Here is a 115,343-nt window from a genome sequence, read left to right as displayed (position 1 = left end):
TGGGCGTGGCCACGGTCGGGGTCCTGTACGGGGCACTGCGCCGTCGCTTCAGCCCAGCGGCCGGTCTGATCGCGGGTGCGGTGCTCGCGCTCACTCCCGTCGCCGCGCTGATGTTCCGGTTCAACAACCCGGACGCGATGCTCGCGCTGCTGATGACCGTCACGATCTACTGCGTGATCCGCGCTCTGGAGGACGGCCGGACGAAGTGGCTGGTCTGGGCGGGTGTCGCGGTGGGCTTCGCGTTCCTCGCGAAGACCCTGCAGGCCTTCCTGATCCTGCCGCCGCTCGCGGTCGTGTACGCGGTCTGCGCGCCGGTGCAGCTCAAGAAGCGGTTCGCCCAGCTGGGTCTTTCGGCGGTGGCGATGGTCGTCGCCGGCGGCTGGTGGGTGGCGATCGTGGAGCTGTGGCCCGCGTCCTCCCGCCCGTACATCGGCGGCTCGCAGAACAACTCCTTCCTTGAGCTGACCTTCGGATACAACGGCCTCGGCCGTATCAACGGCGACGAGACCGGCAGCGTCGGTGGTGGCGGTGGCGGTGGCACCGGCCAGTGGGGCGAGACCGGCTGGAACCGGATGTTCAACTCGGAGATCGGCAGCCAGATCGCCTGGCTGCTGCCCGCCGCGCTGATCCTGTTCGTCGCGGGCATCGTGCTCACCCTCCCCCACTCTCGGCTTCGCTCGAGCGGGGGGACCCCCATGGCCAGGCGGACCGACCTGACGCGCAGCTCGTTCCTCGCCTGGGGCGGCGCGCTGCTGATGACGACGATCATCTTCAGCTACATGGCCGGCATCTTCCACCAGTACTACACGGTGGCCCTGGCCCCCTACATCGCGGCCGTCGTCGGCATGGGCGCGACGGTGCTGTGGGAGGAGCGGAGCAAGGTCTGGGCCTCGCTCACCCTCGCCGGCGCGGTCACCGCGACCGCCGCGTGGGGATACGTCCTCCTCAACCGCACCCCCACCTACCTCCCGTGGCTGAAGTGGCTGGTCCTCATCGGCGGTCTGGTCGGCGCGCTCGGCCTGATCTTCGCGGCCAGGCTGGGCCGTCAACTGGCCCTCGCTGCGGTCGGACTGAGCTTCGTGGCCTCGGTCGCGGGTCCGACGGCGTACACGCTGTCCACGGTGAACACCGGGCACACCGGTTCGATCGTCACGGCCGGTCCTGCGGGCGCCAGCATGATGGGCGGCGGCCGGGGCGGTCCCGGTGGCGGTGGCGGCGGTGGCATGCGGGGCGGCTTCCCGGGCGGCGGCAACACCCAGGGCCAGAACCAGCAGGGCGGCAACGGCACCACCCAGCAGGGCGGCGGCATGGGCCAGCCCCCGACTGGTGGCACGGGCGGTACCGGTGGCTTCCCCGGTCAGAACCAGCAGGGCAACGGCAACACCCAGGGCCAGAACCAGCAGGGCGGCATGCCCGGCGGTGGCGCGATGGGCGAGGGCGGCATGGGCGGTGGCGGCGCGGGCGGTCTGCTCAACGGCGCGACCGTCAGCTCCGCGGCCAAGAAGCTGCTGGAGACGAACGCGGACGACTACACCTGGGCGGCCGCGGCCATCGGTTCCCAGAACTCCGCGAGCTACCAGCTCGCCACCGGCAAGCCGGTGATGGCGATCGGCGGCTTCAACGGCACCGACCCGTCCCCGACGCTGGCCCAGTTCAAGAAGTACGTGACGGACGGCAAGATCCACTACTTCATCTCGGGCGGCGGCATGGGCGGTGGCATGGGCGGCGGCAACTCCTCCTCCACCACCACCTCCACGTCCTCCCAGATCAGCTCGTGGGTCACGGCCAACTTCAAGAAGGTGACGGTCGGTTCGGCCACCTTCTACGACCTGACGCAGCCGACCAAGTAGCTGACGGCAGGTCCTGTACGCAGGGCGGTGGCCCGGAGCGATCCAGCTCCGGGCCACCGCCCTTTCCGTACATCCTTCTCGTACGTCCCTCTCGTACGCCCTCTTCGTACGCCGGAGAATCACGTTGTACGCTGTATGGGGACTGTTCTACGGTGTACAGCATGTCCACGACTCCCCCAGGACCCCCCGAGGACCAGCCACCAGGCCACCCTCAACGCTGGCTGATCCTCGGCGTCATCTGCCTCGCCCAACTGACCGTGCTGCTCGACAACACCGTCCTGAACGTCGCGATCCCCTCCCTCACCCGGGAGCTGGGCGCGGCCACCTCCGACATCCAGTGGATGATCAACGCCTACTCGCTGGTGCAGTCCGGGCTGCTGCTCACGGCGGGCAGCGCGGCCGACCGCTACGGCCGCAAGAAGATGCTGATCGCGGGGCTCGCTCTCTTCGGGATCGGCTCGGTGGTGGCCGGACTCGCCGACTCCACCGGCCAGTTGATCGCCGCGCGGGCCGGGATGGGCGTCGGTGGCGCGCTCCTGCTGACCACCACGCTCGCCGTCGCCATGCAGGTCTTCGCCCCCGCTGAGCACCCGAAGGCCATCGGCATCTGGAGCGCCGTCAACGCCCTCGGCTTCGCGGCCGGACCGCTCCTCGGCGGCTTCATACTGAACCACTTCTGGTGGGGCGCGATCTTCCTGATCAACCTGCCGGTGGTGGCCCTGGGCCTCGCCGCGGTGGTGGCCCTCGTACCGGAGTCGAAGAGTCCGCGCGGGGACCGCCCCGACCTCCTGGGAGCGTTGCTCTCGACGATCGGCATGACCGCACTCGTGTACGCGATCATCTCCGGCCCCGAACACGGCTGGACGTCGGGCCGGGTCCTGGCCACGGACGCGGTCGCCGTGCTGGTGCTGGCCGCCTTCGCGTACTGGGAGAGCCGGATCCCGTACCCCATGCTCGACCTGCACTTCTTCCGCGACCGGCGCTTCACCGGAGCCGTCGCGGGAGCCGTCCTCATCACCTTCGGCATGGGCGGGGCCCTCTTCCTGCTCACTCAGCACCTCCAATTCGTCCTGGGATACGGCCCCCTGGAGGCCGGATTGCGTACGGCGCCGCTCGCGCTCGCGGTCGTGGCGCTGAACTTCTCCGGCGTCTCGGCGAAGTGGACGGCGAGACTCGGCACTCCGGTGTCGATCGCGCTCGGCATGACGCTGATGTCGGCCGGGCTGGTGTCGATCGCCACGCTCGCCGCGCACGGGTACGGCGGCACACTGCTCGGGTTGTTGCTGATCGGCGCGGGCGCCGCCGTGGCCAACCCGGCCATGGCACACGCCATCATGAGCGCGATTCCGCCGGAGAAGGCGGGCGTGGGCGCGGGCATCAACGGCACGCTCGCCGAGTTCGGCAACGGCCTCGGCGTGGCGGTGCTCGGGGCGATCCTCAACTCCCGGTTCGCGGCGCTGATTCCGGTGGCGGCGGCCTCGCTCCCGGCGGCGCTGGCCTCGGCGGGTTCGGAGGAGGAGCGCGGGCGGATCACGGACGCGTTCTCGTCGGGCCTGGAGACCAGCCAACTGGTGGGCGCGGTGGCCGTCCTTCTCGGTGGACTGCTGGCCGCGGCGTTGCTACGACGTGCGGAGAGGGCAGACTCCGCGGTGGCGGTGTCGGCGTAGCGCCCGCTTAGCATCAGGGTTCCGTGTCATGAGTTCCGAGTCATGAGTGATGAGTTTCGAGTTCCGAGGAAGGTGCGCCATGGTGAGGGCAGCCGACCGTGCCGAGCGTCCGGCGCGGACCAGTGTCTGGCTGGAGGGCAAGGCTCCCCGGGGCGCTGCGGCGCGCGGGGGCGGGCAGCCCTCGGGGCTCGACCGGGACCGGATCACCGAGGTCACCGTACGGCTGCTGGATGCCGAGGGCATGGCGAAGTTCTCCATGCGCCGGCTGGCCGCCGAGCTGAACGTCACCGCGATGTCCGTGTACTGGTACGTCGACACCAAGGACGACCTGCTCGAGCTCGCCCTCGACGCGGTCTTCGGCGAACTGGAGCTGCCCGACGCGGAGTCGGGCGATAACTGGCGCGACCAGCTCCGCTCCCTCGCCACCGGCTACCGCGCGCTGCTGGTCCGCCACCCCTGGGTGTCCCCGCTGATCGGGACCTTCCTGAACATCGGCCCGCACTCCATGGCCTTCTCGCTCTGCGTCCAGCAGGTGATCCGCAACACCGGCCTGCCCCGGCACGGCCAGATGGGCGCGCTCTCGGCGGTCTTCCAGTTCGTGTACGGGTTCGGCACCATCGAGGGCCACTTCGTGCAGCGCTGCGCCTCGGCGGGGATGACCCAGGACGAGTACTTCCGTCAGGCCATGAGCACGATCGGCGAACAGCCGCAGTTCTCCGCCAACTTCGAGAACGCCGCGGACCTCATGGAGGCCCGCGGCGGTGACACGGTCGAGGAGATGCGGGAGCGGGACTTCACGTTCGCGCTGGAAACGCTGATCGCGGGGATCGAGACGATGGTCGCCCGGGGTTAGGGCCTGTCCCGCTCCTCCCCTCGGTCGTTCCTGTACTACTCCTGGGGTGCCAGTCGGGCCGGGAAGCCGCCCGTCGCGACCGGGCCCCACTTCACCGGCGTGACCCGGATGATCGACTTGCCCTGCTTGAGCATGGCCTCCCGGTACTCGTCCCAGTCCGGGTGTTCGCCCGCGATGTTCCGGTAGTACTCGACGAGCGGCTCGACGGATTCGGGGGGGTCGACGACCTCGGCCGTGCCGTCGATCTGGACCCAGGGTCCGTTCCACTCGTCGCTCAGCACGATCAGGCTGACCCGCTCGTCCCGCTTGGCGTTACGGGTCTTCGCGCGTTCGGGGTAGGTCGAGACGACGATCCGCCCGGCGTCGTCGACCCCGCAGGTCAGGGGGGAGCCCTGGGGGCTGCCGTCCGCCCTCCGGGTCAGCAGGATGGCGCGGTGGCGGGGGCGTACGAAGTCGAGCAGTTCGTCCAGGGACACGGCGGTGTTCGTAGCGATGTTCGGTGCCATGTGAGTCAGCCTAGGGTGCCCGCCGGGAAGGTGCCCGCACCTCACGCCTGTGGGAGGGGTGCTCCCTGTACCGCCTGGATGTCCAGTTCCACCTTCAGCGTGGTGCCGATCGCTGAGATGCCTGCCTGGATGACCTGGTTGTAGTTCATGGCGAATTCCTCGCGGTGGAGTTCGGTCGTCGCCCGGAAGGCGGCCCGCGTGCCGCCCCAGGGGTCCCCGCCCGTGCCCAGGTAGGCGAGGTCCAGGTCGACCGGGCGGGCGATGCCGCGCATGGTGAGTTCGCCGTGGACGGTCCAGCGGTCGGAGCCGGCCGGGGTCAGGCCGGTCGAGCGGTAGGTGATCTGCGGGTACGTCTCGACGTCGAGGAAGTCGGGGGACTTCAGGTGGCCGTCACGCATGCCGTTGCCGGTGTCGATCGAGGCCGCGGAGATCACGGCTTCGACGCGGGACTTGGACACGTCGTCCGGGGAGATCTCGATCGCCGCCGAGAAGTCCGTGAAACGGCCGTGCACGCTGGAGATGCCCAGGTGCTGCGCGACGGCGCCGACGGAGGAGTGCGCCGGGTCGACGGTCCAGGGGCCGGGCGGCGGCAGTTCGTTGCCGCCCTGGCGGGCGAGGGTCACGTTGCCGACCTCGGCCCGGCCGCTCACCGTGACGATCGCGCTGGAGGCGGCGGGCGCGTACCCGACCGCGGTCACGATCACGGTGTACGCGCCGGGCGTGAGCGGGGTCGGGTCGTGCACGGCTCCTTCGGTGTCCGCCTCGGCGCGCAGCACCTGCGTCCCGGTCATGTCGGTCACCGTGACGACCGCGTGCGACACGGCCCATCCGTCCCGCGTGCGAATCCGTGCGGTCAGTCCCATCCCGTTTTCTCCCTGCAAAGCAGTAAAAATTGGTCGCAATGAAACCGGCCCGTGGGGGGCGCACCTCCGCTCAGAGTGCGCGCGTCCCCACGGGCCGGGGTATCAGCTACTCGCCGGGGTGGGCGAGGGCGATGTCGTGGTCGTCGACGCCACTGCCGGAGACCGTGAGAGCCGTCGCCACCGGGGGGTAACCCGTCGCGATGACGGTGTACTCGCCGCCGTCCAGGTCGGTGAAGGCGTACGCGCCGTCCGCGCCGGTCCTGGCGGTGCCGATCACGTTGCCGGCCGCGTCGACCAGCGTGACCCGGGCGTCGGCCAGGGGGCCGGCGGGGGCCCGTACGACACCCTGGAGCTGGGCTCCCGCGCTGAGCTCGACCTCGATCCGGGTGACTCCGGCGCCGCCGACCTCGACGGGGAGGGCCTGCGGGCGGTGGCCCGCCGCGTTCACCGCGATGGTCACCGGACCCGGGACCAGCTCGGTGAAGGCGAACTGGCCCTGCTCACCGGTGGTCCCGGTGGCCAGTACATCACCGCGGACGTCGGTCACGATGACCATGGCGTCCTTGACCGGGGTGCCGGTCCCGGCGGCCCGGACGATCCCGCTCAGCCCGCTCGTGCCGCTCAGCAGGATGTCGTACGCCACCGGCTCGTCGTTCACGACGATCGTCGAGGCCTGCGGCTGGAAACCGTCGGCGGAGGCGATCAGGACGTACGAGCCCGTGCCGGGCGCGTCCACCGCGTAGGAGCCGTCGGCCTGCGCGACCGACCGGCCCAGCTGCCGTCCCGCGAGCGAGATCAGCGTGACCGCGGCCTGCGGGACGGGCGCGCTCTCGGTGCCGCGGACGTGACCACGGACCGGGATGCCGCCGGAGGTGGGCAGCGGGGCGCTCTCCCGTGTCGCGGTGGCGACGGCGGCGAGCCGCTGCGTGCCCTCGGGTCCGACCGCGGGGCTCGTCTCGGCGACGGCCGCCGCCCAGCTCGGGATCCTCTCCTCGGCGGCGGGTGCCTCGGCGGCGGCCGGAGCCTCCGCCTTGGCCTCCGCGGCCTGGGCCAGCGCGCCCGAGGTCCGCAGCGGGACCTCCTTGATGAACAGGACGATGAGGAAGGCGAGCAGCGCCAGGACGGAGGCGATCATGAAGACGTCGGCGATGCCGTGACCGTAGGCGCTCTCCAGGACGGTGCGCAGCGGGGCGGGCAGCGCGTCCATGTCCGGGATGGTGCCGGAGCCGGAAGAGGACGCGGCGGCGTACTTGGGGTCGAGGCCGGCCAGGCCGTCCTTGACGTAGTCGGTGATCCGGGTGGACATGATCGCGCCGAGCGCGGAGACGCCCATCGCACCACCGAGGGAACGGAAGAACGTCACCGTGGAGCTGGCCGAGCCGAGGTCGGACGGGGCGACCTGGTTCTGCGTGGACAGCACCAGGTTCTGCATCGTCATGCCGACGCCGAGACCGAGCAGCGCCATGAAGACCGCGACGTGCCAGTAGGTCGTGTCGTAGCGGATGGTGCCCAGCAGGCCCAGGCCCGCGGCGATCAGGACGGTGCCGCTGACCAGCCAGTACTTCCACCGGCCGGTCTTGGTGATGACCTGGCCGGAGACCGTGGAGGCGATGAACAGGCCACCGATCATCGGGATGGTCATGACGCCCGACATCGTCGGGGACTTGTCGCGGGCCAGCTGGAAGTACTGGCTGAAGAAGACGGTGCCGGTGAACATCGCGACGCCCACGAAGAGCGAGGCGAGGGAGGAGAGGGTGATGGTGCGGTTGCGGAACAGCCGCAGCGGGATGATCGGCTCGCTCGCCTTGGACTCGACGAGCACGAACAGCAGCCCGAGGACGATCGAGCCTCCCACCATCGCGTACGTCTGCCCCGATATCCAGTCGTACTTGTCACCGGCGAAGGTGACCCAGACCAGCAGCAGCGAGACCGCGGCGGAGATGAAGAACGCGCCGCCCCAGTCGACCTTCACGTCCCGCTTCACGGTGGGCAGGTGCAGGGTCTTCTGCAGCACGATCAGCGCGATGAACGCGAACGGCACGCCGACGTAGAAGCACCAGCGCCAGCCGAGCCACGAGGTGTCGGTGATGACACCGCCGAGCAGCGGGCCGCCGACCGTTGCGACAGCGAAGGTCGCGCCGAGGTAACCGGAGTAACGCCCGCGCTCACGCGGGGAGATCATCGCGGCCATGACGATCTGGGCGAGGGCGGACAGACCGCCGACGCCGACGCCCTGGACCACACGGCATGCGATGAGCATGCCGGGGTTCTGGGACAGGCCGGCTGCGGCCGATCCCAGCACGTAGATGACGAGGGCTATCTGTACGAGCGCCTTCTTGCTGTACAGGTCGGAGAGCTTGCCCCACAGAGGTGTGGTCGCGGTCATGGCCAGCAGCGAGGCCGTGACGACCCAGGTGTAGGCGGACTGGCCGCCGCCCAGGTCGCCGATGATCTCGGGGAGCGCGTTGGTGACGATCGTCGACGACAGGATCGCGACGAACATGCCGAGCAGCAGCCCGGAGAGGGCCTCCATGATCTGGCGGTGTGTCATCGGAGTGCCGTCGGCGGGTCCACCTCCGTGCTTGGCGTGAGCCCGCACACCGGCTGGTGTGGTCGTTGCCATGGGCTTCCTTCTCTTGTCTTATGCGGGTGTACGGGTGGTCAGTTCGGTTGCTTCCGGCACGTAGGGCGGCCGGGGTACGGCACGGCAGTCGCCGAAGCTCTCGCGCAACCGGCCCATCAGGTGGATGAGCAGGCCGACCTCGTGGTCGGACCAGTCGCTCAGCCGGTCGGCGAACAGCCGCGAGGAGCGGCGGGAGAGTTCGGTGAGCTGCTCGCGTCCCGCGTCGGTGAGGCGCAGGATGCGGGAGCGTTTGTCGGCGGGGTCGGGGAGGCGTTCGATCCAGCCCCGGTCGGCGACGTGGGCGACGTGGCGGCTGGTCACCGACATGTCCACGGCGAGCAGCTCGGCGAGCTTGCTCATCCGCATGTCGCCGTGCCGGCCGAGGAGGGTCAGTACGGCGGCGGAGCCCGCGGGGCAGTCGTGCGGCAGGATCCGCCCGAGCTCCCGCTTCACGGCACCGATGGCACTGAGCTGACGAGCCAATTCCTCGTACTGCGCCTGCTCGGCCATCACCCCTCCTGTATTCGTTGCTTGGGGCAACCATAAATGCAGTTGGTTGCTGCAGGCAAACGATATCGCTGCCGCTGGGCTAAAAAGATGGCAAAGGCAAGTATTGGCGAATGTAAACCTGCTGGTGGGCGGGGTGTGTGGCTTTGAGCCCGCTGTGGATCGACGGAGCGTGGCCTTCGCGGGGCGGACGGGGTGGGGCGAGGCGGGGTGGTGGCCGGACTGTGCGACCTTGCACCCCGCACCCTGTGCCTTGCCGGCGGCCGGAAATCGGGCCCTTGGCCGACGCTGCGCTCCGGCCGCCGGTTGGGCTTCGTGTTGCCTGGGTGGGGATGGGGGTGGGGGTCTGGGCGAGGGTGGGTGTCTGGCCTCGCCCAGGGCTGCGCCCCGCCCGGCCGGGGACGGGGCGCCTGGCTGATGGCTGGGACTGTGCTGCTGCCTCTTGTCAGGGGCCGAGCTCCGGTCACTGCGGGACGGGACGTCTGGCTCCTGGAGGGCGGGCTCCGGTCACCTGGGGGCGGGGCTGTGCGCCCGACCCCTGCGGGGCTGCGGGTCTGACTCCTGCGGGGTCGAGCGTCTGACCCCTGCGGGGCTGGGCTCCGGTGATCTGGAGGGCTGTGCGGCCGACCTCTGCGGGGTTGTGTGCCTGACTCCTGCGGGTCGAGCGTCTGACCTGTGCGGGGGCCCCGGGCCGCTGGGCGGGCGATTCCGTCCATCCGGGCGTCTCCGGCTGTCGGCCCGGCCGGTGGGGGCTGGGCGCGCAGTTCCTCGCGCCCTTGGCGGGGCGCTGTCGGCGGGGCGTGCGGCATCCGGCTCGCTGGCCAGGCCATCCAGAACTGGGGAACGGGGGAGGGCGAGGGGAACCCGGCGCTTGGGTAGGGGGCATGTATTCGCTAGGGTCCTGGGCCATGGCAAACACCCAGGGCCCCGAGGGCAACTACGACCCCGCGGGTAGCACCCAGATGTTCCGCGCTTTCGTCGACGAGGGCCCCCAGGCCCGGCAGCAGCAGGCGGCCGCCCCGGCGGGCCCCCGCATCGGCCTGATCATCGGCATCGTCGTCGCCGTGGCGGTCGTCGCCGCCGTGGCGTGGCTCGCGCTGGCGTAAGGGCAACAACCCGCCCGCCCCGCCGGTAGGACCGGTGGAGGCGGGTCACTTCCACTGGACGGACACGTCCCGCGTCTCGATGTGCATGCCGAGCGGCACGCGCCAGTCGTCGACGCACACCGTCCAGGTCTTTGTGCTGCCCGCTCCGGCCGCGATCGGCACGGGCAGATCCCGCTTCGAGTCGATCGTCGCCCAGTCGATGCCGAGCGCCCCGATGATGTGCGTCCCGAGGGTCACCGTGCCCGAACGCACGGCGCTGCCACCGGTGTTGCGGAAGGAGACCGTCACCTTCTCGCACCAGCGCTGGTCGGTGGCCTCCCGCGTGGGCTCGCTCACGTCGAGAACAGCGGGGCCGGCGGGACCGGAAGGACTGGGGGTACCGGGGGGACTGGTACCTGCCGTGGAACCCGGGGTCGGCCGAGCGGAGGGCGCCGATGGCGCGCCCGAACCGGCGTCCGCGCGGGGCGAGTTGTCGCCGCCGGGGTGCGTTGCCGTGCCGGGCGAAGCGGAGAGTGGGGACCGCGGGGGTGAACTGCCCTGCTGAGGTGTTCCCTTGGCGGCTTCCGTGAGTGGCGTGGACTCGGGCAGTGGGGTCAGTGAGATGCTCCCGGTCGGGGCCACCATGGGCCCCGAATCGGCCGGCGCCCCCACCGCCACGTATCCGCCGCCGCTCCCACCGTCCCCGCACGCGGCCAGAACCGCACCCAGGCAGACAACAGCCGTCGAGGCGCCCACCAGGGCGCCTCGACGGCCATGGAGCCAAGTCGCTCGACGCATCGCGCCAGTGTGGCTGACGATCCGTCAATTATGAAGGGTCGAGCACGGGAGGTCTCAGTCGGAGATCAGGCCCTCGCGGAGCTGGGCCAGCGTGCGGGTGAGAAGGCGGGAGACGTGCATCTGCGAGATGCCGACCTCCTCGCCGATCTGCGACTGGGTCATGTTGGCGAAGAAGCGCAGCATGATGATCCGGCGCTCGCGGGGCGGGAGTTTGGCGAGCAGCGGCTTCAGCGACTCGCGGTACTCGACGCCCTCCAGCGCCGTGTCCTCGTAGCCGAGGCGGTCCGCGAGGGAGCCCTCGCCGCCGTCGTCCTCGGGGGCCGGGGAGTCGAGGGAGGAGGCCGTGTAGGCGTTGCCGACCGCGAGGCCGTCGACGACGTCCTCCTCCGACACGCCCAGGACCGCGGCGAGTTCGGCGACGGTCGGGGACCGGTCGAGCTTCTGGGAGAGCTCGTCGCTGGCCTTGGTGAGGGCCAGGCGCAGCTCCTGGAGGCGCCGCGGGACGCGGACGGACCACGAGGTGTCACGGAAGAACCGCTTGATCTCGCCCACGACCGTCGGCATCGCGAACGTCGGGAACTCCACGCCGCGTTCGCAGTCGAAGCGGTCGATCGCCTTGATCAGGCCGATGGTGCCGACCTGGACGATGTCCTCCATCGGCTCGTTGCGGGAGCGGAAGCGGGCCGCCGCGTACCGCACGAGCGGGAGGTTGAGCTCGATGAGGGTGTCCCGGACGTAGGCACGCTCGGGGCTGTTCTCGCCGAGTGCGGCGAGCCGCAGGAACAGGGAGCGGGACAGGGTGCGGGTGTCGATGGCTCCCGAGGTCTCGGGGGCCGCCGGGACGGCTTCGAGGGCCGGAGCGGCATCGGGGGCCGGGAGGGCCGGGACATCGTGAAGCGCGTCGGGCGCGGATTCGCTCTTCGTGAGCGTGAGCACCTTCGAGCTGCCCTGGTCTGCGGACATGCCACCCCCTTTGGGTCGCGGACGGTCGCGGCGGACGCTCCCGTCGGAGGAACGCAGCCTCCACCTGAATACCGGAGGCGGGGCTGCGCCAAACGCTCTTCCGGCAGAATGTCACATGTCGGCAACACGCTGTAGTGACATGTCGACATGGAGGGGGTGAATCGGCCCTGGAAAAGGGGGGTCTGACGGTTTTTCGACGCTGAACTGTCGGAAAAGGAGACGTTGAGCGATTCGCTCTTTCCGGTTACGCCTCGATCCTGTTTGCGGATCGAAGCCGTGCGAAGCTCCGGGCGAGCAGCCTTGACACGTGCATCTGGGAGACTCCCAGCTCGGCACTGATCTGTGACTGCGTCAGATTGCTGTAGTAGCGCAGGAGAAGGATCCGCTGCTCGCGCTCGGGCAGTTGTACGAGGAGATGGCGGACGAGGTCGCGGTGTTCGACCCCGTCGAGGGCCGGGTCCTCGTAGCCGAGCCGGTCGAGCAGTCCGGGCAGCCCGTCACCCTCCTGGGCGGCTTCGAGGGAGGTCGCGTGGTACGAGCGTCCGGCCTCGATGCAGGACAGCACCTCCTCCTCGCTGATGCGCAGCCGCTCGGCGATCTCGGCGGTCGAGGGGGAGCGCCCGAAGGCCGTCGTCAGGTCCTCCGTCGCGCTGTTCACCTGCACCCACAGTTCGTGCAGCCGGCGGGGCACGTGGACGGTGCGGACGTTGTCGCGGAAGTACCGCTTGATCTCGCCGACGACGGTCGGCATCGCGAAGGTCGGGAACTGTACGCCCCGGTCGGGGTCGAAGCGGTCGATCGCGTTGATCAGGCCGATGGTGCCGACCTGGACCACGTCCTCCATCGGCTCGTTGCGGGAGCGGAAGCGGGCGGCCGCGTAGCGCACGAGCGGCAGGTTCGCCTCGATGAGCGCCCCGCGTACGCGGTCGTGCTCCGCGGTGCCCGGCTCCAGCGTCTTGAGCTGGCCGAAGAGCAGCTGGGTGAGGGCCCGGGTGTCGGCGCCGCGGCGTCGCTCAGGGGTGGCCTGCTCAGGGGTGACGCGTTCGTGGGCGATGTGCTCCGGGGCGAGGGGTTCCGTGGCGGCGCGTTCCGTGGTGACGCGTTCCTGGGCGAGGGGTTCCGTGGTGATGTGTTCCTTGGGGATTTCCTGTGGCGGTGCTTGAGGCGCAGTACTGGCCGGCACGGTCAACTCCACCTCTATGATCCGTCAGATCCATCAACTCATCCGTCAAAAGCGGTCATAGCATCACAAGACATGTGCACTGTGTGCAAGCACCGTATAACCCCGTGTTGAACAGGATTTAGGGAGAGTTGGGGCATAGGAAACAGAAAAGCCCCCCGCCGCTTTCCGGCGAGGGGCTCAGAGCGTGTCGGCTCGGATGGGTTCAGAACGGATAGTCGGCGATCACCCATGTCGCGAACTCGCGCCACAGCGCGACGCCCGCCTGGTGCGCGGGATGCTCCAAGTACCGCTTCAGGGCGTCGGTGTCGTCGACCGCGGAGTTGATCGCGAAGTCGTACGCGACGGGCCGGTCGGTGATGTTCCAGCCGCACTCCCAGAACCGCAGCTCGGGGATCTGGTCGCCGAGCGGGCGGAAGGCGGCCACGCCCTCGACGACGCGGGGGTCGTCACGCTCGACGCCTTCGTTGAGCTTGAAGAGGACCAGATGGCGGATCACGGGTACTCCCTGGTGGTACGGGCCGTGCGGGGGCGGCCGATCAGTTCTTGGCCCCGTCGGCGATCCACGTCATGAAGTCGCCGATGGACCGGGCGGCGGTCGAAATGCCCTCGAACCCTATCTGGACGTAATCGGCCGCCTTCGCCGGATCCGTGATGATCACGTAGAGCGCGAAGACCACGAGTATGTAGACGGCGATCTTCTTCGAATTCACCGCCATCGCGGCCTCCCTGTGACTGCTGCGCCCAGTGGGCCCCCTGTGCCGGCGGTGAGTGTAACCTTCACCCCACTTTTTTTGGACCAATGGCCCGCTGGCCGAAGTCCTTTGCCGTACGCACGAAGGGCCCCGTCTTGCGACGGGGCCCTTCTCAAGCGGTAGCGGAGGGATTTGAACCCTCGGTGACTTGCGCCACACTCGCTTTCGAGGCGAGCTCCTTCGGCCGCTCGGACACGCTACCGAGGGAGACCCTACCCCAAGGTGGGCCGTGGTCTGAAATCCGTTTCCCGCCGCCCCGTGGAGTCAGCGGTCGCGGAAGAAACGCGTGAGCAGACTCGCGCACTCGTCCTCGAGTACGCCCCCGATCACCTCGGGGCGGTGGTTGAGCCGGCGGTCGCGTACGAGGTCCCAGACGGAACCGACCGCGCCCGCCTTCTCGTCGCGGGCACCGTAGACGACCCGGTCCACCCGGGACTGGACGAGCGCGCCCGCGCACATCGTGCAGGGCTCCAGGGTGACGACGAGCGTGCACCCGGCCAGCCGCCACTCGCCGAGCCGCTGGGCGGCCCCGCGGATCGCGAGCACCTCGGCGTGCGCCGTCGGATCGCCCGTGGCCTCGCGTTCGTTGTGTCCGGTCGCGAGCACCGTCGTACCGTCCGTGGACAGCACGACGGCGCCGACGGGAACATCCCCGCCCTGGACGGCCCGGTGGGCCTCGTCCAGGGCGAGCCGCATCGCGGCCCGCCAGCGGTCGCGTACCGGATCTGCCGGATCTGCTGGAAAGGTCTCTTTTGTCGGGCTCACCCGGGAAATCTATCGGGCTCGCCAGGGAAACCGCCTCCCCCGCAACCGCGGGAGCCGGGCCCTGCCTGCCGGATCGGGTCCCTGGGGCCCGTCCGGCGGATCAGGCCCTAGCGGACGGTCTCCAGGACCTCTGCCGCTCCCAGGGCTTCGGCGATCGTGCTGAGCGCGTCGCCTTCGTCCAGGGCGAGCAGTTCCTTCTCGCTGACACCGAGGTCGGCGAGGATCTCGCGGTCCCCGACGGGGCTGTGCGAGACGATCTCGCCGGAGACGCTCTCCTCCTCCTCGTCGTCCTCGGAGTCGTTTGCGTCGTCGGGTTCACCGTCCTCGGTGCCGTCCAGGTCGAGGGAGTCCAGGTCGGCGTCGTCGTCGCCGGGCTCCCGTCCTAGTAGTTCGTCCGTGAGCAGGATCTCGCCGTACGAGCTGCGGGCAGCGGCTGCGGCGTCCGAGACGTAGATGCGAGGGTCCTCCTCACCGTCCACGCGGACGACGCCGAACCACGCGTCCTCCTGCTCGATGAGTACGAGCACCGTGTCCTCCTCCGAGGCTTCACGGGCCAGATCGGTCAGATCCGACAGGGTCTCCACATCGTCGAGCTCTGTGTCGCTCGCTTCCCACCCGTCTTCGGTGCGCGCGAGCAGTGCGGCGAAGTACACCGTGACTCTCCCACTGGTCATAGGCGTGCCGGTTGGGGGTCCCCCCGGCGGAGGTCGATTGGGCGGGGAGTGCTGCTCCGAGACCCCACCCACTCGGAATCGTGGCAGAAACAGAGCGTTCAGGGGACGTCTTCGGCCTGCTGTGTCTGCCTCTTTTGATCGCTAACAGCGGATCGTACGCGGCCCTCGGCGTCGTGTGTGCATGTCCCCGCCCTCACGGCGTGGGCCGGACACCAAGGAGCTACCGAAGGACTACCAAAGGACTACCGACGGAGCCACCAATGGAGTCGGCGGCGGAGCTACCAACGGAAGGTGCGCATGCGCATGGCGTGACGGAGGCGGGCGACCTTGGCGCGGCGGGGCTGGACGCGGTCGCGCAGTTCGCGCGCCTCGGTCAGGTCCCGGAGGAACTGGGCGCGGCGCAGTCGGCGCTCGGCGTCCGTCTCCGGCTGCCCGATCCGTTCGGCCCGTTCGGCCCGTTCGGGCCGTTCGGATTGTTCGGATTGTTCGACGCGGCGAAGTCGTCCGGCCCGTTCGGCCCCATGAGCCCGTTCGGCCCCCTCGGTTCGTCCGAGTCGTTCCAACTGCTCCGGGGACTCCTCTTCCCGGTCCGGCATAGGCCCACCACCCCAGGTACGTCCCTACCGCCTTCCCTCTGACGGGCGGTTTGATGCCAGCGCAGGGGGTGCGGGGGCACGGTTACTGTTATGGGCATGCGTCTCCACGTCGTCGACCACCCCCTGGTCGCCCATAAGCTCACCACCCTGCGCGACCGGCGCACCGACTCCGCGACCTTCCGGCGGCTCGCCGACGAGCTGGTCACCCTGCTCGCCTACGAGGCCACCAGGGACGTGCGCACCGAGCAGGTCGACATCGTGACCCCGGTCGCCGCCACCACGGGCGTCAAGCTGTCCTACCCGCGCCCGCTGGTCGTACCGATCCTGCGTGCGGGCCTCGGCATGCTCGACGGCATGGTGCGACTGCTGCCGACCGCCGAGGTGGGCTTCCTTGGCATGGTGCGCGACGAGGAGACGCTCCAGGCGTCCACGTACGCGACCCGGATGCCGGACGACCTCTCCGGGCGCCAGGTGTACGTCCTCGACCCGATGCTGGCCACCGGCGGCACGCTCGTCGCGGCGATCCAGGAGCTGATCAAGCGCGGCGCCGACGACGTCACCGCCGTGGTGCTGCTCGCCGCGCCGGAGGGCGTCGAGGTCATGGAGCGCGAGCTCGCGGGCACGCCGGTGACGGTCGTGACCGCGTCGGTCGACGAACGGCTCAACGAGCACGGTTACATCGTGCCGGGGCTGGGCGACGCGGGGGACCGGATGTACGGGGCGGCCGAGTAGGTTCCCGCACCTGCGCGGGACCTGCCACGGTCCTACGTGACCGTCGCGGCCGAACGGGGCCCCTCAGCCGTCCCTCGGGCCCTCAGCGGCCTTGCCGGGGCCATCCAGGGGTTTCGGGGCCTTCAGGGCCCATCGGTTCGGTTCTGAACGATCAGCGGTCTCACGAAGGCTGTCTGCGGTCCCTACGGGGCTGCCGACAGCCTTCGCCGTTCAGCAGCTCTTCGGAGAGGCGGACGCGGCCGGCCGGGGCCCGGACAGGGTGGCGAGGGCCTTGTCGGCGTCCTCCTTCTTCGCGAGGCTCTTGAAGGCGGTGCCGATGATCAGGTCGACCCGGTCGGCCTGGGCGCGGCCGTCCGTCTTCACCTCGGCGCCGGACAACTGCGTGCCCAGCACCGGCAGCGCGGCCTGTGCGGCTCCCTTGGCGCCCAGCAGTATCCCGGCGCCGTTGACCTTCTTGTCGTACGTGGCCGTCGCGTTGCCCACGTCGCCGATGCGGAACCCGCGCTTCTTCAGCTCGTCCGCCGTCTGCTTGGCGAGCCCGCTGCGCGGCGTGGCGTTGAGGACGTTGACGGTGATCTGCCCGGGCCTGGGCAGCGTCCCGGCGGCGGTGGACGTCGTGGTCGCCTTGGCCGACGGGCCGACCTTGGACGTGCAGTCGCCCTTCGTACCGGCCGCCGTGGCCTTGTCGCCCTTGCCCGTGAAGACGTCGATGAGCTGCAGGGTTCCCCACCCGACCAGCCCGAGCGCGGTGACGGAGGCGACGGCCAGGAACACGAGCCTGCGACGCCCTCGGCGTCGGCGCATCCGTGGGTATTTGTCCCCCGTGATCCGGTACTGGCCGCCCATGCCAGGGGGAGTGAGCATGCTCATGGGCGCAGCGTAGTGCGCCGCGGCGGTGATTCCTACAAAATGATCATCGGTCGAGGTTCAGTCCAACCCAAAAGGGTCAACGAGCGGGGATCTTGGGCCTCGATGAGGCCGTCGTGTCCCGGGCGCCCGGTCCCGGCCGAGTTCGTCTCGGTCGAGTCGGCCGAGTCAGTCGAGTTCGAGCACACGTGCGTGGAGCACTTGGCGCTGTTGCAGCGCGGCGCGTACGGCGCGGTGCAGGCCGTCCTCGAGGTACAGGTCGCCCTGCCACTTCACTACGTGCGCGAACAGGTCGCCGTAGAACGTGGAGTCCTCGGCGAGGAGGGTCTCCAGGTCCAGCTGGCCCTTGGTCGTCACGAGCTGATCGAGGCGGACCGGGCGCGGCGCGACGTCCGCCCACTGCCGGGTGCTTTCCCGGCCGTGGTCGGGGTACGGCCGTCCGTTTCCGATGCGCTTGAAGATCACACGGAAAGCCTACCGGCCCAGACCTTCCGGGCGCAGCCATGGCGACGTAGTGCGACGCTGGAAAAGACGCCGTAAATCAGTGCAAACCGGGAACAGGGGCCTGATATGAGCGACAGCGAAGCGCCTCCCGTGGTGGCACCCGAAGGTGTGAGCGGCGCCCGCGGGCTCCCCCAGGAGGCCCTGGAGATCGCCTCCGGTTACGCGTTCGCCGGACCCGCGCTCGACCTGGGCGTCCTGCTCTGGGACGGGCGGTGTCTGCCGGACGCCCGGATCCGCATTCCGCTGCCCGTGCTCAACCGGCACGGGCTGGTCGCCGGAGCCACCGGCACCGGCAAGACGAAGACGCTGCAGCTGATCGCCGAACAGTTGTCCGTGCAGGGCGTGCCGGTGTTCCTCGCCGACATCAAGGGTGATGTCTCCGGGATCTCGGCGCCGGGCGTGTCGAACGACAAGGTGCTGGCGCGTGCCCAGGAGGTCCACCAGGAGTGGACGCCGACCGCCTGCCCGGCCGAGTTCTACGCGCTCGGCGGCATGGGCAAGGGGATCCCCGTACGGGCGACGGTCACCAGCTTCGGCCCGGTGCTGCTCTCCAAGGTGCTCCAGCTCAACCAGACCCAGGAGCAGTCGCTCGGCCTGATCTTCCACTACGCCGACCAGAAGGGTCTCGAACTGTTCGACCTCAAGGACCTGCGGGCCGTCGTCACCTTCCTGACCTCGGACGAGGGCAAGACGGAGCTGAAGGGCATCGGTGGCCTGTCGCCCGCGACGGCAGGCGTGATCCTGCGCTCCCTGACCGCCTTCGAGGCGCAGGGCATGAGCCCGTTCTTCGGGGAGCCGGAGTTCGACACGAGCGAGCTGCTGCGGATGGCGCCGGACGGGCGCGGGACGGTGTCCGTCCTCGAACTCCCCGAGGTCCAGGACAAACCGCAGCTCTTTTCGACCTTCCTGATGTGGATGCTCGCCGATCTCTTCCACGACCTCCCGGAGGTCGGCGACCTCGACAAGCCGAAACTGGTCTTCTTCTTCGACGAGGCGCATCTCCTCTTCACCGGCGCGTCGAAGGCCTTCCTGGAGTCGATCACCCAGACCGTGCGGCTCATTCGTTCGAAGGGGGTCGGCGTCTTCTTCGTGACGCAGACCCCGAAGGACGTGCCGTCCGACGTCCTCGCCCAGCTCGGCAACCGCGTTCAGCACGCCTTGCGCGCTTTCACCCCGGACGACCAGAAGGCGCTGAAGGCCACGGTGAAGACCTTCCCCAACTCCGCGTACGACCTGGAGGAGGTCCTCACCGGCATCGGCACCGGCGAGGCCGTGGTGACCGTGCTGAGCGAGAAGGGCGCGCCGACGCCGGTCGCGGCGACCCGGCTGCGGGCCCCGCAGTCCCTGATGGGCCCTGTCGATCCGGCCGCGCTGGACCGGGCGGTGCAGGCGTCCCCGCTGTACGGGCGTTACGCGCAGGCGGTCGACCGCGAGTCCGCGTACGAGAAGCTCGCGGCGCGGGACGCGGCAGCCGCGCAGGCCGGGCGGGCGCCCGCGAAGGACGGCGGCCGGGCGAAGGAGGAACCCTCGGTCGTCGAACAGGTCGTCGGCAGCGGGATCTTCAAGTCCCTGGCACGGTCGATGGGCACGCAGATCGGCAGGGAGATCACCCGCTCCCTCTTCGGGACGGCTCGGCGCAGGCGGTAGCCGGTAGCCGGTGGTTGGTTTTTGTCATCTGTCATCTGTCATCTGTCATCTGGCGGCTGTCAGCTGTCAGGCGGTGAGGCGACCGCCCCGCCCACGGGCGGGACGGTCGCCTCACCGTTCCCTGTGCTAGCTGTTTCCGTGCTCCTTGGGCGGGGGCGCCTGCATCTGCGGGGCGTCCGGTGCGGGCCTGGGTTCGGGCTGCGGCTTGGGCGTGTTGCGGACGGCTTCCGCGCGCAGGAGGGCGCGCAGGACCGCGTACGGGTCGGTGGGCATGGCTGTGTCCTTGCGTTCGCTTGGTTCACTGACTGGCTGGTGGGGACGGTCCGGAGGCCGGGCCGGGCCTGTCAGCAGCGCAGGACCACGGAGCGCAGGGCGTGCAGCGTGCGGGAGGGCGACGGCGGTACGTGACGGGGGTGGGGCGCCGGCTCCGGGCAGTCGGGAGCGGTCGGCGCGGGGCGCAGTGGGGCGAGGGGGCGGTGGTCCTGCCGGGCGGGCGGGCGAAGGGCCGTGTCGAGTACGTCGTGTTCGGCGCCGCAGCCCGCTTCGGCGGAGGCCACGTCGGCGGTCGGGGCGAAGGCGTCGACGTGGGCGCCCGCCGCGAGGATCGTGACGACGAGGAGTGTCAGAACCCGCATCCACGCGTGCCGGTGCGGCGGGCGCGGCCGGCGGTGCGGAGAGGAGCTCATAGGGGTCGTGTCCCCATCCGGAGTGGGTGGTTCATCGGGTCGGCGGCGAGATCCGTCCTCATGGGCTACGGGTGAGGCGCGGAGTTGACGTACGGCGTGGACTCGTCGTGCGGTTGCGGTCCTGCGGTCCTGCGGTCGGGCGTGCGGTCAGACGACGGCCGGGATGCGCTTGGCGCGGCCGCGGATCACGAACGCCGTGACGATTTCCGTGACGCCGACCGCGATGAGCCAGCAGCCGCCGACGAGGGTGAGGACGGCGACCGAGGTGAACGGGGACACGATGAGGACGATCCCCGCGAGGAAACTCACGATCCCGAGGAAGATCTGCCAGCCGCGGGCCGGCACGGTCGGGTCGGACGCGGCGGCCAGGGTCTGGGTGATGCCGCGGAACAGCCAGCCGATGCCGATCCACAGGGCGAGCAGGAGGATCGACTGCATCGGGCCGCGGAAACAGAACAGGCCGAGCAGGATCGAGAGGGCGCCGCTGATGAAGGCCATGACGCGCAGCGAGGTCGCGGCGTGGGTGCCGAACGCGGCGACGAGCTGGAGTACGCCGCTGAAGAGCAGGTAGAGGCCGAAGAGCACGCCTGCGGCCAGCAGGGAGGCGCCCGGCCAGACCAGCACCAGCACGCCCAGGACGAAGGCCGCGATGCCGGCGAGCAGGACGGCTTGCCAGGCGCTGCGGGCGATGAAGTGCAGGGGGCCTTCGGGGGTGACGCGTGGTTCACGGTCGTGGACGTGGCGGTCGTCGTACTGCGGGCCTTGGTGGGAGGCGTTCGGTACCTGGCTCATGTTTCATGTTTTGGCCGCGTGGGGCCGCTCTGCCACCGCGGTGACCCATCCGACGGACCCGCGCCCCGCCCGAGGGGCGCGGGGAACTGCGCGACCGGCCTCCGCCATCCCGCAGCCGACAAACTCACCCCGGCGTCGGGAAGTGCCGGGCTACTTGCCGGAGGCCTTCGCCTGGGCCTTCATTTCCTGCTTGTGGGCGCGGACCTTCGCCAGGGACTCCGGGCCGGTGATGTCGGCGACGGAGCGGAAGGAGTCCGGCTCGCCGTACGCCCCCGCCGCCTCGCGCCAGCCCTCGGGCCGCACACCGAACTGCTTGCCGAGCAGAGCCAGGAAGATCTGGGCCTTCTGGGCGCCGAACCCGGGCAGTTCCTTGAGCCGCCGCAGCAGCTCCTCGCCGCTCTTGACGCCCTCCCAGACCTTGGCCGCGTCCCCGTCGTAGTGCTCCACGAGGTACTGGCACAGCTGCTGGATCCGCTTGGCCATGGACCCGGGATAGCGATGCACGGCCGGCTTCGCGGTGAGCAGCGCGGCGAACTTCTCCGGGTCGTACGCGGCGATCTCGTGCGCGTCCAACTCGTCCGCACCCATGCGCGAGGCGATCGTGCGCGGCCCCTTGAACGCCCACTCCATCGGCACCTGCTGGTCCAGCAGCATCCCGGTCAGGGCGGCGAGGGGGCTGCGGCTGAGCAGCGCGTCCGCTTCGGGATCCTGGGCGATGTGAAGGCTGACGTCCATGCCTCGATGATCCCGCGTGAGGGTGCGGAACGCCTCTCAGGCCTCCGTGCGCCAGTAGCCCATCGCGTTCACCCGTTGCCTCGGGACGGCGAGTTCCTTGCGGACGTACGTCGTGAGGGTGCGGGTCGTGGTGGTGTCGCAGGCGATCCAGACGTAGGGGGCGGACTGGTCCTTGAGGAGGTCAGGGAGGGACTCCTTGACCCGGGTGACGAGAGGGGCGCCCCGGCGCGGGACCGGGCGCAGGTCGTGGAGTGAGGGGCGGGTGCGCAGCGGGAGCCCGTCCGTGCCGTGGTCCGTCTCGAACCAGATCGTCGCCGGGGCCGTACCCACCGCGTCCAGGAGGGAGTTGAGGGCGGGGAGGGAGGCCGAGTCGGCGACGGCGAGGACGTGGGACGGGGCCGGGTCCGGCTCCGTGAACGCGGTGCCGTGGACCGTGGCCTCGATGGTGTCCCCGGGCTTCGCCGCCCGTGCCCAGTCGCTCGCGCGTCCCTCGTGCAGCGCGAACTCCAGCCCGAAGGTGCCGTTCGCGGGGTCGGGGTCGACCAGGGTGTACGCCCGCTGGTGCGGCTTGCCCGCGTTGTCGAACCACAGCCGGACCCACATGGTCGGGTGCACCCCGGTCGCCGCGAGCATGCCGCCGTCGGTCAGGCGCAGGCGTCGGTAGCGCGGAGTGATGTCTTCGGCTCCGGTCACCGTGAACTCGAAGTCCTTGCCGCGCAGCAGCTTGAGTACCGCGCCTTCCCAACCATGCCCCTGGCCCATCGGCCCTCCACCCCTCACGTACGATTTCGCCCCAATGGAAGTTAGGTTAGCCTAACCTGATAAGTGTGGGGATGGATTGTGACCGCCGAGCTCTACCGTGACCCTTGGGGGATCCCCCACCTGCGCGCCACCGACGCCCGCGCCCTCGCCCGTGCCCAGGGCCGTGTCACCGCCCTCGACCGTGCCTGGCAACTGGAGGTCGAACGGCACCGCGCGCAGGGCACCTCCGCCGCGTTCCTCGGCGCCGAGGCCGTCGGCTGGGACCGGTTCGCACGCCGGGCCCGGCTCGACGACACCGCGAGACGTTGCTTCGCGGCGCTGGAGAGACGGGATCCGGAGACCGCCGACTGGGTCGTGGCGTACGTCGACGGGGTCAACGAGGGGCTGGCCGAAGGCGCCCGGCGCACACCGGAGTTCGCGGCGACCGGGCTCGCCCCGGGGCGCTGGGAGCCCTGGACCCCGCTCGGCGTCTGGCTCGGCGCGCACATCCTCTTCGCCGGTTTCCCCGCCAAGCTGTGGCGGGAGGAGGTCGTCCGACGGATCGGACCGGAGGCCGTGGACCTCTTCGCCGCCGACGGTCCCGGCACCTCCGGCAGCAACGGCTGGCTCGTCACGGGCGAGCGGACCGCCACCGGGCAGCCGGTCATCGCGGGCGACCCCCACCGCTTCATCGAGGACCCCGGCGTCTACCAGCAGATCCACCTCTCCTGCCCCGAGTTCGACGTCGTCGGCCTCGCCGTCCCCGGCGTCCCGGGCATCGCCCACTTCGCCCACACCGGCACGGTCGCCTGGGCCATCACCAACGCGATGGCCGACTACCAGGACCTGTACCGGGAACGACTGCGACGCGTCGGGCCCCAGGGACCGGAAGGACCGGAGCGATCGGAAGGACCCGAGCGATCGGAACGTTGGGAGGCGCTCGACCCCGACGGGGAGTGGCGGGCCGTCGCCCGGCACGTCGAGACGGTCGAGGTGGCGGGCGGTGAACCCGTCGAGGTCGAGGTCGTCGAGACCCCGCGCGGACCGGTCGTCATCGGGGGAGCGGAGCAGACCGAGGGCGTCGAAGCCATCAGCCTCCGCTACCCGCCCCGCGTCACCGAAGAACTCGGCTTCAGCGCGCTCCTCCCGCTCCTCCGGGCCCGCGAAGTCGCCGACGTCGACCGGGCGTTCGACCACTGGGCCGAGCCCGTGAACGTCGTCCAGGCCGCCGACACCGAGGGCGGCGTACTGCACCGGGTCGCCGGCCGAGTCCCGCTCCGCGACGCTGACAACCGCACCCGGACCGTCGCCGCCTGGGAGCCCGGGCACGAATGGCGGGGCTGGCACGAGATGCCGTACGGGACGGTCGAGGACGGCGTCGCCGTGATGGCGAACCAGCGCGGCCCCGCCGGCCCGCTCGGTGTCGAGTTCGCCCCGTTCCACCGGGCCGCCCGGATCCGGCAGCTCCTCGACGAACGGCCGAAATGGTCGGCCCAGGACATGGCGGACATCCACATGGACACCCATCTCGCCTCCGCCGCGCCCCTGATGGACCACCTCGCCGCGCTCGACGGACTCAGCATCGAGGCGACCGCCCTGCGCGACCGGCTGCTCGGCTGGGACCGCCGGATGACGGCCGACAGCATGGCGGCGGCCGCCTATTCCGCGGTGCGCGGCGCGGTCGTACGGCGGCTCGCCGCGCACCCCGCCTTCGCCGCGCTGGCCGACCCGCCCGCGTACCCCGAGGTCTTCCGCCCCTGGCTCGCCCTCCTCCCCCGTGTCGGCTTCGCCCTCGAACACCTGCTGAAGGCCGAGGAGTTGTACGGCATCGATCGTGCCGCCCTCGTCCGCGAGGCCGTCGAGGAAGCGGCCGCGCAACCGCTCGGCGTCTGGGGCGACACCCACCGGCTCGCGCCCTGGCGCGCGCTCCCGACCACCTCGCAGGACGAACCGGGTCTCTCCGGAGACCACGACTGCGTGCTGTGCACCTCGGCGGTCCCCGGCCTGACGGACCTGAGCGCGCGCGGCCCCGCGGCCCGTTACGTCTGGGACCTCGCCGACCGCGACCAGAGCCTCTGGGTGGTCCCCTTCGGCGCCTCGGGCGTCCCGGGCTCGGCCCACCACCGCGACCAACTCCCCTTGTGGCTCAAGGGAGAACTGGCCCCGGTCAGCACCGACTGGAGCCGACTGACACCGGAGCAGGAGACAGAGAAGGGTGAGGACACCATGAGCAGTGAGCCGTACGCCGCCGACCGCGAGGCCGTGCACGAGGAGACGCTCGACGGCTACGGGACCGTGCGCGTCCTGCGCGTCGACCCGCACGCCGACCTGGACGTCATCCACCGCTGGGTGAGCGAGGAGCGTGCCGTGTTCTGGGGCATGAACGGGCTCACGAAGCAGCAGGTGCTGGAGACCTACGTCCATCTGGACTCCCTCGACACCCACCACGCCTTCCTCGCGGTCAAGGACGGCGAGCCCGCCGCGCTCTTCCAGACGTACGAGCCCGAGGCCGACCGGGTCAGCGAGTGCTACGCCGTCGAACCCGGCGACATCGGCGTCCACCTGCTGATCGGCCCCGCGGGGTCCGGAGGTGGCCGGCCGGGCTGGTCGTCCGCGCTGCTGACCACGTTCACCACGTACGTGCTGGTCGGCCTCGATCGGCAGCGGGTCGTGGTCGAACCCGACGCGCGCAACGAGAAGGCGATCGCGCGTCTGGTCCGACAGGGCTTCGTACCCGGCCCGGAGATCGTGCTTCCCGAAATCGACCTTCCCGGGGTCTACTTGCCCGAGAAGCGGGCCCGGCTGGCCTTTCTGACGAGGGAGACGGCCCTCCCAGGGGCTTCCCCGGCGGGTTCCTCGCCGGGTTCCCCAGTGGGCTGATCGGTGGGTTCCTCGCCGGGGGAGTGAGCACGGCGCCGGATTCGTCCGTACGTATCCGTGACTCTGGAAGTGCGGACCGGGCGGACCGGAATGCGGAGACCGCAGGGCCGACGGAGACGACGGAGACAGCGTGTGAGCGGACGTGGAGCCGGACAGCGGGAGCGACGGCGGATCGCCCAGGGGCTGGCGCTGCTGGGCACGGTGCTGGTCCTGGTGCTGTTCGGCGGTGTCGGCGGCGCGTCCGCCCACGCCGCGCTGACCGGCACCGATCCCCAGGACGGCAGCGTGCTGAAGACGGCGCCCACCGAGGTGACGCTGTCCTTCAGCGAGTCCATCGGGCTCCTCGACGACTCCTTCCGCGTGCTCGACCCGGACAACCGACGCGTGCACACCGGCGAACCGGGGCACGCGGGCGACCGTTCCGACACCGCCCGTGTGACCCTGCCGAAGGGCCTGGGCACCGGCACCTTCACGGTGGCCTGGCGGGTCGTCTCGGCCGACAGCCACCCGATCTCCGGCGCCTTCACCTTCTCCATCGGCAAACCCTCCGCGACCCCACCGCCGGTGCCCGTCGACCCCGCCGGGGGCACCGTCGCGAGCACGCTCTACGACGCCGCCCGCTACCTGGCGTACGGCGGTCTGGCCCTCCTCATCGGCGCGGCCACCTTCGTCCTGGTCTGCGGTTTCCCGGACGCGGTACGGCGACTGCTGTTCACCGGCTGGTGGGTCCTGCTGCTGTCCACGGCCGCGCTGCTGCTCCTGCGCGGACCGTACGAGCGCGGCAGCTCCCCGACGGACGCCTTCGACCCGTCCGTCCTCAACGAGACCCTGACCAGCAGGCCGGGGCTGGCCCTGCTGGCGCGGCTGGTGCTGCTCGGGGCGACGGTGTTCTATCCGGTACGCGAGCAGGTGCGGGGGCGGCTCGTCCTCGCGCTCGGCGGGCTGCTCACCGTCTCCCTCGCCGTCACCTGGGCCGTCGCCGAGCACGCGTCCGCCGGGATCCAGGTCCCGGTGGCGATGGTCTCCTCCGTACTGCACCTGCTGTCGATGGCGGTCTGGATGGGCGGCCTCGCGGCCCTGCTCACCACGCTGTACCGGTCGGCCGAGCCGATCCCCGCGGCCGTCGTCAACCGCTTCTCCCGCCTCGCCCTCGCCTCGGTCACCGTCCTGGTCGTCACCGGCGTCTACCAGTCCTGGCGCGGCCTCGGCTCCTGGGACGCGCTGACCTCCACCTCGTACGGCAGGCTCCTCCTCGCCAAGCTGGTGGCGGTGCTGGTGCTGCTGGCGGGGGCGGGGGCCTCGCGGCGCTGGACCGGGCGGCTGATGCTCGCGGCGGACGAAGCACGGACAGCGGCGGCGGTGCCGGTGGAGGAGCGGGTGCCGCAGACGGTGGGGGCCTCGTCCGCCCCCACCGACGTACGGGTCGGGAGGGCGGACGGCCCCTCGGACGGCAGCCCGTCGGATGGCGGCCCCTCGGACGACGGTGCATCGGACGACGGCGCACCGGATCCGGATCACGAGTTCTCGGACGAGGCCTCCGACAAGAGCTCGGGCAAGATCTCCGACAAGCCCTCCGACGAGGCCGACCGGTACCGGCGGGCGTTGCGCCGTTCGGTGCTGGTCGAGGTCGTCGTCGGCATCGTCGTGCTGGTGATCACCACCCTGCTCACCGGTACCCAGCCGGGCCGCGCGGCCACCGAGGCCGCGGCGGCCTCGGCCACCGCGGCCGCCGGGGAGACCACGGCCTCGACGACGACGATCCCGTTCGACGTCGGCACGGAGGGCGGACACGGCAAGGTGCAGATCCAAATGACACCGAGCCGGGTGGGCGAGAACTCCGTGCAGGCCGTGATCTACGGCTCCGACGGCGGCTTCGCCACCGTGCCCGAACTGCGCCTGACCTTCACTCTGGAATCCCAGCAGATCGGCCCGATCGACGCCGGGCTGACGGACAAGGGCGGCTACTGGACCGCGGACGGCGTCACCCTCCCGGTGGCCGGCACCTGGACCATGAAGGCCACCGTCCGCACCACCGACATCGACCAGGTCACGGTGTCGAAGACCGTGAAGATCGGCTGACGGGACCACCGCGTCGGCTCACGGGGTCTGCTTCATGCCGTCGACGACGGCCCGCTTGAGGATCGCGCTGGTGAAGGTCACGGTGCCGGGCTTCATCAGCGCGTCCTCGCCGGTGCTCTGCTTCACCTGGACCGAGCGCTCGCCCAGGAAGACGTGGGTCTTCTTGTCGAAGATCCACTCCTCGCGCTGACCACTGGTCTCGTCCAGCCGCGCCACCGCGACCCCGTGCCGGCCCACCGCGTCCACCGCGTCGTCGACCACGACGACACCGGGGATCTTCGCGGCGGCCTTGAACAGCACCGGGTAGAGGTTCGCCGGAGGATAGCTCTCGCCGAGCAGGTCGCCGATGGTGGTGAACGCCTCCTGGTCGGGCGAGTTGCCGTGGCCCTTGGTCTCCTTGTAGATCGTGGCCAGGAGCCGGTCGGGGTCGGTGGTCAGCTTGGCCAGGTAGTCGTACGTGGGGTGGTTCAGGCCGCCGACCGGGGTGTTGCCCTGTTCGTCGGGCAGGCTCAGGGTCTCGCCCTCGGAGCTGTCGTTGACGGCCGGGTCGATCAGCCAGCCCTTGGTGCCGTCGGCGGACTGCCAGATCTTGCGGGTGTGCAGTGCGTGGCTGGCGAGGCTGCTCTTGTCGCCGACGGTCTTCACGAAGGTGTCGGCCGTCTTGGACTCTATGTAGACGTACTGGCCGGGCTCGACGGCCGGGTGGCTTCCCTCGGTCGCGGCCGCCGCCAGTGAGATCTGGCCCAGCAACTGGGGGACGCCCTTGGTGGTCGCGGGACCGATGTGGGTGGTGAGGGCGGGTCCGGTGGCGACGCCGCCGTCCCTGACCCCGCCGCCGTCGTTCATCACCACTCCGGCGACGACCGTACCGGCCAGGGCGGCGGCCAGCGCGGGCAGCGTGATCGCCGGACGCGGCAGCCGCAGCCGCCGGGTCCGCGCCGGGGCCACCGCCTCCGCGGCCGCCGTGCGCTCTTCCTGCTGGATCTGGTGAATCTGGGCCATCAGGCGCTCCTTGTGGAACTGGTGACGGCCCGCCGGGAGGTCGCGCGCCGTGCGGGACAGGAGCTGCTGGGCGCTCTCGTCCTGCTCGGCCGGACTCTGCCGGGGCGTGTTCGCGTTCATCGGTTTCCTTCCTGTGCGGGCCGGATCACTTGGGTGCGATCGCCTGTTACCTGTCGGGCGCGGAGGCTGCCTTCCCGTCTTCCGTGAACTTTTTTCAGCGGCGGTTCGGGTTCTTGGCGCGCCGGTCCGGGGTCGGTGAGGGTGCGCAGCTTCTTGCGGGCGCGGGAGAGCCGGGAGGCGACCGTGCCGACCGGAATCCCCAGCGCCTCGGCCGCGGCCTCGTAGTCCAGGCCCTCCCCCAGGCAGAGTGCGATGACCTCGCGCTCCGCGGGACGCAGCGTCGCGAGGGCGGTGAGGGCGGTCGCGAGGCGGCGCCGGTCGTCGACCCGCCCTGCCACGTCCTCGGCGTGGTCGGGCACCGACAGCTCGGCCGCGGCGGCGGCCTGGGCCGCCTGCCGGTAACGCCGGTTGCTGCGGTACTGGTTGCGCGCGGTGTTGGTGGCGATGCCCAGCAGCCAGGGCCGCAGCGAGCCGCCCTCGGGGTCGACCCGGTCGCGCAGCCGCCATGCCTCCAGGAAGGTCGCGGCCATCACGTCCTCGGCCGTCGACCAGTCGGCGGTCAGCCGGAAGGCATGGTTGTAGACCGCGCGCGCATAACTGTCGAAGAGCTCCGCGAAGGCGCTCGATTCCCCGGCCCGTACCCGGGTACGCATATCAATGCTCACCCCTATGAGCTGTCCGGCACCCGACACCGACTTCCCGTGACCTGCGTCACACTTCTCCGTGTGCGGTGGGGGCCGGCGCGGCAGGGCGCGGGGCTCCGTGGAACACCTGCCGAGTGTGCCAGTCCCGGTGGTGCGCGGCGATGGGCGTGGTGCCCGGCTGGTCATCAACGACGTCATTCTGCTCGGTGACCGCGCCTGGTTCACCGACTCGCGCGACGCCGTCCTCTACGGCTTCACGACCGGGTACGCCACCGAGATCGCGCTGATCGGAGGTGTGCGGCGCACCGCCGCCCGCCGGCGCGACCGTCTTTACCTGGTCAACGCCCGCTTCACCAGTCCCCAGACGCCGGACACGACGTTCGACGCGGTCGCGGTGACCCTCTGACTCTCCGGGGCGGCGGGGCCTAGGCCCAGGCCAGGGCCCGCTGCGGCCGGCGTGCCGGGCTGTTCACCCGTACCGGTTCCGTGGCCCTGGTCCGTCCGCCGGCGAAGACGTAGAGGCGCAGGAGGAGGAAGCGTCCGATGCCGGCGAGGCCGGAGGCACTGAGGTAGACGATCTGTTCGGTGAGCATGCTCGGAGAGTCCCGGAGGGTGTGCAGGACGAGGACGGCGACGGAGGTGACGGCGTAGGCGGCCGCGGCCGATCCCGCGGACTGCCAGTGCCGGCGCCATCCGGCGTGCTTCCCGCTGCCGAAGGTGAAGCGTGCGTGCAACTCGGTGCAGAGGAGGGTCGACGCGACGGTGATGACCGCGTTGGCCACCGCCCAGGGCATCAGTCCGGCGACGAGGGGGACGGCGAAGCTGGAGAGGACGCCGATGCCGCCGCCGCAGAGGACGAACCGGGCGAAGGAGGCGAGCGGACCGGGGGCGGCCGGGGCCGCCGGTATCCGGCGGGCGTCGTGGGCGCCGGTCCCGGTCGGCTCCGCACCCCGCACCGCGGACTCCGTCTCCGGCTTCGACGAGAGCAGCGCGTTCATGGGGCTTTCCTTCCGGACGGCGGAGCTGTGAACCTCTGGGACCAGCTGGGTTCAACGATGCCGTCGTCCGTGCGCCGAAACGATGAGGTGCACTCCCGAACCGGGGGTGTAGCCAGCTGCACCCCCGCCCCGGGGGAGAGCGGGATGTTCAGAAGGGGGCAGCGTCCGGGTGGGCGGGTGAACGATCGGCGCCCTTCAGCAAGTTGACGACGCGCTCGTGGACATCGCCGACCCGGTCCACCACACGCACCCGTACGTACACGCTCTCCAGCTCGCGCATGGCCTTCTCGGTGAACCAGCCCAGAAACAGCTGCCCCTGCCCCTGCCCGGGGATGGGGTAACCGCGTCCGACAAGGTTCAGCTGGAAGTCCTGGCGCTCCGCCAGCGCACGGCTCACGATCGCCGCTGTCGCCTCCGGCTGGCTCATCCACTCCGAGGAGTCGACGGCGCCGGCGGCGCGTCCCGCGGAGGTGTACTCGATCCAGTAGCTGGTGTCCGCGGTGATCGCCACCTCCTGCCCGCCGTTGAGGAGCTTGCACATCCAGGCCAGCCGCTCGTTCGGAGCCGTGTTCGCGACGACGCGGCCCCCGTATCCGATGGCGGGCCGCACCGTCCGCGCGTACTGGGCCCGGGCCAGCGCGGCTCCTCCCGTACCGAGCACCGCCGTGACGGCGCTCTGTATGTCCAGCAGTCTGAGCTTCCAGGGCCAGTCATGGGTCAGCCGTGCCGACAGGTTCTGCCTGAACAAGCTGTAGCCGAGCAGCAGGACCGCCACACCCACCAGCACGACCAGCAGCCGTGAGAACAGCCCACTCCGGTGGATCACACGCTGCGCCGACTCCATACCCGCCCACCCCACCCCGCTCGCCCGTCACTCCGACGAGACTGTAGGCGCAGGGAGTTGACGGGGCGACAGGGCATCGGCTCCCGCCAGGAGGAAGTCGGCACAGCACCCGGCGATCACGACCGGGGCGTCCGCGACGCGCGGGCCCGGCGCGGCTCAGCGGGACTGGCGCATGATCCAGTCCCGGATGCCGGGGATGGTGTAGGCGACCTGCCAGGTGGCCATGTGCGCGCTGGTGGTGGAGCCGGACGGCACGACGGTGCCGGTCTCGAAGGCGGCGAAGTTCACCGGGGTCCGCTGTGCCTTCATGCTCCGGACGTCCGCGGCGAACTCGGCGTCCGTGGACCGGCCGTCCCACAGGGCGGTGCTGACCTGTGTGCCCTGGTCCCGGATGACCTCGGTGATGGCCTGCTCGCCGGGGTAGGCCTTGGTGTCGTCCGCGGAGACGAGGATCCACAGCTTCTTTTGGGCCAGCGGCGCGGCCTGGGTCTCCGGCCACTGGCCGGCGACGATGAACGCGGCCGCGAACAGGTCGGGGTACCTGATGTTCAGACCCAGCGACATCATCGCGCCCATCGACTGCCCGGTCGTGTAGAGCCGGTCCGGGTCGATGCTGTACTCCTGCGTCACCGACCGGACGAGGTTGGCGGTGGCCTCGAACAGCGTCGACGGCTCGTAGTTGTCGTCGATCACCACGGAGCCGTATTCGGGGGCCAGGACGAAGGACTCGTGCCGGGCCTGGTCTTCCGGGCTCGCCCAGCACACGGCGCCGAGGCCCTGGACCAGGGGGCCTTGCGTCGCGACGTTGACCACGCTCGCGTCGTGCATGAACAGGACCATCGGGTAGCTCTTGCGGTGGTCGTAGTTCTTCGGGACGAACAGGTTGTACCTCAGGGTCTGCCCGGTCGCGGGGTCGCTGAACGAGAGCTGCCGGAAGTCGTCGACGATCAGGTTCACCACGGCGTCGGTGGACCGCGCCGTGCTGTCCGCGGCGTAGCGGCGACCGCGGGTCGTGGTGACGGTGCCCGGCTGGGTCAGCGTGGCCCGCGCCGCGACGATGGTTCCTCCCGGTGTGGTGTCGCCGACCACCGGGCCCCCCGCCCCGGGCCCGCCTCCGTCGCCGGACCCGCCGCCCGACCCGTCGCCGGGAGGAGTGCCGGGACCCTGCTGTGTCACCCACAGGGCCGCCGCGGTGTCGTCCGGCGACAGCTCCACGATGACGTAGCGGCCGTTCCTGCCCCGCCGCGCGAGGTCGGCCGTCCTGTTCGTGTAGACCTTGGTCACGGTGCGGTCGGTGACCGCGAACGTCGACGTCGAAAGGGTCGAACCGTCGATGTCGCTGTCGTACTCGACCGCCACCGCGACCAGTTTCTGCCCGGAGCCGAAGACCTGCGTGATGGCGGTGACGCTCCGCACGTGGTCACCCCCCGAGCCCGTCCGGCCTGCCTCGTCGGCCGAGCCGGGGGTCGCGCTGCCGAGCACCGCCAGGGCGCCGGCGGTCGCAGTCGCAGATCCGGCCATGAACGTACGCCTGTCCATGAAGATGAGCTCCTTCGAGAGTGATTGCCAGGGCTACTGAGTGACCACTGTTTCGCCCCATGCTGTGAAGCGCTTCGAGAAAGCAGCTCTTTTTTTCACAGGCTACGCAGAGGTTTCCTGGTCGCGTACGTGAATTCGCGGAGCGCAATCTTAGATAACGCGCCGCAATTGTTGGCGCCCTCAATTCCCGGTGTGAGGATCCTCGAAAATTCACAGAACTCTGGCTGATTACCGCGTGTCTTGAATATGGAGGAGAAAGCTGTGGTTCCCAAGAACGTGAACGCGAACAGGAACGAGAACACCCGGCTCGGCAGCCCGCTGCATCGGCGGTCGTTCCTGAACGGCTCCATCGCCGCGGCGGTGACAGCCACTGCTCTGGGGGGCGCCACGGCGGCGCAGGCGGCGGACGCCGAACCGGTGCTGAAGGAGGCGGTACTGAAGGCGGGGGCCGGCCGGGCCGCGATCGACATCCCGTCCGCACTCCTGCCGCTCGACGGTTTCACCACGGTCCACGACGACCTCTACGTACGGATCCTCCTGCCGGAGAACGGCTCGCGGCGCGTCGCTCTCGCCGTGCTGGACCTGACGTCCATCAGCGCGGAGGCGATCGCCGCGATGAGGACGACCATCGCGAAGGCGTCCGGCGTGGCGACGGCCGACATCGTCGTGACCGTGACGCACACGTTCTCCGCCCCGCACGCGCAGGCGACCACCTCTTCGCCGGCAGCGGCTCAGTACGTGCAGCAGATCACGAAGGCCACCGCGACCGCGATCGCGGCGGCGGTCGAGGGCCTCAGGCCCGCGCGGGTCGGCTTCGGCACCGGCACCTGCGACGTCAACGTCAACCGGGACGTCCTCACCGCCGACGGCTGGTGGCTCGGCACCGGTGAGAGGGGCTCGTCCGACAAGGGCGTGGGCGTCACCCGCCTCGACGACCTGGACGGCAACCCCATCGCCGTCCTCATCAACTACGCCGTCCAGTCCTCGGTCATGATGGAGTCGGTCATGGCAGGCGGCGACCTGCCGATCACGGCCGACCTGGCGGGCGCTGCGGTGCAGCACGTGGAGAAGCAGTACGACGGCGAGGTCGTCGGGTTCTTCCTGGTCGGCTCCTGCGGGGACCAGGCGCCGGCGTTCAGGTCGAAGCGGTACACCATCGACAAGGACAAGAAGTGGTCCCAGGTCGATGCCCAGGACGCCGGCTGGCTGCTTCTCACCGTGCAGGGCGAGCGGCTGGGCACCGAGGCCGTCCGGGTCAGCGAGACCATCAGGACCTCCGGCGGTGGTTCGGGCTCGACCGTGCGCCTCCTCACCGACACCGTCACGGTCGACACGATGGCGATGGGACACCCGACGGGACCGACGAAGACGTACGACTTCACCCCGACCGGCAGGGCCGACGTACCCGCCTGGATCCTCCAGCTCGGGAACGGCGTGTTCGTGGGGGTCGAGCCGGAGCTGTCCACCGACACCGCGCTGGCCATCAAGAAGCACTCGCCGTTCCCGCACACCGCCGTCATGTCGATGCACGAAGGCGGCTCGAAGAACATGGCCGAGGCGCAGAGCTACGCCCGGATCACGTACGAGGCGATGGACTCGTCGTACGCCCAGGGCTCGGCCGAGACGGTCGCCGCAAAGATCGGCACCCTGCTGCACTCCCTACGCGCCTGACCCCGCCCGCTGCTAACCGGGAGGGTCGATGGTTCCGGAACCCGAACAGATCACCGCGACTTCCAGAGTTCCCCGCTGGATTTGAGGGAGCACCGGAAATGAGTGAGGCCCTTTCTTTCCACCTGTTGTGATGAATGTTTTCTGCGCGTCTGGAAGCCGGGGCGGAAAGCGAGGGTCCGCGGTGACGGAGGGTGTGGCGGAAGGGTGGGCTGCGGGTGCACCGGACGAAGCCGTGTCGACCGGCGTCCCACTCGCAGCCGCTCGATCCCCCGTTGACGCCGTACTGGTGCATCCTGTCAACGCGAGTAGAACTACCTGAACGACTATCCCTATTCGTCCGAGCGAACCTTGAGGCTGGACGGTCCAGAGCCGGCCGGCGGCAACCCGTGCGGTCGGAAGGCGGGCTACTTCATGACGCTCGCCACACGGCTGCGACCGAGACGGCCAACGCCGAAGGGCCCCACCGCAAGCGGTGGGGCCCTTCGGTATCGGTTCAGAAACCCGGGAGCGTTGACCGCTAGGTGTCTCGCCGTCCGTGATCGTGGCTGTCGACTTGCTCCGTGGGCTTGTCATCTGGAGGGGGTGGTGGTGAGGGGAACAGGAGGTCTTCGAAGAGGTCCAGCGCCAGCATCAGGAGCAGGAGCACTACCGGCACGAGCAGAGCCAGCACGACCACGATGCCTCCCGACGAATCGGTGATCACGGGAACGGCGCGGCGGCGGAAGGTCCAGTCTCAGTGTGGGCTGGACGGGTGAGGGTCGCATGCCCGAGGCGAGGGCGTGTAAGCCGTACGGGTGACATTGGTCCGGCGTCGGCCTGCTCGCGCAGGCGCAGGTACTGCCACAACGTTGGCGCAGCACCGCTGAGGGCGTGAGGGCGCGAAGACACAGCAGGGCCCGGACGGGTGGCCGTCCGGGCCCTGAGGCACCGCTTGGGCTGTTGGCTCATGAGATGGCACAAGCTCGAACACAGAGGCGGTCCGCCGTCGTCTACCCCGCCCGGAGCGGGTCGGAGCGATCCGGCACCGCGTCGTCCGTGCGGCCGGCGCCGAGGGCTCGTCGCGGCCTCGGCGGCGCTGCGGGGTGGGCTCCGAGAACTCCGCGGGCTCACAACTCGCCGAGATCTGGCAGAGGGACGCCGGGCAATGCGTCGAGAAGGTCGGCCTGGGCGGCGCGGATGCTCTGCGCTCGCGCATCAGCTCCCGGCGCTCGCGGGTCAGCAGCCCGTACGCGAGCCGCCGGCGGCCGCGACGGCGGCCGCCCTCCCCGCAGGTTTCAGCCCTTGCGGGGGTAGAAACTGCCGCCGGCGTCGCCGTGGGCTGTGCAGTCCATGTCGCGGTAGCGGTCGACGAAGGTACCGGTGATGACGGTGAACGCGTCGTACGTCTGGTCCAGGGGGAGGTCTTTACTCACCCTGAACCGCAGCTGCACGTGGACGGACTCGCGGGGCTTCAGCGTCTTCGGGCCGGGGATGGTGCCGCGGGCGTTTCCATCGGCCTGGCGCAGCGTCTTCCAGGCGCGCTGCAAGGTGTCCCAGTACTGCAGATCGCCGTACGCGCTCAGGTCGCGGTCGCCCTCGTTGTAGACATAACTGCCCAGCTTGGCGCTGAGTTCGAACGACTTCAGCTCCTTCGCCGAGGCGTTGGTGAGGGTGGCAGTGTAGGTCGTCCAGTCAGTGCCGAGAGTGATCGACTTGGGTATGCCGAACGAGCGGCCCACGAAGGTGTTGTTGTGGTACTGCCCGTAGGCGGTGTCGAGGTCGTAGCCCGTCGGGATTTTCGCGACAGGGGACGCCTGGGAGGCGGGCGCGGCGGCCACCGCCACGGGGAGCAGGGCGGCCGTCGCGGCCGAGACCGACAGGGCGCGGCGCAGTTTCATGAAGATCTCTTTCCCGGTTCTTGGACCCTTGGAGCCTTTGTTTCCAGCGTCATTGAGTTCTAAGGCCATGGATCCTTGGGTTATCAGGTTCTTAGAAAATTGGTTGGGCTTACGCGGTGACGTCCGTGGCGCCCGGACCGGCCACGCCCTTCCGGCGGCGCACGGCGATGACCGCACCCGCGCCGACCACCATCGCGGCTCCGCCAGCGAGAGCGATCGCCGGGAGCGTGGACGAGGAGCCGGTCGCGGCGAGGTGGGCGCCGTCCTGCGGGCTGAGGCCACCGGTGGAATCGGAACCACCCGTACCGCCGCCGGACGCGGCGCTCTGGCTGGGCTCGGCCGTGCCACCTGGCTTGCCCGGCCCACCCGGCTTGGTGGTCGGGGGCTGCGTCGGCTTCGCGCTCGCGGGGAGGATGGTGAAGTCGTACCAGGCTTCCTTGGCCGAACCACAGGAACCGTCGCGGTTGCGGTAGTCGCCGGCGGCGAGCGCGTACCCGGCGCCGGGCTTGGCGTCCTTGACCACGCGGGTGCGCAGTTGGAGCGTGATGGTGCTGCGCGGACCGACGGCAAAGAAGCCGAACAGGTCGCCGGGCGCCGCGTCATGGAAGGTCTTCCACTGCCCCGTCTTGGCGTCGCGCTACTCGGTCTCCAGCTCCCAGGACGGCCGGTCGACATCTTCGGCGGAGGACACGCGCAAGAAGGGCTGGACCTCCTCCAGGGGCTTGCCGGTGGTGTTGGTAAGCGTCATGGAGAAGGGGGTCCTGGCGCCGCCCGCAGTCAGCTGGGGCGGCAGCCCGTGGACGGCCACGTGCAACTGGTCGGACTCGAACGCGCAGGACTGACCCGCACCATCGGAATCACCGGCGTCCTTGCCTCCACCGGTGGCACCACCCGCGCCGGTGGTCCCTTCGGCGGTCCCGGCGGCTTTCGACGGCTTCCCTGGGGCGGGAGGGACAGCCCCGTCGCGGTCCTGGGATGCCAAGCCACCGGCAGCGGCTTCTTCCAGGCGCCGCGGCTCGTCCGGGTTATCCGTTCCGCCGCCGCTCGTGGCGGAATCCGCTGGCCGGTCCGCCGATGTTGCCGCGTCGGGAGAGGCGGGCGTGCGGGGACCGGCCTCGGACACCGGCTTCGTTGCGAACGCGGCGGCGGGCGCGGCCAGTACGGCGGCGGGCGCTATCGCGGCAGCCGCTGCGGCGGCCATCAGGGCGTGGCGAATCTTCATCCAGCAGACCTCTCGGATCCCAAGTGCCGCCTGGACGACGCAGGTTGACGTCCATCATGTTCAGGCCGTGCATGACGCATGGTGTGCGTGAGTGCGCATGCAGACATGAGTACGTGCGCACACCTGCGCCAGGTACATGACCACTCGCATTGCGAAAAGGTTGCGCACTCAAGTCACTGAAGTGGCGCATAGGGGGACAGTCTTGTGCTCCATCGGGACCGGCGGCCGTCCGTTCACTCCACGATGTCCTGCCGCCCGGTTCTCTCGGACGCGTAGCTCGTACTTCTTCAGCTTCTCCTGGTGAGCCTCGATCTCGGCGGCCAGGCGCTTCTCCGCGCGGGCCACCGTCCGCTCGGCGGCTTCGACCTTGATCCGGATCTCCGTAGGCGAATGCATAGCCCGTTCATGCAGTGGGCGCGTGGTCGACTACATCCTCCAGCAGCGCGTGGATCTCTTTCTCGCACGGGGAGATGGTCTCCTCCGGGCGGTGGGGACCCGTTCGACGGGCAGGAACAGCCGGCGCCGACGATCAGTTCGCATCGCTCGCAGCGTATGTCGCCCATGGCCGCGCCTTACCTCCTGGCACTGTGTCCAGCTGTCTGCACCGTGGCAGCCGCTCAATCGACGTGCAGGCACAAACGAGACGAGCGCGGAGCATGTAGGTACCAGTCGAGGCACCCGACTGCGCCGGTCAACTCACGGTCCATTACGGCGAGCATGACGGGCACGACGTCTCTCAGCAGAGTGACCACTCGATGGTGCCGCAGCGTATCTCCTCCCACTCGCGTGCCATGCCGATGAGTGTGGTCTCTGTCCTGCGGCCGTCCGCGAGGGGTACCCCGCCCTCATCTCTCTTCTTGAAGCAGCGTGAGCGGGGCCTGCTAGGGCATTCGAAGGTTCACACGCGGTGGAAGACGTCGAGCGGACCGTAAGCAGTCGGCTTGCTGTTGGCCAGCTCAGGGTGGTTGCCGACGCGGTCCCGAAGGATGCCGATGGTGTCGGGCCATACGGTGAAGTGTGCTCCGTTGCCCGTGAGGATGCGGTCCCAGTCCTGGGAAGCCGAAACGCCGGTTCGGTCGATGACGAAACCGCGGCACTCGGCTGCGTCCTGGTCGAGCGTGCGCACCAGTGCTGCTACGGCCTCCTCGCGGTCGGGTGCCGGGACGTCGGTGAGGCGCAGTGTGATGCTCTGCGTCGTCTCGTCCGTGCGTCGCACGATGCCGGTCAGGGACTGGTCGTAGCCCTTCCAGCAGGCGAACTCGGCTTTCGAGTAGCGGTCGTCGGCCAGGGCGGCGGCGAGGGCTGTGCCATCACCCATCAGGGGTTCGCGGTTTCCGGTCGGCGTCTCGCGGAAGCCGAAGAGGGTGTTTGTCAGGGGGTGCACTGCGGAGAGTCCCGCGTTCTCCAGATGGGCGAGGAGCTGATGGGCGCTCGTGCTGTTCAGCTTCGGCACGTACCAGGTGAAGAAGCCGACGGACTTGGGAGAGGCCGCTGCGGGGCCGTTGTCCGGGAACTCTTCCTGAAAGATTTGCCTGGCCCGCTCGTCGGATACGGCGGGGGCGGTGTAGCTGTTGGCCCGGATGTGCTCCAGGAACTCCTGCGGTAGGGCGACATGGTGACGGCGCACGTAGTGCACGAGGTCGACCGGCCAGATCCAGGTGCCGTCGGTCAATAGGGACTCGGAGCCCGCGATCCACTCGTCGCCGGCGAGGGCGTCGCGCTGAGCGCCCATCGTGGTGTAGATCTCCCGAGCCGATTCCAGGTAGGCGACGATGCGGTCCTCGTCCCAGGGCCCGCTGCTTCGCACGTCATCGCGCAGGGACGGCGCATCGCCTGCTGTGGCATCCGGGCCGCTGATCTCCTGGTAGAAGCCCGCTCGCTTTGTCATCTTCACTCCCGTGGGCCTGCCGTCAGTGGGCCATGGGCAGGTAGGTGCGCCAGTAGCCATTGTTGCCGATGGTGGGGGTCTGGTTGAGTCCGAGGTCGGGGGACGTGCCCACCTTGCTCGTGGGTGCGGTCACGGGTACGCCGAGCTCGTTGGCGACGGACTGAGCGAGGGGCAGCTCGGGAGGTCTCGCGTCGGCGCCGGAGTAGCAGGAGATGAGGCGTACCGGTTCACCGTGGTAGTTGGGATTGCTGCGGATGGCATCCGCGATGTGGTTGGGATGCACTTCGAAGTCCGTCAGGGTCTTTCCCGCGGCATTGATGCGACCGGGTACGAACACTCCCTTGTCCGTGCCGTGGATGACCACGTCGTGTACGCCGGGGATCCGGGCGACCCGCTGCAGGTTGTTGAGGGTGCGCTCGTCGTAGCCCACCGTGGTGGTGGTCCTACCGAAGTAGACCGGGTCGCCCGAGATGAGTTCGTAGTCGCCTGCCTTCACGGGCGCTACGGGGATCTTCGAGTCCGGGGCCTGGATCAGCTTCCAGGTACGGGACTTGCCCATCTCGTCGAGGGCCGCGCTGTTCAGCCGGAAGCCGTTGAACAGGCCCTCCATCCCGCCGTTCTCGGTGACGATTCGGGCTGTGCTTCCGCCTGCTCCGAACGCGCCGCCGAACGCCATGCCGTAGAGGGCGGAGTCACTCACCTCGTCGAGGCTCAGGCCCTTGCTCTCCCCGGTGGCCATCGCAACGGGCTGGGTGACGGCCAGGTCGACGGTGATCGATTCGAGTCCGCCGATGGCGGCGGTGGCGAGTGTGGTGCCGGCGATGGTGGCGATCTCGGTGGAGACGGTCACGCCGAGGGTGGCGGACAGTTCCAGGATCGAGGCGGTGGCGGCGGCTGCGGCGCCTTCGGAGATGCCGAGAGTGAAGACCGCGAGGGCGGTGCCGGCGACGATGGTGGCGCCGACGATCTCCAGCTCGTGTTCCAGATGCTTGACGGCCTTGTGGACGACATCGGCGTACTGGTCGAGGGCCTTGGCCATGTCGCGGGCGCCGTCGATCATGTCCTGGAGCCAGCCGTGGCCGTCGTAGTAGTAGCGGCGCCAGAACGGGTCGTCGAAGGCGGATATCGCCTCGCCCTTGTTGTGCTCGATGATGCCCCGGGCCGACTTGTTCGCGGCGGCCGTGACCTCTGCGAGGTCGTCGGCAAAGTCCCGCCACGCCTTGGCCGCGTCCCGCAGACCGCCCTCGTCGGCATCCGGCCACCACATGCCGGTCATGTCCTGGACGATCTTCTTGACCTTGTCGGTTGCGCTCACTGCGCGGTTCCGTCGCCGTCGTGCGGAGCGGGCTGGATCTTGCTGAACATCGAGCGGACGAGCAGTTCGTTGTCGATATGGCCGTCCGCCATGTCGGTCATGGCCGCCTCGATGCTGGCCAGGCCGAGCGCCAGGATCCCGGCGGCTTCTTCCATCTTCTTCACGTGCGGGCCGTACTGCTCGTGGAACTTCTGGCCCTGCTCGTCGTCGCCCCACGGTGAACCGGCTGCCGCCAGGCCGGCCTTGAGCTTGGTCAGCGCCTTGGCCAGGTCGGAGCTGTGCGTGTGGAAATGCGGGGCTGTCGCCTTCAGGTCGGCGATCTTGATGTCGAGTATCTTGCCGTCGCTTTTGTCGCCCATGGCGTCGTCTGCTCCCCCTGAGTCGGCTGACTGGCCCGAAGACGGTAGTTCACCGAGCAGGTTTGCTGTCGCGATCTTGACAAAGGGCCGTCAAATTCCTGATCAAGGCGGTCAAAAGGTGAAGGCTGTGCGGCCTGTATTCGCTGACTTGCTTCCGTCGGTGCGACGGCGCAGCTGTGTGTCCGCCGTCGATGTCGGCGGTGACGCAGCGGGCGAGCTGGAGACAGTGACGTCAGCGAGTCGGCCGGTGAAGGTGTCCTTTTCTGCCTGTCCGAGGAAGCCGGCGGCTGACCGCCCTGCGTAACTGAGACCACACAACGTCGAAGGGCCCCACCGCAAGCGGTGGGGCCCTTCGACATCGTGCCCGGTGAGGCACTGGCGGAGGATACGAGATTCGAACTCGTGAGGGGTTGCCCCCAACACGCTTTCCAACTGTCCGCATGGCCGTACAGGGGCGTCCATTGGGGTTCACGCGGCAGGTCAGACGGGGTGAGCGTACGAAGGTGAACGGTGGCGTCCGTCAGCGCACTGGACAAAGACCAGGACAAGGAGCGGTGCCGAACGGAACGCCACCGGCGGCTGCTCGATCGGGCATGTGGAGGGCATGTGTGCCCCTGCTGTCGCACTCTCGGTCGCCAGACGACCTTGCTGCGCACTCGCGCGGGGAGTGGCTCGCGCTGCCCCGTAGAAAGGCGCCGTCGGCTGACCAGGACGCATGTCGGTACACGGTGGGCCGCCTGGGAGTACTCGTGTACTCCCAGGCGGCATGGGTTCAGCGGCGCTCGATCCAGTGGACCGCCCACACGTACACGCCGGTCGCAGACGCCTGCACGACCAGGCGCACGATTTCGTCGCTCGCGGTGTCCAGCAGTCGGCGCGCCCGCATCCGGGCCGGACTCAGCCGCGTGGTCTGCGGCTTCTCACCGAGAGGCAGGCCATCAAGGTGCTGGTCAGAGTTGCTTTGACAGTGGGAGCCCGTAGGCTCGTCCTCGGTGGGAATCGTGACCTCCTCAGGTCGTCGGTTCTTGCTGTCGAAGTCGGTGGCCTCCTGTTGCGAGCAGGGGGCCGCCGCCGTATTGGCGGCGGCACCAAAAGGCCGCCAAGGAACATTCTGTGGCGCGGGACTGACACTTTGCGGGGCAGCTGGAGCCGTTCGTCATCTCTGGCTTGTCATTTCTACGGCGCGCACCTGACAAATGAGATGCCCAACTCCGCTTTGGTACGGGCAAGTTGAGCCAACGCGTCGTTTCACATGAAACCTGCTCATGGTCAACCGCGCTGGAGAGAAGGGCAGTTCAGCCGCTCGGCTCGCTGATAGTGGCACGCTCACGGCCCAAGCCCAATCTGGCTATCCACAGGGCCCTGCGCACAACCTCCTTGGTTCTGTGGATACTTGACCTCCCGCTGTGTGCAACCCCCTGGGCAGGCCTGTGGATAGCTGGCCGCGCCGCACAAGATGGCAGGCTTGAGCAGCAGGTTTCCCCGTCCCCAGCCTGTGAGGAAGAAAAACTTCCCTAGTTAGACCAAGATCGCTGCAAATGGTGCATGACAGAGCGCGCAACGAGCCGAGCGGTAAGGGGCATGAAAGCTTTACAGCCCTTACCTGTGGATGAATGGATTTGTGCTCATGGCGCAGGCTCCCGTGACCCCCAGGGTCATCAGGCGACAGCGCGATCGAGAGATCGTCGTGCTGGCCGTCCCGGCCTTCGGCGCACTCGTCGCCGAGCCCCTCTTCGTCATGGCGGACAGTGCGGTCGTCGGCCATCTCGGCACGGCGCAACTGCCGGACTCGGCGAGGTGCGGGCCTGTCCGATCGAGGTCCCCAAGTCGTTGCCCTCGTGGCCGCCCTTGGGGTCGTGCGCCTCATCCGCCTTGTTGATGAGGCGCACCGTGACGCCCTCGATCTCACGCAGGGCGCCCCCTCGGTCGGTCACGAGCACGGCTGACACCGTTTAGCCCCTCCGCAGTGCTGCGCACTACGCACGCAGTGGGCACAGCACGCGGGAACAGCGACGGCCCGCAAAAGCCAGAGGCCCTGTGGATCACTCCACAGGGCCTCTGATCTGATGTGCACTCGGCAGGATTCGAACCTGCAACCTTCTGATCCGTAGGCGCGTGCCTACCAACTGCGCGGCTGAAGGGCCAGCATTTGTGGCCCCCGTCTCAGGCCCGTACACGGCGAAGGGGTCTTCAGCGGTCCGCCATTGTGCGTGCCTGTTGATGTCAGCCGTTGATGTCAGGGCCGCCGGTACCGCCCGCAGGTGACCCATTTCCCACACGCCAGGATCGGCACGTTCGGCGCCGACGTGGTTCCTTCGTCGGCATGGATCGGTCAGACACCGTGGCTTCCCAGCAGTGGGTCAGCTCGCCACTCGGCTCTTGGCGTGGGCGTTGTCGTCCTTGGTTTGGGCACGGGTGCCGGGAGTTACGCACACCAGGTCACTGGCTGTCGCCTCCCGCCACACGTACCCCGACTTGCACTTGGGGTCGTTGGCGCTGACTCGACGGCTCTTGGCGTGGGCGTTGTCGTCCTTCACCTGGGCGCGGGTGCCGGGGGTGACGCAAACGTGGTCACTGGCTGTCGTCTCCCGCCACACGTACCCCGACTTGCAAGTGCCTGCGGCCGCAGAGCTCGCCACTCGGCTCTTGGCGTGGGCGTTGTCGTCCTTGGTTTGGGCGCGGGTGCCGGGAGTTACGCAGACCAGGTCACTGGCTGTCGCCTCCCGCCACACGTACCCCGACTTGCACTCGGACTTGGGGTTGTTGGCGCTGACTCGACGGCTCTTGGCGTGGGCGTTGTCGTCCTTCACCTGGGCGCGGGTGCCGGGGGTGACGCAAACGTGGTCACTGGCTGTCGTCTCCCGCCACACGTACCCCGACTTACAAGTATCCGCTGCTTGAGGCGTTCTCACCGCCGCGACAGTGACACCCGGAAGGGCGATGCCACCCGCGACTGCCACCAGAACGGCAGCGGTAGCGCTGACCCTGCGACGACGCTTCGGGATGCTCGCCATGGTTGCGCACTTCCTTTCATGGACTGATGCGCTCGAGCGCCGCTTGAGAATGCCCCTGCCAAACATTGGGCCCTAGCTGGGCCGGTGTGTTGGGTACGGCCCTTGCGCTCGGTCTCGAACGACAACTCGCGCTTGTCTCATCCGGCAGGTGGCGGTCACTCGACATGACCCCTCACTCCGCATGCGAACACCCCGAGGCACGCGGCCGGCTCGACGGAAAGTACACCTTCCCTCTCCTGCCGATTTCGCGTCTTATCGTGACATTGCATGCCCTCTTGCGCATCTTGAGTGACTGACGGGCACGATGGCCTGCATGCCCGCGCCACCCGTCGTGTTGGAAGTGGCCGTTGCTGTCAGGGTGTCGCTCCGTCTCCGCTGGTCAAGTCGTCGCTAGCCCCTGCGTCTACTCTCTGGCGGGGGAGCGTTGCCGCATCCCCGTAGCTCACTTCCTCGGGCCCCACTGGCAAGAGGTCATCTGGCCGCGCTAGCTCACCCGCCCGACGTTGCGCGAGCCACCCCGAGCGCCTGTGAGACGGGGCCTCAGTGCGTACGTGCTGGAATCCCAATCGCTCGTAGTAGGCGTGCAGCCCAGTGTTCGTGCGCCAGGTGTCGATGCGCACCCAGGTTCGCCCTTCCAGGGCAGCGAGGCGGGACATCCAGTCGATGAGCCGCGTTCCGAGCTGACGGTCGGACGCTTCACGAGCGACGATCAGTTTGTAGAGGTACAGCGCCGTTTCGGGGCGATCGGCATCGGTCCAGAAGTCCCGGTCGACAGGACCACGGCTGACGGTCGCGAGCACCCTGTCACGCTCGCCAACCACAACCCACGCACGCCCGTCATCTATGCTCCCGCGCCATTTGGCGATGGCCCGTTCCCCGGTCTCCGGGTCGCTCCACTGGTCTGTTCCCTTGGTGCGCAACCACCCTTCAGCCTCTGCTCGCAGAGACAAAAGGGCGGGTACGTCCTCCGCCGCTGCGGGGCGGAGGTACTCAGTCCGTACTGACTTCATAGAGGATCTTGTGCCTGTCTCCGGGGAGGATAGTGACCATGCAGCGAAGCGGCCGGTTGTCCGCGTCATAGCCGGTTCGGGTGTGCTCTGCAACCGGCGTTGCCGCAGGTAGGCCCAGTAGTTCGGCCTCACGTCGAGTCGGCATACGCACTGAGATTTCGTCCACGTACTTGGCTTGGACCAGTCCCACGGAGGCCAGGATGCCACCAGGGGCTGAGACATCTCGGGGTTCCATCAAAGGTGTGCCGCTCACAAGTTCCTGAGGAAAGTACGAGTCGGCGAGCGCATAAGGCCGGTTGTCTATGTACCGGACGCGCTTGCGCGCCACGGCCAATCCGTCTGCGGGGAGTTCGAGGCGCTCACGGACGTGGGACGGAGGTTCCACGATCGACACAGAGATCTCTTGTCGGGGAGCGTTGCCGTTCTCCGCGATCACGCTTGCCCACTGGTCGCCGGCGGTTCGCCCTTCAACCGCGTTGGCGTGACGACTCCGACTCTCCAGCGTCGTCCAGTTCCACACGACAGGCGGATAGTCCTCACGGACGTACTTCCCCTGGCCCTGACCCGTGACCACCAAGCCTTCCTCGATCAAGAGGCGAACACCGGCGCGGATCGTCTCGCGGCTGTAGCCGTACTGGCTCATCATCTTCGATTCGCTGGGGAGCGCCTCGCCCCCCGCCAACGCCCCAGACAGGATCTGTTCACGCAGGTCATAGGCGATTTCTTGGGCCTTCGTCATACCGCGTCGCACCGGCAATGGGTCCTCTCTACTCCGACTCCTCCGTACAAGTTAGACCAGAGGGGTTGACTCTCCAAGCCCGACTCGTGCAACCTTTTGCCAAGGCACTCCTCCAGACAGGTCGGACGGGGTGTCATGTACGGCCCTGCCGTACAGGTGTGCCGGAGGAAAGCCCGCGGGGGTGAGTACGAAGGGAGCGCCGCTTGGTTGAGAACTCAACAGAGTGCCGATCCAGCCGCCTGCACACGGGCGGTCGATGGGTCGATGTGAGCCCGAGTGCTCACGGTCCTTGACGCCTCTCTACCGGGCGTCATGGGCCGTGTCTGCTCGGCCGAGCAGATCAACCCAACAACGGCGTGCGGCTCCCGGGGTGCCACCCGGGAGCCGCTGTTCGGGCCGTTCCACTGTGAAGGAGTCACGACCCATGAAGTGCATCGTTGCTGGTCATGAAGCCGTTACCGCGACGGAGTTCGCGGAACTGGCATTCGGTATCGACCCGGAGCTGTTCACCGGTCCGGCCGTGGAGTCCGCGGACGAGCGGGTGGTGCGACTGGCCGTGGCGCGCGAGGTACTCGCGGAGCTGCGGGAGTCGGACCGGGAGGCCGCGGCGTACGCGGAATCGCTGCTGCGGATGAGCCCGCTGAAGGACGCGCGGGCTGCTGCTCGCCGGCCGCGCCGGAGGTCGGCGCGGCGTCCGGCGCGTCGCCACGTGGCAGGTACGGCGGTGGCCGCGTGAGCGCCGCGGCCCGCGTCGACGTACGGTCGACGGGCGTCGAACCCGCGTTGACGCCCGTCGGCGTGGAGCGTGCGATCACCGCCCTGGCGAGCGTGCTGACGGTGGTCCTCACTGCGGTCGCGTTCTGGCTGTCGTACGAACACTTGCAAGAAGTCGCCGCCGCGCACGGAATGGCCGAAGCCGTGGCCCGTTCGTGGGCCTGGCCGGCCACGGTGGATCTGTTCATCGTGATCGGTGAGCTGTTGATCCTGCGCGCCTCGCTCGCTCACCGGGTCGACTGGTGGGCAATCGGGCTGGTCACCGCTGGTGACGGTGCCTCCATCGGGCTGAACGTGGCCGGGGTCGGCCAGGACGCGGGCGCCCTGAACTACGTGGTGGCCGCGGTGCCTCCGGTGGCCGCATTGCTGGCGTTCGGTGCGTTGATGCGGCAGGTGCACGCCTACCTCGCGAGCCGCGCGGTGACGGGCGTCAATGCCCCGCCGCCGGGCGTCGAAGCGCCGTCGACGCCCGTCATCGTGAGCGTCGACCGCCCGACGGCCACACCTACGGTGGAGCCCGCGGGCAGGACGGAGCCGCTTCCGGAGCTCCCGGCGCTCATGCCGGAGAGCGAGGAAGCGTCGACGCCCGTCGACGTGGAAGCGGCCCCCGTCGCCGCGTCGTCGACGGCCGTCGACCTGTGCACGCCGGTGGTCTACCCGAACCGGGTGGATCAGTTGGTCCGGGCCCTGTACGGCACCGACTTCACCCAGCCGAGCACCGCCCGCATGACGCAGGCGATGAAGGCCGCGGGATTGGGCGCGTCGGAGTCGACGGCCCGCACCGCGCGGGGACGGGTCAAGACGCGTGAGCCGTACCTGACCGACTTCCCCACCGCGATCACCGGCTGAGCGGCGGGCAGTCATGTCACTCGCCTACGCCGACTGCTACGACCCGACCGGGCTCCGCTACGGCATCCCAACTGGAGTTCACGCGGGTTCGCCAGCGCTTCTTGTACGGGTAACAGTGCAAGTGGGGAGGTGAGGGCCTTCTTTCTGGCTGTCACCCGTCCGTGTCGAGTTTCCCAAGTTACTGGCAGATTCTGCGAGTTCGGCCAGTAACTTGCGGGGCTATGCGGGATTCAGGAAGTCGCCGCCGTCTGACATTGCTCACCGGGCAGCCGGAGGATGGCGATGCACAAGGCTCCGGCGGGCTGCGGGACAGCGGCCTGGCGGACGTGCAGGTGCTGCAACGGCGGGCCGCTGCACAGACCGATGCCGTCGATGAGCAGGGCTTCTACCTGGACACCGTGTCCGAGTATCTGTGGGCCCGGGACGTCGCCGGACTTGCTCCCACCACCTTGGAGAACCTGGTCCGGCCGGTGATGGAACTGTGCTCCTTCTACGACCTGGTGCCGTGGCGACTCACGCCGCGGCACGTGGACCGGTTCTATGCCGGGCAAGGACGTCGGCGGGCCCGCTCGACGGTGCGGAGCAAACTGGTCAAGGTCGACAGCTACTTCGCGTTCCTGGAACAGCGCTATGCCGGGGAGATCGCCCGGAGGTTTGGCGCGACTGTCGAGTCGCCGGTCGACACCTTCAACAGGCCGGTCCACCGTGGGGACTTCGGGCTGCGGATTCCCCCGTCGCAACGAGCGCTGACGGAGTGCTTCACCCAGTGGAGGGCATCGCTCCCGGCGACGCGCAAGTACCAGGTCGCCGTACGCGACTACGTGATGGCCAAGATCGCTTACATCTCCGGGGTCCGTGCGAGCGAGTTGTGCGCGGTCCGGCTCGGGGACATCCACTGGGAGCTGGGGCAGTGGGGTCGCTTCGTGGTCCAGGGCAAGGGGGCCGGCGGCTCGGGCAAGCGCGAGCGGCAGGCCTACCTGTTCGCGGAGGGACGCGAACTGCTGTGGTGGTACATCGAGGAGATCCGCGGCTCGTTCAGCGACGACGCCACAGACCCGGCCGCACCGCTGTTCCCTTCCGAAAGGCGACCGCGGGCGCTGGCTGCCGTGGACATCGCCGTGGGCATGCCGGTGAAGGCCGACGCGTTCCGCAAGGCGCTCAGGACTGCTGGCGAGCTCTACCTTCCAGGGCCGGTGACCTGCCTGATTCCCCATCTGCTGAGGCATGCGCGGGCGACTCATCTCTATGAGAGCGGCATGGCGCTCTGGGATGTCCAGAAGGTCCTCGGTCATATCTGGGCCAGCACTACGGTCGGCTATCTCTCGACCGTCCAGGCAGACCCGGAGCTGGCCGGCCTGCAGTCCGCACGCCGGGCGGTCCGCCGACTGAGCATGGAGGCATGAACGATGAAGTGGAATCTGCGGATGGTCGCCGCGCAGCGCGACATCTGGCGGCCGACCCAGCTGCAGACCGTGCTCGCCGAGGTGGGGTTCACGCCCTCCCTCAGCAAGGTCGCCGCACTGTGGAGCGGCAAGCCGGTCACGGTCCGGCTGGAGGACCTGGACAAGATCTGCGCGGCACTGGACTGCACCGTTGCTGACCTCATGCAGGCCGAGCCGGAGTCGTATCTGGCTTCCCGAGAGCAGGGCGAACGCCGGGTGGCCGGCGCTCGACACGATCACGGGACCGCTGTCCGGCCGGTCCCGGGAAGCGGCCGCGGGCTCCGCGGGCTTCCGCCCAACTGAGCGTCGAACGGGATGCATTGGCGTCAGCAGGTCTTCCGCTTCGGCCCTGAGCTGCCAGTTCTCCGCTGGCGCCCCTGGTCGCCGGAGCTGGCAGTGCCCACTGTCCGTGACGATCCCAGAGTCTGTCCTGCGCAGGTCCCCGGTCAGCTGTCCTTGCTGTCTCTGCCCCGAACACTGACGGTGGACCACGCCCACCGGATCGCGGACCGTGCCTTCCCCGAACTGCCGGCGATCGCCGCAGCCGTCACCCAGATGGCAGCGGAACGGAGCCTGAGCGAGGGGTGGAAGCGCCTTGGCCTTCATATGGCCCGCCTCGCGCTCGCCGGCCGCGAAGCCGACCAGCAGCTGGTGCGTGAGCAGGACATTGCCCAACTTCCCGAACTCCGCGGTCCGATGGTGGAGTTGTTCCAACGCACGGAGCTGCTGCGACGCCGCCCGAATCGGTGGCATCTGGCGCTTCACCCTCATCTGCCGGCTGTCAGCTGTCAGCACTGTCTGTCCTGGTCCGGCACCACGTCGAGATTGTGTTCTGCCTGCAAGAACTGGCGGCGATTCGCCGTCGGCACAGGTGAGTGCCGACGCTGCCATCGGGTCCTTCCGGTGTCCCTGGGGCGCTGTCGCCGCTGCCGTGTCGTCCAGTTGGAGCAGACCCTGGTCGATGCCCCTGTCCCAGACCAGCTCTGGTTCGGCGGCGAGATCGACATCTACGCGAACAAGACCGGCCGCGACCTCAACACCGCACGAGAGCGCCAGGCCCGCCAGGCCCGGGCAGCCCACCGCTACTGGCCCGAACACCTGATCGATCCTGCCCAGCTCGAACTCTTCCCCGTTCCGGAACGGAACTGGAAAGCGGTCCCAGACCCCGGGTTGTTGAAGATCAGCCCCGCGGCACAGGCGATCGTCGACGAACTCGACCAACTCGCCCGAGCGCAATCGTGGAACTCCGCGACCCGCAAGAAGAGCCTTCGCACCCTGCGGGTGCTGCTGGGCTGGCTCGGCACCCAGACCCCGATCCTCGAACGCGACGTCTACGGCGTCGGCCGCATGACTCCGTACTACAACTCCGTCCGTGTCGCCGGGTTCCTCCAGACCAAGGGCCTGCTGGTCGCTGACTCACAAGCGATCGGAGCCGACGAAGCATCCGTTCATCGGTGGACAGCGCAAGCGCCGCCGCAGTTCCAGGCAGACCTCCGGGCCTGGGTGGCCGTGCTCCGTGGCAACGGCAAACGGCCCTCCCCGCCGATGCCCTGGAACACGATCCGCGGCTACATGCTCCACGTCGCGGCCGTCCTGGACACCTGGGAGCACCTCACCTCACTCAACGAAGCCACCGAGAAGGAGGTGAAGACGGCCGCCGTCAACTACTCATACTTCACAGGGCTGCGGTCGCTCTTCAGAGCCTTGCGGCGCGAGCGCCGTATCTTCCGCGACCCAGCCCGAAACGTGCACCTCAAGGCTCCCGTCAGAGTCCCCCGGGCCATCCCGTCGGACCAGCTCAGGGGGCTCTTGGATCAAGTCCCCGGCGCCAAGGACAAACTCGCCCTCGTCCTGATCGCTGTCTATGCCATCCGCCCCAAGCAGGTTGCCGAGATTCGGCTGGACGATCTCGACCGATCGACCGGACGCCTGCGGATCCGCCGACCGAACCGGCTCGACCACGAGGTCTGCCTGGACGAGTTCGCCCTCCGGCTCATCAAAGACTGGTTGGTCGAGCGCCACCACCGGTGGCCGCACAGCACCAACCCCTATCTGATCGTCAGCCCCATCACGGTCATGCACGTCGACCAGCCCGCAGTCGGCGTCTCCAACTTCCACACGCTCCGCGACCGGATCGGGATCAACGCCACACAACTGCGGCAAGACCGGCTCCTCGACGAGGCCCGCGAGACCGCAGACCCGATCCGGCTCATGCGTCTGTTCGGAATCACCTCTCACACCGCGATCCGCTACGTCCGCACGGCTTACCCCGAGCGCTTCACCATCGATCCCATCCAGGCCTAGCAGGTGCTGGAGATCCAGTCCTCGTTGTTGCGGTGGCGGTCCAGCCCCACGGCCTCGAACTCGTCCTCGCCCAGGCTCCTTCGTGCGCCTAGCCGCTGCAGGGCCTGGGAGATGGGGCTGACTGCCCGAGAGAACCGCTTCTTCGTCGGCTCATCCAGCGGCCCCAGTGCCAGTGCGCCGTCAGCCCAGACGGCGGCTCGTTGCTCGCCGACTCCCCCGAAGTATTCAGCCTCCACATAGGCGATCGGCCCTGCGGCGGACCACTGAGCCAGCAGCGTGCCGAAGCCCCCTGGCAGCCGCCAGAACCCCAGGTCGCCTGCGTCGCTGCCGTCCGTGACGGCATCGAAGACCTCATCGGTCATCGGCATCAGCGACAGGCCCTGACCAAGAGGCACCACCTGGGATCCAGGAACCTCCCGCGACGCGACGCGCAGCAACTCGTCACCCGCGATGACCGCCTGCAATTCGTAACCCACCCCGAGGCCTCCCCAACCGATTGGAGCCTCATCTTGCCTGACACGACGCGCATGAACCCGCGTGCCTCCCCACCCCAGAACCCACACCCACCAGCGGGTTCCTGCCACATGAACCTTCAGATTCCACGAACCCGCTGGTTTCGGCCTACCCCTACCGCCTTGCCCCGAAGGGCCTGGCCACCCGCCGCCAACTCCGCGCCCGCGGCTTACGTCCGGGCGGGCAGCCGATCGCCGCGCAGCTCATGCGGGTCAACCGGCGCGCCGGCGGCCACCAGGTTGCCTACCTCTACCGCATCGACCTGGCCAAGCCCGTTAGGCCGATGACCTCCCGTAAGTGGGGCGCGCTCGCGCTGGCGATGCTCGCCCGCCGCACCTGCCCCCGCTGCCGGCTGGATGTCGGCTACTGCATCCCGCGCTCCTACGGGATCTGCGGCTTGTGCATCGCCGTCGAGGAACAGCGCACCGCCTGAACATCCGAATCTTCGTGAGGAGTTGCTCTGTGAGCACCCAGACCACCGTCGCCGGTAAGGCCGTCGGTTTCCACTACGTCCTGACCGTCCAGACCCGCGGCGGCGAGCAGTTGACCGTGTCGTCGGTCGCCACCTTTGACCCCGCGTACTTCTCCCGCTCCCAGGCCTACCAGGAGATCCGGGCGATCGCCGCGGACGAGCTGGGCCACGGCGACTTCACCGTCCTGTTCTTCTCGCTGGAGCCGGACGCGTTCTAGCTAAGACCGGCGCGACCCACCGCTTGCAGGCCAACGGGCCGCGCCGGCACCCCGACCTCTTCGAGACGGAGCACTCCAGCATGACGGAACTCAGCACAGAACCGGTAGCCGTCGAGGCTGCCCCGACCGCACCACCCCCGCGGCCCGACACCCCGCCCGCTCCCACGTCCGCCGCGGCAGAGGTGGACCACACGCCCGGTGGCTGGCCGGTCGTGCCTCTGGCTCTGTCGGGTGCGAACACGACCGTGGGCATGGTCGCCGCTGCATCCCTCGCGGGCGGTCCGATCGCCGCCATAGTGGCCGCTACCGGGGCCGTTGTCCTCGGAACGGTCGCCGCCACCCGCTCCCACAAGCCCGGCGCACGCCGCGAGACGCGGCGCGCTGCTGCTCGCACCGCAGGCCGGGCCGCCGCCCGCACCTCGGGCCTGCACCGTGGAAGCGCGGGCCGGACCGGGGCCGGGAGCCGTTCGCTCACCTCCGGCGCCGGGGGCAGGTCTGGCCGGGTGCCGGGCCAGCACCGCCGCGGGACGGGCACCACCGCAACGCACGGCAGCACCGCCACGGGCGGCAAGACCCGCAACGGTGCCGCGCACGGTTCACCCAAGCGCGCGCATGGTGGGGCGGGTCAGGCTGCGGGCCGGGCCGGCCAAGTGCGGGCGCTGCGCGCGGCGCAGCAGGCTGCGGGCGGCTCGCGGGCCGGGCAGCGGGCGCAGACCACTGCCGCCCGCCGTGCGGTCGCCGATGCCCGCCGCAACGCCAAGGCCGCAGGCGGCGCCGGCCGCGCGGGCCGCTCGGGTGGTCTGGCCGGGCGGATGCTCGGGGGCACCGCGCGTAGGGCCCGTGCCGTGCGGGATGCGGCGATCGCCAAGAACCGCGCCCGGCGGGACGACAAGGCCCGCGCCGCGGTCGACGCGCAGCGCGGCGCCGTGCGCAAGGCACCCGCGAGGAAGGCGGCCCGCAGCGCGCTTCGGCGGTCCGCGGCCCGCTTCCATGGGCGTCGCCTGCTCGCCGCCCTGCTCGCCCTCCCGGTGGGCCTGCTCGGCCTCTTGACCAGTCCGATCGGCCGCAAGTTGAAGTTGCCGTGGCTGATCCACCCCGGCCGGCGCCTGTACCGGCGCCTGTGCCAGACCGCCCGCGAGCAGCGCAACCTTCGCGACGACGCGATACGCGAGGAACTGGCCGAGCGGGAGGCTGCGGCGGATGCCGAGGCCGTCCAGGACGGCACCGACGGCATCTCCGACCACGTCCAGCGGCCCGCGACGCAGGTTCCGACCAGTACGAACACGACTGTCAGTGAAGGAGAGCACGTGTCCGGCTTCCGGTTCGAAGAGGTCGCTTCCGAGATGGAGCAGGCCGCCAACTCCTACGACCCCGAGGACGCCATGGAGATCCTTGCCATGGTCGAAGGCCTCCCGGCCGCGCTGACCAGCGTGGCGAACGTGATGAAGATCCTCGCCGAGCGCTCCGACAACGAGTTCCCGCTGGAGAAGGAAGTCGCGGACGCCTTCAACGACATCTTCGGCGCCCTGATGAGCGCCGTCGCCGTGGCGGAGGACATGGGCCCGCTGTTCAGGCAGGTTCACGCGCAGGACATCGCACGGCACGAGGACCCCCGCAACGGCCCGCAGGCAGAGAAGGGTTGGAACGTCTGAGATGAGCACCGCCACCGCCAAACAGCAGGGCAGTGGCCCGGTGCTGGACTGGGCGGCTGGTCACGGACCTGTGACCGGCGCTCTGTCCGCTACCACCGGAGCCTTCGCCGTCGCCACCACCGGTGCCGCCACCGCCATGCCCCCGGGCTGGGCGCTGGCCGTCGGTGCCGCCGGTGCCCTCGGCCACACCATCGTGGGCCTGCGGGTCCGCAACGCCGGCCGCACGCTGGCCACCCGCGCCGCGTCCTGGCTCGTCGGGGCCGGTTGGACCACTTGGGCTATGACCCACGGCCCCCTCACCTGGGCCGCCCTCGGCTCCCTCGCCACGATCGGCGTCGGCATCGGGGCCGCGGCCCGGTCTGCCGCGCTGTTCGAGGAGGCGCGCGAGGAAGAAGCCCTCGCCGCAGAGCAGCGTGAGATTGCCCGGGAGCTGTCCGCGGAGCGTCGGGCGATCGCCGCGGAATGGATCGAGCGAATCCAGCGGATCTGCCACATCAGCGTGCGCGTCCACGGGGTGGAGAAGTGGGAGACCGGCGCCGGCTACTCCCTGGATCTCGAACCCGAGGGCGGCATCACCTACGACCGGATCGCGCAGCACTCCGTGCAGTTGTCCGCGGATGCCCAGTTGCCGCACGGCTGCACTGCCACCGCGGGCCCTGGCATCCATCAGGGACGCACGATCTTGGACGTGACCACGGTCAACGTCCTCCAGGACGACCGCCCCTACCCCAACGACTACGGGCCCCTGTCCGTGCTCACGGGGATTCCGTGGGGCGTGCGGACGAACGCTGAGCTGGTGCCTGCCTACCTGCGCGAGCAGTGCGCGTTGGTCGTCGGGCCCACGGGTTCGGGCAAGACGAACATGGTCCACACGATCCTGGCCGGGTTCGCCCGCGCTGAGGATGTCCTCACGTGGGTGATCGACCTCAACGCCGGATCCGCGGGCCTGCCCTGGGTGCTCCCGGCGTTGAACGGGGAGCTTGAGCGGGAGGACGGCAAGCCGGTCCGGCCTGGTATCGACTGGCTTGCCGGCACTCACGAGGAAGCCCTCACGATGCTGGACGCGGCGCTCGCGATCGGGCTGCACCGCAAGAAGGCCTACCAGGACGTCTTGTCCAAGGCGAACACGGACCTGCTCCCGATCAGCGCGAAGATTCCGCAGATCATGCTGGTCATCGATGAGGGTGCGGAGATCCTGGTCAGCACCGACCGGCAGATGAAGGAACTCGCGAAGAAGATCCTGGAAGTCATCCGCATGCTGCGCGCCATGGGCCTGCGCACGGTCCTGACCGCGCTCGGAGCGACCGGCAGCGTGCTGGGCAACCTGATGATCCGACGCGAGGGAAAGGTGCGCGTCGCCCTCACGGGTGGCGAGACGGAGGGCATGGACCTGGGGAAGATGTTCCCCGGTCGCCGTGGGCTGCGCGTGGACCAGGCCCCGTACCAGGGCGCCGGGTTCATGGGCACCCCGGAATCGCCGGCCGCGCTGTTCAAGGCGTGGCGCATCCTCCCCAACCAGATCCGGGAGATCACCGCGGCTACGTCCGAGCGGCACCCGCGGCTGGACGACGTGTCCGCCAAGGCTGCCGGACCCGCATACGCGCGGCGCTGGGACGCGGACCGCACCGCGTGGATGCGCGACCTCACCCCCGACAGCGGCGCCGGCATCGAGCCGTCCGCAGCGACCGGGTCTGGGCTGAACCTGTCCGCGCTGCGCAGCGAACCCGAAGCGCCGCCGCACGAGGACGAGATGCTCCGCCGCTTCCGGGCCGAGATCGACGCACAGTTCGGCACCGCACCCGAGCCGACCGCGACGGGTGCCGAGCCCCCGGCGCCGGGTGGGCTGAACCTGTCCGCGCTCAACCGCGAGCAGGAGCAGGACAGCCCGGCGCAGCGGGCCGCGCTCGCCCTGCTGCTCGCCTCCGGGACCGAGGGCACCGGAGCGTCCGCGATCGCCCGCGCACTCACCGACGAGTACGGCACCACCCGCCAGACGGTCGTTCGCTGGCTCCAGGAATGGTCCAAGGACGGCACCGCCGTACGCGTCGGGGAAGGCACCAAAGCCCGCTACGTCCACCGCGACAACGCCCCCGAGACACCACCCGAAAGCTGACCTTGTCGCTTGTCGCCCCCCGCCCAAAGAGAAGCCGTGCAGCGGGTCCGTGGGGCCCGGAAACGGCTTGTGACCTGGGAGGCGACAAGCGACAAGACAAGCGACAAGACAAGACAAGCGACAAGCCACACGACAAGAGAGACGACAAGCAACGCGACAAGCAACCCACCCCGCCGCACGGGCCCGCGCCACCTCTGGCGCGGGCCCGCGGCATACCCCGAGGGAGCCAGAAATGAGCCAGCACATCCCGCCCGGCCAGATAGCCCCGCACATCCCCGCCGACGTCTTCCAGCGCGCTCAAGCGACCGGCCAGCCCGTCGTCTTCGTCGTCAACGACACCCCGCCCGCCTTCCCCTGGCAGCGGCTGCTCATCCCGTTCGCCATCGCCGGCGCCGCGGCCCTCGGCACGTGGGGTGTGGTCGCCGCCCTGTGCTGGCTGATGGACGTCGCCGCGCACACCGCCACCGTCATCGGCGGCGCCGCCGGACCCATCGGAGCCGGCGGCATCACGTTGAAACTCGCCCGCGGCAAGGGCGCCTAGCTACGCCAAGGGCGGCCCCCTCGTCTCGCCAAAGTCGCGGGGCCGCCCTTGCTCACCAGCACCTCACCAAGGAACTGGAGACCTCCCAGCATGACGCAACCCACCAGCCTGCCGCGAGCCTTACCCGCGGGAGCTCCCGCCGCAGCCGGCATGCGGTTCTACCTGACCACCCACAAACGGCACTGGCTACGCCTGACCAATGTGCCGCTGTTCTTGAAGTCCGAGCACTTCGACCGCGCCGTCAAGTGGGACGTCGCCCAAGGCCCCTATGCCGTCGATTCCGGTGGCTTCATGGAGCTGAAGAGCAAGGGCACCTGGACCCGTCCACCCCGCCAGTACGTCGATGACCTGCGCCGCATCTGGGAGCACGTCGGCCCCTACGACTGGGCCGCCCCGCAGGACTGCATGTGCGAGGACGCCATCATCAACGGCGGCTGGTTCGGCGGCCAGCACTTCGTCGGCACCCATCTCAGCGTCGCCGAACACCAGCGCCGCACCGTGGCCAACTTCCTCGAACTGCGCTCCCTCGCCCCCGACCTGCGCATCGCCCCCGTCATCCAGGGCGACAACGTGCCCGCCTACGAGCGGTGCGTAGAGCTGTACGAGGACGCCGGCGTCGACCTGAGGGCCGAACCGGTCGTCGGGCTCGGCTCCGTGTGCCGACTGCAGTCCACCCGCGAAGGTGCCGCGATCGTCACCGCGATGGCCGCGCACGGCTTCAAACTCCACGGCTTCGGCTTCAAAATCCTCGGCCTGGAACGCGTCGGCCATCTCCTGGCCTCCGCGGACTCCGCTGCCTGGAGCTCCCACGCCCGCCGCCGCCCGGCGCTGCCTGGCCACACGCACAAGAACTGCGCCAACTGCATCGACTACGCCCTGAAGTGGCGCGAGCGCGTCATCCGCGCCATCCCCACCCATCAGCAGATGCTGCTGACCGACCGGAGCGCAGCATGAACCGGCCCGCTCACCTGCGGACCGCGCTCGAACTCGCGGCAGCCGGCGTCCCGCCGTTGCCGCTGCGCGTGGGGAAGCTGCCGTTCGGGAACTGCCGCGCCTGTGCGAAGAACGCGTGCGGCGGCCGGCCGAACATGAAGAACGCTGGCCCCTGCCGTTGCCCTGGTGTCTGCCACGGGTGGGCCGCCGCCACCACCGACCCACGCACTCTCACCTCACCCGCATGGGCGACGGTGTGGCGTCAGGCTGTGGCGGTGGCCTACCACCCCGGTGGCGCCGGTCTCACCGTAGTCGACCTCGACAGCGCGGCGGCCATCGGGTGGGCCCGCGCGAGCCTGCCCGCCACCCGGATCGTGCCGACGACGCGGGGTGAGCACTGGCTTTACCAGGGCGTCATGCAGTCGGCCAACGCCGTAGGGCCCGGCGTGGACGTCAAGTCGTCCATGCAGTACGCGCGATGGCTCGGGCCCGGCACCGGCACCATGACGGCACTCCCTGACGTCGTCCGCGCGCTGATCGTGAAGGTGCCCACCGCAGTGCGAACGACGGTCGTCACGGTGCCCGCGCCTGCCGGGGGCGGGGAGTGCCCGCACCGCACGCCGACCTATCTGGACCGTGGCATCGCCATGGCGGAACAGCGCATCACCGAGGCCCGTGAGGCGGTGCACGTAACCGTCTACCGGACGTTCCTCGCGGTGCTGTCCACGCACGGTCGGTGTGGCTGCCTCACCGAGGCGCACACCGCGCGGCTGTTCACCGCCGCGCAGGCCAAGGGCGAGTCCCCGCGGCACTGCACCGACGCGTGGACCAACGCCCTGACCACGTTGGGACTGAGCCATGTCTGAGGACGAGAAGAACCCCGCCCGCGAAGTCATCGCGGACTACGCACAGTCCCACTTCCGGTACTTCCGCACCGCCGACGGGACCGTGTACGCGCAGAAGAACGGCCACCCCGTGGCCCGGCCGATGCGCTCCCAGGGCACCACCGGCAGCCACCGCCAAGAACTCATCGTCGGCATGTACAGGGACGGGGTCGGGGTGTTCAACGGGACCGCGCTCAAGGAGGCGTTGGACTTGATCGAAGCGCTCGCGCTGTACGAGGACACGCACGCCGTGAACATCCGCGTGGCCCCCGGATTCGACGGGGCGACGTGGCTGGACCTGGGCCGCGATGACGGGCAGTCCGTCCGCATCCATCCTTCGGGCTGGGAGATTCTCACCCCTGACCCGCGTGAGGTGTGCTGGCGGCGGACCCAGCTCACCGGGGAACTGCCCCTGCCCGCCAAGGACACCGACGGCAAGGGCATCGACCTGCTGATGCGGCTGTGCAACTTCGCCAACGCGGAGACCGAATGCCTGGCCATCGCCTGGCTCATCGGATGCCTCGGGCCGTCCGTTCCCGTCCCGGCGCCGTTCCTCACCGGGCCACAGGGCGCGGGCAAGTCCACCGGGGGCCGGATGCTCACCAGGATCATCGAAGGGATGAGCGGTGACCTGCGGCGGGCGCCGAAGGATGAGGAAAGCCTGATCGCGGCGGTAGCGGCGGGGTGGGTCACCGCGCTGGACAATCTCTCCCACGTGACGCCGGATCTGTCGGACGCGATGTGCTGCATCGTGACCGGAGCTGAAAGCGTCAAGCGGGCCCTGTTCACCGACGGGGACGTGTTCCGCGTCGGCTACCGCCGCCCCCTGCTCCTGACCGGCATCGACGTCGGTGTCATCCGGCCCGACCTCGCGGACCGGCTCCTGCCGCTGCGGTTGGAGCGGCCCAGCGTCCGTCGCACCGAGGCGGAACTGTGGGCGGAGTACGCGGAAGTGCTGCCGGTCGTTCTTGGCTCGCTTCTGGACCTCACGGTCAAGGTCCGGGCCATGAAGGCGGAGACCCCCACGGACCTGCGGATGGCGGACTTCGCGCACCTGTGCGCGCAGTTCGATGCGGCAACCGGGCTGGGAGCTCTCACCGCCTACCGGACGAGTCTGGACGACCTGAACGACGACGTGATCGAGGGTGATCTCCTCGCGCAGACCGTCCTCAGGCACGCCGAGACCATCGAGCCGGGCGCGTCACAGCGGATGACGTCCACGGAGTGGCTGTCCTGCCTCAGCAGCCTCTACAGCGGCGACGACTGCCGCCCCCTGCCCAAAGGGTGGCCCACCACCGGCAAAGTCCTCTCCGACCGGCTCAAGCGCCTCCAGCCGACGCTGGCCGCCCGGCGCGTCCTTGTCGACTCGGGCCGCACCAGCGCGGGCCGCTACCTCGAAATGACCCGCACGCTCCCCCCGGCCCCACACGAGCAAGCACGGGCGTTCTGACCCGCGATCCGCACGCACAAGCGAACAGCAAGAAGAGCACGTGCTCCTCTTGCTGTTCGGCGGAACGCCGCCCCAAGGTCGCGCCGCGCAGCGGCCCCTTCTTCGCTCTGTGAGCCGCACCGAACTACAACAGGCAGCCCCTTCTTTGTCCTAAGAAGGAAGACGTTGCGTCATGTGCGTCATGCGGGCCGGAAAACGGCACCTGACCTGCGCCAACAGGCATGACACAGACGGCTTCCTCTGCGTCATCCTGCGTCATCTGCGTCATCCGATGACACACGCCGTGACGCGGCGATGACGCACGCCCTAACTGCTGCGTCAAGCAAAACCACAGGTCAGAGCCCCGAATGACGCTACCGACGCAATGACGCAGAAATCCACGCCTCGGACACATGCGCGCATCTGCTACCCCCGCAAGGCCCCCAAGCCCGCTCCTCGCTCCCAGGGAGATCTCCGCATGGATACGGCCCCCGTCGACGCAGCCGACAACACCCTCGTGCTCCTCACTGTCGAGGAGGCGGCCCGGCGCCTCCGTATCGGCCGCACCACGTGCTTCGCACTCATCCGCACCGGCGAACTGGAGTCCATCGACATCGGTCGTCTCCGTCGCGTCCCCGCAGACGCGCCCGCCGAATACCTCGCCCGCCGGCGCGCGGCCAAACGAGCCGCTTGACCACGCCTGGGGCGGCGGCACTCCCGGACAGGACAGCCCGCCGCCCCGGCCCCAATCTGATGCTAAGAACAGGAGTTCTGCCTGTGGCAGAGAAGAAGAAGGGCACCCGCCGTGCCAACGGCGAGTCCGCGATCTACTTCGGGAAAGATGAGCGTTGGCACGCCCGCGTACCGATGGGCTACAAGGACAACGGCGAGCCCTACCGTCGCCACTTGACGCGCAAGACCCGCGATGACCTGGTTGACGAAGTCAAAAAGCTGGAGAAGCAGCGCGACGGCGGTTCGGCGCAGCAACCGGGTAAGGCATGGACCGTTGAGAAATGGCTTTGGCACTGGGCTGAGAACATCGCCAAGCCGACCGTCAGCGAGAACACGTACGACGGCTACGAGGTCGCCGTGCGCGTTCACCTCGTGCCCGGTGTCGGCAAGCACCGGCTCGACCGCTTGCAGCCCGAACACCTGGAGAGCCTTTATCGCCGCATGCAGGCGAACGGGGAGCGCAAAGCCGGCACGGCTCACCAGGCCCACCGCACCGCCCGAACCGCGTTGGGGGAAGCGGTGCGGCGCGGCTACGCGGCGAAGAACGCCGCTGCGTTGGCGAAGCCGCCACGGATGGAAGAGGACGAATCTGAGGTAGAGCCCTACTCCGTGGAAGAGGTTCAGTGCCTGCTGCTCGAAGCAAACAAGCGCCGGAACAGCGCGCGCTGGATGCTGGCACTGGCGCTCGGACTGCGGCAGGGCGAGACGCTCGGACTGCGCTGGGCTGACGTCGATCTGGATAATGAGTACCTGAAACTGCGCCGGAACCGTCTGCGCCCCCGGTACGAGCACGGGTGTCCGGAAGCCTCGCCGTGCGGTCGGAAAGCGGGGTACTGCCCCGGCAAGGTGCAGGTCCGGCGCGAGACCAAGAACACCAAATCCCGAGCGGGCCGGCGAGCTGTGCCCCTGCCGGGCCCATTGGTCGGCATGCTCCGTGCACATCGCGAGACGCAAGGGCGTGAGCGTAAGGCGGCCGGCGACCTGTGGGCCGAGTCGGACTACGTGTTCACCAAGCTTCTGGGGGGCCCACTGAGCCCGAACACGGACTATCACGACTGGAAGCGGCTGCTGGAGGACGCGGGGGTTCGGAACGCTCGACTGCATGACGCACGTCACACGGCCGCCACCGTGCTCATGCTGCTCGGTGTCCCGGCTCGCGTCATTGATCAGATCATGGGGTGGGAGCCGGGCACCTCCGCGAGCATGCGGGCGCGGTACCTGCATGTGCCGGACACCATGCTCAAGGACGTCGCCCGGAAGATCGCCGAAGCTATCTGGGGACCTGCGGAAGAACCCGCTGTGGACAAAAACCAGGACAACGGGGGTTGAGGACAACGTCGAAGGGCCCCACCTTGCGGTGGGGCCCTTCGACATCGTGCCCGGTGAGGCACTGGCGGAGGATACGAGATTCGAACTCGTGAGGGGTTGCCCCCAACACGCTTTCCAAGCGTGCGCCCTAGGCCTCTAGGCGAATCCTCCGCGGCAAACAATACAAGACGTTGAGGAGTGCTCGCGAACTCGTTCCCCCCTCCCGGATCAGGTACTCTGTGCGGAGCCCCTCACGTGGCGCTATCTGACTGAACTCCCCCAGGGCCGGAAGGCAGCAAGGGTAGGTTGGCTCTGGCGGGTGCGTGGGGGGCGCTTGCGTTCGTGGGGCGGGATGCGGCACGGGGTCCGGCCGCCGGGGCCCGGGGGCTCAGTGAGCGGTCCCTGTTGTCAGTGGGCGCCTATAACCTCGTATGTGTGTCGTCTCTCGCGCTGTACCGCCGCTATCGCCCGGAGTCGTTCGCCGAGGTCATCGGGCAGGAGCATGTCACCGACCCGTTGCAGCAGGCGCTGCGGAACAACCGGGTCAATCACGCGTACCTGTTCAGCGGGCCGCGCGGATGCGGGAAGACGACCAGCGCGCGGATTCTGGCCCGGTGTCTGAACTGCGAGCAGGGGCCGACGCCGACTCCTTGCGGGGAGTGCCAGTCCTGCAAGGACCTCGCGCGGAACGGGCCGGGGTCGATCGACGTCATCGAGATCGACGCCGCCTCGCACGGTGGTGTCGACGACGCTCGTGACCTGCGGGAAAAGGCCTTCTTCGGGCCTGCGAGCAGTCGGTACAAGATCTACATCATCGACGAGGCCCACATGGTCACCCCGGCGGGCTTCAACGCCCTGCTGAAGGTGGTCGAGGAGCCGCCCGAGCACCTCAAGTTCATCTTCGCCACGACCGAGCCCGAGAAGGTCATCGGGACGATTCGGTCGCGGACCCACCACTATCCGTTCCGGCTCGTGCCGCCGGGGACCCTGCGGGGGTACCTGGGCGAGGTCTGCGGGCGCGAGGGCATTCCCGTCGAGGACGGCGTGCTGCCGCTGGTCGTTCGGGCCGGCGCCGGCTCCGTGCGTGACTCCATGTCCGTCATGGATCAGCTCCTCGCGGGGGCGAGCACCGACGGTGTGACGTACGCCATGGCCACCTCGCTGCTGGGGTACACGGACGCGTCGTTGCTCGACTCCGTGGTCGAGGCGTTCGCCGCGGGCGACGGCGCCGCGGCCTTCGAGATCGTGGACCGCGTCATCGAGGGGGGCAACGATCCCCGGAGGTTCGTCGCCGACCTGCTGGAGCGGCTGCGCGACCTGGTGATCCTGGCCGCGGTTCCCGACGCCGCCGAGAAGGGGCTCATCGACGCCCCGTCGGATGTCATCGAGCGCATGCAGGCCCAGGCCGGGGTCTTCGGCGCCGCCGAGCTGAGCCGCGCCGCCGATCTCGTCAACGAGGGGCTGACGGAGATGCGCGGCGCCACCTCGCCGCGACTCCAGCTCGAGCTCATCTGCGCGCGCGTGCTCCTGCCCGCGGCGTACGGGGACGAGCGCTCCGTCATGGCCCGCCTGGACCGCATCGAGCGCGGGGTGAACTTCTCCGGTGCCGGCGCGGGCGCCCCCGCCATGGGGTACGTACCCGGCCCCGAAGCGCATGGAGGGGCGCCGGCCGCGGCCGCTGCGATGACCCCGCCGGGCGGCGGGGTCGCCGCGGCCCGGGCCGCCGTGCGGGCCACAGGTCCCGGCGGGCAGGGACCGGCGAACGAGGGGTACGGGGCCGGGGGCACCGGCGGGGTTGCCGCGGCGCCGGGTGCGGGGGCTGCTCCCACCCCTGCCTCTGCCCCGACACCCGCTCCGGGTCCCGCCGCTGCCGCTGCCGCGCCCGCGGCTCCTCCGGCTGCCGCCGCGTCCCCGCCCGCGTCCCCGTCCGGAGCAGCGCCCGGCGCCTGGCCCACCGCGACGGCCGTGGGCAGTGGTCGGCGTCCGGGCGGCTGGCCGACCGCGACACCCGCGGGCGGGGGACAGGCCCCCGCCACCCCCGGCGCGCCCGCACCCGGCGTACCCGCACCCGCTGCTGCGCCGACGGCGTCCACCCCTGGCCCGGGCCCCGGCCCCGCGCAGGCCCCCGCTGCCGGTGGCGTCGACCCCCGCGTGCTCTGGCCGAACATCCTGGAGGCAGTGAAGAACCGCCGTCGCTTCACCTGGATCCTGCTCAGCCAGAACGCGCAGGTCACCGGCTACGACGGCACGACCCTGCAGATCGGCTTCGTCAACGCGGGCGCGCGCGACAACTTCGCGAGCAGCGGCAGCGAGGAAGTCCTGAAGCAGGCGCTGTCCGAACAGTTCAATGTGCAGTGGAAGATCGAGGCGATCGTCGACACCTCCGGTGGCTCGGCACCGTCACCGATGTCGGCCTCCGGCCCTGGTCCCGGGTTCGGTGGCAGCAGCAGCAGCGGTGGCTACGGCGCTGGTGGCGGTGGTGGTGGTGGCGGTTACGGCGGAGCTCCGGCCGGCTCGCGCCCCGCCTCCCAGCAGCCCCCGGCCCCGGCTCCGCGCCCCGCCGCGTCCCAGGGCCCGTCCGCGGGCCAGGCCTCGGCCGCGCCCGCCTCGACGCCCGCCCCACCACCCCCGGCCGCCTACGAGCCGCCTCCGGTGGCCCCCGAGGACGACATCCCCGAGGACGACGACCCCGACCTCGACGAGTCCGCCCTCTCGGGCCACGACCTGATCGTCCGCGAACTGGGCGCGACGGTGGTGGAGGAGTTCTCCAACGAGTGAACACCCGGGCCCCTCTCGGAGGATCGCACCAACTCTCCCCACGCCTCGCTTCGGAAGCCCCCACAAAGGCACCCGGCCCCGACGGTTAGGCTGACCCCGTGAAGGTCCTCGTCATCGGTAGTGGCGCCCGTGAACACGCCCTGTGCCGTTCCCTGTCCCTCGACCCCGACGTCACCGCCCTGCACTGCGCCCCCGGGAACGCAGGCATCGCGGAGACGGCCGAGCTGCATCCGGTCGATGCCCTCGACGGCGCCGCCGTGGCCGCGCTGGCCACGGAGCTCGGCGCCGAGCTGGTGATCGTGGGCCCGGAGGCGCCGCTCGTCGCCGGGGTCGCCGACGCCGTGCGCGCGGCGGGCATCCCCTGCTTCGGCCCCTCCGAGGAGGCCGCGCAGCTGGAGGGCTCCAAGGCCTTCGCCAAGGATGTGATGGCAGGGGCGGGCGTCCCCACGGCACGTTCGTATGTCTGCACGACGCCCGAGGAGGTCGACGAGGCGCTCGACGCCTTCGGCGCTCCGTACGTCGTGAAGGACGACGGACTCGCGGCCGGTAAGGGCGTCGTCGTGACCGACGACCTCGCGAAGGCCCGCGCGCACGCCATCGCCTGCGACCGCGTCGTCATCGAGGAGTTCCTCGACGGCCCCGAGGTCTCCCTCTTCGCGATCACCGACGGCGAGACGGTCGTCCCGCTCCAGCCGGCCCAGGACTTCAAGCGCGCGCTGGACGGCGACGAGGGTCCGAACACCGGCGGCATGGGCGCGTACTCGCCCCTCCCGTGGGCGGACCCGAAGCTGGTCGAGGAGGTCATGGAGACCGTCCTCCAGCCGACCGTCGACGAGCTGCGCCGCCGCGGCACCCCGTTCTCCGGCCTTCTCTACGCGGGTCTGGCGATCACGAGCCGCGGTGTACGGGTGATCGAGTTCAACGCCCGTTTCGGCGACCCGGAGACCCAGGTGGTCCTGGCCCGGCTGAAGACCCCGCTCGCGGGCGTCCTGCTCGCCGCCGCCGAAGGCACCCTCGCCGATCTGGCGCCGCTGCGCTGGAGCGACGACGCGGCGGTCACCGTGGTCGTGGCCTCCCACAACTACCCCGACACCCCGCGCACCGGCGACCCCATCACCGGGCTCGACGAGGTGGCGGCGCTGGACGCCCCGTACGCGTACGTCCTGCACGCCGGGACGAAGCACGACGGCGACGCGGTCGTCAGCGCGGGCGGCCGGGTGCTCTCCGTCACGGCGACCGGCATCGACCTCACCGAGGCCCGCGCCCGCGCGTACGCGGCGGTCGCCCGCATCGGCCTCGACGGTTCGCAGCACCGTACGGACATCGCGGCGAAGGCGGCGGCGGACGCCACGGCCGAGGCCACGACCGAGGCATAGAGCCCCTGACGGAGGCGCAGCCTCCACCCCCGCACGCACCACTGGGCCCCGGATTCTGTACGGAATCCGGGGCCTGATCCTTGCCCACGGTCATCCACCTTTCCCCAAAGCCATTCCATCGAGTGAGCGATGCCCCATCCGGCTGACGGGGGCCGAGGCCCCAACTAGGGTGCGGCGAAAGCGTTCCGGCACTTGGCCCACCGGCATTGCGATGTCGGTGGTGGGTGCCACAGTGGGGGAGTGAGCAACACCAGGGCATCCTTCGGCGCGGGCTGCGAGACAGCCCGGGCCGGGCCGACAGCAGGGGGTGACATCCGGTCGTGACCGGTATGGGTGTGGAGGTGGGCGCGCAGTCCGCGCGCTCCCGGGCGCTCGCCGTGCTGCGTGTCCGCAGCAGGGCGCTGGCCGTCGCCCTGCTGCCCGCGGCCGTCGCCGTCGTGCTGCTCGTCGGCGGCTCGACCGGGCACATCACCGGCGGAAGCTGGCCCGTCACTCGCTGGATCGTGACGGTCCTCGCCGCCCTCGTGCTGCTCGCCGCCGCGGGCATCGCGCTCGTCGTCGCCCGCGCGCGGCCCGCCGTGAGCCCCACGGTCCCGATCGCGGAGGCGTCCGCTCCCGACCTCTACCGCCTGGTCCGGGATTTGGCCGACCGCCTCGACGTCCCGCCGCCCTCGGCGATAGCGCTGACCCCGGACTGCGACAGCTGGCTGGAGGACCGCACCCACCCGGCGCACGGCCCGCCGCCGCCCGAGCACCGCGACGAAATAGCGGGCGCACGAGGGATGGGAGGCGGAGCCGGGCGTCCCCGCCGAGCCCCCGCGGCTCCCGTCCTCGTCATCGGCTCGCCCTTCCTGTGGTGGATGCGGGTCGGGGAGCTGCGCGCGGTCCTCGCCCCGGTCGTCGCCGGTACGGGCCCTTCGGCCCACCCCGACATAGCCGCGGCCCGCCGTTTCGTACGGGGTCTGGACGCGGCCGTGGCCGTGACCTCCGAGCCCGCCCGCGGCCCCCTGGTCCGCACGGTCCTCGCAGGCGTCGGCTGGGTGACCCGCCTGCTGCTGCGCAGCTGTCGGGGTCATGCGGCCGAGATGGAACGGGGAGTGGCGGCTGCCGCCGCCGAGCGTGCACAGGCTGTGGACTACGGCCTGCGGATCGTCGCTCAGGAACAGGTCGGCCTGGCGTACGCGGGCTGGGACCGGCTGCTGACCCGGGTCGCGCTGCCCGCCTGGCGGATGGGCCGCTGGCCGGCCCGGCTGGACGCGGGTGTCGTCGCGGCCCTCACCGAGCTGTCGCGCCGTGACCGGCTGGCCGAGGGCTTCGCCTCCCGCCTCGGCGAGCGTCCCGCCTGCGACCTGCTCGAAGAGCCCGGTTCGGTGGACGAGGCGGCCTCGCTGCTCGCCGCGCGCCTCTTCCACGGCGGGCCCGCGGAGCCCGGGCCCGACTGGGCGCCGGTGGACTGGCAGGAGTATCCGGACGAGGTCGTCGACCGCACCTGGCGCACCGAAGCGGCCCGGCTGCACCGGGTGCTGGACGCGCTGGGGGTCCGCCACCCCACGGATCCGACCCAGCCCGACCCGGGTGGTCCGACGCTGGCACGCGTGCTCGACCATCTGACCGCGCCTGCCACGGACGACGCCGACCTCTCCGTCGATCGGCGCGAGGCGTACGGGGAGAGGGGCACGGGCGTGAGCCTGAACGAGACAGAGACAACAGAGGCAAACGAGACAGAGGGAGAGGCCGAGGTCGAGGTCGAGGAGGAGGTCGGGGAGGACGGCGAGCCCGTGCTCGGGAGTGAGCGGACGGCGGCGCTCGCCGCCGGGCTCAGCGCGGAGCTGGCCCGTGAGGAGGCGGCGGCGCCGGCCGTCGCGTCCGGGCCGGGCGGGGGTGCGGAGCAGCCGGGCCCCGACTGGTCGTTCTGGGACGACGGGATGCTGCCGCTCTTTCCGCTCCAGCCGCCGCGCAGTGGGCGTGAGCTGTTGGCCGACCATGTCACCGCGATGGTCTGTTGTGCGGCGATGGACACTGCCGGGGCGGCGCCGGGGCTCGACTGGCTCGATGGCCCCGCCCTTCTCGTCGACGGGGTGCGGGCCGCCGATCTGGGGCCGCGGGTCCTGACCCTCGTCGAGGACGGCGACCCGGAACCTCTCCGGGACTGGCTCCGGCACCTGGGCGTCCGCCCCGAGAAACCGGTCCGCCTGGTCTGACGCCGCCACCACCGTCCCTACTCCCAGCCACCCCTATCCGCCTCTTCGACCGGAGCACCGCGTTCCGTTCACGTCAATTCGCGACGAACGGTGACGGAGTGCGTGCGTAATGTGATGTGCTGGGACCGATCGCGTGCAGGGCAGAGGTTTACAGAGCAGAGGCTCACAGAACTGACGGGGGCACGAGGGAGGGGAGCAGGCATGGGGTCGGAGCAGATCCGCCGCTGGGAGTCGGGCGCACTGGCGCACGCCGTGACGGACCCCTTCGGCCAGGGCCCGGTTCCCTGGCTCAGGGGCGACGAGCAGTACTTCGACGACACGGGCCATGTCGTCCCGTGGTACATCGATCACATTGATCACGTCGATCAGGCAGGTCGGGCCGGTCAGCCCGGTCAGGCCGGGGGTCCCGGTGGCTCCGCCACCCTCCAGGGCTCCCGCAAGCCCCCCATCCCCCACCCCCGCGCCGGCGGCCCCCGCTCGGCCGACGACGTGCACCGCCAGATCAAGGGCTTCGCCTCCAACGGCGCGGCCGCGCCGGGCGAGGCCATCGACTTCCACGTCACCGTCGACCCGCCCCAGGAATTCAGCGTCGACATCTACCGCATCGGGCACTACGGAGGCGACGGGGCCAGCAAGATCACCACCAGCCCCCGCCTGTCGGGCATCGTCCAGCCGCCGCCCCTCACCGCCGACAGAACCGTTTCCTGTCATCACTGGTGGCTCTCCTGGCGCCTGCAGATCCCGAGCTACTGGAACATCGGCGCGTACGTGGCCGTACTCACCACGGCCGACGGCTACCGCTCCCACGTCCCCTTCACCGTCCGCGACAACCACCCGGCGGACCTCCTTCTCCTGCTCCCGGACATCACCTGGCAGGCGTACAACCTCTACCCGGAGGACGGGCACACCGGCGCCAGCCTCTACCACGCCTGGGACGAGAACGGCCGTCTGCTCGGCGAGTCCGAGGCCGCGACGACGGTCTCCTTCGACCGCCCGTACGCCGGCGCGGGCCTTCCCCTCCACGTCGGCCACGCCTACGACTTCATCCGCTGGGCCGAGCGCTACGGCTACGACATCGCCTACGCCGACGCCCGCGACCTGCACGCCGGCCGCGTCGACCCCACCCGCTACCGCGGCCTGGTCTTCCCGGGGCACGACGAGTACTGGTCGTCGGCCATGCGCCGCACCGTGGAACTCGCCCGCGAAAGCGGCACCTCCCTGGTCTTCTTCTCCGCCAACACCATGTACTGGCAGGTGGAGTTGGCCCCGTCACCGTCCGGCATCGCCGACCGCCTGCTGACCTGCCACAAGCGCAGAGGCCCGGGAAGGCCGGCGCTGTGGCGCGAAATCGACCGTCCTGAGCAGCAGCTCATCGGCATCCAGTACGCGGGCAGGGTCCCGGAACCCCACCCCCTGGTCGTGCGCAACGCCGACCACTGGCTGTGGGAGTCGACCGGCGCACACGAGGGCGACGAACTCGCCGGCATGGTCGCGGGCGAGGCCGACCGCTACTTCCCGCGCACCCCGCTGCCCGAGCACCAGGGCCGCATCCTCCTCGCCCACTCCCCCTACCAGGACAGCGAGGGCGCCACCCGCCACCAGGAGACCTCCCTCTACCGGGCCCCCTCCGGCGCTCTGGTCTTCGCGGCCGGGACGTTCGCGTGGTCCCCGGCCCTGGACCGCCCCGGCCACGTCGACGCCCGTGTCCAGCGAGCCACCGCGAACCTCCTCGACCGCATCTGCAAACGGGACTGAGAACGCGCACCCCGCACGATCACCACAGGCCCCCGCCCACCCCCTGGCCAAAGCCGCTCCCCGAATACGGGAGAATCGAGCCACTTGGACAGAACCACGGGGAGGAACCGTGTCCGGATTCGTCGAAAAGCCCGAGCCCCTCCAGGTCCCGGGTCTGGTACATCTGCACACCGGCAAGGTGCGCGACCTGTACCAGAACGAGGCGGGCGACCTCGTGATGATCGCCAGTGACCGCATCTCCGCCTACGACTGGGTGCTGCCCACCGAGATCCCCGACAAGGGCCGGGTCCTCACCCAGCTCTCGCTGTGGTGGTTCGACAAGCTCGCCGACCTGGTCCCCAACCATGTGCTGAGCACCGAGCTCCCGCCGGGCGCCCCCGCCGACTGGGAGGGCCGCACCCTCATCTGCAAGTCCCTGCGGATGACGCCGGTCGAGTGCGTCGCGCGCGGCTATCTCACCGGCTCGGGCCTCGTCGAGTACGACGAGTCCCGCACGGTCTGCGGCCTCGCCCTCCCCGAGGGCCTCGTCGACGGCTCGGAACTCCCCGCGCCGATCTTCACCCCCGCCACCAAGGCCGCGGTCGGCGAGCACGACGAGAACGTGTCGTACGAGGAGGTCGCCCGCCAGGTCGGCGCCGAGACGGCGGCCCAGCTGCGCCAGACGACCCTCGCCGTCTACGGCCGCGCCCGTGACATCGCGCGCGAGCGCGGCATCATCCTCGCGGACACCAAGTTCGAGTTCGGCTATGAGGGCGAGACGCTCGTCCTCGCCGACGAGGTGCTGACCCCGGACTCCTCCCGCTTCTGGCCCGCCGACGTCTGGGAGCCGGGCCACGCCCAGCCGTCCTTCGACAAGCAGTTCGTCCGCGACTGGCTGACGTCTCCCGAGTCGGGCTGGGACCGCAGGAGCGAGCAGCCCCCGCCGCCGCTGCCGCAGCACATCGTGGACGCGACCAGCGCCAAGTACATCGAGGCGTACGAGCGCCTGACCGGCACCAGCTGGAGCTGAGGACGCGAAGGAGCACACGAAGAAGCCCCCGACCCTGAAGGGCCGGGGGCTTCTTTCTCTGAGCGGACGACCAGGTTCGAACTGGCGACCTCAACCTTGGCAAGGTTGCGCTCTACCAACTGAGCTACGTCCGCATGCGCTGTGGTGCGAGGACAACTATACCCAACCTCGCTCCCGTGCGAGACGCACCGCCGCGTGACGGTTCTCCGCCCCGAGCTTCGAGACGGCCGACGAAAGATAGTTGCGTACCGTCCCCTGGGACAGTGCCGCCCGCTCCGCGATCTCCGCGACGGGCGCCCCGTCGGCGGCGAACTCGAGCACCTCGGCCTCGCGCGCGGTCAGCGGCGAGTCCCCGGCGGAGATCGCGTCCGCGGCCAATTCCGGGTCCACATAACGGTTTCCCGCATGCACGGTACGAATGATCTCCGCGAGCCGCTGTGCGCTCACCGTCTTCGGGACGAACCCGCGCACACCTGCCGCGAGCGCTCGCTTCAGATGCCCCGGCCGCCCGTGGCTCGTCACGATCAGCACCTGGCAGCCGGGCAGTTCGGCCCGTAGCGATGTGGCCACCCTCACACCGTCCGCCCCCGGCATCTGCAGATCCAGAACGGCGACATCGGGCGCGTGCGCCAGCGCCATCGCCAGTGCCTCGGGCCCGGTCGCGGCCTCGGCGACCACCACGAGGTCGTCCTCAAGCCCCAGCAGCGCGGCGAGCGCACCCCTGATCAGGTGCTCGTCGTCGGCGAGCAACAGCCGCACGGGAGGTGCGGATGGGACGGGTGGGACGGATGAGGTGGGTGGGGTGGGCGTCATGAAGTGACCTCGCTCACAGGGTGGGGGACGGGTCGGGGCGAGCCGCCCGGTTCCGGGGCCGGAGCCCGTTCCGGGACCGAGTCAGGGGGCAGCGGCACCTCGGCGGTCAGGCGGAACAGGTCATCCCCGGCGGGCCCGGCCCGCAGCACCCCGTCCACCTCCCTGAGCCGCTCCCGCAGCCCGGCGAGCCCGGACCCCCTTCCCGGCTCGGCGGTACCGGTACCGGTATCGGTACTCGAACCGGTACTGGTACCGGGCGCCCCGTCGTTCTCGACGGTGAGGGTCACCCGGCCCTCCGCCACCCGCAGGGACACCGCGCACCTTGCGGCGTCCCCGTGCCGCAGCACGTTCGTCGTCGCCTCCCGTACGACCCAGCCGAGCGCGGACTGGATCTCCGCGGGCAGTCCCGTCACCGGGCCGCTGACCTCGCAGTCGATGCTGGCGGCCGTCAACACGCCCTGGGCCCCCGCGAGTTCGGTCCGGAGATCGGCCTCGCGGTAGCCGCGTACGACCTCGCGGACCTCCCGCTGCGTCTCCCGTGCTATCCGCTGGACCTCGATCATCTGCTCCACGGCCTCCGGCCGTCCGCGCCGGGCCAGTTGCACGGCGAGCTCGCTCTTCAGCGCGACCACCGCAAGGTTGCGGCCCATCACGTCGTGCAGATCGCGCCCGAAGCGCAGCCGTTCCTCGGCGACGGCGAGCCGGGCCCGGGTCTCGCGGGCCTCGTCGAGTTCGTAGACGGCGTTCAGCAGCCAGACGGAGAAGGCGGAGGTGAAGGTGAAGAAACCGGCGGCGAGGACGACCGCACCGGCGGCGACGGCGGCGCCGGGCGCCGGGACACCCGCCGGGACGGCCACGGCGCCGGCACCCACGGCGGCGCCGAGCACGCCGAACACCATGCGTCGTGCCTCGCGCACCGCGAGCGCCAGAGTGCCGATCCCGAACGACAGGACGCCGACGAACACCGTGCCCGCCGCCGCCCCGTTGTCCGCGCCGCGCGGGCCGTGCAGCGCGACCACCAGGCTCACGACGGCGATCACCACGGTGGCGGTGCCCAGCGCCCAGAGCAGCCGTACCGGCAGGGGGCGGCGGCCGCGGGTCCAGTCCAGGGTCAGCGAGGCGGTCACCGCGGCGAGCGCGGCGTGCGCGCTCACCAGCAGGAACAGGATCCAGTTCACCGGGGCGGGCACATATCCGAAGGACGGCAGCGCGAAGGTGGCCACCTCGATGAACGGGAAGGTGTGGAACGACCACCGTGTGTACGTCTCGACCTTCGCCGGCGTGCTCTTGCCGCGCCACCAGCCACCGCGCCCGCCCATGCCCACCACCAAGTCCCTGGTCAACGCCGCGGCTCCCAGCGGAACCACCGCCGTACAGCAAACACCGCGAACACGGTCCAGGCCACCGCCGTCCCGAGCGCGCCCAGGGTGTCGTGCGCGGAGAGGTCGCCGGTCCAGCCGCCGCGTATCAGCGTGATCACCGGGGTCAGGGGCAGCAGTTCGCAGGCCGAGGCCAGCTGGGCCGGCATGAGCTGGAGGGGAAAGAAGGTGCCGGAACCGAACAGCGACACCAGCATCAAGGGCATGGTGGCGACCTGGGCGCCCTCCACGCTCTTGCTGAAGTTCGCCGTGATCGCCGCGAGCGGGGGCCACATCGCCAGGCCCAGGAGCAGCCCCAGGACGGCGAGATGGGGTGCCCGGGGCGCGCCGACGTCCAGCAGCGCGGCGCACGCGACCGTCAGGACCAGGCACTGCACCAGGCCGATCGCGACCGAGGGCAGGGCCGCACCCGCGAGGATCTCCGCGTCCCGCAGCTCCCCTGTGCGCAGCCGTTTGAGGACGAGCTCCTCGCGGCGGGCCGCGTACACACTCACCAGCGGGCTGTAGACCGCGAAGAGGAGTGAGAAGCCGACGGAGGACGGCACGATGACCGAGCCGACCGAGAGCCCGGTGCCCTTCAGGTCCATCTGGTCGACCGTCGAGCGGAGGCTGAACGGCAGGAGCAGCGGCATGAACACGGCGGCGGCGAGGGTCGCTTTCGAGCGGCCCAGCAGGGTCAGTTCGGCGCGCGCCAGGGCGGCCATCCGCCCTGCGGCCGTCGTCGTACCCGCACCCGCACCCGCACCCGCACCGGTACCGGTACCGGCTTGCCCGGTCGCCGGGACTGTCGCGCTCATGCCACCGTCCCCCTTTCCTGCTCCCGCACACCCGCACCGGGCGCATCCGCACCGGGCACACCCGCACCGGGCGCACCCGCACCCGGCGCATCCGCGTCCCGCGCACCCGCACCCCGGCCCGCGGCGTCCCGCGCTATCCGCAGGAACGCCTCCTCCAGTGAGGCCGACCGCACATCGAGCCCCCGCAGCTCGACCTGCTTCTGGTGGGCCCACACCAGCAGCGCGGTGGCGGTGCGCTGGAGCTCGTCGGTGCGCAGCCTGACGGCACGGCCCGTCGTCTCGTGGTCGGTCACGCCGAGTCCGGCGAGCGGGGGCAGATCTCCGAGGAAGTAGCCGTCGGGCAGTTCGAAGGAGATCCGGGACGGTGAGGAGGCGGTCACCTCGGCAGGGGTGCCGGAGGCCGCGATGTGCCCTTCGTGGAGGATCGCGAGCCGGTCGGCCAGCTCCTCCGCCTCCTGCAGGTAGTGCGTGGTCAGCACCACGGTCGTACCGCCGTCGCGCAGCTCGCGCACCAAGTCCCAGGTGTCCCGGCGCCCTTCGGCGTCCAGGCCGGTCGTCGGCTCGTCGAGGAAGAGGACCTCGGGGCGGCCGAGGAGCGCGAGGGCCAGGTCCAGGCGCCGTTTCTCGCCCCCGGACAGCTGCTTCACCCGTACCCCGGACCGCCGGGTGAGCCCGACCATCCCCAGGGCCTGACCGGTCGGCCGGGCTCCGCTCGTGCAGCCCGCCCACATCCGTACGGTCTCCGCGACCGTCAGTTCGGAGGGGAAGCCGCCCTCCTGCAGCATCACGCCGATCCGGGGCCGGACGGCCGCGCGCTCCTCGTACGGATCGTGTCCGAGGACCCGCACCCGGCCGCCCGCCGGAGGGGCGAGGCCCTCCAGCAGCTCGACGGTGGAGGTCTTGCCGGCGCCGTTGGTCCCCAGCAGCGCGAAGAGCTCACCGCGGCCCACGGAGAAGGTGATTCCGCGCACGGCCTCGAAATCTCCGCCGGCTCCCCGGTCTCCCCCGTACACGCGCCGCAGATCAGTGACCTCGATCACGTCATCTTGCTCGTTCGTGTTCATGAAATCAGCGTCCCCGCGGACGGGACCCGACAGCAGTGCGCGGTGTCATCACTCCGCATGACAAATGTCAGGGGGGCGCTCGGACGCGCACACGAGAAAGACCCCGGTCGATGACCGGGGTCTTTGCTTCCTGGAGCGGACGACGAGGCTCGAACTCGCGACCTCAACCTTGGCAAGGTTGCGCTCTACCAACTGAGCTACGTCCGCATTGCCTCCGACCAGCTTTCACCGGTCGGTGCGAGCACCACCCTACCTGATCCACAAGAGTGGTCGGTAAGGGCTGCAGAGCGGGTGACAGGAATTGCACACTGCGCCTTCCCCCTGGAAGGGGGATGTTCTGCTACTGAACTACACCCGCGTGACTCCTCGGGGTCCGGCTTTTCCGGCCTTGCCCCTCGGCGTGCTCCAGACTCTAGCTGATCAGCAGGGGGTCAGCGCAAGTCGGTTGCGCGCGGGGGCGGATGGCCGACCGGGGCGGGACCCCGGCGAGCCATCCGGCGGACCCTCGGACTCAGTGCGCCTCGGCGAACGCCTCGTAGACCTTCTTGGGGATCCGGCCGCGCGGCGGCACGTCCAGCTTGTTGGAACGGGCCCAGGCGCGGACGGCGGCCGGGTCGGGGGTCAACGCGGTGTGCGTGTACGCCTTCCCGGACTTCGACTGCTTGCGGCCGGCCTCGAGGTAGGGCGCGAGCGCCTTACGCAGTTTCTTGGCATTGGCTGGATTGAGGTCGATCTCGTACGACTTGCCGTCGAGTCCGAAGGCGATCGTTTCCGCCGCTTCCGAGCCGTCGATGTCGTCAAAGAGAGTGACCACGACACGCTGCGCCACGAATATCGGTCCCTTCGTGCGACACCTCTGCGATCGCCCCCCATGACGTGCGTGGACGTCACGGAGTTGTCGGGGAGATGTCGACTGTCCGGCTGTTATTGGGCAAAGTATCGGCTATTGCCAATTCCTTTGTACAGTGCCGGGCATTGCATTGTGAAGCCCGACTAAAACCTTCCGCGTGTCCGAAGGTAATGGGGCCCAGCCGCTCTTCTGCGATTTTTCCCAGGATTTTCCGTACAAGCCCCCGCGTCGATGCGGGATCGTGATCGGGCTCACGTAGGATTCTACGAATCTACGCGAGTAGAAATTTTGTGCGGGTAGTCTGAAGCGACCTGCTCAGCACCACACACCGGGAGTGCCAGTGGCACGCGTCGTAGTCGACGTCATGCTCAAGCCGGAGATCCTCGACCCCCAGGGCCAGGCGGTGCAGCGTGCACTGCCGCGCCTCGGTTTCGACGGTGTCTCCGACGTACGTCAGGGAAAGCGATTCGAACTGGAAGTGGACGGACCGGTGGACGACGCCGCGCTCGCCCGCATCCATGAACTGGCGGAATCCTTCCTCGCCAACACCGTGATCGAGGACTTCACCGTCAAGGTCGAGGAAGTCGCGGAGGCAGGAAAGTGACCGCTCGTATTGGAGTCGTCACCTTTCCGGGCAGTCTCGACGACCGGGACACCCAGCGTGCGATCAGGCTCGCCGGTGCCGAACCCGTCGCCCTCTGGCACAAGGACAAGGACCTCAAGCAGGTCGACGCCGTGGTGCTGCCCGGCGGTTTCTCGTACGGCGACTATCTCCGGGCCGGTGCCATCTCGCGCTTCTCGCCCGTGATGGAGACCGTGATCGAGCAGGCTAAGTCCGGAATGCCCGTCCTCGGCATCTGCAACGGCTTCCAGGTCCTCACCGAGGCGCACCTCCTCCCCGGCGCGATGCTCGGCAACAACCACCTCCACTTCATCTGCCGCGACCAGAAGCTGCGGGTGGAGAACGCGGAGACGTCCTGGACGGCCGACTACGAGTCCGGCCAGGAGATCCACATCCCGCTGAAGAACATGGACGGGCGGTACGTCGCCGACGAGCGCACCCTGGACATGCTGGAGGCGGAGGGCCGGGTCGCGTTCCGCTACGTGGACGTCAACCCGAACGGCTCGCTGCGCGACATCGCCGGCATCACGAACGAGGCGGGCAACGTCGTCGGTCTGATGCCGCACCCGGAGCACGCCGTCGACCCCCTCGTCGGCACCAGCCGCACCGACGGCCTCCCCTTCTTCACCTCGATCCTCAAGAAGCTGGTCACCGCATGAGCCGCACGCCTCTGGACACGGTCGAGAACGCGGCCGCGACCCCCGACGTCGAGCTGCCCTGGGCCGAGCTGGGCCTGAAGAAGGACGAGTACGAGCGGGTCGTCGAGATCCTCGGCCGCCGCCCGACCGGCGCGGAACTCGCCATGTACTCCGTCATGTGGTCCGAGCACTGCTCGTACAAGTCCTCGAAGGTCCACCTCCGCCAGTTCGGCGAGAAGGCCCCGCAGTCCGACGCCCTCCTCGTCGGCATCGGTGAGAACGCCGGTGTCGTCGACGTCGGCCAGGGCTACGCCGTCACCTTCAAGGTCGAGTCGCACAACCACCCGTCGTACGTCGAGCCCTACCAGGGCGCGGCCACCGGCGTCGGCGGCATCGTGCGCGACATCATCGCGATGGGTGCCCGCCCGGTCGCCGTCGTCGACCCGCTGCGCTTCGGCGCCGCGGACCACCCCGACACCAAGCGCGTCCTGCCGGGCGTCGTCGCGGGCATCGGCGGCTACGGCAACTGCCTCGGCCTGCCCAACATCGGCGGCGAGGTCGTCTTCGACGCCTGCTACCAGGGCAACCCCCTCGTCAACGCCGGAGCCATCGGCGTCATGAAGCACGAGGACATCCACCTCGCGAAGGCGTCCGGCGCGGGCAACAAGGTCATCCTCTACGGGGCCCGCACGGGCGGCGACGGCATCGGCGGCGCCTCCATCCTGGCCTCCGAGACCTTCGATGACGCCAAGCCGTCGAAGCGCCCCGCGGTCCAGGTCGGCGACCCCTTCCAGGAGAAGCTGCTCATCGAGTGCACGCTCGAGGCCTTCGCCGAGAAGCTGGTCGTCGGCATCCAGGACCTCGGCGCGGCCGGTCTGTCCTGCGCCACCTCCGAGCTGGCCTCCAACGGCTCCGGCGGCATGCGCGTCACCCTGGACGACGTACCCCTGCGGGACTCGACTCTCTCTCCCGAGGAAATCCTCATGAGCGAGTCGCAGGAACGCATGTGCGCGGTCGTCGAGCCGGAGAAGGTCGACCGGTTCCTGGAGATCTGCGACAAGTGGGACGTCATCGCCACGGTGATCGGCGAGGTGACGGACGGCGATCGCCTCGAAATCTTCTGGCACGGCGGCAAGATCGTCGACGTCGACCCGCGCACGGTCGCGCACGACGGCCCGGTCTACGAGCGCCCCTACGCCCGCCCCGAGTGGCAGGACGCCCTCCAGGCCGACGACGCGAACAAGCTGCCGCGCCCGGCGACGAGCGAAGAGCTCAAGGACCAGGTCCTCAAGCTCGTGAGCTCGCCGAACCAGGCCTCCAAGTCCTGGATCACCTCCCAGTACGACCACTTCGTACAGGGCAACACGGTGCTGGCGCAGCCCGAGGACTCGGGCATGATCCGCATCGACGAGGAGACCGGACTCGGCGTCGCCATCGCCACGGACGGCAACGGCCGCTACGCCAAGCTCGACCCGTACACGGGTGCGCAGCTCGCGCTCGCCGAGGCCTACCGCAATGTCGCGACGACCGGCGCCAAGCCGCTCGCCGTCTCCGACTGCCTGAACTTCGGCTCGCCCGAGGACCCGGCCGTCATGTGGCAGTTCGCCGAGGCCGTCCGCGGTCTCGCCGACGCCTGCCTGCAGCTGGGCACCCCGGTGACCGGCGGCAACGTCTCGCTCTACAACCAGACGGGCGAGGTCGCCATCCACCCGACCCCGGTCGTGGCCGTGCTGGGTGTCATCGACGACGTCGCCCGCCGCACGCCGGTCGCCTTCCAGGAAGAGGGCCAGCTCCTCTACCTGCTCGGTGACACTCGTGAGGAGTTCGGCGGTTCGGCCTGGTCCCAGGTCGTCCACGACCACCTCGGGGGTCTGCCCCCGAAGGTCGACCTGGAGCGCGAACGCCTGCTCGGCGAGATCCTCATCTCCGCCTCCCGCGACGGCATGATCGACTCGGCGCACGACCTGTCCGACGGCGGTCTGATCCAGGCCGTGGTCGAGTCGGCGCTGCTCGGCGGCAAGGGCGCCCGGCTGGTCGTTCCCGACGGTCTCGACGCCTTCACCTTCCTCTTCTCGGAGTCGGCGGGCCGCGCGGTCGTCGCCGTCCCGCGCTCGGAGGAGCTCCGCTTCAACGACATGTGCGGTGCGCGGGGTCTGCCCGTCACCCGCATCGGTGTCGTGGACTCGGACGCGGTCGAGGTCCAGGGCGAGTTCGCACTCCCGCTGGACGAGCTCCGCACGGCCCACGAGGGCACGATCCCGGCGCTGCTCGCGTAGGCCGGTCGTACGACGCCGACGGCCCCGACCGTTTCGACGGTCGGGGCCGTCGTCATGCCGCGACGGGCTCGGTCTCCCGGGGCGGGGCCGCGGCGCCCTTCGTGTCACCGGCCTTGGGCAGCCGCAGCGCGAGGAGCGCGGCAAGGGCCATCAGTCCGGCTCGCCGGGCAGGCCCTACGCTCGACACATGCCGCCGGCCAGGAAACGCACCCGTACCTATGACCCCGCCAAGATCCGCGTGGCCGTGCTCGCGCAGTTCGGGAACGTGCGGCAGGGTGTCCATACCCTGACCGAGGAGCAGTTGGCGCGGCCCGCGCGGCTCGGGGAGTGGAGTGTGCGGGAGCTGGCCGCGCACCTCACGATGGCGGTCGAGACGGTGAGCCGCAACCTCGACCGGCCCGAGCCCGGCGCGAAGGAACTCGCGCTGCTCGACTGGCCGTTCGCGACGGCGGCACGCGCCGGGGACATCGCCGACGGCACCCGCGAACTCGCCCGCGACAACCCCGACCTCGACGCGCTCTACGCGCGCGTCGAACAGCGGGTCACCGAGCGCCTGGCCACGGCCCCCGACGACCGGCTGCTCGCCGCGCGCACCGGAGCCATGACCCTCGCGGACTACCTCGTCACCCGCGCCGTCGAACTCGTCGTGCACACCGACGACCTGAACCGCGCCGCCGACGCCGACATCCCCCTCGACCGACAGGCCCTCGCCGCCTGCACCCGGCTGCTCGCCGACGCGCTCGCCGTGAAGGCGCCCGGCGCGTCGACGGAGGTGCGGATCCCGCCGTACGCCGTCGTGCAGTGCGTGGAGGGCCCCCGGCACACCCGGGGCACACCGCCGAACGTCGTGGAGACCGACCCGCTGACCTGGATCCGGCTGGCGACGGGACGTACGGAGTGGAAGACCGCGCTGGACGAGGCGAAGGTCAGCGCGAGCGGTGAGCGGGCCGACCTCGGCGGCCTGCTGCCCTTGATGGGCTGACCCCACCCGGCGGTTCAACCCGCCGACCTCACCCGCTGATCCCACCCGCCGACTCCACCCGCTGTCCTCACCCACGTCGACTCCACCCGGCGGCTCAACCCGCTGACTGCACCCGCTGTCCTCAGCCGCTGACTGCACCCGCTGTCCTCACCCGCTGACTGCACCCGCTGACCCCACCCGCCGACTCCACCGGCGGAGCCCACCGGCGGAGCCCACCCGCACCGCCCCGGAGGGGAACCGGCCACCCCATCCCTCCCGTCACACCGTCATGGACAAGCAGCGACTGACCCTCAGCGTCCTGACCCTGCTTCCGCTCGCCGTGGCCTGCGGCACCGAGACGGCGGGCGGCGGTTCCGTGGGGACCGGATCGTCCCCGGTCACCGGCGTTCACTGGAGTGTCGACACCCTCACCACACAGGGCCGGACCCGGCAGGCCCCGGACAGCACGTATCTGCGGATCGGCGAAGACGGTCGCGTCAGCGGCAACCTCGGCTGCAACACTTTCGGCTCGACCGTCACCCTCAAGGGTGACCGTGTCGACTTCGGGAACATCGAGGCGACCGACATGGGCTGCCAGAAGGACCCCATGAGCTTCGAGCAGAGCCTCAGCCGCGCCTACGTCGACAACACGTTCACCAGCGAGGTCAAGGGCGACAAGCTGACGCTCACCACCGACGGCGGCGACCGCGTCGATCTCACCAAGGAACCGGACGCGCCCCTGTACGGCACGAAATGGACGGTCACCTCCCTCGGGGACGGTGACGTGGCCCAGTCCCTTCCCGAAGGGGCCGACGCCCACTTCACCCTCGACAAGGCGAACGGCACCCTTTCCGGCCGCCTCGGCTGCAACGACGTCACCGCCAAGGCCACCGTCCGCGACGGACATATCACCCTCGGCGCCGCCAAGACCACCCGGATGATGTGCGACGGCTCACTCATGGACACCGAGAGGACTTTGCTGGGCCTCTTCAACAGCACGGTCGTATACGACTTGAACCACCGATCCATCGCGCTGACCAGCACAAACGGAAAAACCGTCCAAGCCGTCGCTCACGAGTGATCCGTCAAAGATCCGTATCCCCAATTCGGACCAGTGGTCGATCTCGCCTACACTCGGTGGCGTGCCACGTGGTGACGGTCGACTCAATCATGATCTGCTCCCCGGCGAGAAAGGCCCCCAGGACGCTTGCGGCGTCTTCGGAGTCTGGGCCCCCGGTGAAGAGGTCGCCAAGCTCACTTACTTCGGGCTCTACGCCCTCCAGCATCGAGGCCAGGAATCCGCGGGTATCGCGGTAAGCAACGGCTCTCAGATCCTCGTCTTCAAGGACATGGGCCTCGTGTCCCAGGTCTTCGACGAGACCTCGCTCGGTTCGCTCCAGGGTCATATCGCGGTCGGTCACGCCCGCTACTCGACCACTGGCGCCTCCGTGTGGGAGAACGCCCAGCCGACGTTCCGTGCCACCGCGCACGGCTCCATCGCGCTCGGCCACAACGGCAACCTCGTCAACACGGCGCAGCTCGCCGAGATGGTCGCCGACCTTCCCAAGCAGGACGGCCGCACCACCCGCGTGGCCGCCACCAACGACACCGACCTGCTCACCGCGCTCCTCGCGGCCCAGGTCGACGACGACGGCAAGCCGCTGACCATCGAGGAGGCCGCTCACGCGGTCCTCCCGCAGGTCAAGGGCGCCTTCTCGCTCGTCTTCATGGACGAGCACACCCTCTACGCGGCCCGCGACCCGCAGGGCATCCGCCCGCTGGTCCTCGGCCGTCTGGAGCGCGGCTGGGTCGTCGCCTCCGAGTCCGCCGCCCTCGACATCTGCGGCGCGGCCTACGTCCGTGAGATCGAGCCGGGCGAGTTCGTCGCCATCGACGAGAACGGCCTGCGTACGTCCCGATTCGCGGAAGCGAAGCCCAAGGGCTGTGTCTTCGAGTACGTGTACCTGGCCCGCCCGGACACGGACATCGCCGGCCGGAACGTGTACCTCTCGCGTGTCGAGATGGGCCGCAAGCTCGCCAAGGAAGCCCCTGTCGAGGCCGATCTGGTGATAGCGACCCCGGAGTCCGGAACGCCCGCCGCGATCGGTTACGCGGAGGCCAGCGGCATCCCGTTCGGCGCCGGCCTGGTCAAGAACGCGTACGTCGGCCGGACCTTCATCCAGCCTTCACAGACCATCCGCCAGCTGGGCATCCGTCTGAAGCTGAACCCCTTGAAGGAAGTCATCAAGGGCAAGCGCCTGGTCGTCGTCGACGACTCGATCGTGCGCGGCAACACCCAGCGGGCCCTGGTGCGCATGCTCCGCGAGGCGGGTGCGGCGGAAGTCCACATCCGGATCTCCTCTCCCCCCGTGAAGTGGCCCTGCTTCTTCGGCATCGACTTCGCGACCCGCGCCGAGCTGATCGCCAACGGCATGACCATCGAGGAGATCGGCACCTCGCTCGGCGCCGACTCCCTCTCGTACATCTCCATCGACGGCATGATCGAGGCGACCACCATCGCCAAGCCGAACCTGTGCCGCGCCTGCTTCGACGGCGAGTACCCGATGGAGCTCCCGGACCCGGAACTGCTGGGCAAGCAACTTCTGGAGACCGAGCTCGCGGCGGGTCCCGCCGCCACGGCCGCGACCGACGCGATCCGTCGTCCGTAAGCGCCGCAGAGCCCCGTATCACCAACCCGAAAGATCCCAGGCAATGTCTGAGACCACTACTTCCGGTGCTTCCTACGCGGCTGCCGGCGTCGACATCGAAGCGGGCGACCGCGCCGTGGAACTGATGAAGGAGTGGGTGAAGAAGACGCAGCGCCCCGAGGTCCTCGGTGGCCTCGGCGGCTTCGCCGGCCTCTTCGACGCCTCCGCCCTGAAGCGTTACGAGCGCCCGCTGCTCGCCTCCGCCACGGACGGCGTGGGCACCAAGGTCGACCTCGCCCGCCGACTCGGCGTGTACGACACCATCGGCCACGACCTGGTCGCGATGGTCATGGACGACATCGTGGTGTGCGGCGCCGAGCCGCTCTTCATGACCGACTACATCTGCGTCGGCAAGGTCCACCCGGAGCGCGTGGCGGCCATCGTGAAGGGCATCGCCGAGGGCTGTGTGCTCGCGGGCTGCGCCCTGGTGGGCGGCGAGACGGCCGAACACCCGGGCCTGCTCGGTCCGGACGACTTCGACGTCGCGGGCGCCGGTACGGGCGTGGTGGAGGCCGACCGGCTGCTCGGCCCGGATCGTATCCGTACGGGTGACGCGGTGATCGCCATGGCGGCCTCCGGTCTTCACTCGAACGGGTACTCGCTCGTCCGGCACGTCCTCTTCGACCGGGCGAACCTCAGCCTGGACCAGCACGTCGAGGAGTTCGGCCGTTCGCTCGGCGAGGAGCTCCTGGAGCCCACCAAGATCTACTCGCTGGACTGCCTGGCGCTGACGAGGACCACCGACGTGCACGCCTTCAGCCACATCACCGGCGGCGGGCTCGCGGCCAACCTGGCCCGGGTGATCCCGGACGGGCTGCACGCGATCGTGGACCGCGAGACCTGGACGCCGGCCCCGGTCTTCGACCTCGTCGGCAGGACGGGCGAGGTCGAGCGTCTGGAGCTGGAGAAGACGCTGAACATGGGCGTGGGCATGATCGCGATCGTCCCCGAGGAATCGGCGGACGCGGCGCTGGCCACCCTCGCGGACCGCGGCGTGGACGCCTGGATCGCCGGTGAGATCACCGAGCGCGGCGAGCACGCGACGGGCGCGGCCCTGATCGGCGACTACGCGAGCTGAGGCCTTCGGGGCAGCACAAAACCCGGTCCGGCGTTGAGGCCCCGGACCGGGTGAAGTGCGGTTGCTACGAGAAATCCGCCAACAGAGATCTGCTCACCGCTACAGCTACGAGAGATCGCGGAAACCGCGAGGGACGCTGGTGCGTCAAGCGCCGCGACGTTGAGACTGTGGACCGGACTCGTCCTCATCCTCATCGTCGTCGTTGTAGAGATCCGCGTACTGGGCGTACGGGTCGTCTTCCTCGTCGTCGTCCTCGAACGGCTCGCCATTCGGCGGCTGGCTCGAAGTCGAAGCGCCCAGCTCATTGGCCAGACGCGAGAGGTCAGTCCCGCCGCTGCTGTACTTCAGCTGGCGGGCGACCTTCGTCTGCTTGGCCTTTGCCCGGCCGCGCCCCATGGCTCGACCCCCTCGGATACGGGGCTCGGTGGCCCCAGAGTCTTGACACGCGTTCATGATCTGGAACGGGCTCTCCATGGAGAGACCGGTCCGTAGGGCTTCCACGGTACCTGAGCCCGCGCCCATACGGTACGTCGCCCGCAGGACGCGCCTAGGCCCAGAACCTGCGAGGTGCCCTGTCCCCGCTGGTCAACCGCGATTTTAACCTCTTCTTGGCGGACGACCCGCCGACGGGAGTGAGAGTTCTCTCGAAGTGTCCCCTCGGCGGGTCCCTGACAAGCGTCGAGACACGCGTGGAATGCGACGGAACGGAGGGTTCCGTTATCCGCGGCGGCGTGCCTCCGCCATCCGCTGCTCGGCGATCCGGTCGGCCGCGGCGGCCGGCGGAATCCCGTCCTCCTTCGCACGTGCGAAGATGTCCAGCGTGGTGTCGAAGATCTTCGTGGCCTTCGCCTTGCACCGGTCGAAGTCGAAGCCGTGCAGCTCGTCGGCGACCTGGATGACACCGCCCGCGTTCACCACGTAGTCGGGCGCGTAGAGGATCCCGCGGTCCGCGAGGTCCTTCTCGACGCCCGGGTGCGCGAGCTGGTTGTTGGCGGCGCCGCAGACGATCCGCGCGGTGAGTACCGGCACGGACGCGTCGTTCAGCGCCCCGCCCAGCGCACAGGGGGCGTAGATGTCCAGGCCCTCGGTGCGGATCAGCGCCTCGGTGTCCGCGGCGGCCGTGACGCCCGTCGGGTGCTTGTCCAGGATCCGCCGCACGGACTCGTCGCGTACGTCCGTGATCACGACCTCGGCGCCGTCCTCGCGCAGGTGGTCCACCAGGTGGTGGCCCACCTTGCCGACGCCCGCGATGCCGACCTTGCGGCCGCGCAGCGTCGGGTCGCCCCACAGGTGCTGGGCACTGGCCCGCATGCCCTGGAAGACCCCGTAGGCGGTCAGGACCGAGGAGTCGCCGGCGCCGCCGTTCTCGGGCGAGCGGCCCGTCGTCCAGCGGCACTCGCGCGCCACGACGTCCATGTCGGAGACGTACGTACCGACGTCGCACGCGGTGACGTAGCGCCCGCCGAGCGAGGCCACGAACCGGCCGTAGGCGAGGAGCAGGGCCTCGCTCTTGATCTGCTCGGGGTCCCCGATGATCACGGCCTTGCCACCGCCATGGTCGAGACCGGCCATGGCGTTCTTGTACGACATCCCGCGCGAGAGGTTCAGCGCGTCAGCGACGGCATCCTCCTCGTTCGCGTACGGGTAGAAGCGCGTCCCGCCCAGGGCGGGGCCCAGAGCGGTGGAGTGGATGGCGATGACGGCCTTGAGGCCGCTGGCCCGGTCCTGGCAGAGCACGACTTGCTCATGACCCCCCTGGTCCGAATGGAACAGGGTGTGCAGGACGCCGTCGGTTACGTCGGTCACGGTGGTGACTCCCAGGTAAGTAGCGGCGGTTGTGGACGGTGCCCGTGCGGATGGCGGGCTTCCGTGGGCATGAGATTAGAGCCTGTGCCCGGTCGCCATCCGCGCAGTGTTCAGGATCACCTCCTCCCGGAGTACGTTTCCGCACGGTCGTGGGACGATTTGCAGTGTTTTCCCGGTCGTGCGCGTGCCGCCCGCCCGGGATCCCGCCCGGGTTTCGTGTCCGGTCCGTTGGGGAGGGAGCAGGGGTGCCCAAGGTGTCCTCGGTGATCGTCCCGTACGCGTCCTATCTGCGCGTGTACGAACCGCTGGCCGCCTTCCCGGAGCCTGAGCGAACCCACTGGGCGCGTTACGCACGGCGCGCCGAGCGCCCGTCGTACCAGGACGAGTTGCGCCGCTCCCTGGCCGACCTGCTGCCCACCCCGCCGATCCCCGTACCGGTGCACGAGAGCGCGGACGCGTTCGTGCTGAGCGTCGACGGAGTGCTCTGCGTCTGTCCCTGGCGCACCCGGCTGCGCGGCTGGCAGGCGCTGGAGGAGCTGGCCGACGAACTGCCCGTGTCCGTCCTGGACGCGGTCCTGCCGCCGCTCGTACGCCGCCAGGCGGCCCTCGACTACGAGCGCTGGCTGGCCCGCAACCCCGACGCCCGCCCGTGGATCCGCACCTCGACCTGGCAGGTGCCGCTGAACTGGTTCGTGCTCGTCACCGACGAGGAGCGGCGGTACGAGAAGGGGGCGGGCGGCGACGGAGCCGCGCCCGCGCTGCGCTATCGGACGCCGATGGTGCAGGCGCGGCGGCGGACGGCACGCGCCCTGAAGACCCTGCGGGACACCCTGGACGAGGGACCCCTCATCGACGGCCTGGTGGACGTGGGGCGCTGGCTGGAGGAGTTCCATCCACGCTCGCTGGTCGAGCTGGACTACGGCGGGCTCGTGCACGCCCTGCCGGCCGGGGACCTCGAGGACGACCACTCGGCGGCCGACGTCGCCGAGGGCATCGAGGCACTGCGTCATGGGGACGGGGCGGCGGCGGGCGAGGCGTACGGACGGCTCGTGGAGCGCTGGCGCTCGGTCCGGGACCGGCGCTCGGCGAACTGAGGGGCGTCCAGGGCCTTCGGGCCCGCGGGGCGCGTGGGTCCTGTGTGTCGCGTGGGTTCTGTGTGCCCTGTGGGGCCTGTGTGTCCTGTGGGGTGTCTGAGTACCTCGGGGGTGTCTGAGCGCCTCAGGACGGCTGGGACGGGTTTGCCGCACGAGAAGTGTGATGTGCTTCTCACTGGTGTTCGCCCGAACTGACGTATGGTCCTCGCACGCTGAAGAACCCTCACTGCGGGAGAAGACCACACAGGGCGGGACCTAGGTCCCGATCCGGTCTTTTGTGTCAACGATGCGTCAAGCGTGACGTATGGCACTTACCTGTCTCTTGCATCGCTTGCCCCTCCTCGTGCCAAAATAGGACAAGGAGCCCGGGGGAGGGCTCCATCCGTCCATGTTTGGGCGGGAATCTCGGTATTGCGCGCTATGGGGGGTCTGACGACTCCTGATCGTCCTGTGACTGATCGTCACAGTGGCGTGACTGTCCGCTATGGCATGGTCCATCGGCTTCCGTCGCTGATGAACACCTGGGAGGGCAATTCCATCGGTTTGGCCGACGCGGCTGGACGGATGGTGTAGTTGTAGTGCCGAGGACAAGCCGTTCGTCCTATAACCGACTCGACTCGCGTCCGCCATTTCGGGCAACGCGGGTCAAGGTGCAGAATTTAGAGGAAAGAACCGAGAAGGTTCGGTTCTCCCGAGGAGGCCGCTCATGACCGCTCGCACCCCTGATGCCGAGCCGCTGCTGACCCCGGCTGAGGTCGCCACGATGTTCCGCGTCGACCCCAAGACGGTCACGCGGTGGGCGAAGGCCGGCAAGCTGACATCCATCCGCACGCTCGGCGGGCACCGCCGCTACCGCGAGGCTGAGGTCCGCGCGCTACTCGCGGGTATCCCGCAGCAGCGCAGCGAAGCCTGAACAATCGCATAACCGGGCAATTCGGCGGGTCCCCCAACCTGTCAAGACGCCCGAACCACAGCTCCAAGCGACGCGGGTCCTGCCCCAACAGGGCTCACGCCCGACCCAGTTACACATGCGACAAGGGTGCGTCGTCGATCGCGCTGGACTCCGCCGGGTCCAGCGCGATTTTTTTATGCCCTGCTCAGGCGCCGAAGGGGCGCGGGTGTGGGTCGTGCGGTGGGTCTGTGAGCGGCCTTGTCGGAGTCTGGGGAGGGCTGTCGGATCTCCTGTGGGAGCCCTCGGAGAGTGGTGCAATTGCACATATTAAATTGACCAGTTGTAGGTGGGGTGTAAGTTCCGCCCTTCTGAAAACTTATGCGGTGACACCCGTCACATGCCAGGGTCCTTGTTGCCTGTGACGCGTCTGCGCTAAAGGAGTTGGGCGGATGTGCTCTCCCGTGTGAGGTCACGCATGGGAGGGGGTTTCGTCCTCGGCCGCCGTCTCGTCCTCCTCACCGTGCGCGGAGGGCTCCATGGCCAGTCTCAGGAGCTGATGGCAGATCGGGCAGTGCCGCGTCAGATGGCGATAGCCGGAGGCGGCCGACAGATGGGCGCGGAGCAGAGCGCGCGTCTCGTGCCGAGCGGACGCCGCCATGAACCACCTCCGGGGGGTCGAGTGCCCTGGATTCCGGGGTACCCGCCGAATGTGACGGCGTCAAGGTGCGGGGAGCTCCGTCGGTGGGGACGGGACCGCGTCCGGCGTTCGGTGGGAGGGCCTGGGAAGCGGCCGTGTGGAGGTGGGGGCGCGCGAGGCGCGTGAAGGGGCGTGAGGGGCGTACGCGGCGCTCGGAGTCTGTGGATACGCGCGGGGGGGACCCGAATGTGCGCTGCCGGGTGCTCGGTCCGCGCGGGGTGGTTCGCGCGCGGGTGGTCCGGGAGCCCAGGGGCGCGAGGGGTCCGTGAGTTCGTACGGCTGCGCGGAGCGCGTACGCACGAGAGCCCGGGTCCGAAGACCCGGGCTCTCGTATCTCTTGCGGTCCTGACGGGATTTGAACCCGCGGCCTCCACCTTGACAGGGTGGCGAGCACTCCAAACTGCTCCACAGGACCAGGTTTCGCAGTCACTTTCTTGCGTTGTGCTGCGAGAAGAGACTGTACAGGAGGGTGAGCCCGGGGTCGAACTCACCGACCGTGCAGGTCCCGTTACGGCACCGCCGCGTCGATCGCCTTCACGATGCGCTTGTCGGAGACCGGGTACGCCGTGCCGAGCGCGTGGGCGAAATAGCTGACCCGAAGCTCCTCGATCATCCAGCGGATGTCCAGGACCTGCTGCGGGACCGGCCGGCCCTGCGGCATCTGCTCCAGGAGCCAGGCGTACTCGTCCTGCATCTCGTGGACCTTCTCCATGCGGGTGGTGTCCCGCTGGACGCCGGTCGGCATCTGCTGCAGGCGACGGTCGGCGGCGACCAGATAGCGCATCAGGTCCGGGAGCCGGCGCAGGCCGGTCGCCGTGACGAAGCCGGGCTTCACCAGGGCGTTCAGCTGCGTCCGTACGTCCGTGAGGTTTGCCAGCAGGGTGGGGCTGCTGGTGGCCTTCAGACGGCGCTCACAGGCCTGCCAGGCGGCGAGGACCTGCTGCACCTGGCCCACCGTCCGGACCGTCGTGTCGACGATCTCGGCGCGCACCTTGTCATACAGCTTCCGGTACGACTCCTCGTCCCACGCCGGCCCCCCGAAGTCGCCGATCAGCTTGTCCGCCGCCGCCATCGCGCAGTCGTCGAACAGGGCCTGCACGGAGCCGTGCGGGTTGGCGGACAGGGCGAGCTTCTGGGCGTTGGTGAGCTTGTCCGAGGCGAACTTGGCAGGGTTCACCGGGATGTTGCGCAGGATCAGCCGCCGGGTGCCCGTCCACATGGCCCGCGCCTGCTCGGCCTCCGTGTCGAAGAGACGTACGGAGACGGTGTTCGCCGTCGGTCCGTCGTCGACCAGGGCCGGGTACGCCTTCACCGGCTGGCCGGCCCGGCGCGTCTCGAAGACGCGCGTCAGCGTGCCGATCGTCCAGTCCGTGAGGCCCGTGCGTTCCAGGGACTCGCCGCCCTCGCGTTCCGCCGTCGCCGCCGCGGCCTGCGAGATCGCCTTGCGCGCCTTCGGCTTCAGCTGGAGCTGGAGGGTCGAGAGGTCCTTGTCCTCGGCCAGATTGCGGCGCCGCTCGTCGACGATCCGGAAGGTGATCTTCAGATGGTCGGGGACGCGGGACCAGTCGAAGTCGTCGGCCGTGACCGGCACACCGACCATCCGCTTGAGCTCACGGGCGAGGGTCGTCGGCAGCGGCTCCTGAAGGGGCACGGCCTGGTCGAGGAACCGCTTCGCGAAGTTCGGGGCGGGGACGTAGTTGCGGCGGATGGGCTTGGGGAGGGAACGGATGAGCTCGGTGACCACCTCTTCGCGCAGACCCGGGATCTGCCAGTCGAAGCCCTCGTCCGTCACCTGGTTCAGGACCTGGAGCGGGATGTGCACCGTGACGCCGTCGGCATCCGCGCCCGGCTCGAACTGGTAGGTCACCCGGAACTTCAGGCGGCCCTGACGCCATGAGTCGGGGTAGTCGTCCTTGCTGACGTCACCGGCTCGCTCGTTGATGAGCATCGAGCGCTCGAAGTCGAGGAGTTCGGGCTCGTCGTGGCGCTTGTGCTTCCACCAGGAGTCGAAGTGCGCGCCGGACACGACGTGGGCCGGCACCCGCTGGTCGTAGAAGTCGAACAGCGTCTCGTCGTCGACCAGGATGTCCCGTCGGCGGGCACGGTGCTCCAGCTCCTCGACCTCGGTCAGGAGCTTGCGGTTGTCGGCGAAGAACTTGTGGTGCGTGCGCCAGTCGCCCTCCACGAGGGCGTTGCGGATGAAGAGGTCGCGGCTCGTCTCGGGGTCGATACGACCGTAGTTGACCTTGCGCTGGGCGACGATCGGGACGCCGTAGAGGGTGACCTTCTCGTACGCCATCACGGCCGCCTGGTCCTTCTCCCAGTGCGGTTCGCTGTACGTGCGCTTGAGGAGGTGCTCCGCCAGGGGTTCGACCCACTCGGGCTCGATCTTGGCGTTCACCCGGGCCCAGAGACGGGAGGTCTCCACCAGCTCGGCCGACATCACGAAACGCGGGGGTTTCTTGAAGAGGGCCGAGCCCGGGAAGATCGCGAACTTGGCGTTGCGGGCACCGAGGTACTCGTTCTTGCCCGTGCTGCGCCCGCTCTCGCCCCCGGTCTCCTTCACGTCCTTCATGCCGACGTGCGAGAGCAGGCCGGCGAGGAGGGAGACATGGACGCTCTGCTCCGCCGCGTCGTCCTCGTTGAGGTGGATGCCCATCTGCTTGGCGACCGTGCGCAGCTGGGTGTAGATGTCCTGCCACTCGCGGATGCGCAGGAAGTTGAGGTACTCCTGCTTGCACATGCGGCGGAAGGCCGACGAGCCTCGTTCCTTCTGCTGTTCGCGGATGTAACGCCAGAGGTTGAGGAAGGCGAGGAAGTCGCTCGTCTCGTCCCTGAAGCGGGCGTGCTGCTGGTCCGCCTGCGTCTGCTTGTCCGCGGGGCGCTCGCGCGGGTCCTGGATGGAGAGCGCCGCGGCGATCACCATGACCTCGCGCGCACAGCCGTTCTTGTCGGCCTCCAGGACCATGCGGGCCAGCCGGGGGTCGACGGGGAGCTGGGCGAGCTTGCGGCCGGTGTCCGTGAGGCGCTTGCGTACGTCCTTTTCGGACGGGTCGAGTGCGTTCAGTTCCTGGAGGAGCTGGACGCCGTCCCGGATGTTGCGGTGGTCCGGCGGGTCGATGAAGGGGAACTTCTCGATGTCGCCGAGGCCGGCCGCCGTCATCTGGAGGATGACGCTCGCCAGGTTCGTACGGAGGATCTCCGCGTCCGTGAACTCCGGGCGGGCGTCGAAGTCGTCCTCGGAGTACAGACGGATGCAGATGCCGTCCGACGTACGGCCGCAGCGGCCCTTGCGCTGGTTGGCGCTGGCCTGCGAGACCGGCTCGATGGGCAGGCGCTGGACCTTGGTGCGGTGGCTGTACCTGGAGATACGGGCGTTGCCCGGGTCGATGACGTACTTGATGCCCGGGACGGTGAGCGAGGTCTCGGCGACGTTGGTCGCCAGAACGATCCTGCGGCCGGTGTGGGGCTGGAAGACGCGGTGCTGCTCCGCGTGGGAGAGGCGGGCGTAGAGGGGGAGGACCTCGGTGAAGCGGTAGTTCTTTTTCGTGAGTGCGTCCGCCGTGTCGCGGATCTCGCGTTCGCCGGAGAGGAAGACCAGGATGTCGCCCTTGCCCTCGGCCTGCAGTTCCTCGACCGCGTCCGTGATCGCGGTGATCTGGTCGCGGTCGGCGTCGTCCCCTTCCTCCTCGAGGAGCGGGCGGTAGCGGACCTCCACGGGGTACGTACGGCCGCTGACCTCGACGATCGGGGCCTCGCCGAAGTGGCGGGAGAAGCGCTCCGGGTCGATCGTGGCCGACGTGATGACGACCTTGAGGTCCGGGCGCTTGGGGAGCAGCTGGGCGAGGTAGCCGAGCAGGAAGTCGATGTTGAGGGAGCGCTCGTGGGCCTCGTCGATGATGATCGTGTCGTACGCGCGCAGCTCGCGGTCCGTCTGGATCTCGGCGAGCAGGATGCCGTCCGTCATGAGCTTGACGAAGGTGCCGTCCGGGTTCACCTGGTCGGTGAAGCGGACCTTCCAGCCGACGGCCTCGCCCAGGGGGGTGTCCAGCTCCTCCGCCACCCGCTCGGCGACCGTGCGGGCGGCGATGCGGCGGGGCTGGGTGTGGCCGATCATGCCGCGGACGCCGCGGCCCAGTTCGAGACAGATCTTGGGGATCTGGGTGGTCTTTCCGGAGCCGGTCTCACCTGCGACGATGACGACCTGGTGGTCGCGTATGGCGTCGGCGATGTCGGACTTCTTCTGGCTGACCGGGAGCTGCTCGGGGTAGGTGACGGCGGGCACGCGGGTGCGGCGCTCGGCCATGCGGGCCTCGGCCTTGGTGACCTCCGCGTCGATCTCGGCGAGCACGGCGGTGCGGGCTTCGGGTTTGCGGATCCGGCGCGCGCCCTCGAGCCTGCGGCCGAGCCGGTGCGCGTCGCGCAGGGACAGCTCGGCCAGGCGGGGGGCGAGGTCGCCGAGGACGGGGGCAGGATGCGTAGACATACGCCGTCCAGGATCTCACCTCGCCGAAATTACTGGCGAGTGCTTTATCCGGGGACCTGTGGGGCGCCGGGTGCCGGTGGTGGGGCGGGGCCGTGGCGGAGCGTCGAGCCCGTCGCCGCCGGATCAGACGTGGGCCGGGCATGCGAGCCGCTGCTCGATCCGAACGTAAGCGACGGGCCGGGCTTGCGACGCACCGCCACGGCCCCTCGCGTCGCACAGCGGCCTCGCGTCGCGTGGTGGCCATGCGTTGCATGGTGGCCTCGGGTGGTCGGCGGCTGCGGGTGGTCAGGGCTGCGGGTTGTCAGGGGTGCGGGGGGACGGGGGCGTGGGGGTTGGGGTCTCGGTCGGGGGTGTCGGGGTGGCGCGGGGGGCGCCCTGGGCCATTGCCTGGGCGGTGTTGGAGACGGCCTTGATGCCCAGGTATGCCGTGGTCATGGTGCTGACCGCGGTGAAGGCCGCGGTCAGCACGCCGATGATCACCGACTTGTCGCCGCCCAGGCGCCATACGCCGACGATCGCGACGGCGACGATCGCGAAGTTGCTCAGGACGACCGCCGTCAGCCCGTACAGGGCCCGGTACCGCTCCAGGTCGAGCTCCCGGATCGGCTTCGCCCCGTCCTTGCCCACCATCACTGGTCCCCCTTGCTCACCACACGACGTCGGTCAGCCAGAACGTAGTGTCCTGCCCGGGGCATGCCAAGTTCGGCTCGCCGGAGGTACGACGAAGGCCCCGTCCGCAATGGACGGGGCCTTCGTTGTGGTGGCTGGGGCCGGGGTCGAACCGGCGACCTATCGCTTTTCAGGCGATCGCTCGTACCAACTGAGCTACCCAGCCACAAGGTTTCATGTGAAACCTCAGCGGTCCTGACGGGATTTGAACCCGCGGCCTCCACCTTGACAGGGTGGCGAGCACTCCAAACTGCTCCACAGGACCAAGCTGTTGCGTGCGACGCGTAGAACAGTGTCGCACACGGTGTTGCGTGCCCCCAACGGGATTCGAACCCGTGCTACCGCCTTGAAAGGGCGGCGTCCTAGGCCGCTAGACGATGAGGGCGAACAGCCAATACCGCTCTGCTTCGTCTTCGCGTTCCCGAAGGGGACGTGAGAAGCATGTGACTCCGCTTTCCCCCGAGGGGTTCCGCTTCTCCTTCGCTTCGACAGAAGCTCGGGACGGTCAAGCCCTGACCGGCGCCCTTGGGCACGAACAGACTGTACTACGTGGCCTGGACGCGGACCAAACCAGATAGGAAGGGGGGGTCAGGGCTCGTTCTCCTTCGGGAGGTGGCGGCTGACCTCGGCCGTCGTCAGGCCCAGGCCGCCCAGTTTGATCTCGTCCCAGGCCTGGAGACGGCGGGTGTCGCGGTCGACGTAGAGGACCGAGGCCTCGATGGGATCGGGGTACTTGCCCTCGATCGCGCGCAGGCCGCTGCCGCCCGTCGAGCCCTCGACGCGCAGGCGGGTTCCGTACTTCATGACCTCCGTCTGTTCGTGGTGGAGGTGACCGGCCAAAACGAGGGGCACCTCGCCGTCCGTCCCGCGGGCCGCCGACGGCTCGTGGGCGATGGCGATGTCGACGGGGGTGCCTGCCGTGCGCTGGTCGCGGAGGGCGGAGGCCAGGCGGGCGCCGGCCAGATCCTCCGCCGCGTCGCCGCCCGGGGCGACCGAGCGGTCGGGGGTGAACTGGGGGTCGCCGATGCCGGCGAAGCGCAGGCCGGCGACCGTGATCGCGCGGCCGTCGTCCAGGACGTGCACGTTCTTCAGGCGTTGCAGGTAGCGCTGGGTGACGAGGCTGTCGTGGTTGCCGCGCACCCAGATGTAGGGCGCGCCCAGGTCGGGGATGGGGTCCAGGAAGCCGTTCTCGGCCGACGTTCCGTGGTCCATGGTGTCGCCGGAGTCGACGATCACGTCGATCGCGTACTGCTTCACCAGTGACGCGATGATCTTCCAGCTCGCGGGGTTGAGGTGGATGTCGGAGACGTGCAGGACCCGGATCGTGGACGGGTCGGGCTCGTACGTCGGGAGCGTGGAGGTGACGTCGTACAGCTTCGTCACGTTCGTCACCAGACGTGCCAACTCCTTCTGGTAGACGTCGAATTCACTGACGATGCTGCGGGCGTTGCCGACGAGGGAGGGGGCGGAGGAGAGCAGTCCGGAGAACCTCGGTTCCAGCACCGAATTCGGGTTCCAGGTGGCGAAGGCCGTCGCTCCGGAGGCGGTGAGCAGGATGAGGGCCAGGCCGCCGGCGGCCAGGGCGCGGCGCGGGCGGCGGTAGACCGCGAGGCCGAGGGCCGTGGCGCCCGACACGACCGCGACGCAGGACCGTACGGCCAGGTCGAGGGTGCCGTGCTCGACGTCCTGCGCGACCTCGTCCTGCAGGCCCGAGAGCCGCTCGGGGTGGTCGACCAGGGCCTGCGCGCGGACCGGGTCGAGCTGGTCGACGTTCACGTCGAGGCGGACCGGGGCGATGTGGCTGTTCAGCTCCAGGGCGCCGAGCGGGGAGACGTTGATCTTGGTGCCGCCGGTGACCGAGGGGCGCAGGGTCATCGTGGTGTTCATGGGGCCGACCGGGACGCGCACATTGCCCACGATCAGCAGGCCCAGCCAGGCGCCGAGGAGGACGACCGCCATCAGGCCGAGCGCCCGGGCGTACGGGTTCGGCTGCTGGACGAGTTCCTCGGTGACGGGGCGGAAGCGGCGGGTGCGGAGGGAGCGGCGGGTGTGGTGCTTGCGGGTCAGGGCGGTGGTGACGGTGGATATGGCGGTGGTGACGGCGGATGTGGCGGTGGTGACGGCAGCGGGGACGCGGGCCATTGGTCCCGTATGCCCAAGTGCGGGGGTGGGTATGCGGGGGTGTTCGGGGCTGTCGTCGACTCTCCTGCGAGGCGGTCGTACCGGACAATGGCCGTGTGCTGGAGATGACGCGCGAGGAGTTCGAGGAACTGGTCGCCGAGGCGCTGGACCGGATTCCGCCGGAGCTGACGCGGTTGATGGACAACGTGGCGGTGTTCGTCGAGGACGAGCCCGACCCCGCCGATCCCGAGCTGCTCGGGCTCTATGAGGGAACTCCCCTGACCGACCGCGGGGAGTGGTACGCGGGGGTGCTGCCGGATCGGATCACGATCTACCGGGGGCCGACCCTGCGGATGTGCGAGACGCGGGAGGACGTGGTCGCGGAGACCGAGGTCACCGTGGTGCACGAGATCGCGCATCACTTCGGGATCGATGACGAACGGCTGCACGCGCTCGGCTACGGGTGAGTGGGCGGAGAGTGGGTGGCGGGGGCTGACGCCCACTCGGACTCGGGACGCGTGTCATGTTCCCGCGTGTCCTCTTGCGGGCGGCGGGAGTTGGGCAGGGGGACTCGCCGATCCATCCCCAGGCTCTCGGCCTCGCCGAGCAGGGGAGACCCCCTCCGGAGGTGGCTGCCCGTGCGCGCCTTGTACGTACCCGTCCGTCTGGCCGCCACGGTCATCGTCGTCGCGTCCGCCGCCGGCTGTATGAGCGTGGGTGACGACGCGGGCCGGCCGGGGCCCGCGCACTCGGCGGGGCGGCACGGTGGCCAGGCTCCCGGCGGGGGGTCCGCGGGGGGCCGGGGTGGTGGCGGGTTCCACGGGGGGCCGGGTGCGAAGGGCGGCGCCTCCGCCAAGCCCGGTGAGCACGCCTCCGGGTCGGCGTCCGCGTCCGCGTCGGCCTCCGGCGGTGCGAAGCCGTCCGCCAGGGCGACGGGCAAGGGGGACGGCAAGGGGCAGCCGGAGCAGCCTCCGCCGTCGAACGGGGTGCCGAGTCCCACGCATGCCACGTCCGATTCGACTCCGCCGCCCCCTCCTCCGCCACCGCCCGTGACGCCGACGCCCGATCCGACCACGGCGGAGCCCTCGTCCTCGGCGCATGAGCAGACCACGCAACTGGTGGATCGGGAGCCGGCGCCACGGGCGGGTCAACCGGCGTGAACGGGGTGGTGGACGGGCGGCGGGGAGGGGCGGAGGGCCGACGAGCGGGGAGGCGGCGGGAAAGTCGGCGGAGGGGCCGGGAATACGCTCGGCCACCGCTGGTGTTGGAACCCCTGCCAGCAGACGTAAGACCTGCCCTGCGTGTCTGACCTGCCCCTTTGGGGGTCAGTTTGCCTTCAGGGGTGGGGGGTGCGTATGGTGGTAGATCGTTTGATCCCATTTGCCCGGCGCCATTGCAGAGAGCGCCGCGTGTGGCGCGTACTCTCCCTTGCCGTGGCCGGACCGCATAGAGGCGGTCGATTGCGACTTCACGGAGTTTGGGCGCGTGCCGAAGAACTCCGGAAGGTTCGCATTTCGCATGTCTGTTTCCAGTACTGATCACGTCGTCGTGCCCGAGAACAACGAGAACGACAACAACGAGGGCGTCCAGGCCGCCGTCGAGACCGTGGAGACGGTCGAGACCGTCGAGGCCGTCGACGCTGCCCCCGAGATCACCTTCGACTCCCTCGGCCTCCCCGAGGGCGTCGTCCGCAAGCTCGCCCAGAACGGTGTGACCACCCCGTTCCCGATCCAGGCCGCGACCATCCCGGACGCCCTGGCCGGCAAGGACATCCTCGGCCGTGGCCGCACCGGCTCCGGCAAGACCCTCTCCTTCGGTCTGCCGACCCTGGCGCGGCTCGCCGGCGGTCACACCGAGAAGAAGAAGCCGCGCGCCGTCATCCTCACGCCGACCCGTGAGCTGGCCATGCAGGTCGCCGACGCGCTGCAGCCCTACGGCGACGTCCTCGGCCTGAAGATGAAGGTCGTCTGCGGCGGTACGTCGATGGGCAACCAGATCTACGCGCTGGAGCGCGGCGTCGACGTCCTCGTCGCCACCCCGGGCCGCCTGCGCGACATCATCAACCGTGGCGCCTGCTCGCTGGAGAACGTCCAGGTGGCCGTTCTCGACGAGGCCGACCAGATGTCCGACCTGGGCTTCCTGCCCGAGGTCACCGAGCTGTTCGACCAGATCCCGGCCGGCGGCCAGCGGATGCTGTTCTCGGCCACCATGGAGAACGAGATCTCCACGCTGGTCAAGCGCTACCTGACCAACCCGGTCACGCACGAGGTCGACAGCGCCCAGGGCAACGTCACGACGATGTCCCACCACATCCTCATCGTGAAGCCCAAGGACAAGGCGCCGGTCACCGCCGCGATCGCCTCCCGCAAGGGCCGCACGATCATCTTCGTCCGCACCCAGCTGGGCGCCGACCGTATCGCCGAGCAGCTGCGCGACGCCGGTGTGAAGGCCGACGCACTGCACGGCGGCATGACCCAGGGCGCGCGGACCCGGACGCTGGCCGACTTCAAGGACGGTTACGTCAACGCGCTCGTCGCGACGGACGTCGCCGCCCGCGGTATCCACGTCGACGGCATCGACCTGGTCCTGAACGTGGACCCGGCCGGTGACCACAAGGACTACCTGCACCGCTCCGGCCGTACGGCCCGTGCGGGCCGCAGCGGCACCGTGGTGTCCCTCTCCCTGCCGCACCAGCGTCGTCAGATCTTCCGGCTGATGGAGGACGCGGGCGTCGACGCCGCGCGTCACATCATCAACTCCGGTACGGCCTTCGAGCCCGAGGTCGCCGAGATCACCGGTGCCCGGTCGATGACCGAGGTCCAGGCCCAGTCGGCCGGCGACGCCGCGCAGCAGGCCGAGCGTGAGGTCTCGCAGCTCACCAAGGAGCTGGAGCGCGCGCAGCGTCGTGCGGTCGAGCTGCGTGGGGAGGCCGACCGTCTGGTGGCCCGTGCCGCGCGCGAGCGGGGCGAGGACCCAGAGGCCGCGGTCGTCGCGGCCGCGGAGGCCCTGGCGGAGCAGGCGGTGGCCGAGGCCCCTGCCGAGACGCCGGCCGTGTCCGAGCAGCCCGTCGCCGAGCGTTCGTCCTACGAGCCGCGTCAGCGCCGTGACGAGCGGGGCAACTACGAGCGCCGCGACAACGACCGTGGTGACCGTGGTGGCTCTGGCTTCCGTCGGGACAATGACCGTCGTGATGACCGTGGTGGTCGTTCGTTCGAGCGTCGTGACGACCGTGGTGGTTCCGGCTTCCGTCGGGACAATGACCGTCGTGATGACCGTGGTGGTCGTTCGTTCGAGCGTCGTGACGACCGTGGTGGCTCTGGCTTCCGTCGGGACAATGACCGTCGTGATGACCGTGGTGGTCGTTCGTTCGAGCGTCGTGACGACCGCGGTGGCTCCGGCTTCCGCCGTGACAACGACCGTCGTGACGACCGAGGCGGCTTCGACCGCGACCGTCGGGACGGCGACCGTGGTGGTCGTACCTTCGAGCGTCGTGACGACCGCGGTGGCTCCGGCTTCCGCCGTGACAACGACCGTGGCACCGCCGGCCGCTCCTTCGAGCGTCGCGACGACCGTGGCGGTCACCGTGGCAGCGACCGTCCCTTCAACCGCGACCGCCAGGACAACCGTCCCTCCAGCGGTTTCCGCGCCGGCAGCCACGACCGCCCGTACGGCCGTCGCGACGACCACCGCGGCACCGGCACCGGCACGGGTACCGGCACCGGTTCCTTCGGCCGCCGCGACGAGAAGCCCCGCTGGAAGCGCAACGGCTGACGTCGGATGACATCTGCTGACGTCCGCTGACGTCCGCGAGTGCTGAACGCCGTGGCCCCCACCGAATCCGGTGGGGGCCACGGCGTTTTCCGTGCCCGTGGCTGTGCCCCGCGCTGTTTCGAAAGGCTTTCCGGAAACTTTGAACTCGCTGTAAGATCAGCCGACTTCTGAGACGGATGCGACGGCCGGGGGGCCGGGGGCATCGAGAAGCGGTGCGCGTCCCGTCTCGTTCTTCGGGGAGGGTCTTCTTGACTCGTCATGCCTTCGTGCGCCTGCGTCTCGTCGCCGCCTCCGCGGTGCTGGCGGCCGGCCTGAGCCCGTTGCTGCCGTCGCCGACGGCGGTCGCGGACGCGCCGCGGGAGACGGTGGTGCCGGCGACACTGCGCTCCACCTACCCCGCCGCCGAGCTCTACAGCGGGTCGTCGCCCAGCGGCCACGACGGCGCGGGGCAGCAGGGCGTCTTCCACACGCTGGAGGGGTCCGGGCTGGTCTGGACGCGGTACGCGGACGGGACGTCCGTGCCCGTGACGCGGCCGACGGAAAACATGGGCGTCTGGGGGACCGGCGGCGATGTCCTCGCGTACCGCTACCCGGGAGACCGGGTCGACCTGTGGAACGCGGTCGACGGGACCACCCGCACCCTCCATGTGCCCTCGGGCCTGGGGCTGCTCACCGTGTTCAGCGACCTGGCGGTCGCCTACCGAGGCGTGACGGACGAGAAGGGCCTGACCTGGCGGGAGATGCACCTGTTGCTCCCGGAGGCCGACGGCACCACGCGTGACGTGCCGGTCAGCGGAGTGCCCGCGGGAGTGAACCTCGGGGCGCCCGTGGGCGGGGACGCCGACGGGCTGCTGTTCCAGGGCTCGAAGGACGGGCATTACCTGTCGCTCATGGTCGACCGGCACACGGGGCAGGTGCGGGACTGGACTCCGCTGCGCTCCAAGGTCTACCTCAGGGCTCAGGTCACCGCCGAGCACGTGGTCCTGTTCAACACCGGCCAGACCGCCGTGCAGGTGTTCTCCCGCTCCGATCTGTCGGCGGCCCCGACCGAGGTCCCGCTGTCGGGCAGCGGCGTGAACCCCGTGCAGGACCTCGCCGTGGTCGGCGACTGGCTGGTCCGCCGCTCTGGCGGCAGTACGGTGGTGACCGCCCAACCCATAACGGGCGGACCCACGGTCACCCTGATGCCCTCGTCGGGTGCCTACTTCTCCGCCGTCTCCGACGGCACCGCCGTCCTGATCGGCCGCACCACCGCCGACGACTGGGGCGTCCAGCGCATCAAGCCGGGCCCGGACGGCAGTCCGGTCGTCACCCAGGTCAAGGCGCTGCCCAAGCCGCCGGTCAAGATCCAGGGACTGTCTCTGGAACAGGGGCGGCTGCTCGTCGCCGACACCGGAGGCCCGGGCGGATACCGCGACGACTACGTACGGACCGTCGCCGTGACCGGCACCCCCGAGTTCGGCGCACGCTCGTCGTTCGACGGCACCGCACTGAACCTCGGCACCTGCCCGGCGACGGAGGTCGGCTGCTCCCAGCTCCACGGCACGGCCGACGGTCGCGCCGCCTGGCTGACGAAGGACACCGCGACCAGCGACGGCATTCGCGTCAACGGGCCGGCCCCGTACACCTTCTGGGAGCGCAGTGTCCCCGCCGGCGGCCGGATCACCGACGTGTCCGGCCAGTACCTGATCCACACGACGGACACCGCGCAGACCGTCTACAAGATCGGCAACTACGGCACCCCGGCGCTCACCCGCACGCCCGGCGCCGCCGCCCTCTCCGGCGACACCCTGTGGACCCCGGGCACCACTCCCGGCACCGTCACGGCGTACAACCTCACCACGAAGAAGACCACCGAGACCCTCACCATCGACGCCGGCTGCGCACCCACCGAACTGCGGGCCAACGGCCGTTGGCTGTACTGGAGTTGCGCCGAAGGCACGGCCGGCGTCTACGACCGTACGGCGAAGAGGTCCGTGCCCGTCCCGGCCGGCGAGGCGGAACTCGGCGACGGATTCGTCGTCACGCACGACAGACAGGCCGGGCAACTGGTCCTCACGACCGTCGCGGACGGCACACCGGTGAGCCGCGTGATCGGCGCACTGCCCGACACCGGAATCTCCCAGCGCGAGGTGCGCTGGACGGTCGACGAGTCGACCGGGAACGTGGCCTACGTCGACGGTCAGGAGCGTGTGCACCTCGTGCCGACCGGCGTGATCCAGCAGCCGCTGCGCCTGCTGGCCCCGGTCGATTCGGCGTCCACCCTCGTCGCGCGAGAGATCGACACGACGCCGTCCACGCTGACCACCCTGCTGCTGTCGAAACCGGCCGCGGGCTGGCGGCTGACCGTGCGCAGCCGCGTCACCGGCAAGGTCGTGGACACGCGGGACGGCGGTGCGACACGCGGCGAGGTGAAGGTCGGCTGGTTCGGGACGGACGCCAAGGGGGCGTTCCTGACGAACGGGCGGTACGACTGGACGCTGTCGGTCACTCCGGCCGACGGGGTCGGCGCCCCGGTCGCCACGAGCGGCACGGTCGCGCTGTCCGGTGCCGCTCCGGCCACCCACGACTACATCGGCGGCGGCGACTTCATCGGCGACCTGGTCACCCTCAGCTCCTCGGGCACGCTGGGCTTCCGGCAGGGCTCGGGCAAGGGCACGTTCTCCGTGAACCTCGGCACCAGCAGCGGCTGGACGACGACCAACAAGGTGGTGCCGTTCGGCGACCTGAGCGGCGACCGCTGCAACGACGTCCTGGTCCGGCTGACCAGCGGGGCACTGCGCGCGTACAAGCCGGACTGCTACGGCACGCTGAAGCCGTCGACGGCGTACACCTCGCTCGGCACCAGCGGCTGGAACCAGTACGACGTCCTGACCTCGCCCGGCGACATCAGCGGCGACGGCCGCCCGGATCTGATCGCCCGCAACGCCGCGACCGGCACGGTGTACCTCTACAAGGGCACGAGCACGGGCAAGCTGTCCGCGCGCGTGAAGCTGTACGCCAACTGGAAGGCGTACAAGAAGGTCGTCGGCGTCGGTGACCTGAACGGCGACGGTATCGGTGACCTGCTCGCCCAGGACAAGACCAACACCCTGTACCGCTACTACGGCACCGGCAAGGGGTCGTTCGGCGCGCGGGCGAAGGTGTTCGCGGGCTGGGGCGGGTCGTACAACGTCGTCGTCGGCGCCGGGGACATCACGGGTGACGGCAAGGCGGATCTGGTCGCGCGGGACACCGCGGGCAATCTGTACCGTCAGAACGGCACCGGCAAGGGGTCGTTCGCGGCGCGGGTGAAGATCGGGAGCGGCTGTCAGGGCTACAGGGGCCTTTTCTAGCCAACCCGACGTCTTGATCGGTGCATGTCGATCCCCCGGCGAGGGAATCGCTGGGGGCATGACAGATGACGCCAAGGCGAGTGGGCTGTCCGACGAAGAACGGCTTGCCCAGCTCGGCTATACGCAGGTTCTCGCCCGCCGCATGTCGGCGTTCTCCAACTACGCGGTCTCGTTCACGATCATCTCGGTTCTTTCGGGGTGTCTGACGCTGTATCTGTTCGGCATGAACACCGGCGGCCCCGCCGTGATCACTTGGGGGTGGGTCGCGGTCGGACTGATGACGCTGTTCGTCGGGCTGTCGATGGCCGAGATCTGTTCGGCCTATCCGACCTCGGCGGGGCTGTACTTCTGGGCCCACCGGCTGGCGCCCGCGAGGTCGGCCGCCGCCTGGGCCTGGTTCACGGGGTGGTTCAACGTCCTCGGGCAGGTCGCGGTGACCGCCGGGATCGACTTCGGTGCGGCGTCCTTCCTGGGCGCGTACCTGAACCTGCAGTTCGACTTCACGATCACGCCGGGCCGCACGATCCTGCTCTTCGCCGGGATCCTCGTCCTGCACGGGCTGCTGAACACCTTCGGGGTCCGGATCGTCGCCCTCCTCAACGACATCAGCGTGTGGTGGCACGTGCTGGGCGTCGGGGTGATCGTGGGCGCGCTGGCCTTCGTGCCGGACCACCATCAGTCGGCGTCCTTCGTGTTCACGCACTTCGTGAACAACACCGGCTGGGGCAGCGGTGTGTACGTCGTCCTCGTCGGCCTGCTGATGGCGCAGTACACCTTCACCGGGTACGACGCCTCCGCCCATATGACCGAGGAGACGCACGACGCGTCGACGGCGGGCCCGAAGGGCATCGTGCAGTCGATCTGGACCTCGTGGATCGCCGGATTCGTCCTGCTGCTGGGCTTCACCTTCGCCATCCAGTCGTACGACAAGGAGCTGGGCTCGGCGACGGGCGCGCCGCCGGCGCAGATCCTGCTCGACGCGCTGGGGGCGACGGCGGGCAAACTCCTGCTCCTGGTCGTGATCGGCGCGCAGCTCTTCTGCGGGATGGCGTCCGTCACCGCCAACAGCCGCATGATCTACGCGTTTTCGCGCGACGGGGCGCTGCCGTTCTCGCGGGTCTGGCACACCGTGAGCCCGCGCACCCGCACGCCGGTCGCGGCGGTGTGGCTGGCGGCACTGGGCGCGCTCGTGCTGGGGCTGCCGTACCTGATCAATGTGACGGCGTACGCGGCCGTGACGTCGATCGCCGTGATCGGGCTCTACATCGCGTACGTCATCCCGACGCTGCTGCGGCTGCGCAAGGGGGAGGCGTTCGAGCGGGGGCCGTGGCACCTGGGCCGCTGGTCGCGCGCGATCGGCGTCGTCTCGGTCGCCTGGGTCGTCGTGATCACGGTGCTGTTCATGCTGCCGCAGGTCTCGCCGGTCACCTGGGAGACCTTCAACTACGCCCCGGTCGCGGTCCTCGTCGTCCTCGGCTTCGCCGCGACCTGGTGGCTGGTGTCGGCCCGCCACTGGTTCCTCAACCCCGACCACGCCCGCACGGTCGCCCGCGTGACGGCGCGCAAGGACGCGCCCGAACCGGTTGATCCATAGGGCTGTTCGCTGTTGGCGTGGCCGGGACGCGGATACCCGATCGGAGTCCCGGCCACGTCCGGCTATGCTCGGGGATGCATCGGCACGGGATCGATACGGGCCGGCGTGTGGACCCTTAGCTCAATTGGCAGAGCAGTGGACTTTTAATCCATTGGTTGTGGGTTCGAGTCCCACAGGGTCTACCGAAAAGCCCCAGGTCAGAGGGAATCTGACCTGGGGCTTCGGTGTGCTTGGGGAGCGTGGGGCCCGAGGGCTCAGCCCGCCGTGAGCTCCGGCAGGGGGAGCGTGTGCTGGGTCTGGAGGACCTTGGCGCGCAGGTAGCGCACGTTGTGGGCGGTGGTGAAGACGCCCGTCGGGACGCGGTGGGAGACCGTGACGCCGAGGTCGCGCAGCTGCTCGGCCTTGTCCGGGTTGTTGGAGAGCAGGTCCAGGTCGTCGATGCCGAGGGCCTGGAGCATCTGGGCCGCCGCGGCGTAGTCGCGGCCGTCCTCGGGCAGGCCGAGGGCGGCGTTGGCGGCGTACGTGTCGAGGCCCTGGTCCTGGAGGGCGTACGCGTCGAGCTTGTTGTAGAGGCCGATGCCGCGGCCCTCCTGACGGAGGTACAGGAGCACTCCGCCGCGCTCCGCGATCTGCTCCACCGCCTCGCGCAGCTGCGGGCCGCAGTCGCAGCGGGCCGAGCCGAAGACGTCACCCGTCAGGCATTCGGAGTGGAGCCGCACCAGCGGGGTCGCGCCGGGCGTGCCGAGCACGACGGCGAGGTGCTCCTTGTCGTCGACGAGGCCGTGGAAGGTGACCAACTGCGCGTCGACCGAGTAGCCGTCGCCGAAGCGCAGGGGCACAGTGACGCGGGTGCGCACCGTGGCGGTGGGGAATTCGCGCATGTTGTCTCTCCGGTCCAGCGGGTGTGGTGCGAGTTGTGCCGGTGGTGCTTCAGTTTTGAAGCACTGCCTCGGAGACAGACAGTACACGGTGCTTTAAAGTTCAAGCAACGACTTTGCTCGATTCTGTGTCGTACGGCTCACTAAGAGTGCTGTCGTACGGGTCACGACGAACGCCGTTGCCGACTACGAGGAACGCCGTCGCCGACTCACGAAGAACGCCGTCGCCACGGCAGATCTTCCCCGCAGGCCCCGGGATTCTCCCCCTGGATGCCGCGGGTGATGGCCCCGCAGATCTCCTCCAGCTGCCCCACCTGCTCGGGGGTCAGCCGGTCGAAGACCGCCGTCATGACCTGCTCCGCGTGACCCGGCGCCGCCCGCTCCAGAACGGCCATCCCCTCGTCCGTGAGGACCGCGACCTGGGTGCGCTTGTCGCTGTGGCAGCCTTCTCGGCGCACCAGACCGTCGTTCGCCAGCCGGGTCACGCCGTACGTCAGCCGACTGCGGGTGATCTTCAGGATCTCGGCGAGGTCGGTCATCCGCAGCCGCCGGTCCGGCGCCTCGGACAGCATGGCCAGGATGGAGTAGTAAAGGTGGGGCATGCCGGTCTCGGCCTGGAGCTGCCGGTCGATCGTGTCCTCCAGGAGCGAGGCGGCGCCGATGTACGCGCGCCAGGCGCGCTGCTCGGCGGGGGAGAGCCAGCGGGTCGTCATGCCGCCAGTCTAGGTATTGTTTAAAACTTGAACCACTAGGAGCCCTGCGCTCGGAGCTGGAGAGTGCGCCCCATGCCCCACCCCTATGTCCTGTTGTCCGCCGCCGTCTCCCTCGACGGCTTCCTGGACGACACCGGCCCCGAACGCCTGCTGCTCTCGGGCCCGGCCGACTTCGACCGGGTCGACGAGGTACGGGCGTCCAGCGACGCGATCCTGATCGGCGCCGGCACCATCCGCGCGGACAATCCCCGACTGCTGGTCAACTCCGCCGAGCGGCGGGCGGCGCGGGTCGCCGCCGGGCGCCCGGAGTACCCGCTCAAGGTCACCGTCAGCGGTTCCGGCGACCTCGACCCGGACGCCCAGTTCTGGCACACGGGCGGCGAGAAGGTCGTCTATACGACGGACAAGGGCGCCGAGCGCGCCACCGACGCCCTGCGCGGACTGGACGTCGACGTGGTCCCGACCGGCGCCGAGCTGGACTGGCGCGTCCTGCTCGAACACCTCCACGACGTCCGCGGGGTGCGGCGGCTCATGGTCGAGGGCGGGGGGCGCGTGCACACCCAGCTGATGACACAGGGGCTGGCGGACGAGTTGCAGCTCGCCGTCGCGCCGCTCTTCGTGGGGGAGCCGGACGCGCCACGGCTGTTCGGGCCCGGGGGATATCCGCCGGGCCGGATGCGGCTGGTGGAGACGCGACCGGTCGGGGACGTCGTCCTCGTCCGCTACGTCCCCACCGCACCCGGGGAAGGCGCCCTCGCCTCCGCCGCGGACCGGCACTGGCTGGGCGTCGCCTGTGAGCTGGCGGCGCTGTGCCCGCCCTCGGAGACGGCGTTCAGCGTGGGGGCGGTGGTGGTGGCGGCCGACGGCACCGAGCTGGCGCGCGGGCACTCGCGGGAGGGCGACGACCCCGTCGTGCACGCCGAGGAGGCGGCGCTCGCGAAGATCGATCCCGCGGATCCGCGGCTGCGCTCCGCCACCGTGTACAGCAGCCTGGAGCCGTGTGCGCGGCGGGCGTCCCGGCCCGCGCCCTGTGCGCGGCTGATCCTCGACGCGGGGGTACGGCGGGTGGTCACCGCGTGGCGCGAGCCCGACACGTTCGTGACGGAGGCCGACGGGAACGGTCTGCTCGTGGCCGCGGGGGCGGACGTCGTCGTACTGCCGGAGTTCGAGGAGCGGGCCGTGGCGCCCAATCGTCACCTTCTCGCGGCCGGCTAGGGGCGGCCCCGCGGTCGTCCGCGAAAAGCCTGGTGAATCGGGCCCCGCGGATGGCGTACACTAATTTCAACGACGCGGGGTGGAGCAGCTCGGTAGCTCGCTGGGCTCATAACCCAGAGGTCGCAGGTTCAAATCCTGTCCCCGCTACTGAAGGCCAAGGGCCGGAACTCGGAAACGAGTTCCGGCCCTTGGTTTTTTCCCGTTCACCGTCCCGGTTTTCTTGCCGCCGGATTTCCCGATTGCCGTCCCGCCCCGATTTTCCCTGCCGACCCGACTTTCTGTAGTCTTCCGCTCACTATGAGTTGTCATCGGTGGCTGGTCCGGCGCGCGCCGGCGCTCGCGCTGCTGCTCGCCGTGTGCGCGCTGTTCCTCGGGGCCTGTCACGGCGGTCATGACTTCGTGCCGGACGGCGGGACCGTTGTCGCCCCGGCCGGGCACCACCACGGGCGCGGCGGAGCGGGCGGCGTCCGGTGGTCGGCCTCGGACTGACGTGTCCCCCGGTCGGCCCCTCACCGCTCGCCCCCCGCCCCCGTCCCGGGAAGCCTGGACGGGTGGGGCAGCAGCAAGGAGGCGCGCGGTGGGCCGAGGAGCCGTACGGCGAGCCGGGCGAGGAGTCGTGTGACGAGCCGTACGACCGGTCCGGTGGGCGGTTGCCCGAGGACCCCGTGCCCGATCCCGGACTCGGGGACGAGTCGGAGCCCCGCCCGGCCGACGCGGACCGGTGCCGGATCTCCTGCGCGCGCAGCCTCGTCCGGGTGCTGCCCGCGCTGCTCATCCTGGTCGGCGCGTTCTACGACTACTTCACCCCGATGGCCTTCACCGCGGGCCCCCTCTTCACGGCCGCGCCGCTCGTGGCCGCCCCGCTCTTCTCGCTGCGCGGCACCGTGCTCACCGGCGTCGCGGCGCTCGTCGCGGTGCTCACGACCCACATCCGGCTCGGCATCGTCTTCAAGGTGGACGCGCTCACGGAGGTCGCCACCGTGGCGACCGTCGGCGTGCTGGCCGTGCTCATCAACATCCTCGTCCGCCGCACCGACGAACGACTCGCCTCGGCCCACCAGATCGCCGAGGCGGTCCAGCGTGCCGTCCTGCCGGAACCCGACCAGCGGATCGGCGGCCTCGACGTCGCGGCGCGCTACGAGGCCGCGCAGGCGGGCGCGTTCATCGGCGGCGACCTGTACGCGGTGCAGGACTCCCCGCACGGCGTACGGCTGGCGGTGGGCGACGTACGAGGGAAGGGCATGGACGCGGTGGCCGCCGTCGCGGTGCTCATCGGGGCGTTCCGGGAGGCGGCCGAGCAGGAGGCCACGCCGGAGGCGGTCGCGCAGCGGCTGGAGCGGGCGCTGGCCCGCGAGGGCACCCGGCGCGGGGGCGTCGACGCCTTCGAGGGGTTCACCACCGCCGTCCTCGCGGAGATCACGCACGAGGGCGGCCTCGTAAGGATCGTCAACCGAGGCCACCCGCCACCGCTGCTCCTGCACGCGGACGGAACACTGGTCACGCTCGCCGCCGCGAACCCCGCACTGCCGCTCGGCATGGGCGAGTTGGGCAGCTGGCCGGACCGTGCCGAGGAGACGGAGTTCCCGCACGGGGCCACGCTCCTCTTCCACACGGACGGACTGTCCGAGGCCCGCGACGCGCAGGGGCGCTTCTACGATCCGGCCGCGCGCCTGGCCGGACGGACCTTCCCCGGCCCCGACGCCCTGCTGGCCACGCTCGTGGAGGAGGTCCGGCGGCACACGGGTGGCGCCCTGACGGACGACATGGCCCTGCTCGCCGTACGGCGGCCGTAGCCACGGAAGGGGCTTTCTTGATCGATGTCACGAGGGGTGATCGGTCGATGCCCCTCCGCATAACGACTGACGCACCGTCAAATAACCGCCAAGTAGGGAAGCGCGGCCAACTCGCCCGAATTCCGCCGGTCGTGGGCGGTAAGTCCTGGCCGAAAGTCGTTAATGATCAGTACGAACAGCTTGGAATCCGGTACCCGCGTCTATTAACGTTCGATAACGCAGCGCGGTCGTCCCAGCCGTCACAAGAGTCGGCTCCGTGCGCACGCGCCGAATCCCGCGAGGGAACCGGGGAACCACCAACTTGGGGTGAATCGAGCGTCTTTCACGGTGGAGACACCGTGGGTTGACGCGCGTAGGAGACCTTCCTGCTCCGAACCCGTCAGCTAACCCGGTAGGCGAGAAGGAAGGAAAGGAGCACGCCCACGTGGCGTCCAACCGGCCCGCCCAGCCCACTTCGTTCCCGCCGAACGACACCCAGACTTTTGGCTACGCCTACGGCAAGGACGAGGGCCCCTGGGAGGAGTGGAACCCCACCGAGGATTCCATCCGTCCCCTCCGCGGCCGGCACCGCGTCTCCAAGCAGCGCGGCGGGGGACTCGCCCGCAGCTCCACGGTCCTCGGTGTCGGCGTCATCGCCGCCGTCGGCGCGGGCGGCATGGCCACCGCGGCGCCCGGCAAGCCGCCGGTCTCCATCTCGCTGCCCGACCTCTCCTCGGTCACCGAATCGGCCAAGGCACTGATATCCGACGGCGGTCCCAGCACGCCGAAGGGCTCCGCCACCCCGCTCACCAGCGCCGGTGTGACCAGCGCCGACGCCGCGCAGGGCAACACGGACGCGGGCGAGGCGCTGCGCGCCCGCATCATCCAGCAGGCCGAGTCGCAGCAGGACCAGATCGACAAGGCGGCCCAGGACGCCGCCGAGGCCGCCGCCGCGAAGAAGGCGGTCGCGCTGGCCGCCCAGCAGAAGGACGACGCCGAGGCCAAGGTCGCCGCCGCGAAGAAGAAGGCGGACGAGGACGCCAAGCAGAAGGCCGAGGCCGCGCGCCTCGCCGAGCTCGCCAAGAGCTACTCGCTGCCGACCTCCTCGTACACCCTGACCTCCCGCTTCGGTGACGCCGGTTCCATGTGGTCCTCCGGCTATCACACCGGCCTCGACTTCGCGGCCCCCACCGGCACGCTGATCAAGGCCGTCCACAGCGGCACGATCACGGAGGCGGGCTGGGCCGGCTCGTACGGCTACCGCACCATCCTCACCCTCGACGACGGCACGGAGCTGTGGTTCTGCCACCAGTCGTCCATCAGCGTCAGCGTGGGGCAGAAGGTGGCCACCGGCGACGTCATCGGGCGCGTGGGCGCGACCGGCAACGTGACCGGGCCGCATCTGCACCTGGAGGTTCACCCGGGCGGCGGCAGCGCGATCGACCCGATGGCGTGGCTGCAGAGCAAGGGCATCAACCCCTGATCGTTCCCAGGGGCCGTGTGCGGAATACGGCAATCCGGTACGCCTGTTGAAATAAGGCATGACTTCCCTTCGCAAGCTCGGCTCCTCCGACCTCGAGGTCTTCCCGCTCTCCCTCGGCGGCAACGTCTTCGGCTGGACCGCCGACGAGGCGCAGTCCTTCGCCGTGCTCGACGCCTACACGGCCGGGGGCGGCAACTTCGTCGACACCGCCGACGGCTACTCCGCGTGGGTCCCCGGCCACAAGGGCGGTGAGTCGGAGACGGTCATCGGCAAGTGGTTCGCCGCGCGCGGCAACCGCTCCGATGTCGTCCTCGCCACCAAGGTCAGTACCCACCCCGAGTACAAGGGCCTGTCCCCGGCGAACATCAGGGCCGCCGCCGACGCCTCGCTGCGCCGCCTCGGAACGGACTACATCGACCTCTACTACACCCACTTCGACGACACCTCGGTGCCGGTCGAGGAGATCATCGGCGCGCTGGACGAACTGGTCCGGGCCGGCAAGGTCCGGGAGATCGCCGCCTCCAACATCTCCGCCGAGCGGCTCGCGGAGTCCGTGGAGTTCTCCGACCGCGAGGGTCTCGCGCGCTACGTCGCCCTCCAGCCGCACTACAACCTCGTCTCGCGCGACACCTACGAGGGCCCGCTCCAGGAGGTCGCCTCCCGGACCGGCCTGGCCGCCGTCCCCTACTTCGCGCTCGCGTCCGGCTTCCTCACCGGCAAGTACCGCCCGGGTACGACGGTCGAGTCCGCGCGGGCCGCGGGCGCGGGCAAGCACCTCGACACCGAGCGCGGCATCCGCGTCCTGGCCGCCCTCGACGAGGTCGCCGTGGCCCATGACGCCGAGGTCGCCACGGTCGCCCTCGCCTGGCTCGCCGCCCGGCCGACGGTCGCGGCGCCCATCGCCTCCGCACGGACGGTCGAGCAGCTGCCGGCCCTGCTGGCGGTCGCCGACCTGACCCTGACGGACGCGGAGGTGGCCAGGCTGACGGAAGCGTCCGCCTGAGAGCTAAGACTGGTAGGGGTTGTACGCGGGGTACGGCGTCGCCGGGGCGGGATACGGGGTCGTCGCGCCGGCGGGGTACGGGGGCGCGCCGGCGGGGTTCGCCTGGCCGGGCACCGGCGCGTAGCCGTACCCGGGCCACGGCGGCGGTAGCTGCGGCGGCACCGGTACGGCCGGGGCCGACGTGTGGGCCGCGTACGCGAGGGAGGGGCGGGCGATCTCCCGGCGGCGCCACAGCTCGTGCAGCAACTCCCGCTCCCGTACGACGAAGTCGGCGTTGGCGCGGCCACTGCGCCCCCGGTGCCGCAGAAACGCCAGCGAGGTCGCGTACGCCTCGTACTGGGCGACCGAGCGCGCCGCCGCCCTGCCGAAGTGGTGGGCGGCGTACTCGCGGGCCAGCCGCCGCGCCCGCATCGAGCCGAGCACGTACGGCTCGGGCGGGGTGAGCCAACCGGCCGCCGCATACGCCGGAAGTTCGGTCCGTACGGTCTTCAGCTCCCGCTGCCGGGTCCAGATGACGAGGAAGGTGAGCAGACCGAACGCGGGCACCATGAACGCCCCGTACACCGCGTAGAAGCCGTACTCCCCGAAGTTAGACGAGCCGTTCCACATGGAGTGCATGCCCATCGCGAGCAGCAGTCCGGTCAGGGGCAGCAGGACGCGGCGCACATGCTGGCGCTCGGCGGACAGCGCCGCGATGCCGAAGCCGATGCCGGTGAGCACCGTGAACAGGGGGTGCGCGAAGGGCGACATCACGACGCGGACGAAGAAGGTCGCGGCGGTGACGGAGGCCAGGCCGCGGTCGCCGTTGAGCTGGTCCGTGCCGAAGGCGGTGCCGAGATAGAGGATGTTCTCGGTGAAGGCGAAGCCGGTCGCGGTGACTCCGGCTATGACGACCCCGTCGACGATCCCCGTGAAGTCCCGGCGGCGGAAGAGGAAGACCAGGAGCACGGCGGCGGCCTTCGCGGACTCCTCCACGATCGGCGCGATGACGGTCGCGCCGAGGGTGTCGGCGCTGGACGGGTCGGCGGTGGCGGTCGCTATCCATCTGGTCGCGAAACTGTTGGCGACGATCGCTATCAGCGCCGCCGCGCAGGCGCCCCACGCGAAGGCGAAGAGCAGATTGCGCCAGGGGCCGGGCTCCACCCGGTCCAGCCAGCGGAACGCGGCGACGAGGAGCGGCACGGGCAGCACGGCGAGGCCGAGCCCGACCAGGAAGCCCTCGGTGCCGGTCTGTTGGCGGACCAGGGCCAGGATGACGAGGCCGGAGAGCGCGAGCAGGGTGATCAGCGCGCCGTAGCGCACCCACTTCCGCTGCCACCAGTGCGCGTGCCGCAGTGCACCGTCGGCCGGCCCACCGGTGGGACCGCCGGGATACGTCGGGTACGGGGGAAAGGTGGCCACGGCATTGACCCTAACGAGGGAGGGGCGCTGCCCGCGACGGCGCCTGGTGGTGTGCGTCCGCGGGTCTTCAGTCGCCGGATGTGTCCTGGTCTCGGTGCTGTACGCGCCGGAACAGGAGGTCGTTCACCACATGACCCTTCTCCAGTCCCTGACCCTCGAAACGGGTCAGCGGCCGGAAGTCCGGACGAGGCGCGTAACCGCCGTCCGGCCGGGTGTTCTCGAAGTCCGGGTGCGCGCTCAGCACTTCCAGCATCTGCTCGGCGTACGGCTCCCAGTCGGTCGCGCAGTGCACGAGGGCGCCGGGCCTGAGGCGGGTCGCGACGAGGCTGAGGAACTCCGGCTGGATCAACCGCCGCTTGTGGTGCCGCTTCTTGGGCCAGGGATCGGGAAAGTACACGCGCAGCCCGCTCAGGGAATCCGGCGTGAGCATCTCCCTGAGCAGAATGATCGCGTCACCGTTGCCGACGCGGATGTTGGTGAGTCCGCGCTGGTCCGCGAGATTGAGCAGGTTGCCCTGCCCCGGCGTGTGCACGTCGACGGCGAGGATCCCCGTCTCCGGGTCCTCCGCCGCCATCCGCGCGGTGGCCTCGCCCATCCCGAACCCGATCTCCAGCACGACGGGCCGCTCGCCCCCGAACAACTCCGCGAGATCGATCACCCGCTGCCCGTCGATGTCGAGCCCCCACTTGGGCCACAGCCGCTGCAACGCGTCCGCCTGGCCCGTGGTGACCCGGCTGCGCCGCGGCTGGAAACTCCGGATCCGCCGCTCGAAGTGCGATCCGGCGGGGTCGGCCTTCGGCCCGTCGGGGAACCGGGGCTCCCCCTTGGCCCGGACAGGCCGATGGGGCTCACCTCCGGCGACGGAGCTGGACCGGGGCTCTTCGGGGGAGTCAATGGAGTCAGACACAGTGAGGACGATTTTACGGCGCCCCCGAGACCACTCTCCCGCCGCCGCGGGCGGGGGCTTCGCCCCGCATCCCACGCCCGCCCGAGTTCGTTCGGCTGACGGCCGGTGGGGGCTGGTCGCGCAGTTCCCCGCGCCCCTGAGGCGGGGGCTGCGCCCCGCATTCCTCGCCCGGCCGGTTCGTTTGGCTGCGGGGCCGGTGGGGGCTGGGCGCGCAGTTCCCCGCGCCCCTTGAGGGCGCTGGCGCGCATCTTTCAGCCTGTCCGGCGTTTGAGGACGAGGCCGTTCAGGCCGATGCGGGGTCAGGGGCGGAGCCCTGCGGGGGTCGAGGGGGCGGAGTCCCTGGGGATGGGTTGGGTAGGGGCGGCGGGGGCGAGGGACTCAGGGCGGTCACCCCGTCACGTCCCCGCCAGCACCCCCAGTGCCCGCCGCGCAACCTCGCGCCCGATCGGGAGCGACGCCGTGGCGGCGGGAGACGGCGCGTTCAGGACGTGCACGGTCCGCGGACCCTCCTCGATGAGGAAGTCGTCCACCAGGGTGCCGTCCCTCAGGACGGCCTGGGCCCGGACACCCGCCGAGGCCGGGACCAGGTCGTCCGGCGTCACCGCCGGCAGCAGCCGCCGCACGGCCCCGGTGAACGCCGCCTTGGACACCGACCGCCGCAGCTCCCCCGCCCCGTACCGCCAGTGCCGCCGCGCCATCCGCCAGGAACCGGGCCACGCCACGGCCGCGCCCACCTCACGGGGCCGGACGACCCCCCACCCGTACCCCTCCCGGGCGAGCGCGGGCACCGCATTGGGCCCGATGTGGACATCTCCGTCGATCCCCCGGGTGAGGTGCACGCCGAGGAAGGGGAAGGCGGGGTCGGGGACCGGGTAGACCAGGCCGTGGACCAGCTCGGGACGCGCCAGGGAGTAGTACTCGCCGCGGAAGGGGATGATCCGCATGCCGGGCTCGTCCCCGGCCAGGCGCGCGATCTCGTCGCAGTGCAGCCCGGCGCAGTTGACCAGCACCCGTCCCCGCACGACCGCCCCGTCCTCCGTGCCGACGGCGACACCGAGCGCGGGCCGACGGTCGATGCGGACGACCTGCGCCCCGTACCGGATCTCCGCCCCGGAGGACTCGGCGAGCTGCCGGGCCACGGCGACGAAGTCGCACACTCCCGTCGTGCCGACGTGGATCGCGGCGAGCCCGCGCACCTGCGGCTCGTACTCCGCTATCTGGGCGGGGCCCAGCTCCCGCACCGGAATCCCGTTTTCCCGGCCGCGCTGCACGAGCCCGTGCAGACGGGGCAGCTCGGCCTTCTCCGTGGCGACGATCAGCTTTCCGGTGACGGCGTGCGCGATGTCGTACTCCGCGCAGAACTTCACCATCTCGGCGGCGCCCCGCACGGCGTACCGCGCCTTCAGCGAGCCGGGCCGGTAGTAGATCCCGCTGTGGATCACACCGC

Annotated in this window: 100 protein-coding genes, 11 tRNA genes, 1 other RNA gene, 2 pseudogenes and 1 riboswitch (2 of these 115 running past the window's edge); of the genes and pseudogenes, 52 read left to right on the top strand and 62 right to left on the bottom strand. The window is 69.9% G+C overall.

Annotated elements, in window-relative coordinates:
- From OG798_RS27005 to OG798_RS26995, 3 genes are all read left to right on the top strand, one after another.
- Positions 1-1,850, top strand: the 3' portion of a protein-coding gene (locus OG798_RS27005; protein ID WP_328757796.1) for an ArnT family glycosyltransferase. The gene continues 457 nt to the left of window position 1, outside the view; the window shows 1,850 of its 2,307 coding nt (coding positions 458-2,307); its start codon lies off the left edge, out of view; its stop codon occupies positions 1,848-1,850.
- 161 nt (positions 1,851-2,011) lie between these two features.
- Entirely contained in the window at positions 2,012-3,517 is a 1,506-nt protein-coding gene (locus tag OG798_RS27000; protein WP_328757795.1) for an MFS transporter, read from the top strand.
- A gap of 79 nt (positions 3,518-3,596) precedes the next feature.
- Entirely contained in the window at positions 3,597-4,370 is a 774-nt protein-coding gene (locus OG798_RS26995; RefSeq protein ID WP_095853798.1) for a TetR/AcrR family transcriptional regulator, read from the top strand.
- 35 nt (positions 4,371-4,405) lie between these two features.
- On the opposite strand, the gene OG798_RS26990 is transcribed toward OG798_RS26995, so the two are convergent.
- The 4 genes from OG798_RS26990 to OG798_RS26975 form a co-directional block, all read right to left on the bottom strand.
- Complete coding sequence (locus OG798_RS26990; protein WP_095853799.1) at positions 4,406-4,876, bottom strand: PPOX class F420-dependent oxidoreductase; 471 nt, start codon at positions 4,874-4,876, stop codon at positions 4,406-4,408.
- Positions 4,877-4,917: 41 nt separating this feature from the next.
- On the bottom strand, positions 4,918-5,739 hold the full coding sequence (locus OG798_RS26985; protein ID WP_328757794.1) for a YceI family protein: 822 nt from the start codon (positions 5,737-5,739) through the stop codon (positions 4,918-4,920).
- Positions 5,740-5,845: 106 nt separating this feature from the next.
- Entirely contained in the window at positions 5,846-8,362 is a 2,517-nt protein-coding gene (locus OG798_RS26980) for an MFS transporter (protein WP_328757793.1), read from the bottom strand.
- Positions 8,363-8,380: 18 nt separating this feature from the next.
- Complete coding sequence (locus OG798_RS26975) at positions 8,381-8,872, bottom strand: MarR family winged helix-turn-helix transcriptional regulator (RefSeq protein ID WP_067377003.1); 492 nt, start codon at positions 8,870-8,872, stop codon at positions 8,381-8,383.
- Positions 8,873-9,777: 905 nt separating this feature from the next.
- Here OG798_RS26975 and OG798_RS26970 point away from each other — a divergent pair.
- The gene (locus tag OG798_RS26970) at positions 9,778-9,975 is read left to right on the top strand and encodes a hypothetical protein (RefSeq protein ID WP_054235117.1); all 198 of its coding nucleotides are present in this window, start codon (positions 9,778-9,780) and stop codon (positions 9,973-9,975) included.
- Positions 9,976-10,020: 45 nt separating this feature from the next.
- Here OG798_RS26970 and OG798_RS26965 read toward each other — a convergent pair whose 3' ends face one another.
- The 9 genes from OG798_RS26965 to OG798_RS26925 all read right to left on the bottom strand — a co-directional run bounded on the left by OG798_RS26965 (position 10,021) and on the right by OG798_RS26925 (position 15,685).
- Positions 10,021-10,311, bottom strand: a complete 291-nt coding sequence (locus OG798_RS26965; RefSeq protein ID WP_306454738.1) for a hypothetical protein — start codon at positions 10,309-10,311, stop codon at positions 10,021-10,023.
- A 495-nt stretch (positions 10,312-10,806) separates the two neighbouring features.
- On the bottom strand, positions 10,807-11,715 hold the full coding sequence (locus OG798_RS26960) for an RNA polymerase sigma factor SigF (protein WP_054235068.1): 909 nt from the start codon (positions 11,713-11,715) through the stop codon (positions 10,807-10,809).
- Positions 11,716-11,959: 244 nt separating this feature from the next.
- A complete protein-coding gene (locus OG798_RS26955) occupies positions 11,960-12,898 on the bottom strand; it encodes an RNA polymerase sigma factor SigF (RefSeq protein ID WP_413253561.1) in 939 nt (312 codons plus the stop codon).
- A 202-nt stretch (positions 12,899-13,100) separates the two neighbouring features.
- Entirely contained in the window at positions 13,101-13,394 is a 294-nt protein-coding gene (locus OG798_RS26950; protein WP_095853804.1) for a Dabb family protein, read from the bottom strand.
- A 40-nt stretch (positions 13,395-13,434) separates the two neighbouring features.
- The gene (locus OG798_RS26945; protein WP_067377012.1) at positions 13,435-13,614 is read right to left on the bottom strand and encodes a hypothetical protein; all 180 of its coding nucleotides are present in this window, start codon (positions 13,612-13,614) and stop codon (positions 13,435-13,437) included.
- 153 nt (positions 13,615-13,767) lie between these two features.
- Positions 13,768-13,852, bottom strand: a tRNA-Ser gene (locus tag OG798_RS26940).
- A gap of 62 nt (positions 13,853-13,914) precedes the next feature.
- On the bottom strand, positions 13,915-14,346 hold the full coding sequence (gene tadA, locus OG798_RS26935) for a tRNA adenosine(34) deaminase TadA (RefSeq protein ID WP_079174395.1): 432 nt from the start codon (positions 14,344-14,346) through the stop codon (positions 13,915-13,917).
- A 176-nt stretch (positions 14,347-14,522) separates the two neighbouring features.
- Positions 14,523-15,068, bottom strand: a complete 546-nt coding sequence (locus tag OG798_RS26930) for a tRNA adenosine deaminase-associated protein (RefSeq protein ID WP_054235064.1) — start codon at positions 15,066-15,068, stop codon at positions 14,523-14,525.
- A gap of 299 nt (positions 15,069-15,367) precedes the next feature.
- Complete coding sequence (locus OG798_RS26925; protein ID WP_328757792.1) at positions 15,368-15,685, bottom strand: hypothetical protein; 318 nt, start codon at positions 15,683-15,685, stop codon at positions 15,368-15,370.
- Between the two features lie 96 nt (positions 15,686-15,781).
- On the opposite strand from OG798_RS26925, the gene upp reads away from it, so the two are divergent.
- Positions 15,782-16,417 (top strand): uracil phosphoribosyltransferase, encoded by a 636-nt coding sequence (upp, locus tag OG798_RS26920; RefSeq protein WP_067377226.1) that lies wholly within the window; start codon positions 15,782-15,784, stop codon positions 16,415-16,417.
- Between the two features lie 210 nt (positions 16,418-16,627).
- Here the strand turns inward: upp and OG798_RS26915 are convergent, their stop codons facing one another.
- Positions 16,628-17,263 (bottom strand): LytR C-terminal domain-containing protein, encoded by a 636-nt coding sequence (locus tag OG798_RS26915; protein WP_267063866.1) that lies wholly within the window; start codon positions 17,261-17,263, stop codon positions 16,628-16,630.
- 189 nt (positions 17,264-17,452) lie between these two features.
- A complete protein-coding gene (locus OG798_RS26910; protein WP_003999914.1) occupies positions 17,453-17,749 on the bottom strand; it encodes a type II toxin-antitoxin system VapB family antitoxin in 297 nt (98 codons plus the stop codon).
- 105 nt (positions 17,750-17,854) lie between these two features.
- On the opposite strand from OG798_RS26910, the gene OG798_RS26905 reads away from it, so the two are divergent.
- The gene (locus tag OG798_RS26905; RefSeq protein ID WP_183127269.1) at positions 17,855-19,435 is read left to right on the top strand and encodes a helicase HerA-like domain-containing protein; all 1,581 of its coding nucleotides are present in this window, start codon (positions 17,855-17,857) and stop codon (positions 19,433-19,435) included.
- Positions 19,436-19,561: 126 nt separating this feature from the next.
- Here the strand turns inward: OG798_RS26905 and OG798_RS26900 are convergent, their stop codons facing one another.
- The 5 genes from OG798_RS26900 to OG798_RS26880 form a co-directional block, all read right to left on the bottom strand.
- Complete coding sequence (locus OG798_RS26900) at positions 19,562-19,708, bottom strand: hypothetical protein (RefSeq protein ID WP_179436518.1); 147 nt, start codon at positions 19,706-19,708, stop codon at positions 19,562-19,564.
- A 71-nt stretch (positions 19,709-19,779) separates the two neighbouring features.
- Positions 19,780-20,121 (bottom strand): hypothetical protein, encoded by a 342-nt coding sequence (locus OG798_RS26895; protein ID WP_121415666.1) that lies wholly within the window; start codon positions 20,119-20,121, stop codon positions 19,780-19,782.
- A gap of 147 nt (positions 20,122-20,268) precedes the next feature.
- Positions 20,269-20,913, bottom strand: coding sequence for an HdeD family acid-resistance protein (locus OG798_RS26890; protein WP_095853810.1), 645 nt, complete (start codon positions 20,911-20,913; stop codon positions 20,269-20,271).
- A gap of 150 nt (positions 20,914-21,063) precedes the next feature.
- Positions 21,064-21,648 carry an HhH-GPD-type base excision DNA repair protein gene (locus OG798_RS26885; protein WP_095853811.1) on the bottom strand — a complete coding sequence of 195 codons (585 nt, stop codon included), beginning with the start codon at positions 21,646-21,648 and terminating at the stop codon, positions 21,064-21,066.
- 36 nt (positions 21,649-21,684) lie between these two features.
- Positions 21,685-22,410, bottom strand: a complete 726-nt coding sequence (locus OG798_RS26880) for a siderophore-interacting protein (RefSeq protein ID WP_095853812.1) — start codon at positions 22,408-22,410, stop codon at positions 21,685-21,687.
- Positions 22,411-22,488: 78 nt separating this feature from the next.
- Here OG798_RS26880 and OG798_RS26875 point away from each other — a divergent pair, with 78 nt between their 5' ends.
- A complete protein-coding gene (locus tag OG798_RS26875; protein WP_328757791.1) occupies positions 22,489-25,269 on the top strand; it encodes a GNAT family N-acetyltransferase in 2,781 nt (926 codons plus the stop codon).
- A gap of 90 nt (positions 25,270-25,359) precedes the next feature.
- On the top strand, positions 25,360-27,348 hold the full coding sequence (locus tag OG798_RS26870; RefSeq protein ID WP_121415669.1) for a copper resistance CopC/CopD family protein: 1,989 nt from the start codon (positions 25,360-25,362) through the stop codon (positions 27,346-27,348).
- An 18-nt stretch (positions 27,349-27,366) separates the two neighbouring features.
- On the opposite strand, the gene OG798_RS26865 is transcribed toward OG798_RS26870, so the two are convergent.
- The 3 genes and pseudogenes from OG798_RS26865 to OG798_RS56600 form a co-directional block, all read right to left on the bottom strand.
- On the bottom strand, positions 27,367-28,470 hold the full coding sequence (locus OG798_RS26865; RefSeq protein WP_121415670.1) for a CU044_5270 family protein: 1,104 nt from the start codon (positions 28,468-28,470) through the stop codon (positions 27,367-27,369).
- Complete coding sequence (locus OG798_RS26860; protein ID WP_121415671.1) at positions 28,467-29,123, bottom strand: RNA polymerase sigma factor; 657 nt, start codon at positions 29,121-29,123, stop codon at positions 28,467-28,469. Before OG798_RS26860 ends, OG798_RS26865 begins: the two co-directional genes overlap by 4 nt.
- Before the next feature lie 58 nt (positions 29,124-29,181).
- Positions 29,182-29,307: pseudogene (locus OG798_RS56600) on the bottom strand (phosphorothioated DNA-binding restriction endonuclease); the annotation flags it as partial.
- On the opposite strand from OG798_RS56600, the gene OG798_RS26855 reads away from it, so the two are divergent.
- A complete protein-coding gene (locus tag OG798_RS26855) occupies positions 29,251-29,520 on the top strand; it encodes a hypothetical protein (protein ID WP_267062266.1) in 270 nt (89 codons plus the stop codon). The pseudogene OG798_RS56600 and the gene OG798_RS26855 sit on opposite strands and share 57 nt — an antisense overlap.
- A gap of 19 nt (positions 29,521-29,539) precedes the next feature.
- Here OG798_RS26855 and OG798_RS26850 read toward each other — a convergent pair whose 3' ends face one another.
- From OG798_RS26850 to OG798_RS26840, 3 genes are all read right to left on the bottom strand, one after another.
- Entirely contained in the window at positions 29,540-30,112 is a 573-nt protein-coding gene (locus OG798_RS26850) for a GtrA family protein (RefSeq protein WP_267062265.1), read from the bottom strand.
- Between the two features lie 148 nt (positions 30,113-30,260).
- Entirely contained in the window at positions 30,261-30,938 is a 678-nt protein-coding gene (locus OG798_RS26845) for a hypothetical protein (protein ID WP_267062264.1), read from the bottom strand.
- Positions 30,939-31,112: 174 nt separating this feature from the next.
- Positions 31,113-32,495: an alpha/beta hydrolase-fold protein gene (locus OG798_RS26840; protein WP_267062263.1), complete on the bottom strand. Its 1,383-nt coding sequence runs from the start codon at positions 32,493-32,495 to the stop codon at positions 31,113-31,115.
- A gap of 261 nt (positions 32,496-32,756) precedes the next feature.
- Between OG798_RS26840 and OG798_RS26835 the strand changes: the two genes are divergently transcribed.
- Positions 32,757-34,166: a hypothetical protein gene (locus tag OG798_RS26835; protein ID WP_328757789.1), complete on the top strand. Its 1,410-nt coding sequence runs from the start codon at positions 32,757-32,759 to the stop codon at positions 34,164-34,166.
- Between the two features lie 517 nt (positions 34,167-34,683).
- Here the strand turns inward: OG798_RS26835 and OG798_RS26830 are convergent.
- The 8 genes from OG798_RS26830 to OG798_RS26795 form a co-directional block, all read right to left on the bottom strand.
- Complete coding sequence (locus tag OG798_RS26830; RefSeq protein WP_121415675.1) at positions 34,684-34,869, bottom strand: hypothetical protein; 186 nt, start codon at positions 34,867-34,869, stop codon at positions 34,684-34,686.
- Positions 34,870-35,440: 571 nt separating this feature from the next.
- Positions 35,441-36,043: a hypothetical protein gene (locus tag OG798_RS26825; protein WP_328757788.1), complete on the bottom strand. Its 603-nt coding sequence runs from the start codon at positions 36,041-36,043 to the stop codon at positions 35,441-35,443.
- 109 nt (positions 36,044-36,152) lie between these two features.
- Complete coding sequence (locus tag OG798_RS26820; protein ID WP_328757787.1) at positions 36,153-36,566, bottom strand: LPXTG cell wall anchor domain-containing protein; 414 nt, start codon at positions 36,564-36,566, stop codon at positions 36,153-36,155.
- A 114-nt stretch (positions 36,567-36,680) separates the two neighbouring features.
- Positions 36,681-37,265, bottom strand: coding sequence for a hypothetical protein (locus OG798_RS26815; protein WP_328757786.1), 585 nt, complete (start codon positions 37,263-37,265; stop codon positions 36,681-36,683).
- 168 nt (positions 37,266-37,433) lie between these two features.
- Complete coding sequence (locus tag OG798_RS26810; RefSeq protein WP_097225435.1) at positions 37,434-37,661, bottom strand: hypothetical protein; 228 nt, start codon at positions 37,659-37,661, stop codon at positions 37,434-37,436.
- 502 nt (positions 37,662-38,163) lie between these two features.
- Positions 38,164-39,153: a hypothetical protein gene (locus OG798_RS26805; protein WP_121415678.1), complete on the bottom strand. Its 990-nt coding sequence runs from the start codon at positions 39,151-39,153 to the stop codon at positions 38,164-38,166.
- A 22-nt stretch (positions 39,154-39,175) separates the two neighbouring features.
- Positions 39,176-40,468: a WXG100-like domain-containing protein gene (locus tag OG798_RS26800; RefSeq protein ID WP_257016704.1), complete on the bottom strand. Its 1,293-nt coding sequence runs from the start codon at positions 40,466-40,468 to the stop codon at positions 39,176-39,178.
- Positions 40,465-40,827, bottom strand: coding sequence for a hypothetical protein (locus OG798_RS26795; RefSeq protein WP_095853825.1), 363 nt, complete (start codon positions 40,825-40,827; stop codon positions 40,465-40,467). The genes OG798_RS26800 and OG798_RS26795 overlap by 4 nt, the downstream gene beginning before the upstream one ends.
- A 1,627-nt stretch (positions 40,828-42,454) precedes the next feature.
- On the opposite strand from OG798_RS26795, the pseudogene OG798_RS26790 reads away from it, so the two are divergent.
- Positions 42,455-42,610: pseudogene (locus OG798_RS26790) on the top strand (MATE family efflux transporter); the annotation flags it as partial.
- A gap of 577 nt (positions 42,611-43,187) precedes the next feature.
- Here OG798_RS26790 and OG798_RS26785 read toward each other — a convergent pair.
- The 3 genes from OG798_RS26785 to OG798_RS26775 form a co-directional block, all read right to left on the bottom strand.
- Entirely contained in the window at positions 43,188-43,637 is a 450-nt protein-coding gene (locus OG798_RS26785) for a hypothetical protein (protein ID WP_267062280.1), read from the bottom strand.
- Between the two features lie 557 nt (positions 43,638-44,194).
- Complete coding sequence (locus OG798_RS26780; RefSeq protein WP_328757785.1) at positions 44,195-44,851, bottom strand: GNAT family N-acetyltransferase; 657 nt, start codon at positions 44,849-44,851, stop codon at positions 44,195-44,197.
- Positions 44,832-45,590, bottom strand: coding sequence for a GntR family transcriptional regulator (locus OG798_RS26775; protein WP_328757783.1), 759 nt, complete (start codon positions 45,588-45,590; stop codon positions 44,832-44,834). Before OG798_RS26775 ends, OG798_RS26780 begins: the two co-directional genes overlap by 20 nt.
- A gap of 424 nt (positions 45,591-46,014) precedes the next feature.
- Here OG798_RS26775 and OG798_RS26770 point away from each other — a divergent pair, with 424 nt between their 5' ends.
- From OG798_RS26770 to OG798_RS26750, 5 genes are all read left to right on the top strand, one after another.
- A complete protein-coding gene (locus OG798_RS26770; protein WP_328757781.1) occupies positions 46,015-46,326 on the top strand; it encodes a hypothetical protein in 312 nt (103 codons plus the stop codon).
- A complete protein-coding gene (locus OG798_RS26765) occupies positions 46,323-47,213 on the top strand; it encodes a DUF2637 domain-containing protein (protein ID WP_328757779.1) in 891 nt (296 codons plus the stop codon). The genes OG798_RS26770 and OG798_RS26765 overlap by 4 nt, the downstream gene beginning before the upstream one ends.
- A gap of 221 nt (positions 47,214-47,434) precedes the next feature.
- Positions 47,435-48,616 carry a tyrosine-type recombinase/integrase gene (locus OG798_RS26760; RefSeq protein ID WP_328757675.1) on the top strand — a complete coding sequence of 394 codons (1,182 nt, stop codon included), beginning with the start codon at positions 47,435-47,437 and terminating at the stop codon, positions 48,614-48,616.
- 3 nt (positions 48,617-48,619) lie between these two features.
- Entirely contained in the window at positions 48,620-48,958 is a 339-nt protein-coding gene (locus OG798_RS26755) for a helix-turn-helix domain-containing protein (RefSeq protein WP_328757674.1), read from the top strand.
- Between the two features lie 180 nt (positions 48,959-49,138).
- A complete protein-coding gene (locus tag OG798_RS26750; protein WP_328757673.1) occupies positions 49,139-50,959 on the top strand; it encodes a hypothetical protein in 1,821 nt (606 codons plus the stop codon).
- On the opposite strand, the gene OG798_RS26745 is transcribed toward OG798_RS26750, so the two are convergent.
- A complete protein-coding gene (locus OG798_RS26745; RefSeq protein WP_328757672.1) occupies positions 50,956-51,435 on the bottom strand; it encodes a hypothetical protein in 480 nt (159 codons plus the stop codon). The two genes, OG798_RS26750 and OG798_RS26745, sit on opposite strands and share 4 nt — an antisense overlap.
- 134 nt (positions 51,436-51,569) lie before the next feature.
- Here OG798_RS26745 and OG798_RS26740 point away from each other — a divergent pair, with 134 nt between their 5' ends.
- The 10 genes from OG798_RS26740 (at position 51,570) to OG798_RS26695 (ending at position 61,775) form a co-directional block, all read left to right on the top strand.
- Complete coding sequence (locus OG798_RS26740; RefSeq protein WP_443054197.1) at positions 51,570-51,905, top strand: RRQRL motif-containing zinc-binding protein; 336 nt, start codon at positions 51,570-51,572, stop codon at positions 51,903-51,905.
- Between the two features lie 29 nt (positions 51,906-51,934).
- Positions 51,935-52,162, top strand: a complete 228-nt coding sequence (locus tag OG798_RS26735; protein WP_328757777.1) for a hypothetical protein — start codon at positions 51,935-51,937, stop codon at positions 52,160-52,162.
- An 80-nt stretch (positions 52,163-52,242) separates the two neighbouring features.
- Entirely contained in the window at positions 52,243-53,814 is a 1,572-nt protein-coding gene (locus OG798_RS26730; RefSeq protein WP_328757776.1) for a hypothetical protein, read from the top strand.
- A gap of 1 nt (position 53,815) precedes the next feature.
- Positions 53,816-55,927, top strand: coding sequence for a hypothetical protein (locus tag OG798_RS26725; protein ID WP_328757775.1), 2,112 nt, complete (start codon positions 53,816-53,818; stop codon positions 55,925-55,927).
- A gap of 232 nt (positions 55,928-56,159) precedes the next feature.
- A complete protein-coding gene (locus tag OG798_RS26720; RefSeq protein ID WP_328757774.1) occupies positions 56,160-56,468 on the top strand; it encodes a hypothetical protein in 309 nt (102 codons plus the stop codon).
- A gap of 90 nt (positions 56,469-56,558) precedes the next feature.
- Positions 56,559-57,422: a deazapurine DNA modification protein DpdA family protein gene (locus OG798_RS26715; protein WP_328757773.1), complete on the top strand. Its 864-nt coding sequence runs from the start codon at positions 56,559-56,561 to the stop codon at positions 57,420-57,422.
- Positions 57,419-58,267: a DNA primase gene (locus OG798_RS26710; protein ID WP_328757772.1), complete on the top strand. Its 849-nt coding sequence runs from the start codon at positions 57,419-57,421 to the stop codon at positions 58,265-58,267. The genes OG798_RS26715 and OG798_RS26710 overlap by 4 nt, the downstream gene beginning before the upstream one ends.
- Positions 58,260-59,735 (top strand): ATP-binding protein, encoded by a 1,476-nt coding sequence (locus tag OG798_RS26705; RefSeq protein WP_328757770.1) that lies wholly within the window; start codon positions 58,260-58,262, stop codon positions 59,733-59,735. Before OG798_RS26710 ends, OG798_RS26705 begins: the two co-directional genes overlap by 8 nt.
- Before the next feature lie 457 nt (positions 59,736-60,192).
- On the top strand, positions 60,193-60,408 hold the full coding sequence (locus OG798_RS26700) for an excisionase family DNA-binding protein (protein WP_328757769.1): 216 nt from the start codon (positions 60,193-60,195) through the stop codon (positions 60,406-60,408).
- 83 nt (positions 60,409-60,491) lie between these two features.
- Positions 60,492-61,775 carry a tyrosine-type recombinase/integrase gene (locus tag OG798_RS26695; RefSeq protein ID WP_328757768.1) on the top strand — a complete coding sequence of 428 codons (1,284 nt, stop codon included), beginning with the start codon at positions 60,492-60,494 and terminating at the stop codon, positions 61,773-61,775.
- A 62-nt stretch (positions 61,776-61,837) separates the two neighbouring features.
- Here OG798_RS26695 and OG798_RS26690 read toward each other — a convergent pair.
- Positions 61,838-61,925: transfer RNA gene (locus OG798_RS26690), tRNA-Ser, on the bottom strand.
- Positions 61,926-61,996: 71 nt separating this feature from the next.
- Here OG798_RS26690 and ffs point away from each other — a divergent pair.
- From ffs to OG798_RS26660, 6 genes are all read left to right on the top strand, one after another.
- An RNA gene (gene ffs, locus OG798_RS26685) (signal recognition particle sRNA small type) lies at positions 61,997-62,095 on the top strand.
- Between the two features lie 94 nt (positions 62,096-62,189).
- Positions 62,190-64,532, top strand: coding sequence for a DNA polymerase III subunit gamma and tau (locus tag OG798_RS26680; RefSeq protein WP_328757767.1), 2,343 nt, complete (start codon positions 62,190-62,192; stop codon positions 64,530-64,532).
- A 98-nt stretch (positions 64,533-64,630) separates the two neighbouring features.
- Entirely contained in the window at positions 64,631-65,908 is a 1,278-nt protein-coding gene (gene purD, locus OG798_RS26675; RefSeq protein ID WP_097225441.1) for a phosphoribosylamine--glycine ligase, read from the top strand.
- Positions 65,909-66,237: 329 nt separating this feature from the next.
- Positions 66,238-68,109: a hypothetical protein gene (locus OG798_RS26670; RefSeq protein WP_121415681.1), complete on the top strand. Its 1,872-nt coding sequence runs from the start codon at positions 66,238-66,240 to the stop codon at positions 68,107-68,109.
- Between the two features lie 201 nt (positions 68,110-68,310).
- Complete coding sequence (locus OG798_RS26665) at positions 68,311-69,864, top strand: N,N-dimethylformamidase beta subunit family domain-containing protein (RefSeq protein WP_328757766.1); 1,554 nt, start codon at positions 68,311-68,313, stop codon at positions 69,862-69,864.
- Positions 69,865-69,973: 109 nt separating this feature from the next.
- Positions 69,974-70,873 carry a phosphoribosylaminoimidazolesuccinocarboxamide synthase gene (locus OG798_RS26660; RefSeq protein WP_095853830.1) on the top strand — a complete coding sequence of 300 codons (900 nt, stop codon included), beginning with the start codon at positions 69,974-69,976 and terminating at the stop codon, positions 70,871-70,873.
- A 61-nt stretch (positions 70,874-70,934) separates the two neighbouring features.
- Here OG798_RS26660 and OG798_RS26655 read toward each other — a convergent pair.
- The 8 genes from OG798_RS26655 to OG798_RS26620 form a co-directional block, all read right to left on the bottom strand.
- Positions 70,935-71,007, bottom strand: a tRNA-Gly gene (locus OG798_RS26655).
- Positions 71,008-71,029: 22 nt separating this feature from the next.
- Positions 71,030-71,686 (bottom strand): response regulator transcription factor, encoded by a 657-nt coding sequence (locus OG798_RS26650; RefSeq protein WP_095853831.1) that lies wholly within the window; start codon positions 71,684-71,686, stop codon positions 71,030-71,032.
- Complete coding sequence (locus OG798_RS26645) at positions 71,683-73,005, bottom strand: sensor histidine kinase (RefSeq protein ID WP_328760083.1); 1,323 nt, start codon at positions 73,003-73,005, stop codon at positions 71,683-71,685. The genes OG798_RS26650 and OG798_RS26645 overlap by 4 nt, the downstream gene beginning before the upstream one ends.
- Positions 73,006-73,025: 20 nt before the next feature.
- Positions 73,026-73,862, bottom strand: a complete 837-nt coding sequence (locus OG798_RS26640) for an ABC transporter permease (protein WP_438948392.1) — start codon at positions 73,860-73,862, stop codon at positions 73,026-73,028.
- The gene (locus OG798_RS26635) at positions 73,859-74,926 is read right to left on the bottom strand and encodes an ABC transporter ATP-binding protein (protein WP_328757765.1); all 1,068 of its coding nucleotides are present in this window, start codon (positions 74,924-74,926) and stop codon (positions 73,859-73,861) included. Before OG798_RS26635 ends, OG798_RS26640 begins: the two co-directional genes overlap by 4 nt.
- Positions 74,927-75,057: 131 nt before the next feature.
- Positions 75,058-75,133: transfer RNA gene (locus OG798_RS26630), tRNA-Gly, on the bottom strand.
- 79 nt (positions 75,134-75,212) lie between these two features.
- Positions 75,213-75,284, bottom strand: a tRNA-Gly gene (locus OG798_RS26625).
- Between the two features lie 153 nt (positions 75,285-75,437).
- Positions 75,438-75,755 carry a histone-like nucleoid-structuring protein Lsr2 gene (locus OG798_RS26620; protein WP_060898437.1) on the bottom strand — a complete coding sequence of 106 codons (318 nt, stop codon included), beginning with the start codon at positions 75,753-75,755 and terminating at the stop codon, positions 75,438-75,440.
- A gap of 361 nt (positions 75,756-76,116) precedes the next feature.
- On the opposite strand from OG798_RS26620, the gene purS reads away from it, so the two are divergent.
- The 7 genes from purS (at position 76,117) to purM (ending at position 84,059) form a co-directional block, all read left to right on the top strand.
- Positions 76,117-76,380: a phosphoribosylformylglycinamidine synthase subunit PurS gene (purS, locus tag OG798_RS26615; protein WP_060898438.1), complete on the top strand. Its 264-nt coding sequence runs from the start codon at positions 76,117-76,119 to the stop codon at positions 76,378-76,380.
- Entirely contained in the window at positions 76,377-77,057 is a 681-nt protein-coding gene (gene purQ, locus OG798_RS26610) for a phosphoribosylformylglycinamidine synthase subunit PurQ (RefSeq protein WP_095853833.1), read from the top strand. Before purS ends, purQ begins: the two co-directional genes overlap by 4 nt.
- Entirely contained in the window at positions 77,054-79,312 is a 2,259-nt protein-coding gene (gene purL, locus OG798_RS26605) for a phosphoribosylformylglycinamidine synthase subunit PurL (RefSeq protein ID WP_097225444.1), read from the top strand. The genes purQ and purL overlap by 4 nt, the downstream gene beginning before the upstream one ends.
- Positions 79,313-79,499: 187 nt before the next feature.
- Complete coding sequence (locus tag OG798_RS26600; RefSeq protein WP_267062254.1) at positions 79,500-80,294, top strand: maleylpyruvate isomerase family mycothiol-dependent enzyme; 795 nt, start codon at positions 79,500-79,502, stop codon at positions 80,292-80,294.
- Positions 80,295-80,562: 268 nt separating this feature from the next.
- Complete coding sequence (locus OG798_RS26595; RefSeq protein ID WP_121415686.1) at positions 80,563-81,354, top strand: META domain-containing protein; 792 nt, start codon at positions 80,563-80,565, stop codon at positions 81,352-81,354.
- Positions 81,355-81,415: 61 nt separating this feature from the next.
- Positions 81,416-82,942, top strand: a complete 1,527-nt coding sequence (purF, locus tag OG798_RS26590) for an amidophosphoribosyltransferase (protein ID WP_095853837.1) — start codon at positions 81,416-81,418, stop codon at positions 82,940-82,942.
- 43 nt (positions 82,943-82,985) lie between these two features.
- Positions 82,986-84,059 (top strand): phosphoribosylformylglycinamidine cyclo-ligase, encoded by a 1,074-nt coding sequence (gene purM, locus OG798_RS26585; protein WP_095853838.1) that lies wholly within the window; start codon positions 82,986-82,988, stop codon positions 84,057-84,059.
- A 144-nt stretch (positions 84,060-84,203) separates the two neighbouring features.
- Here purM and OG798_RS26580 read toward each other — a convergent pair whose 3' ends face one another.
- Positions 84,204-84,455 (bottom strand): DUF3073 domain-containing protein, encoded by a 252-nt coding sequence (locus OG798_RS26580; RefSeq protein WP_067377246.1) that lies wholly within the window; start codon positions 84,453-84,455, stop codon positions 84,204-84,206.
- Between the two features lie 321 nt (positions 84,456-84,776).
- On the bottom strand, positions 84,777-85,865 hold the full coding sequence (locus OG798_RS26575; RefSeq protein WP_095853839.1) for a Leu/Phe/Val dehydrogenase: 1,089 nt from the start codon (positions 85,863-85,865) through the stop codon (positions 84,777-84,779).
- A gap of 245 nt (positions 85,866-86,110) precedes the next feature.
- Between OG798_RS26575 and OG798_RS26570 the strand changes: the two genes are divergently transcribed.
- Together OG798_RS26570 and bldC are read left to right on the top strand one after the other, a co-directional pair.
- Positions 86,111-86,959, top strand: a complete 849-nt coding sequence (locus OG798_RS26570) for a hypothetical protein (RefSeq protein ID WP_095853840.1) — start codon at positions 86,111-86,113, stop codon at positions 86,957-86,959.
- Positions 86,960-87,665: 706 nt separating this feature from the next.
- The gene (gene bldC, locus OG798_RS26565; protein WP_003949541.1) at positions 87,666-87,872 is read left to right on the top strand and encodes a developmental transcriptional regulator BldC; all 207 of its coding nucleotides are present in this window, start codon (positions 87,666-87,668) and stop codon (positions 87,870-87,872) included.
- A 448-nt stretch (positions 87,873-88,320) separates the two neighbouring features.
- Here the strand turns inward: bldC and OG798_RS26560 are convergent, their stop codons facing one another.
- From OG798_RS26560 to OG798_RS26525, 8 genes are all read right to left on the bottom strand, one after another.
- On the bottom strand, positions 88,321-88,509 hold the full coding sequence (locus OG798_RS26560; RefSeq protein WP_075031369.1) for a DUF6274 family protein: 189 nt from the start codon (positions 88,507-88,509) through the stop codon (positions 88,321-88,323).
- Positions 88,510-88,888: 379 nt separating this feature from the next.
- Positions 88,889-88,963, bottom strand: a tRNA-Asp gene (locus tag OG798_RS26555).
- A gap of 93 nt (positions 88,964-89,056) precedes the next feature.
- Positions 89,057-93,034, bottom strand: coding sequence for an ATP-dependent RNA helicase HrpA (gene hrpA, locus OG798_RS26550; protein ID WP_095853841.1), 3,978 nt, complete (start codon positions 93,032-93,034; stop codon positions 89,057-89,059).
- Positions 93,035-93,319: 285 nt separating this feature from the next.
- Positions 93,320-93,664, bottom strand: coding sequence for a hypothetical protein (locus tag OG798_RS26545; RefSeq protein ID WP_328757764.1), 345 nt, complete (start codon positions 93,662-93,664; stop codon positions 93,320-93,322).
- 128 nt (positions 93,665-93,792) lie between these two features.
- Positions 93,793-93,869 (bottom strand) — tRNA-Phe (locus tag OG798_RS26540).
- A 24-nt stretch (positions 93,870-93,893) separates the two neighbouring features.
- Positions 93,894-93,968, bottom strand: a tRNA-Asp gene (locus OG798_RS26535).
- Positions 93,969-94,015: 47 nt separating this feature from the next.
- Positions 94,016-94,088: transfer RNA gene (locus tag OG798_RS26530), tRNA-Glu, on the bottom strand.
- A 203-nt stretch (positions 94,089-94,291) separates the two neighbouring features.
- Positions 94,292-95,845: a metallophosphoesterase family protein gene (locus OG798_RS26525; RefSeq protein ID WP_267062251.1), complete on the bottom strand. Its 1,554-nt coding sequence runs from the start codon at positions 95,843-95,845 to the stop codon at positions 94,292-94,294.
- Positions 95,846-95,940: 95 nt separating this feature from the next.
- Between OG798_RS26525 and OG798_RS26520 the strand changes: the two genes are divergently transcribed.
- The 5 genes from OG798_RS26520 (at position 95,941) to OG798_RS26500 (ending at position 104,706) form a co-directional block, all read left to right on the top strand.
- Positions 95,941-96,291, top strand: a complete 351-nt coding sequence (locus OG798_RS26520; RefSeq protein WP_067377126.1) for a metallopeptidase family protein — start codon at positions 95,941-95,943, stop codon at positions 96,289-96,291.
- A 1,051-nt stretch (positions 96,292-97,342) separates the two neighbouring features.
- Positions 97,343-99,595 (top strand): DEAD/DEAH box helicase, encoded by a 2,253-nt coding sequence (locus tag OG798_RS26515; RefSeq protein WP_328757763.1) that lies wholly within the window; start codon positions 97,343-97,345, stop codon positions 99,593-99,595.
- A 248-nt stretch (positions 99,596-99,843) separates the two neighbouring features.
- Complete coding sequence (locus tag OG798_RS26510; RefSeq protein WP_328757762.1) at positions 99,844-102,930, top strand: FG-GAP repeat domain-containing protein; 3,087 nt, start codon at positions 99,844-99,846, stop codon at positions 102,928-102,930.
- A 58-nt stretch (positions 102,931-102,988) separates the two neighbouring features.
- Positions 102,989-104,524, top strand: a complete 1,536-nt coding sequence (locus OG798_RS26505; protein ID WP_097225450.1) for an amino acid permease — start codon at positions 102,989-102,991, stop codon at positions 104,522-104,524.
- 109 nt (positions 104,525-104,633) lie between these two features.
- Positions 104,634-104,706: transfer RNA gene (locus tag OG798_RS26500), tRNA-Lys, on the top strand.
- A 72-nt stretch (positions 104,707-104,778) separates the two neighbouring features.
- Here OG798_RS26500 and OG798_RS26495 read toward each other — a convergent pair.
- Positions 104,779-105,405: a GTP cyclohydrolase II gene (locus OG798_RS26495; protein ID WP_328757761.1), complete on the bottom strand. Its 627-nt coding sequence runs from the start codon at positions 105,403-105,405 to the stop codon at positions 104,779-104,781.
- 206 nt (positions 105,406-105,611) lie between these two features.
- Complete coding sequence (locus OG798_RS26490; protein ID WP_095853848.1) at positions 105,612-106,115, bottom strand: MarR family winged helix-turn-helix transcriptional regulator; 504 nt, start codon at positions 106,113-106,115, stop codon at positions 105,612-105,614.
- A 72-nt stretch (positions 106,116-106,187) separates the two neighbouring features.
- On the opposite strand from OG798_RS26490, the gene OG798_RS26485 reads away from it, so the two are divergent.
- From OG798_RS26485 to OG798_RS26460, 6 genes are all read left to right on the top strand, one after another.
- Positions 106,188-107,330: a dihydrofolate reductase family protein gene (locus tag OG798_RS26485; protein ID WP_097225451.1), complete on the top strand. Its 1,143-nt coding sequence runs from the start codon at positions 106,188-106,190 to the stop codon at positions 107,328-107,330.
- Between the two features lie 73 nt (positions 107,331-107,403).
- Positions 107,404-107,477, top strand: a tRNA-Met gene (locus tag OG798_RS26480).
- Between the two features lie 150 nt (positions 107,478-107,627).
- Positions 107,628-107,819 (top strand): hypothetical protein, encoded by a 192-nt coding sequence (locus tag OG798_RS26475; RefSeq protein WP_097225452.1) that lies wholly within the window; start codon positions 107,628-107,630, stop codon positions 107,817-107,819.
- A gap of 176 nt (positions 107,820-107,995) precedes the next feature.
- A complete protein-coding gene (locus tag OG798_RS26470; protein ID WP_413253654.1) occupies positions 107,996-109,123 on the top strand; it encodes a PP2C family protein-serine/threonine phosphatase in 1,128 nt (375 codons plus the stop codon).
- A 255-nt stretch (positions 109,124-109,378) separates the two neighbouring features.
- Positions 109,379-109,536: riboswitch (cyclic di-AMP (ydaO/yuaA leader) on the top strand.
- 11 nt (positions 109,537-109,547) lie between these two features.
- A complete protein-coding gene (locus tag OG798_RS26465; RefSeq protein ID WP_095853851.1) occupies positions 109,548-110,585 on the top strand; it encodes a M23 family metallopeptidase in 1,038 nt (345 codons plus the stop codon).
- A 58-nt stretch (positions 110,586-110,643) separates the two neighbouring features.
- The gene (locus OG798_RS26460) at positions 110,644-111,588 is read left to right on the top strand and encodes an aldo/keto reductase (protein WP_095853852.1); all 945 of its coding nucleotides are present in this window, start codon (positions 110,644-110,646) and stop codon (positions 111,586-111,588) included.
- Between the two features lie 3 nt (positions 111,589-111,591).
- Here OG798_RS26460 and OG798_RS26455 read toward each other — a convergent pair whose 3' ends face one another.
- The 3 genes from OG798_RS26455 to lhgO form a co-directional block, all read right to left on the bottom strand.
- Positions 111,592-112,989: a PrsW family intramembrane metalloprotease gene (locus OG798_RS26455; RefSeq protein ID WP_097225454.1), complete on the bottom strand. Its 1,398-nt coding sequence runs from the start codon at positions 112,987-112,989 to the stop codon at positions 111,592-111,594.
- Between the two features lie 67 nt (positions 112,990-113,056).
- The gene (gene trmB / locus OG798_RS26450; RefSeq protein WP_121415692.1) at positions 113,057-113,896 is read right to left on the bottom strand and encodes a tRNA (guanosine(46)-N7)-methyltransferase TrmB; all 840 of its coding nucleotides are present in this window, start codon (positions 113,894-113,896) and stop codon (positions 113,057-113,059) included.
- Between the two features lie 395 nt (positions 113,897-114,291).
- A protein-coding gene (gene lhgO / locus OG798_RS26445; RefSeq protein ID WP_413253559.1) for an L-2-hydroxyglutarate oxidase crosses the window boundary here: on the bottom strand, positions 114,292-115,343 show its 3' portion. 154 nt of this gene lie beyond the right edge of the window; the window shows 1,052 of its 1,206 coding nt (coding positions 155-1,206); the start codon falls outside the window, past its right edge; it ends in the stop codon at positions 114,292-114,294.

This window comes from Streptomyces sp. NBC_00271, assembly GCF_036178845.1.
Lineage (GTDB): Bacteria > Actinomycetota > Actinomycetes > Streptomycetales > Streptomycetaceae > Streptomyces.
Note: the sequence above shows the minus strand (reverse complement) of the source record. Positions and strands in the feature narration are given on the sequence as shown.

What these genes read in the sequence shown, in the direction of transcription:
- OG798_RS26880 (WP_095853812.1), bottom strand. Translation starts at nt 22,410, where the DNA reads ATGGGCCAGGGGCATGGTTGGGAAGGCGCGGTACTCAAGCTGCTGCGC.
- OG798_RS26715 (WP_328757773.1), top strand. Translation starts at nt 56,559, where the DNA reads ATGACGCAACCCACCAGCCTGCCGCGAGCCTTACCCGCGGGAGCTCCC.
- OG798_RS26670 (WP_121415681.1), top strand. Translation starts at nt 66,238, where the DNA reads ATGGGTGTGGAGGTGGGCGCGCAGTCCGCGCGCTCCCGGGCGCTCGCC.
- OG798_RS26985 (WP_328757794.1), bottom strand. Translation starts at nt 5,739, where the DNA reads ATGGGACTGACCGCACGGATTCGCACGCGGGACGGATGGGCCGTGTCG.
- OG798_RS26720 (WP_328757774.1), top strand. Translation starts at nt 56,160, where the DNA reads ATGAGCCAGCACATCCCGCCCGGCCAGATAGCCCCGCACATCCCCGCC.
- OG798_RS26815 (WP_328757786.1), bottom strand. Translation starts at nt 37,265, where the DNA reads ATGAAGATTCGCCACGCCCTGATGGCCGCCGCAGCGGCTGCCGCGATA.
- OG798_RS26775 (WP_328757783.1), bottom strand. Translation starts at nt 45,590, where the DNA reads ATGACGAAGGCCCAAGAAATCGCCTATGACCTGCGTGAACAGATCCTG.
- bldC (WP_003949541.1), top strand. Translation starts at nt 87,666, where the DNA reads ATGACCGCTCGCACCCCTGATGCCGAGCCGCTGCTGACCCCGGCTGAG.
- OG798_RS26870 (WP_121415669.1), top strand. Translation starts at nt 25,360, where the DNA reads ATGCGGAGACCGCAGGGCCGACGGAGACGACGGAGACAGCGTGTGAGC.
- OG798_RS26780 (WP_328757785.1), bottom strand. Translation starts at nt 44,851, where the DNA reads ATGAAGTCAGTACGGACTGAGTACCTCCGCCCCGCAGCGGCGGAGGAC.
- OG798_RS26970 (WP_054235117.1), top strand. Translation starts at nt 9,778, where the DNA reads ATGGCAAACACCCAGGGCCCCGAGGGCAACTACGACCCCGCGGGTAGC.
- OG798_RS26515 (WP_328757763.1), top strand. Translation starts at nt 97,343, where the DNA reads ATGTCTGTTTCCAGTACTGATCACGTCGTCGTGCCCGAGAACAACGAG.
- OG798_RS26915 (WP_267063866.1), bottom strand. Translation starts at nt 17,263, where the DNA reads ATGGGCGGCCAGTACCGGATCACGGGGGACAAATACCCACGGATGCGC.
- OG798_RS26755 (WP_328757674.1), top strand. Translation starts at nt 48,620, where the DNA reads ATGAAGTGGAATCTGCGGATGGTCGCCGCGCAGCGCGACATCTGGCGG.
- OG798_RS26860 (WP_121415671.1), bottom strand. Translation starts at nt 29,123, where the DNA reads ATGCGTACCCGGGTACGGGCCGGGGAATCGAGCGCCTTCGCGGAGCTC.
- purL (WP_097225444.1), top strand. Translation starts at nt 77,054, where the DNA reads ATGAGCCGCACGCCTCTGGACACGGTCGAGAACGCGGCCGCGACCCCC.
- OG798_RS26635 (WP_328757765.1), bottom strand. Translation starts at nt 74,926, where the DNA reads ATGAACACGAACGAGCAAGATGACGTGATCGAGGTCACTGATCTGCGG.
- OG798_RS26710 (WP_328757772.1), top strand. Translation starts at nt 57,419, where the DNA reads ATGAACCGGCCCGCTCACCTGCGGACCGCGCTCGAACTCGCGGCAGCC.
- OG798_RS26525 (WP_267062251.1), bottom strand. Translation starts at nt 95,845, where the DNA reads ATGGCCCGCGTCCCCGCTGCCGTCACCACCGCCACATCCGCCGTCACC.
- OG798_RS26905 (WP_183127269.1), top strand. Translation starts at nt 17,855, where the DNA reads ATGAGCGACAGCGAAGCGCCTCCCGTGGTGGCACCCGAAGGTGTGAGC.
- OG798_RS26895 (WP_121415666.1), bottom strand. Translation starts at nt 20,121, where the DNA reads ATGAGCTCCTCTCCGCACCGCCGGCCGCGCCCGCCGCACCGGCACGCG.
- OG798_RS26545 (WP_328757764.1), bottom strand. Translation starts at nt 93,664, where the DNA reads ATGGTGGGCAAGGACGGGGCGAAGCCGATCCGGGAGCTCGACCTGGAG.
- OG798_RS26945 (WP_067377012.1), bottom strand. Translation starts at nt 13,614, where the DNA reads ATGGCGGTGAATTCGAAGAAGATCGCCGTCTACATACTCGTGGTCTTC.
- OG798_RS26495 (WP_328757761.1), bottom strand. Translation starts at nt 105,405, where the DNA reads ATGCGCGAATTCCCCACCGCCACGGTGCGCACCCGCGTCACTGTGCCC.
- OG798_RS26885 (WP_095853811.1), bottom strand. Translation starts at nt 21,648, where the DNA reads ATGGACGTCAGCCTTCACATCGCCCAGGATCCCGAAGCGGACGCGCTG.
- OG798_RS26650 (WP_095853831.1), bottom strand. Translation starts at nt 71,686, where the DNA reads ATGACGCCCACCCCACCCACCTCATCCGTCCCACCCGTCCCATCCGCA.
- OG798_RS26900 (WP_179436518.1), bottom strand. Translation starts at nt 19,708, where the DNA reads ATGCCCACCGACCCGTACGCGGTCCTGCGCGCCCTCCTGCGCGCGGAA.
- OG798_RS26665 (WP_328757766.1), top strand. Translation starts at nt 68,311, where the DNA reads ATGGGGTCGGAGCAGATCCGCCGCTGGGAGTCGGGCGCACTGGCGCAC.
- OG798_RS26770 (WP_328757781.1), top strand. Translation starts at nt 46,015, where the DNA reads ATGAAGTGCATCGTTGCTGGTCATGAAGCCGTTACCGCGACGGAGTTC.
- OG798_RS26475 (WP_097225452.1), top strand. Translation starts at nt 107,628, where the DNA reads ATGAGTTGTCATCGGTGGCTGGTCCGGCGCGCGCCGGCGCTCGCGCTG.
- OG798_RS26795 (WP_095853825.1), bottom strand. Translation starts at nt 40,827, where the DNA reads ATGGGCGACAAAAGCGACGGCAAGATACTCGACATCAAGATCGCCGAC.
- OG798_RS26595 (WP_121415686.1), top strand. Translation starts at nt 80,563, where the DNA reads ATGGACAAGCAGCGACTGACCCTCAGCGTCCTGACCCTGCTTCCGCTC.
- OG798_RS26890 (WP_095853810.1), bottom strand. Translation starts at nt 20,913, where the DNA reads ATGAGCCAGGTACCGAACGCCTCCCACCAAGGCCCGCAGTACGACGAC.
- OG798_RS27000 (WP_328757795.1), top strand. Translation starts at nt 2,012, where the DNA reads ATGTCCACGACTCCCCCAGGACCCCCCGAGGACCAGCCACCAGGCCAC.
- tadA (WP_079174395.1), bottom strand. Translation starts at nt 14,346, where the DNA reads ATGCGGCTCGCCCTGGACGAGGCCCACCGGGCCGTCCAGGGCGGGGAT.
- OG798_RS26990 (WP_095853799.1), bottom strand. Translation starts at nt 4,876, where the DNA reads ATGGCACCGAACATCGCTACGAACACCGCCGTGTCCCTGGACGAACTG.
- OG798_RS26700 (WP_328757769.1), top strand. Translation starts at nt 60,193, where the DNA reads ATGGATACGGCCCCCGTCGACGCAGCCGACAACACCCTCGTGCTCCTC.
- OG798_RS26580 (WP_067377246.1), bottom strand. Translation starts at nt 84,455, where the DNA reads ATGGGGCGCGGCCGGGCAAAGGCCAAGCAGACGAAGGTCGCCCGCCAG.
- OG798_RS26645 (WP_328760083.1), bottom strand. Translation starts at nt 73,005, where the DNA reads ATGGGCGGGCGCGGTGGCTGGTGGCGCGGCAAGAGCACGCCGGCGAAG.
- OG798_RS26600 (WP_267062254.1), top strand. Translation starts at nt 79,500, where the DNA reads ATGCCGCCGGCCAGGAAACGCACCCGTACCTATGACCCCGCCAAGATC.
- OG798_RS26865 (WP_121415670.1), bottom strand. Translation starts at nt 28,470, where the DNA reads ATGAACGCGAACACGCCCCGGCAGAGTCCGGCCGAGCAGGACGAGAGC.
- purM (WP_095853838.1), top strand. Translation starts at nt 82,986, where the DNA reads ATGTCTGAGACCACTACTTCCGGTGCTTCCTACGCGGCTGCCGGCGTC.
- OG798_RS26760 (WP_328757675.1), top strand. Translation starts at nt 47,435, where the DNA reads ATGCGGGATTCAGGAAGTCGCCGCCGTCTGACATTGCTCACCGGGCAG.
- OG798_RS26975 (WP_067377003.1), bottom strand. Translation starts at nt 8,872, where the DNA reads ATGGCCGAGCAGGCGCAGTACGAGGAATTGGCTCGTCAGCTCAGTGCC.
- OG798_RS26640 (WP_438948392.1), bottom strand. Translation starts at nt 73,862, where the DNA reads ATGAGCGCGACAGTCCCGGCGACCGGGCAAGCCGGTACCGGTACCGGT.
- OG798_RS26840 (WP_267062263.1), bottom strand. Translation starts at nt 32,495, where the DNA reads ATGGACAGGCGTACGTTCATGGCCGGATCTGCGACTGCGACCGCCGGC.
- OG798_RS26485 (WP_097225451.1), top strand. Translation starts at nt 106,188, where the DNA reads ATGCCCCACCCCTATGTCCTGTTGTCCGCCGCCGTCTCCCTCGACGGC.
- upp (WP_067377226.1), top strand. Translation starts at nt 15,782, where the DNA reads ATGCGTCTCCACGTCGTCGACCACCCCCTGGTCGCCCATAAGCTCACC.
- OG798_RS26805 (WP_121415678.1), bottom strand. Translation starts at nt 39,153, where the DNA reads ATGACAAAGCGAGCGGGCTTCTACCAGGAGATCAGCGGCCCGGATGCC.
- OG798_RS26960 (WP_054235068.1), bottom strand. Translation starts at nt 11,715, where the DNA reads ATGTCCGCAGACCAGGGCAGCTCGAAGGTGCTCACGCTCACGAAGAGC.
- hrpA (WP_095853841.1), bottom strand. Translation starts at nt 93,034, where the DNA reads ATGTCTACGCATCCTGCCCCCGTCCTCGGCGACCTCGCCCCCCGCCTG.
- OG798_RS26850 (WP_267062265.1), bottom strand. Translation starts at nt 30,112, where the DNA reads ATGAACGCGCTGCTCTCGTCGAAGCCGGAGACGGAGTCCGCGGTGCGG.
- OG798_RS26460 (WP_095853852.1), top strand. Translation starts at nt 110,644, where the DNA reads ATGACTTCCCTTCGCAAGCTCGGCTCCTCCGACCTCGAGGTCTTCCCG.
- OG798_RS26825 (WP_328757788.1), bottom strand. Translation starts at nt 36,043, where the DNA reads ATGAAACTGCGCCGCGCCCTGTCGGTCTCGGCCGCGACGGCCGCCCTG.
- OG798_RS26705 (WP_328757770.1), top strand. Translation starts at nt 58,260, where the DNA reads ATGTCTGAGGACGAGAAGAACCCCGCCCGCGAAGTCATCGCGGACTAC.
- OG798_RS26560 (WP_075031369.1), bottom strand. Translation starts at nt 88,509, where the DNA reads ATGGCGGCGTCCGCTCGGCACGAGACGCGCGCTCTGCTCCGCGCCCAT.
- OG798_RS26490 (WP_095853848.1), bottom strand. Translation starts at nt 106,115, where the DNA reads ATGACGACCCGCTGGCTCTCCCCCGCCGAGCAGCGCGCCTGGCGCGCG.
- OG798_RS26810 (WP_097225435.1), bottom strand. Translation starts at nt 37,661, where the DNA reads ATGCATTCGCCTACGGAGATCCGGATCAAGGTCGAAGCCGCCGAGCGG.
- OG798_RS26730 (WP_328757776.1), top strand. Translation starts at nt 52,243, where the DNA reads ATGACGGAACTCAGCACAGAACCGGTAGCCGTCGAGGCTGCCCCGACC.
- OG798_RS26980 (WP_328757793.1), bottom strand. Translation starts at nt 8,362, where the DNA reads ATGGCAACGACCACACCAGCCGGTGTGCGGGCTCACGCCAAGCACGGA.
- OG798_RS26725 (WP_328757775.1), top strand. Translation starts at nt 53,816, where the DNA reads ATGAGCACCGCCACCGCCAAACAGCAGGGCAGTGGCCCGGTGCTGGAC.
- OG798_RS26925 (WP_328757792.1), bottom strand. Translation starts at nt 15,685, where the DNA reads ATGCCGGACCGGGAAGAGGAGTCCCCGGAGCAGTTGGAACGACTCGGA.
- OG798_RS26995 (WP_095853798.1), top strand. Translation starts at nt 3,597, where the DNA reads ATGGTGAGGGCAGCCGACCGTGCCGAGCGTCCGGCGCGGACCAGTGTC.
- OG798_RS26505 (WP_097225450.1), top strand. Translation starts at nt 102,989, where the DNA reads ATGACAGATGACGCCAAGGCGAGTGGGCTGTCCGACGAAGAACGGCTT.